We start from the raw sequence: 114523 nt of genomic DNA on the forward strand, positions 1-114523 counted from the left end.
GTCACACTCTCCGTGTACTTCGCGGGCGTCAATTGCCCCGCATCGATACCGTGATACATCATCTGATCGTCCAGACGCCCGAGCCTGCGGTTCAGGCCTTTGCACAGCCCTTCCTCCGACGCCTCGAACCATTCGCCCTCCGAGTTCACCCCATGAACGAAGATCACGATACCGGGCAAGGGCATCTGCTTGAGACAGATGAGCGGCGTGTTCTTCGCAAACATCGTCACGCCTTCGACGCGGCCGACGACGATCGGCGGCGGTGCCGGCCGAGATGCGGGCGCGTCCGGCGCGGCCGCGTGCGAGACGGGTTCGTCATTGCGCGTTTTCGCTTCCGATCGAGGATCGAAAATTGAATCGGTCATCCAGACTCCTCAACATGCGTGATGCGTTCCACCGCCATCGGACCGACACGGAATGAAAAGATAAGTGTCCGAAGCAAGAGGGAAACGTGATCAGGCGGCGAGCATACTGAATCGGCGCGCATGAAAGACGCGGCCGCCCGAAAACTCCGCGCGGAGCCCGTGATAACGGACGCGGATTGTCAGAATGTGTTTCAGGCCCGAATCGGTCGCATGGCTTCGCTGCTGACGTAGAGCGTGGCCTTGCGATTCGCTGTCGTCCGACAGGCGACCATCCGGCGAATCGGCCTCACGACACAGCTGCGCATGACATCGCGTCCGTACCTGGAAGCGCTCGAATCGCTATCGTCCGTATGTACGTGGCGATGCTGGCGAATTTGTATCGCACTGTATCTATCGAGGCTCCGGAAACATCGGATTGCACTGAAGGCGAGTTTTGGAAACATCCCGGATACGTGAGCGGGTTCTACTGTCGACACGCAGAAAACGTTCGGTGCCAAGCGTTCGCACCGGATGCCGAGTGATCGATACCCCACCTTCCTTCCAGGAGAAATCTCATGAAAGCCGCTCGAATCCTCGCAGTTGCCGTACTCGCTTCGATCCCCGCCTTGTCGTTCGCCGATGCCGGCCACGGCCTCACGCGCGCCGATGTGCGCGCCGACCTCGTCCGGCTCGAGCAGGCCGGCTACAACCCGGCCGGCAGCGACGCGCGTTACCCGGACGATATCGCCGCCGCACAGAACGTTATCGCAGCGCAGCAGGTCGCGCGCTCCGACCAGAATGGCCCGTCGAAGTCGCAGGACGACAACGTGGCTGCCGCGTCGGCGCCGGCCTCCCGCTACGCCGCGGCCGACCAGCGCGCCGCACGGAACGCGCGCACGGACGCTGACGATCTGTACGCGCACTCGTGATCCGCGGCCGCGCCCGGGAGACGAGCGGCGCGGCCGCATCGGAAACACTTCAGATGCACAACACGATGAAAAGGAGCATGACGATGGTCGGTTTGACGAAACGGGTTCTGGTGTCCGCGGCGGTGCTCGGCGGGCTGTTCGGTGCGGTCTCGGCGCAGGCGGCACCCAAGGAAGACCTGAAGGGCACGAACGTCGTGCTGGTGCACGGCGCGTTCGCCGACGGGTCGAGCTGGAACCGCGTGATTCCGCTGCTCGAAGCGCGCGGCCTGCATGTCGTATCGGTGCAGAACCCGCTGAGCTCGCTCGCCGCCGACGCCGCCGCGACGAAGCGCGCGATCGATGAGCAGAAGGGGCCCGTCGTGCTGGTCGGCCATTCGTGGGCCGGTGTCGTGATCAGCGATGCGGGCAACGACGACAAGGTGAAGTCGCTCGTCTACGTCGCCGCGTTCGCGCCGGACAACGGCCAGTCGATCGCCGACGTCACGCAGGGGCTGCCGGCACCGTCGTGGGCCGGCGAGTTGCGCAACGATGCGGGCGGTTTCGCGACGCTGTCGGACAAGGCGATCGCACAGGATTTCGCGCCGGACCTGCCGCCCGCGCAGCAGCGCGTCGTCGCGGCGACGCAGGGGCCGTGGTACGGTGGCTGCATTTCGGAGAAGGTCGCGCAGGCCGCGTGGCATGCGAAGCCGTCGTCGTTCGTCGTCGCGACGCAGGACCGGATGATCGATCCGAAGCTGCAGGAGGCGATGGCGAAGCGGATCGGCGCGACGGTCACGCGTGTGAACGGCAGCCACGTCGCGATGCTGAGCCAGCCGAAGGCCGTGGCCGACGCGATCATCGCGGCCGCGGAACGTGCGAAGCAGGATGCGCAGTGAGTGAACCCGGCGATCAACGCGGTGGTCGCGCATCGTCCCGACGACGTGCGCCGGCAGGCCGACGAGGTGGATCGCGCGATTGCCCGCGGCGACGATCCGGGCCGCTGATGTGGTGACGGGCGTGGTGCGTCGGCGATGCACCGCGCCGGCCGCCTGCCGTTCGCCGATTCAATGAAGCGTGCGCCGTTCGACCCGGCGCACGATTCCATTGCGGATTCATCACGACGTGCGGCGCGCGTCGCATGCGGCATCGTTCCCGGCTTCGCCGCCGCCGATCCTTTCAAAAACCTTCTATGCGCGACATCGAACGGCCGTCGCTCCCCGTCCTCCGCACGAATCCGCCCCAATTGCGCGCGTCTGCTATTGCATTTCACGCGCTGCTGATTAGGAAATGAATTTTTATTGGTTCTGCTTCCCCAAGCGCGCTCGCATAGTGGGGCTGACGGCTATAGACAGCACGCAAGCTGCACCGGCCGCATTCCCGGCATGTTTGATCATACGAATCTGCGAGAACAAGGAAGCGTGATGACGTTTGCATTGGAAGAACGAACCGCCGCCCAGCAGGCGCTCGAAGACGCCCGCGCGGCGGCCGCAGCGGCGGGCACGCCGTACGCGGGCGGCGTGGCGCCGGAAGCCGCGTGGGCGCTCTTTTCCGCCGGCGACGCGTTGCTGGTCGACGTGCGCACCGCGGAAGAACGGAAATTCGTCGGCCACGTGCCGGAGTCGCTGCACGTGCCGTGGGCGACCGGCACGAGCCTGACGCGCAACCCGCGCTTCGTGCGCGAACTGGAAGCGAAGACCGGCAAGGACGCGGTCGTGCTGTTGCTCTGCCGCAGCGGCAACCGCTCCGCGCAGGCAGCCGAGGCCGCGGCCAAAGGCGGCTTCACGCAGGTATTCAACGTGCTCGAAGGGTTCGAGGGCGACCTCGATGAACAGCAGCATCGCGGCGGCAGCAACGGCTGGCGCCATCGCGGCCTGCCGTGGGCGCAGGACTGAGTCACGGCCGTTACGGGGAGAAGTCAGCATGGCCGCATTCGATATCGACGACATCGTTCAGTCGCTCCAGACCGTGCGCCGCGCGTGGCGCGAGAAGCAGCGGCGCTCGCTCGAACCGGGCGGGCGCGACCTGCCGGCGCGCGAGGCGCTCGCACAGATCATCGGCGCGCTCAAGGGCGTGCTGTTCCCGATGCGGCTCGGGCCGCCCGACCTGCGGCAGGAGAGCGAGAACTTCTATGTGGCCCACGCGCTCGACGCGGCGCTGAACGCGCTGCTTGCGCAGGTGACGCTCGAGCTGCGCTACGCGGCGCGGCAACGCAACGCCGACGCGCAGATCGACGAAGCGGCCGCCACCGCCGTGCAGGCCTTCGCGGCACGCCTGCCCGACATCCGCCGGCTGCTCGACAGCGACGTGCTGGCCGCGTTCCACGGCGATCCGGCGGCGGGCAGCGTCGACGAAGTGCTGCTGTGCTATCCCGGCATTCTCGCGATGATCCACCACCGGCTCGCGCACGAGCTGTACCGGCTCGGGCTGCCGCTGCTCGCGCGGATCATCGCCGAGCAGGCGCATGCGGAAACCGGCATCGACATTCACCCGGGCGCGCGGATCGGCGGCGGCTTCTTCATCGACCACGGCACGGGTGTCGTGATCGGCGAGACCGCGATCATCGGCGAGCGCGTGCGCGTGTACCAGGCGGTCACGCTCGGCGCGAAGCGCTTCCCGCGCGATGCGGCCGGTCATCTGGAGAAGGGGCTCGCGCGCCACCCGATCGTCGAGGACGACGTGGTGATCTATGCGGGCGCAACGATCCTCGGGCGCGTGACGATCGGCCGCGGCGCGGTGATCGGCGGCAACGTGTGGCTCACGCAGGACGTGCCGGCGGGCGCGAACATCACGCAGGCCGTGCTGCGCAGCGAGGCGAATGCCGCGCCGCGCGCGCGGAGCGAGCCGGCCGAGCCGGTGCCCGACGCACAGGTGACGACATGAGCGACCTGATCCAGCACTTCGGCGCCAACGTGCGCAAGCTGCGCGAGGCGCGCACGTGGTCGCAGGAGCAGCTCGCCGAACACGCGGGGCTGAACCGTTCGTACGTCGGCGAGATCGAGCGCGGCGAGGCGATTGCCTCGATCGTCACCGCCGACAAGATCGCGCGCGCGTTCGACGTGTCGATCTCGACGCTGTTGCCCGGCGTGTCCGTCGCCTGACGCATTCCGCTTCCTTTCCCATTCGGTGGTGCCGCGTGACGGCTATAGCATGTTGAGCCGGCAGGTGCGTGCTTCCGATAATCACGCAGCGTCATAAGCAATCCCGTTTTTCATCTTAAGAACCCGGAGCCACACATGTCGACCGTTGCAAGCGGCACGGCCGCGCTGAGCGATCACGCCGCCCGCCAACTAGCGAACGCTACCAAGACCGTCCCGCAGCTTTCCACGATTACGCCGCGCTGGCTGACCCATCTGCTGCAGTGGGTGCCGGTCGAGGCCGGCATCTACCGCCTGAACCAGGTGAAGAACCCGGAAGCCGTGCGCGCCGCGTGCACGCAGCTCGAGGACGAAAGCGTGCTGCCGCAGACCTTCGTGCCGTACGAGGAACAGCCGCGCGAGTATTTCCTGAACGCGGTGAGCACGGTGCTCGACGTGCATACGCGGATCTCCGATCTCTATAGCAGTCCTCATGACCAGATCAAGGAACAGCTGCGCCTGACGATCGAGACGATCAAGGAACTGCAGGAAAGCCAGCTGATCAACAACCCGGACTACGGGCTGCTCGCGAACGTGACCGACGAACAGCGGATTTTCCCGCTGACGGGCGCGCCGACGCCGGACGACCTCGACGAACTGCTGACCAAGGTATGGAAGGAACCGGCGTTCTTCCTCACGCACCCGCTCGCGATTGCCGCGTTCGGTCGCGAATGCACGCGGCGCGGCGTGCCGCCGCCGACGGTCAGCCTGTTTGGCTCGCAGTTCCTCACGTGGCGCGGCATTCCGCTGATCCCGTCGGACAAGGTGCCGGTCGCGGACGGCAAGACCAAGATCCTGCTGCTGCGCGTCGGCGACAAGCGCCAGGGCGTGGTCGGCCTCTATCAGCCGGGCGTCGCGGGCGAGCAGGGGCCGGGCCTGTCGGTGCGCTTCATGGGGATCAACAACCAGGCGATCGCGTCGTACCTGATCTCGCTGTACTGCTCGCTCGCGGTCCATTCGCCGGATGCGCTGGCTGTCCTCGATGACGTCGAAATCGCCAAGTACCATGACTATCCCGACACCTACCGTTAATCCCGGCTCGGCCGGCAGCGACGCGCTCGCGTTGCCGCACGCGCCGCTGCCGGCCGGCCTGCCCGATCCGGCGGCGCTCGCGCGGCTCGCGTCCGAGTTCTTCGCGACGCCGCCCGGGCAGGCCACCGCGCCCGGGCTGTCGGCGGGCAGCGGGGCGGTCGGCGGCGTGCCGTCGGCGCTGCCGGCTGCCGCGCCGATCCTCGCGTCGGTGAGCAATCCGGCGCCGGGCGGCTCGCCGCTCGCGGGGCCGGGCGGCACGGGCACCGGCGTGCCGGGCCTCGCGCTGCCGCAAGGCAAGGCGCCCGGCACGAACCTCGCGCCGTCCGCGCCGACGCACGTGCTGTCGCTCGGCAATCGCGTGCCCGCGCTCGCGCCGCACGCGGCCGCGCAGAACGGGCTGCCCGACAACGCGGTGTCGATCGCGCCCGCGTTCGAGCCGCGCGTCGGCGGAGCGGCGCTCGGCGTGCCGCAGGCGCAGGCGGCGGTGTCGGAGGGTGCGGTGCAGGCCGCGCCGCCGTTTTACTTCACCGACGGCTCGCGGCAGGGCTGGCAGGCGACGCCGCAGGACATCGTCGTGCCGTCGAACGGCCTCGCGTCGCCGGAAGCGTTCGGGCTGCCGGGGGACGATGCGCTGCGCGAACTGCTCGCCGTGCAGCGCGACGTGCCGGTGTCGCGCGCATCGGGCGGCGAGGTGCCGCGTTACTTCATCGACGATACGCGTGCGGCCGAGCCGCAAGGCCAGTTGTATCGCGGCGCACACCCGCCGTTCGACGTGAACGCGATCCGCCGCGATTTCCCGATCCTGCAGGAGCGCGTGAACGGCAAGCAGCTCGTCTGGTTCGACAACGCGGCGACGACGCACAAGCCGCAGGCCGTGATCGACCGACTCGCGTATTTCTATGCGCACGAGAACTCGAACATTCACCGCGCGGCACATGCATTGGCCGGCCGTGCGACGGATGCGTACGAGCATGCGCGGGAAACGGTGCAGCGCTTCATCGGCGCGTCGTCGCCGGACGAGATCGTGTTCGTGCGCGGCACCACCGAGGCGATCAACCTGATCGCGAAGTCGTGGGGCGTGCAGAACGTCGGCGAAGGCGACGAGATCATCGTGTCGAACCTCGAGCATCACGCGAACATCGTGCCGTGGCAGCAGCTTGCCGCGCTCAAGGGCGCGAAGCTGCGCGTGATTCCGGTCGACGATTCGGGGCAGGTGCTGCTCGACGAATACCGGAAGCTGCTCAACGACCGCACCAGGATCGTGTCCGTCACGCAGGTGTCGAATGCGCTCGGCACGGTCGTGCCGGTGAAGGAGATCGTCGATCTCGCGCATCGCGCGGGCGCGAAGGCGCTGGTCGACGGCGCGCAGTCGATCTCGCACATGCGCGTCGACGTGCAGGCGCTCGATGCGGATTTCTTCGTGTTCTCCGGGCACAAGATCTACGGGCCGACCGGCATCGGCGTCGTGTACGGCAAGCGCGCGATCCTCGACGACATGCCGCCCTGGCAGGGCGGCGGCAACATGATCGCGGACGTGACGTTCGAGCGCACGGTGTTCCAGCCGCCGCCGAACCGCTTCGAGGCCGGCACCGGCAACATCGCGGATGCGGTGGGGCTCGGCGCGGCGCTCGACTACGTGAGCCGCGTCGGCATCGAGAACATCGCGCGTTACGAGCACGACCTGCTCGCGTATGCGACGAGCGTGCTCGCGCCGGTGCCGGGCGTGCGGCTCGTCGGCACCGCGCGCGACAAGGCGAGCGTGCTGTCGTTCGTGCTGAAGGGCTATGAGACCGAGGAAGTCGGGCAGGCGCTGAACGAAGAGGGCATCGCGGTGCGCTCCGGGCATCACTGCGCGCAGCCGATCCTGCGGCGCTTCGGGCTCGAGGCGACGGTGCGGCCGTCGCTGGCGTTCTACAACACGTGCGATGAGGTCGATGCGCTCGTGAGCGTCGTGAGAAGGCTGGCGGCACGGCGCTGAGGCGCGCGGCATGCGGAAAGGCCGCTTGCGGCTCCCGGCAACGGGGCGTCGCAAGCGGCCTTTTTTCGTGGCGATGCCGGAGCGCGACGGTGCTCAGCGCCCGGCCAGCATGCGCCCGCCGAGCCCCATCAGCAGCAGCCCGGCCGTCGTGTCGAGCACGGCCTTGCGCCGGATCAGCAGCCGGCGCACCGACGGATGCGATGCGAGCAGCGCCATCGCGCAGTACCATGCGCCCGAAATCCCGATCGACAGCACGACGACCGTGAGATCGAGCCACACCGGCGTATGCGCCGGCACCATCAACGCGAAGATGCTGCCGTAGAACGCGACGGATTTCGGGTTCGTCATGCTGACCACGTAGCCCTTCTTCACGGCCTGCCAGCCGGAGGACGCGGGCGGCGCGGACACGGCGAGCGGCTTGCGTGCGCTCAGCACCATCTTCAGGCCGAGCCAGATCAGGTACGTGGCGCCTGCCAGTCGCAGCGCGGTGTGCACCCAGTCGACGTGGGTCACGAGCAGGCCGAGGCCGGCAATCGCGATCGCGGCCCAGGTGCCCGATGCGGCGGCGAGGCCGAGCCCGGTCATCACGCCGGCGCGGCGCTGCGCGAGCGCGGTGGACGTGACGATCACGAAGTTCGGGCCGGGGCTGGCCACGCTGAGCAGCAGGACGCCGGCGAGCGGCAGCAGGGTGTTGATGGTGGTCGACATGGCGCGGGCGGCGAAGCGGCGGAAGGAGCGTTCATCTTACCCCGGCGTGCCGTCGATGGCGCCGCGCGGTCGTTTCGGCACCGGCCGGCGGGCGTGCGCCGCACGCCGCCGCCATTGTTGAGCGCGTTGGAAAGGTGCAATCCGGAATCGGCAATAGGTGTCGCGAATATGACCGATTATTCTCCCGAGCGCAGTACCGTCCGCCAGCCGCAAATGCTGTCGGACTGCTTACAAAATCAATCGCTCAGGGAGGCCTTTCATGAACCGCATCGTCGTATCCGGTGGTGTCGGCGCGGTGTTCGCCGTAGCAGCGGCATCACCCGCCTTTGCGCAGAGTTCCGTCACGTTGTATGGCCTCGTCGATACGGCGATCCGCTATCAGACGAACGCCGGCCCCGACGGCCGGGACCTGGTCGGCATGACGGTCGGCCCGGAAACGCACAGCCGCTGGGGCTTGCGCGGCAGCGAGGATCTCGGCGGCGGCCTCGCGGCGATCTTCCGTCTCGAGAACGGCTTCGAGCTCGGCGACGGCAGGCTGCACGTCGCGAACACGCTGTTCAGCCGGCAGGCGTACGTCGGCCTGGCGAGCGACCGGTACGGCTCGCTGACCTTCGGCAACCAGTACGCGCCGCTGTACGACACGATGGGCGACGTGTTCGACCCGATGACCGTCGGCGACTACTGGCAGGACAGCTGGGCGTACAACGGCATCGGCAACTACCTGACGGTGCCGAACTCGGTGAAGTACAAGTTCTCGACCAACGGCTTCAGCGTCGATGCGATCTACGGGTTCGGCAATCATGCCGGTGCAATGGGTCTCGACAGCACGTACGGTGTCGAGCTGACCTACGCGCAAGGGCCCGCGTCGATCAACGCCGGCTTCCAGCAGACCTCGGTGTCGTCCGTGAACGGCAGCGCGGTCAACGGCGCGAAGGTGAACTTCCTGCACGTGAGCGGTGCGTACCAGGTCACGCCGTCCGTGCGCCTGCTGGCCGGCTGGCTGCACGGGCAGGACAAGACGGGCACGACCGACTTCAACATGCAGCAGGCCGGCGCGCCCACGCTCGGTGGCGGCAGCCCGAATCGTATCGACGATACGTTCTACGTCGGCGCGAACTGGCAGGCTACCGCGCCGCTGCTGATCACGGTGGCCGGCTATTACGGCCACGCGCGCAATGCGGAGCGGCTCGACGGCACGCTCGGCTCCGGGATCAACTACTCGGCGACCGTGCTGGCCGAATATGCGCTGTCGAAGCACACCGAGGTATACGGCACGGTCGATTTCGCGCGCGGCAACGGCGCGTTCGCGGCCGACTATCCGGGCGCCACCAACCGGCTCACCGGCAAGGTCGACCAGATCGGCAGGACCAACAACGTCGGGGCCGCGATCGGCCTGCGCCAGATGTTCTGACGACGGCGCGCGCGGCGGTCACGCATGAAAAAACGCGTGGCGACCGGTGCCGCCACGCGTCGTGGATCGAAACGCGGTTGCCCGGTTCGGGCGGCCGCGCACAGCGATGTCAGAAATCGAACCCGGGCCCGCCCGCACCCGGCCCGCCCGGCACCGCGGCCGGCGCCGCATCCTTCGGCGCTTCGAACACGGTCGCGTCGGTCGTCAGCAGCAGCCCCGCGACCGATGCCGCGTTCTGCAGCGCCGTGCGCGTGACCTTGGTCGGATCGAGCACGCCCGACTCGACGAGGTCGCCGTATTCGCCCGTCTGCGCGTTGTAGCCGAAGTTGCCCGTGCCTTCCGCGACCTTCGCGACGACCACGCTCGCTTCCTCGCCCGCGTTCGTGACGATCTGGCGCAGCGGTTCCTCGAGCGCGCGCAGCACGATCTTGACGCCCGCGTCCTGGTCGGCGTTCGCGCCCTTGAGTGCGCGGATCGCCTGCCGCACGCGGATCAGCGCGACGCCGCCGCCCGGCACGATGCCTTCCTCGACGGCCGCGCGCGTCGCGTGCAGCGCGTCGTCGACGCGGTCCTTCTTCTCCTTCACTTCGATCTCGGTCGCGCCGCCGACCTTGATCACCGCGACGCCGCCCGCGAGCTTGGCCACGCGTTCCTGCAGCTTTTCACGATCGTAGTCGGAGGTCGCTTCCTCGATCTGCACGCGGATCTGCTTCACGCGGGCCTCGATGTTCTTCGCGTCGCCCGCGCCGTCGATCACGGTCGTGTTTTCCTTGCCGACCTCGATGCGCTTGGCCTGGCCGAGTTCGGCGAGCGTCGCCTTCTCGAGCGTGAGGCCCGTTTCCTCGGCGACGACCTGGCCGCCGGTCAGGATCGCGATGTCTTCCAGCAGCGCCTTGCGGCGATCGCCGAAGCCCGGCGCCTTGACCGCGACCGTCTTCAGGATGCCGCGGATGTTGTTCACGACGAGCGTCGCGAGTGCTTCGCCTTCGACGTCTTCTGCGATGATCAGCAGCGGCCGGCCCGACTTCGCGACCTGCTCCAGCACCGGCAGCAGGTCGCGGATGTTCGAGATCTTCTTGTCGTGCAGCAGGATGTACGGGTTCTCGATTTCGGCGATCTGCTTGTCGGCGTTGTTGATGAAGTACGGCGACAGGTAGCCGCGGTCGAACTGCAGCCCTTCGACGACGTCGAGCTCGTCGGCGAGCGACTTGCCGTCCTCGACGGTGATCACGCCTTCCTTGCCGACGCGGTCGATCGCCTCGGCGATGCGCTGGCCGATCGATTCCTCGCCGTTCGCGGAGATCGTCGCGACCTGCGCGATTTCCTTGCTGGTGGTGGTCGGCTTGCTGATCTTCTTCAGCTCGTCGACGGCCGCTGCCACCGCCTTGTCGATGCCGCGCTTCAGGTCGAGCGGGTTGAGCCCGGCCGCGACGTATTTCTGGCCTTCACGCACGATCGCCTGCGCGAGCACGGTGGCCGTCGTCGTGCCGTCGCCGGCGGCGTCGCTGGTGCGCGACGCGACTTCCTTCACGAGCTGCGCGCCGATGTTCTGCAGCTTGTCCGCGAGTTCGATTTCCTTCGCGACCGACACGCCATCCTTGGTGACGACGGGCGCGCCGAAGCTGCGTTCGAGCACGACGTTGCGGCCCTTCGGCCCGAGCGTGACCTTCACCGCGTTCGCGAGAATGTTGACGCCTTCGGTCAGCTTCGAACGTGCGACGTCGCTGAAAATGATTTCCTTCGCTGCCATGATTTGTACTCCGTTATTGATTGACGACCGCGACGATGTCTTCCTCGCGCAGCACGAGGAATTCATTGCCGTCCACCTTGACCGCCTGGCCCGCGTACTTGCCGAACAGCACGCGTTCGCCGACCTGCAGGTCGGGCACGATGCGCTGGCCGTCCGCGTCCTTGCGGCCGGGGCCGACGGCAATCACTTCGCCCTGGTCGGGCTTTTCCGCGGCGCTGTCGGGGATCACGATGCCCGAGGCGGTGGTGGTTTCCTGGTCGAGTCGTTTCACGATGACCCGGTCGTGCAAGGGGCGTAGGCTCATCTGTCCGTCCTGTTCTGTTGTGTCGAAATTGGCTGGCACTCTTTAGCAGAGAGTGCTGACGAGTATAAAAACGCGTGGCGGCGCGATCCAATAACGGATTCCGAAATGCATTTGCGTGCAGGCGCTATGGACGCGCCTGCCGCGACGATGCAGCCCATGCGTCGATTCCGGGAAAGCATTCGCGCCGTCATGCAAAGCATGTGCTGCCGGCTATTGAGCGTCGGCCTGCTGCGCGGCCGGCGTGCAAACCGGGCGGATCGTCGCGCCGGCGAGCACGCGCTTCACGAACGGAATCGAGTCGGCAAGCGATGCGTTGACGGTGCCGTTGTGTTCGCGGCCCGCATACAGGTGCGCCTCGACCGTCGTCCCCGCCGCGCACGCATCCTTCGCAAGCGCGAGCTCGAGCGGTGCGAGCCCGTCGTCCGCGCCCGCGCCGATGAAGACGGGCGTGGCGATCTTCAGCGTCGGATATTTCAGGTATTCGTCCCACCACGCCTTCAGACGCGCATCGCCGCCCGGCTTCACGGCGTTCGCGTGGGTGAGGTGCGCGAGCGCCGCATCGTCCTCGAGCGACGCCAGGCAACCGATGCGCGCCTGTTCGAGGATCGGCAGCGCGGTGTCGGTCAGCACTTCGTCCGCGCGCAGCGACGGGTCGATCTGCTGCGCGGACAGCACCGAGTAGAACTGATACGCGAGCGTAGGATCGACGCGCTCGGGATCGCGCCGGTATGCGGTTTCGAACTTCGGGAGCGACGCGAGCGTGGCGCGCGACGCGTTGTAGATCGTCCCGGTCGCGACGGTCGCGCGGATCGCGAGCTCCGGTGCATAGACGGGTGCGTAGCCGGCCGCCGCGAATACGGCCGAGCCGCCCTGCGACTGGCCCACGAGCACGACTTCGTTCGCGAGGCCCGGCACGCCGCCCAGCACCGCACGCACGCTGTCGAGCAGCGTGTAGCTGTTCGAGCGGTTGTTGAGCTGCGGATTTGGGCCCGGTGTGCCGAGCCCCTGATAGTCGGTCGCGACGACCGCGAAGCCTTGTTGAAGCCATGCGTTCAGGTAGCGCACGTCGCGATACGAGCGGCCGAACCACGACGGCGCGCAGATGTCGGCCATCCCGAATGTGCCGTGTGCCCACGCGACGATCGGCCAGCCGCCGGCCGGCGGCGTACCGCGCGGCAGGAACAGCGCGCCCGATACGGCGATCGGCGCGCGGCCGCCGACGCCGTCGGTCGACGCATACAGGATGCGCAGTTGCCGTCCGGCGCTCGCGAGCCCGAGCGTCGCGGGCAGTGCTTCGGTGCGCAGCAGCACGCCGGGCGTCGCCGGAACGTCGAGGTCCCACGTGTAGAACGCGGATACGCGACCGTCGCCCTGCAACGGATCGGGCGCGGGAACGCGGCCGGGCGAAGCCGCATGCGAAACGAGGGACGGCACGGCGAGCGCCGAAACCAGCAGCGTGCGCGCAGCGAAGCCGCGCAGGGGGAGGAGCGTCATGGTCGGATGGAGGTCGGTGAGATCGGATCGGACGCGCCGGGCAGTGCCCGGCGCGGGCCGACCACGACGCAAGTTTTGAACCAGCGCGGGCGCAGCGCGGGCGCAGCGCGAGTGCAGCGCGAGTGCAGCGCGGGCGCGGCACGCGCGGCGTGCGGCACGACGGGGAAACGCCCGCGCGCGGCGTGCGGCGCGCGCAGGCGCCGGCTGCGTCTCGCGCAGCAATCCGGGCTCGCCGGTTGTTGCTCCCGCAACAGATGCCGACACACGTATCGCGCCGCGCGGTTCGTCCACGGCGCGCACATGGCACGCCCGCGCGGTGGCGCACGCATGCGACGCTCGCGTGCCCGGCTGGCACGATTGCTGCTGATCCGGTTGCCGTGCGTCGCGGCGTTGCGACGCGAGCCCATCCGTCCACCCGATCAAGGAAACCGTACTCATGTCCGTCACCCAAGCCATCGACAGCGGCGAACTCGTGGCATTCGTCGAGCGCGCCGCGCGCGAATTCGCGCAGGCCGCGCGCGTGCTGAAGGAAACGCGCACGCTGTCCGCCACCAACACGTTCCAGGCGTTCCAACGCGTGCCGGGCACGGAACTCGTCGTTGCGCTGTCGGCGCCGAGCCCGTGGGCGGCGTCTCAGGAGATCCAGCCGGTCGTCGTGACGCTCGACGGCGACGTGCTGCACGGCGATGCGCGCGCGGGCGCCAACGGGCCGCGTTATGCGGGCGTATTCCGCGAGGTAGCGGAAGTCGACGTCGTGATTCACGTGCACGGCCCGTACCTCGGCGCGTGGGCGAGCGCGCATCGTCCGCTGCCGATCCGCTATGCGCCGGCCGCGCGCTACACGAGGGCCCGCGAGATTCCGGTCTACGTCGATCGCCGTCCCGGCGAACCGCGCTTCATCGTCGACACGATCCGGCGCGACCCCGAAGTCCCGGCGATCATCGAGGCGAACGGCGGCGCGACGTTCTGGGGCAAGTCGATTCTCGACGTGTCGAAGTACATCCTGATCCTCGAGGAAGCCGCGTATTTCCAGGCGCTCGCGGAACCGCTCGGCGGCTCGCTCGAATTCGGCCCGGGTGCGCTCGAGCAGCAATGGAAGATGACCGGTCTCGCGTGACGCCGCGCCGCGGGCGGCGCAATCCGGCCGCCGTCATACCGATAGCTCGATGAATTGGTTCCTGGCCGGCGCGCGCCTTGCTATCGTCGAACCTCTCCCGTTCAACACGCCGGTCGTGCCATGGCCATCTTCAGCTTGCCGGACCCGACTTCGCATGCGATCACGATCCGTGCGAAGGCACTGACGTTCGACGATCCCAAATCGCGGGTGCTGCTCGAACGCATCCAGCTCGTCGCGCCGAGCGATGCGACGGTGCTCGTCACCGGCGAGAGCGGCACCGGCAAGGAGCTGATCGCGCGCCTCGTGCACGCGTTGAGCGAGCGCCGCGACGGCCCGTTCGTCGCGGTCAACTGCGGTGCGTTCTCCGAGACGCTGATCGAAAGCGAGCTGTTCGGCCACGAACGCGGCGCGTTCACCGGCGCGATCAACAGCCAGCCAGGCTGGTTCGAATCCGCGAATCGCGGCACGCTGTTTCTCGATGAAGTGGGCGACCTGCCGCTGTCCGCGCAGGTCAAGCTGCTGCGCGTGCTGCAGGAGCGCGAGGTGACGCCGGTCGGCTCGCGCAAGACCGTGAAGATCGACGTGCGGCTCGTCGCGGCCACCAACGTGAATCTCGAAGCCGCGGTGCGCGCCGGCAATTTCCGCGAGGACCTGTACTACCGGCTCAACGTCGTGAAGCTGAGCCTGCTGCCGCTGCGTGAGCGGCCCGGCGACATCGCGCCGCTGATCGAACATTTCATCGACACCTACGCGAAGCGGCTGCGCGTGAGCGCGCCGACGCTGACCGACGCCGCGCGCGCCCGGCTGCACGCGCACGCGTGGCCCGGCAACATCCGCGAACTGGAGAACGTGATCCACCACGCGGTGCTGATCTGCGCGGGCGGCGCGATCGACGTCGGCGACCTGCAGTTCTCCGCGCTGTCGCTTGCGCCGGATACAGCCGACGCGCACGGCGCAACAGCCGCGCCGCCGCGCCGCGCACGCGATGTGGCGGAAGCGACCGAGGCGCTGCGCCACGCGGTGGTCGAATTGCTGGATCTCGGCACGCCGGCGCTGTGGCAGCACATCGAGGACACCGTCTACCGCAGCGTGTTCGACTACAGCGAGCACAACCAGCTGCGCATGTCGCGCCTGCTCGATCAATCGCGCAACATCGTACGCGCACGGCTCGCGCAGCTCGGCATCCTGAAGCCGCGCGATGCGGGTGGAGCGGGCGACGCGGGCGACGCCGACGCGCGGCTGCGCCGTCAGGCGTGATCGCGCCAGCGCAGCGCGCGCTGTGCGACCCGCTCGCATACCGCGCTCATCCCGACGGCCAGCGCCGTCACGCCCAGCACGCACACCAGTAGCACGTCGGCGCGCGCACCGGCCTGCGCGTTCTGCATCAGGCTGCCGACGCCGGCCCCTGTGTTGAACAGCAGCTCGCTGCTGGTCGCGGTGATCCACGCGAACGGCACGGCCTGCAGCACGCCCGCGAACAGGTCGGGCAATGCGCCCGGAATCAGCACGTCGCGCCACAAGCCGATCCGGCTCAGGCGATACGACCGCGCGAGTTCGACGTAGCGCGGATCGACGCGGCGCAGCCCGTCGAAGCTGGCGGTGGTCATCGGGTAGAACGCGGCGAGCGCGATGATGAACACCTTCGCGAATTCGCCGGTGCCGGCCCACAGGCTCAGCAGCGGAATCAGTCCGAGCAGCGGCACGTAGCGCAGTGCCTGGAAGGCCGGCTCGGCGAGCTTGCGCGCGAGCGGCGAACGCGCCATCGACGCACCGAACACGAGCCCGAACGCGACGCCGACTCCGAGCCCGAGCGTCGTGCGGCGCAGGCTCGCGCCGAGATCGGTCGCGAGTTCACCGCTGCGTGCGAGTTCGAGCAGCGCGGCGCCGACCTGCTGCAACGGCACGAACGCGTATTGATGAGCCGCGTCGCCGGACGACGCGTATTGCCATGCGGCAACCAGCAGGGCCGGCACGACGAAGCCGCGCGCGCGGCGGCGCAGCGGGGCGAACGAGAAAGCGCGGGTAGCGAAGGTCATGCCGAAGCGTATCCAGTCAGGGTCAGCGTGTGGGCGTCTGCCAGCGCAATGCGTAGCGCTGCACGAGCGCGATCGATCGGTCGAGCGCGAAGCCGATCAGCCCGATCGCCGCGACGTCGACGAGCACCACGTCGAGCCGCAGCATCTGCCGGGCAAGTTCCATCATCTGGCCGATCCCGCTGTCGGCGCTGAGCAGTTCGACCGCAACGAGCGCGAGCCACGCGCGCGCCAGCGCGATTCGCACGCCGGTCAGCAGCGGCGGCAGCGCGGCCGGCAGCAGCACGTCGCGCAGCAGCGCGAAGCGGCCGAGCCCGTAGTGGCGCGCCATCTCGACGAGATCGCGCGGCGCGTCGTGCACGCCCGTGTATGCGGCCAGCGCAACCGGGAAGAACACGGCCTTGCCGACCACGACGAGCTTCAGCGGTTCTTCGACGCCGATCAGCAGGATCAGCAGCGGAATCAGCGTGAGCGTCGGCACCTGCCGCAGCAGGTCGAACGTCGGCCGCAGATAGTCGGAGAACAGTCGGCTGCGCGCGAGCAGGATGCCGAACGCGGCGCCGCCCGTCGCGCCGATCGCGAAGCCGAGCGCGAGGCGATGCAGCGTGATCAGCAGATTGTCGCGCAGCTCGCCGGTGTCGAGCAGCGTGCGCAGCGTCGCCGCGAGGCGCTCGGGCGGCACGACGAGCTGCGGCGGAAACCAGCGCTGCGCGCTCGCGAGCCACCACAGCGCGGCGAACGCGACGGGCGTGATCCACCACAGCGCATGTTCGCCGAGCCGCGCGATGCCGGGCAGGCGGATGGCGCGCAAGCCGTTCGGCGCGAGGGCGCGCATCGGCATCAGCGGCTCGCGACGCGCGCGGCGTCGGCGCGCCAGTAGCCGTCGAGGCCGAGCTGCTTGAGCGCGGTCGACACGAAGGTCGGCGCGAGCAGCGCGTTCACGTCGACCGGCACGGAAGTCAGGCCGACCTGGCGGCTGTATGCGATCACGTCGCGATAGTGGCCGGTCAGCGCCGGCGTGAAGAGCGGCGTCCATTGCTCCTTCCACGGCGTCGCTTCGTCCGCGTATTCGCGGCGGACGATGCTTTCCGGCTGGCCGGACGCGCTCAGGATCTTCACGTACGCGTCGCGGTTCTGCGGCTGCGAGATCCAGTGCGCGGCACGGACGTAGGCCGTCGCGACGAGCTGCGTGATGTCGGGGTAGCGCCGCACGAAATCGTCGGACGCCCACAGTTCCGCGCGCATCTTCCAGTCGTCGGGCGCGGTCTTGGTCGACCAGATGATCTTGCCGACCTGCTTGTCGACGAGCGAATACGCGTCGGACAGCGTGAACAAGCCGTCGACGCGGCCGGCCGCGACGGCCGCCGCGCCGGCCTGCGGATCGAGGTTGTAGATCTTGAAGTCGGACAGCTTCAGCCCGTTCTCGGCGAGCAGCTTGCCGAACGTGACTTCCCACGGCCGGCCGCGGTTGAGCGCGATGCGCTTGCCCTTGAGGTCGACGATCGATTTCGCGGTCGAGCCGGCCGGTACGACGAGATACGTGTTGCTGCCGACGCCGCCGGGCACGATCAGGCGCGTGTGCGTGCCCGATGCGTTGACGACGACCGACGGCAAATCGCCGTAGCCGGCGAAATCGATGCTGCCGTTCGTGAATGCCTCGTTGACGAGCGTGCCGACCGCCGCGGTCGACACGGGCACCCATTGCAGCTTCACGTGCCGTGCCGCCAGCGCTTTTTCAAGCGACTTGTCGGCGTCGATCAGTGCGGAGGCGCCCGCGTATTGCGTCTTGCCGCCGCTCGAATACGCGACGACGGCGATGCGCACGACCTTGGGGGCGTCTTCCGCATGCGCGACCGGTGCCGCGAGCGCCGCCGCGGCCAGCGGCAGCGCGGCGAGCAGCGCGCGTAGCGGGCGGCGCAGCGAAGCGAGGGAGAGCGTGTGTTTCATGATGGTCCCGGACAGTGAACGGTAAAGGGGCTCATGCGCGCTTCTGCAGCGACGGCCGCAGCACGTCGGCGAGCGGGCGCGGGTCGATCCAGTCGGCGACATCGAAGTCCGCTTCCAGAAAGCCGTGGGCATGCAGGAACGTCTTGAACTCGTCGAGCGCGGCGATCGATTCGTCGTCGAGATTGACGCCGAGATGGCGGTGCAGCTGGTTGCCGTACGCGGCGCGCACCCAGTCGATCGACGACGCGGTTTCGCCGGCCACGTAGTGCGCGGTTTCGTCGGGATGCGCGCTCGCCCATTCGCCGGCGGCGACCACGAGCTTCAGGAAGCCGGCGACGATGTCCGGATGGTTCGCGAGCACGTCCGCATTGACGGTCAGCGGGCGCGGCGTGCCGTTGTTGTTGCGGATCGAGCGCTCCGGATGGAAGCCGATGTCGATCACGACGTGCGCGCCGATCAGTTGCGCGATCTCGAGGCCCGTCGAGCCTTTCACGTAGATCGCGTCGACTTCGCCGCGCAGCAGCGCGCCGGCTTCGGCCGCATAGAGCGCGCGGCTCGAGAAGCCTTGCGGCGACACGAACAGGTTCGCCGCGCGCGCCGGCCCGACGGCCTGCAGCGTGCGTGCGCGCACGTCGACGAGTTCGACGTCGCGCGTGGTCAATCCGTCGAGGCTCAGCGCATTGACGAAGCCGCGCAGCGCCGACGCGCGAAAGATGTCGATGCGATCGTCGGGGCGGCTCGGAATCGCGATCCGGCGCCCGCGCAACGCCTTCACGGAGCGGATGCCCGACTCGGGGCGCGCGAGGATCAGCTGCGATTCGTCGACCCACGACAACCCGATCACGCGCGTATTCGCGTCGTTCGAGCGCGCCCACATCGCGGGGATGCTGCCGCCCTGGCGAAACGACTGCGCGAGCGTGTGGTCGCTGATCGACGACACGTCGTGCCGCGTGGCGCCGCGCGGCGAGCGGATCGCGACGCCGTCGGCCGACGTCTCGCCGTTGAGCCAGCCGAGATGCACGGCGATGCCGAGCGGCGTCGGTACCGGCGATCGGGCGTACCAGAACGTCTGCTGCTTGTCCGATGACGAATCGGGCCTGTCTGTCATGTGTGAGATTCCCCTGTCTGGGTAAGCGTGGTCGAGGCGCGGTGTCGCACGCGCGGGCCGTTCCACGTTGCAAGTTCCGGGCCAGTGAACGGAAACGGCCGTGCGGCAAGCGCAGCGGGCATCGCGCGCGATGCGTGGCGCGTCGGCCCGCGCATCGCCTGTTGCGTGAGCAACAGTCGCATCGAGCGCTGTTGCGCATGCAGCACCGGTGCGGCCGGTGCAGCAGCACCGCGCCGGCTCGTGTTCGCGATGCCGGCAACCTCGGGCGCGTTCCTGCCGTTTGCCGCCGACGCCCGGCCCGCAAGGCGTCGCGCGCGCTCGTCGGTCGCTTCGCAGGTCGGCGAGCGAGCGCGTTGGCACACCGCGTGCTTAACAGCGCTGCATACGCGCGGCACGTCGGTGCCGCACGCAATCCGAACGGGCCGACAAGGAGAATCCCGATGGCTGTTGAATTTCTGTGGCGCCTGCCGATGCACGGCGACGGCCGGCGCGCACACGACCTGCATACGCGCGGCGAGTGGAACCGCCAGCGCGCAGCGCGCGTTGCGCCCAAAGTCGACGACGACGATTTCGGCTACATCGACTACCTGTCGCAAGTCGCGCGTGCGGCCGATATCGTCGGCTTTCACGGCGCGCTGATTCCGATCTTCCGCTTTACCGAGGAGCCGTGGGTCGTCGCGGCCGCGCTGGCGCGCGAGACGCGCCGGCTGCGACTGCTGATCGCGCTGCAGCCGCATTTCGTGCATCCCGTCTATGCGGCGCAGATGGCCGCGAGCCTGCAGCGGATCAGCCGCGGCCGCGTCGAGTGGAACGTCGTCACGGGCGGCGGCGGTCCCGACCAGCGCGCGTACGGCGACTTCATCGATCACGACAGCCGCTATGCGCGCACCGACGAATTTCTCGACGTCGTGAAGGGCGTCGCGGCCGGCGCGCCGTTCACGTTCGACGGCCGCTTCTATCGCGTCGAAGCCGGCGGGCTGCTGCCGCCGCTGAGCGGCCAGACACCACCGCGGATCTATCTGGCCGGCGCGAGCGATGCCGCGCTCGCGGTCGCCGCGAAGCACGGCGACGTGCACCTGAGCTGGGGCGAGCCGCTCGCGAAGCAGAAGGAGGTGATCGATGCGGCGCGCCGCGCGCTCGACCGCCAGAACGCCGAGCGCGACCTGCGCTTCGGCATGCGCATCGACATCCTGGCGCGCGAGACCGAGGAGCAGGCGTGGGCCGAGCTGCGGCAGATGTTCGCGACCGTGAGTGCGTCGACGCACAACGGCTTCGGCGGGCGCGGCGAGTCGGAATCGGTCGGCGCGAAACGTCAGTTCGCGCTGCACCAGGGCAACACGCAGCACTTCGACGACCTGATCGTCGGCCCGAACCTGTGGGCCGGGATGTCGCAGATCCGCGGCGGCCCCGGTTGCGTGATCGTCGGCAGCCACGAGCAGGTAGCCGAGCGGCTGGCGGAATACGTCGACATCGGCGTCTCGACGTTCATCCTCGCGAGCAACCCGCATCTGGAAGAGGCGTACCGCGTGGGCGAGGAAGTGCTGCCGCTCGTCGACGGCGCGCTGAACGCACGCGGCACGCAGGCGGCGCTGCGCGTGGCCGGCGCCTGAGCGCGGCGGTGGGCCTGCACATTCAAACGACAAGGACACTCACCATGACGACACTCGCTGCGCAGGCCACGGCTTGCGACGCACTCTGGTACACGCGCTGCCCGGTGCCGACCGCGCTCGGCATCGCCGTGCATCGCGGCTGGTTCGACGAGGAGTTCGGGCCGGACGGCATCGCGCTGCACTCGCTGCAGGAGACGGCCGACGCCGACAAGCGCGAATCGCATTTCGATCACAGCCTGCCGCACTCGTTCCGGCAGGGCGGCAACATTCCCGCGCTGTGGGCGCGGGCTCGCGGCGCCGATACGCGCGTGATCGGCCTGTCGTGGACCAACGAATTCCAGGCGATCGTCACGCTGCCCGAGCGCGGCATCCGCACCGCGCGCGATCTGCGCGGCCGGCGGCTCGGGTTGCCGCGCCATCCGATCAGCATCGACTTCTGGCGCGCGGCCGCGTTGAAGGGGTTCCTGAGCGCGCTCGAACTGGAAGGGCTCGGCCACGGCGACGCCGAATGGGTCGACCTGCCCGACACGCACGAGCGCCGCACCGGGCCCGCGTCGTTCACGCGCGGCCCGCACGAGTACGGGCTCGAGATCGCGGCACTCGTGCGCGGCGAGGTCGACGCGGTGTTCGTGAAAGGTGTCGAAGGGCTCGAAACCGTGCACCTGATCGACGCGCAGGTCGTCATCGATCTCGGCGCGCACCCCGATCCGCTGGTGCGGATCGGCAACGGAACGCCGCGTACGCTGACCGTCGATCGCGCATTGATCGATGCGCGCCCCGATCTCGTGAGCCGCTTCCTGTCGGTCGTGGTCGGCGCGGGCGACTGGGCCGCGCGCCATCCGGCGGAGACGGTCGCCTATATCGGCCGCGAAACGCGCGCGTCCGACGAGTGGGTGCGCTACGCGTACGGCGCGGACGTGCACCGGCATCTGGAAACGGGGCTCGCGCCGACGTCGATCGACGGACTGGTCGCCTTCAAGGATTTCCTCGTCGAATGGGGCTTTCTCGAACGCGATTTCGATGCGCGCGCATGGATCGATCCGGCGCCGTTCACGCAGATCGACCGGCATCGCCATGCGTGGGTCGCGTAGTGCGCCGCGGCGCGTCATTGCAAGGAGCCGAATATGACAGGATTGCTGATCGAATACGGCGTGCCGCCGGCGCGCCGGCACGCGGCGCGCACGGCCGCCGCGGTTGCGGTGCCTGCGATACGGCTGCCGCCGGCGGTGCCGCCTGCGCGCAAGGATGTGCGGCCAGCGCAGCCGGGCGGCTGGCGCGGCGCGGGCGCGATTGCGCTCGCCGTCGCGGCGCTGCACGCGGGCATCGCGCTATTGGCGGCGCGTGCGCCCGCCGAGCCGCACGTGCAACCGCCGAGGCCGCTGCCGATGACGGTCGAGTTGACGCGGCCGCCCGAACCGTTGCCGCAGGCCGCACATCCGCCGCCGCCGGTCGTGACGCCGAAGCCGTTGAAGCAGGCGCCGACCCCGCCGAAGCCGCGTGCGGCCGTTGCACATCAGGCGGCCGCTCCGGCTGTCGTGCCCGCGGTGGCGCGCGACGCATCGACTGCTGCACCGGCACAGGTCGCCGCAGCGCCTGCCATCCCGAACCCGGCGCCCGTCTCCGCCGCGCCGGCCGCACCCGTGCGCGAATCCGCGCCGATCGGCGACGCGGCATACCTGCGCAACCCGGCACCCGACTATCCGGCGTTCGCGCAGGACCAGGGCTGGGAAGGGCGCGTCGTGCTGCGCGTGCACGTGCTCGCGAACGGCACGCCAGATTCCGTCGAGGTCCGCACGAGCAGCGGCCGCCGCGTGCTCGACAACGCGGCGGTGGCCGCCGTGAAGCGCTGGACGTTCGTGCCCGCGAAGCGCGGCGACGAAGCGGTCGACGGCTGGGTCAACGTGCCGATCGATTTCAAGCTGGGCTGACCCGCCGGGCGGCTCGCCACATTTTCCAAGGAACTCACATCATGACCGGTATCCCGACCACCTTCATCGTCCAGGGCGCGCTCTGGCTGCTCGTCGTCTTCTCCGTCGTCACGTGGACGCTGATCGTCGTCAAGGCGATCCAGAGCCTGCGGTCGAGCGCGCGCAACCGGCGTTACGTCAGTGCATTCTGGGCGGCGAACAGCTTCCACGACGCGGCCGCGCTCGACGGGGCGAACAGCCCGGTCGGCGAACTCGCCGCGACGGGCTTCGACGCGCTGCGGCGTGCCGACGAGAGCAGCGCGCACGATCTGGAACACAGCTGGAGCCGCCACGACCTGCTCGAACGCCATCTGCGCCAGCAGATCCACAATGCGCGCCGACGCGAGGAAGCGGGGCTCGCGGTGCTCGCGTCGATCGGCAGCACCGCGCCGTTCGTCGGCCTGTTCGGCACCGTGTTCGGCATCATCCATGCGCTGACCGCGATCACGCACAGCGCGTCGGCGAGCATCGACGTCGTTGCCGGGCCGATCGGCGAGGCGCTCGTCGCTACCGGGATCGGCATCGCGGTCGCCGTGCCGGCCGTGCTCGCGTACAACTTCTTCGTGCGTCGCGTGAAGGCCGCGTCGGCCGACCTCGATGCGTTCGCGACCGACTTCGTCACGCTCGCGCAGAAGGCCGGCTTCCGCGTGCCGGCCGCCGCGCCTGCCGCCGCGCCGGCACGCCGTTCCGACGACACCCGCCAGGAGGCGTTCGCATAATGGCCTTCTCGTCCTCTTCCGACAACGACGACGTGCTCAGCGAAATCAACATCACGCCGCTCGTCGACGTGATGCTCGTGCTGCTCGTCGCCTTCATCGTCACCGCGCCGCTGCTCAACAACGCGGTACACGTGAATCTCCCGAATACCGTCGCTACCGCGCCGGCCGACCGCAAGCCGAACGTCACCGTGAGCGTCGACGCCAAGGGCATCGTGTATCTCGACAAGCGCGCGGTCGCGCTCGACACGGTGCCGGCCGAGCTGGCCGCGCTGAAGGCCGGCCGCCCCGACGTCGCGCTCGACCTGCAGGCCGACGAGCACGTGCCGTACGGCACCGTCGCGAAGCTGATGGCCGCGATCGAGCACGTGGGCATCACGCGGCTGTCGGTGCTCACCGCGCCGCGCGGCTGACGCGCCTTTCAAGACTTCCTTTGCGAACGCATCCATGAGCACCACGGCTTCACACAACGTCCAGTCGATCTGGTACACGCGCTGTCCGGTACCGACGCCGCTCGGCATTGCCGCGCATCTCGGCTGGCTCGACAGCGAATTCGCCGGCGACGGCATCACCGTACGCGCATTGCAGGAAAGCCAGCACGCGGCGCTGCATCACGCGCACGTCGATCATTCGCTCGACAACGCGTTCCGGCAGGGCGGCAGCATTCCCGCGCTGTGGGCGCGCGCGTCCGGCGCCGACACACGTGTGGTCGCGCTGACCTGGGTCGACGAGGCCCAGGCGATCGTCGCGCTGCCGGAAGCCGGCCTGACGCGGCCGAAAGACCTGCGCGGGCGCCGCATCGGCCTGCCGCGCCGCGATGGCGAGCGCATCGACATCTTCCGCGCGGCGGCGCTGCGCGGCTTCGTCAGTGCGCTGTCGCTCGACGGGCTCGGCCCCGGCGACGTCGAATGGATCGACGTACCGGCGTCGAACCTGCGCGCGCCGGTGTCGACCCCCGCGACCCGCGACGCGGCATTCAGCCATCCGGCGAGCCTGTCGAGCCGGCGGCTCTATGCAGCCGAAGCGGCCGCGCTGGTGCGCGGCGAGGTCGATGCGATCTACGTGAAAGGCTCGCTCGGGCTCGAAACCGCGCACCTGATCGGCGCGCAGCCGGTCGTCGACATCGGCTTTCATCCCGATCCGCAGATCCGCATCAACAACGGTTCGCCGCGGCCGCTGACCGTCAACGCAGCGACGCTCGAGCGCCATCCCGACATCGTCAGCCGCTTCCTGGCGCGCGTGACGGATGTCGAAGGCTGGGCGCGCGAGCACGAAGAGGAAGTGCTCGGCTATCTCGGCCGCGAGACGGGGTCGGGCCACGACTGGCTGCGGCTTGCGTATGGTACCGACGTCCACCGGCGGCTGCGCACGGATCTCGACGAAGCGTCGATCGCCGCGCTCGACGATTTCAAGCGTTTCCTGGTCGACTGGCGGTTCCTGCCCGCCGACTTCGACGTGCGCGCGTGGATCGACCGGCGTGCGCTCGACGGCATCGCGGCATCGTTTCGCGACCCCGCGCGGTGAGCGTGCCGGCACGCGTCGCCGGCGCATGGCGGCGCGAGCGCTTCACCGGCGGCTTCATGCTGCTCGCGCTCGCGAGCGGCACGACGATCAGCATGGCGCAGCTCGCGACGACGTTGTATGCGCTGGCACTCGGCGTCGACAGCGCGCGGCTCGGCGTCATCGCCGCGATGGAGCCCCTCGGCATTGCACTGATGACCCTGCCTGCCGGGCTGCTCGTCGCGCGCTACGGCGCGCGGCGCGTGTACTTCGCCGCGAGCATGGGGCCGATGCTGCTCAATCTCGTCGTGCCGTTGACCGGCGCGTGGCCGCTGATCGCGCTCACGCAGGGGCTGATCGGGCTGTGCATCCCGTTCCGGATCGTGTCGATCAACGGCGTATTCCTTGCGCGTCTCGCGCAGATCGGCCTCGCGCGCGCGGGCTGGTATCGCGCGGCCATGTCGGTCGGAACCGGCATGGCGGGGCCGTGGCTCGCGAGCTGGCTGATCGGCGCGCACGGCGCGGTCGCGACGTTCTGCGCGGCGTCGGCGAGCTTCGCGGGCATGGCGTTGTTCAGCCGGATGCTGCTTGGCGACGCCGAGCCGCCGCCGCGCCGCGCACGGCATGAAACGGGCACGCTGCGCGCGCTGCTCGCGCTCGCGTGGAGCCACGACGTGCGCGAGCAGCTCGTGCTGGAGGCCGTGAACAGCGCGACACGCTCGCTCGTCGGCACGTATACGGTGGTGCTCGCGATTCAGTCGCTCGGACTGTCGCAGACGCGCGCCATCGCGCTGCTCACCTTGCAGGGTGCCGTTGCGGTGATCGCGTTGTTCGGGCTCGGCAATGTCGCCCAGCGGATGACCGGGCGCCGTTGCCATGCGTTCGGTCTCGCAGGCGGCATCGCCGGGCTGCTCGCGCTCGGCCTCGCGCGCGACGCGTGGATCGTCGGCGCAGGGCTCGCCGCGCTGTGCGCCGGGTCATCGCTGCTGCATCTCGTCAACATGCAGCATCTGGGCCGCCACCCGGCCGACAAGAGCCAGGTGTCGAGCCTGTACAACCTCGCGTCGATGGCCGGCGCGTTCTGCGGCCCGCTGGCCGGCAGTGCGCTCGTGCCGGTCGTCGGGTTGCAGGCCGTGTTTCTGTGCTGGCTGCCGGTGGTCGTGCTGGTGGCGTTCGCGCTGCGGTTCGCCGGGAGCCGTCGCGGTGCGGCGCAGCCGCTGCCTGCAAAGCTGTCCTGACGATCTTCGAGGACGGTGTTGCGAGACCAGCAGTTTGCTTTCTTCCACAGATGCGTATGCAGCAACGCCGGCACCGTGCGCGTGCCGGCAGCCCCGTGTGACGGGCTTCTCGATGCTGGCATCCGAATTGCAATACAGAACCCGTGCGTCGCGCACGCACGTGCGTTCAACCGATCAAACAGGATGACTCATCGATGTTCAGGAAAAAACTAATCGTCACCGCGCTGGGGGGACTGCTGACGGGCGGCACCGTATCGTTGCCCGCATGGGCAGAGGATGGCGCGGCGACCGCGGGGGCGCCGGACGCGAAGCCGGCGCAACAGGCGTCGGACGACGCGACCGCGGCAGCGCCGAAGACCACCGGCGCGAATCGCGGGTCGACCGTACGCGAAGCGAATCTCGGCACGGTGACCGTGACCGCGCGCCGGCGCAAGGAGCGCATTCAGGACGTGCCGGTCGCGGTGAGTGCGCTGAGCGGCGACGCGATCAAGAACAACGAGTTGCGCGTGATCAACGACGTGACGAAGTACGTGCCGAACTTCAACGGACAATCGACCGAGGGCCGCGAGCGGCCGCGCTGGTTCCTGCGCGGCGTCGGCAGCAACGATCCTTCGGACCTGTCGCTGAGCCCGATCGGCGTGTACTTCGACGACGTATACATCAACAGCGTGTTCGGGCAGGGCTTTCCGCTGTTCGACCTCGATCGCATCGAGGTGCTGCGCGGGCCGCAGGGCACGCTGTGGGGCAAGAATACCGTCGGCGGCGCGCTCAGCATCACGTCGCAGAAGCCGACCTTCGACGTGAGCGGCTACGGCAAGCTCGGCCTCGGCCAGTACAACAGCCGGCTCGCGGAAGCCGCGATCGGCGGTCCGATCGGCAAGAACGACGTGCTGGCCGCGCGCGTGTCGGTGTATCACGAGAATGCCGACAGTTTCTACACGAACACCGTGCAGCAAGGGCGCTTCGGCGGCTTCCACGACAACGCCGTGCGCTTCCAGGTGCTGGCCGTGCCGACGTCAGACACCGATTTCCTGTTCAACATCCACGGCCGCAACTACACGGGCGGCGGCGATGCATGGCACGCGGAGGGCGCGGGTCGCGGCGGCGCGAACCAGTTCGGCTTCGTCGGGTCGACCGATCCGTACACGGTGTCGCTCAATGCGCCGTCGAGCGATCACATCTCGACTTGGGGTACGTCGCTCACCGCGCACTGGCGCATCAACCCGGCGGTGTCGCTGACGTCGATCACGGCATTCGAAGGGCTGCACCGCTGGTATCAGGACGACGAGGACTATTCGCCGTTCGATGCGGCACGCTCGCATGACCGCCTGTCGAGCCGCCAGTTCTCGCAGGAGTTCCGGCTCGAATCGCCGCAGAGCGAGCGGCTGAGCTGGCTGGTCGGCACGCACCTGTTTACCGAGCAACTGGCCGAGCAGGGCGCCGGCGGCGGCCTGCCGGGCGCGCCGTCGCCCGCGTTCTACCACCAGACCGACCTCACGCAGCACACGCAGAGCGCGGCGATCTTCGGCAGCGTCAAGTACCGTTTCACCGACCGTTTCAACGTGACGGGCGGGCTGCGTTACACGATCGAGCGCAAGACCATCAATCTGACGGGGCTGCAGGGCACGGGCAGCGTGACGTTCAGCGATCCGAACAGCTGGTGGTCGCCGTCGTCGGTGTCGTCGCCGCTCGCGGTCAGCGCGCAGCAGAACCAGACGAACACGTGGCGTGCGCCGACCTGGGATCTCACGCCGGAATATGCGCTTAGCAACAACGTGCGCGCGTATTTCCGCTATGCACGCGGTTTCCGCTCGGGCGGCTACAACGGCAACGCGTATACGCAGAGCACGGTGTCCACCGTGTCGCCGGAGTACCTGACCGACTACGAGATCGGCATCAAGAGCGAGTGGTTCGACAAGCGGCTGATCGTCAACGCGAGCGTGTTCCACTACGACTATCGCGACATCCAGGTATTCGCGCTCGCGCCGAACCCGTTCGGCGGGCCGCCGGTGTCGACGTTGTCGAATGCGGGGCAGGGGCGCGCGGACGGCTTCGAACTCGAGCTGAAGGCGCAGCCGGTCAACAGCCTGTACCTGTTCGCGAACCTCGGGATGCTGAACACGCGCTTCACGGAGTTCCGCTACGTGCCGACGGCCGTCGGCAACTCGTTCGCGCGTTCACCGCATACGACGCTGAACGCGGGCTTCGACTATCGCGTGCCGGTGTCGTTCGGCACGTTGACGGCCGGGGGCGACGTGAACTACCGCAGCCGCGAATACTTCAGCGCGACGCGGCAGACGATGCCGCAGCTCTGGCAAGGCGGCTATACGGTACTGAACGCGCATGTGTCGTACACGACGCCGAACCAGAAATACATCGTGACGGGCTACGTGACGAACCTGACGAACAAGGTTTACAAGAAGCTCGAGCTGCTGCCGTCGTATGGCGCGTATCCGGTGCTGTACGGCGATCCGCGCACGGTCGGGATCACGCTGACCGCGAAGATCTGACGCGCGGCGCGTGCCGCGTCCGTTCGACGAACGGCGCGACGGTAACGTCGATCAGGTATCGGAACGTCGAAGCGAACGGCAAGGTTCGGTTCATGCCTGCGTCGTTCGTCGGCGCGCGATACGTGTACACGACGGTGCGCTACGACGCGACGACGCGACAACGCGACGACCGGCGTCGCGAAGCCGGCGATCCGGGGGCGTACGGGGATCCGGCACGGGTTCCGGGTGTGCCGGAAAGAAGGCGGCGGCCGCCGCCTTCATCCATCCGTTACGAAGCGACGCGAATCACGACCTTGCCGAAATGCTGGCCCGACTGCAGGTACGCATACGCTTGCGGCGCCTCGTCGAAGCCGAACACGCGATCGACCACCGGCTTGATCCGTTTCGCATCGACGAGCCGCACGACGTCGTCGAGCATCGTGCGGCTGCCGACCATGATCCCGTGCAGTTTCCGAATGCCGCCGATCAGCGACAGCAGCCCGAGTTCGGGGCCGCCGAACCCGCTGACGCCGCCGATCACCGACACGATGCCGCCCAGCCTCGTCGCGGCGACCGAGCGCGGCAGCGTGTCGTGTCCGCCGACTTCCACGACGAGATCCGCGCCCGCACCGCCGGTGAGCCGCAGCACTTCGTGCTGCCACTCGGGCGTCGCGCGATAGTTGATCGTTGCGTCCGCACCGAGTGCGCGGGCGCGTTCGAGTTTCGCGTCGCTCGCCGACGTGACGATCGTGCGCAGGCCCGCCGCGTGCGCGAGCTGCAGTGCGACGATCGAGACGCCGCCCGTGCCGAGCAGCACGACGGTCGAGCCCGGCCCCGCGCCCCCGTCGGCGAACAGCGCGTTCCATGCGGTGATGCCCGCGCACGACAGCGTCGCCGCTTCGTCGTAGTCGAGATGCGAGGGAATCGCGACCAGCGCCGCTTCGTCGGACACGAAGTGCTCGGCGAGCACGCCGTCGAATTGCGCGCCGGGCGAACCCGAGACTTTCTGCGGCGTGGGCGGCCCGTCGATCCAGCGCGGGAAGTACGTGTTGATCACGCGATCGCCCGGCTTGAAGCGCGTGACGTCGCGGCCGGTTTCGACGACTTCGCCTGCGCCGTCGGCGACAGGAATCAGCGCGTCCTTGCCGATGCCGAGATAGTCGCCGCGCGCGAACATCAGGTCGCGGTAGTTCAGGCCTGCCGAGTGGATTTTCACGACGACGTCGGTTGGCCCGACGGGGCGACGCGTCGCGTCGATGCGCCGGAGCGCGGCAATGCCGTCCCCCGGTCTGATTTGCCATGCGTGCATGTCGACTCCTTTTTCGAGATAGACCGGACTATCATAGTGTTGCGCGTCCGGACGCATTGGCGATTATTCGGCCAACGATTGTCGCCGGCACGGATACAAACCTGTCATCCCATCGGAGTGGAACTGCATGGACGAGCGGCTGAGAGGCATCGCCGAATTTGTCGACGTCGTCGAGTCGGGCAGCTTCGCCGCGGCGGCGCTGCGCCTCGGCATGACGCGCTCGGCCGTGGCGAAGATCGTCGCGCGTCTCGAACAACGGCTCGGCGCGCGGCTCTTGCAGCGCACGACGCGCCAGCTCGGCTTGACCGACGAAGGGCTCGTCTATTACGAGCAGTGCCGGCGGTTGCTGGTGGAACTCGGCGAGACGGAGGCCGCGCTCGACTCGGGCCGGCGCGAGCCGGCCGGGCGCGTGCGGATCAGCGTGCCCGTGCTGTTCGGCCGGCAATGTGTGGCGCCCGTCGTACGGCGCATCATCGAGCGCTATCCGCGGCTTGAAATCGACGTGTCGTTCAGCGATCGCCTGGCCGACCTGGTCAACGACGGCTTCGACATCGCGGTGCGCATCGGCGAGCTTGCGGATACGAGCACGCTCGTCGGGCGGCGGCTTGGCGTACAGAGGATGGGCATTTGCGCATCGCCGGCGTATCTCGAACGTCACGGCCGGCCGACTGGATCCGACGAGCTCGCGTCGCACGTCGGCATCGCGTATTCGCGCGGCGGGCAGCCGACGCCGTGGCGGATCATCGGCCCGGACGGCGCGGTGCACGACCATCGCCCGGCCGGCCGCCTGCGGTTCGACGACCTGCTGGCGATCGCGGACGCGGCCGCAGCCGGCGCGGGCCTCGCGTGGCTGCCGTGCTGGCTGATGGCGCCGTACGTGCGCGACGGGCGTCTCGCGCTCGTGATGGACAGCGACAGCGTGTCGGGCGCCGAAGTGTTCGCGGTGCGGCCGGCGTCGCGCAACGTGCCGTCGAAGGTGCGCGTCGTCATCGATGCGTTCGTCGACGAGATTCCGCGCATGCTGGCATCGGACGACGCCGACGGCGAGCGCGTGCCGCGGCGCAGCGTTCACGCTACGTAGCGACGCCGCAGGATCGGGCGATGCGGAAGACGCGGACGACGGCGACCACACGCGTTTTCTGCGCCTGACGGACAATCGGTGCGGGTCGTGCATGCGCCGCGCGCGAGCGCGCTCGTCGGTTGCACGCGCACGTGGGCGCTGGAACTCGCCGGACACGGCGTGACGGTCAACGCGCTCGCGGTGAACGGCGGCGGTACCCTCGGCGGACGCAACTGACGCAACGCGTGCATGACGGCGCGAGTCGTCGATCAACGGGCGGCGTGCATATTCCTGCTTCCCGTTAGCATGTGACGAATCCGACTTTGGGTGCCGCGCGGGCGCCGCTAAGATCGCCGATCCGTAATCGAGCGTTCGACAAAATGAAAAAGTCCGCGTCGCCGTTGCATGCCTTCCGTTTCCGTGTCGTCTGCGCCGCGATTGCCGGCGCGTTGTCGCTCGCATCGTGCGGGGGCGTCGACAGCGATGCGCCGTCGCAGTCCGCCGCGACACCGCCGCAGGCCGCGAAGCGCCCGAACATCCTGTACATCATGGCCGACGATCTCGGCTACTCCGACATCCATGCGTTCGGCGGCGAGATCAACACGCCGAACCTCGACGCGCTCGTCGCGTCGGGCCGCATCCTGTCGAACCACCACACGGGCACCGTCTGCGCGATCACGCGCGCGATGCTGATTTCCGGCACCGATCACCACCTCGTCGGCGAAGGCACGATGGGCGTGCCGACCGACGAGCGGCGCGGGCTGCCCGGCTACGAGGGCTACCTGAACGATCGCGCGCTGTCGTTCGCACAACTACTGAAGGACGCCGGCTATCACACGTACATCGCGGGCAAGTGGCACATCGGCTCGGGGATCGTCGGCAGTGCGACGGGCAGCGGCCAGACGCCCGACCAGTGGGGTTTCGAGCGCAGCTACGTGCTGCTCGGCGGCGCGGCGACGAACCATTTCGCGCACGAGCCGGCCGGCTCGTCGAACTACACGGAAGACGGCAGCTACGTGCAGCCGGGCCAGCCCGGACAGCCGGGCGGCGCGGGCGGCAATCCGGCCGTGTTCTACTCGACGGACTTCTATACGCAGAAGCTGATCTCGTACATCGATGCGAACAGGCAGGACGGCAAGCCGTTCTTCGCGTACGCGGCCTACACGTCGCCGCACTGGCCGCTGCAGGTGCCGGACCCGTGGCTGCACAAGTACGCGGGCGTATACGACGCCGGCTACGATGCGATCCGCAACGCGCGGATCGCGCGGCAGAAGGCGCTCGGCCTGATCCCCGCCGACTTCAAGCCGTTCGACGGCCTGCCCGAGACGACGGCCGCGTCGCCGGCAACGGCGAACAACGGCACCGCGAACGCGAAGTACATCAGCGCCGTGCATTCCGCCGCCGACGGCTACAGCGACTACGGCACCGGCAAGGTCGACAAGCTGTGGGCGAGCCTGAGCCCGGCCGAGCGCCGCGCGCAGGCGCGCTACATGGAGATCTACGCGGGGATGGTCGAGAATCTCGACTACAACATCGGCCTCCTGATCCAGCACCTGAAGGACATCGGCGAATACGACAACACGTTCATCATGTTCCAGTCGGACAACGGCGCGGAAGGCTGGCCGATCGACTCCGGCGCGGACCCGACGGCGACCGACACCGCGAACGGGCAGGAGCCGGTCTATTCGACGCTCGGCACCGACAACGGCAAGCAGAACGCGCAACGGCTGCAGTACGGGCTGCGCTGGGCCGAAGTGAGCGCGACGCCGTTCCGGCTCACGAAGGGTTATTCGGCCGAAGGCGGCGTGTCGACGCCGACGATCGTGCGGCTGCCGGGGCAGACACGCCAGTTGCCGACGCTGCGCGCGTTCACGCACGTGACCGACAACACGGCGACCTTCCTCGCGGTCGCGGGCGTCACGCCGCCGTCGCAACCGGCGCCGCCGCTCGTGAACACGCTGACGGGCGTCGACCAGAACAAGGGCAAGGTCGTCTACAACAACCGCTACGTCTATCCGCCGACGGGCCAGTCGCTGCTGCCGGTGCTCACCGGCTCGGCGACGGGCGAGGTGCATACCACGCCGTTCGGCGACGAAGCGTACGGCCGCGCATACCTGCGCAGCGCCGACGGCCGCTGGAAGGCGTTGTGGACCGAACCGCCGCTCGGGCCGCTCGATGGCCACTGGCAGCTGTACGACCTTGCGGCGGATCGTGGCGAGACGACCGACGTGTCGGCGCAGAACCCGTCGGTGATCAGCACGCTCGTCGACCAGTGGAAGACGTACATGAGCAACGTCGGCGGGGTGGAACCGCTGCGTCCGCGCGGCTACTACTGAGGACGGCACGATGCGGTTCCGCTTCCGGACACTCGGCGCGGCACTCGCGGCCACGCTGTTCGCGGCTGCGTTCGCCGTCGGCTATGCGAGCCCGTCGGCGTCGCCCGCCGGCGCCTTCGACGACGCGAATCGCGGCCGCCCGCTCGTGCCGCTCGGCTCGGAGCGGCAGTGCGAGCGCTACTCGGGCCTGCCCGCGAAGTGGCGCGACGACCCGAAGGCCGGGATGGTGCACCTGAGCGGCGGCGCGTTCGTGTTCGGCAGCACACGCGGCTATGCGGACGAGCGTCCGGCGGGCGACGGCAAGACGCGCGTCGGCGGCTTCTGGATCGACCAGACCGACGTGACGATCGCGCAGTTCGCCGCGTTCGTGCAGGCGACCGGCTACGTGACCGAGGCCGAGCAGCAGGGCGGCGCGGCCGTGTTTCACGTGCCGACGCGCGACGAGCTGAACGCGCGCGACCTCGCATGGTGGACCTGGGTGAAGGGCGCATCGTGGCGGCAGCCGCGCGGCCCCGGCAGCAGCGTCGACGGGCTCGGCAACCTGCCCGTCACGCTCGTCACGCAGCGCGACGCGCTCGCGTATGCGCGCTGGCTCGGCCGCGATCTGCCGACCGAAGCCGAATGGGAATACGCGGGCAAGGCCGGTCGCGACGACGCGTCGCTCGATGCGGCGCCGCGCGACGCGCAGGGCAAGCCGGCCGCGAACTACTGGCAGGGCGCGTTCCCGGTGCTCGATACGGCCGAGGACGGCCACGCGGGCCTCGCACCGGTCGGCTGTTATGCGGCGAACGGTTTCCATCTGTACGACATGATCGGCAACGCGTGGGAATGGACGAAGGACACATACACGGGCCAGCATCAGTCGCACACGAACGGCGACACGGCGGCCGTCGCACCGCCGACGCGCCGGCACGACACGCCGATGGTGATCAAGGGCGGCTCGTTCCTGTGCTCGCGCGATTACTGCGTGCGCTATCGCGCGTCGTCGCGCGAGCAGCAGGAAGCGGATCTCGGTGCATCGCATATCGGGTTTCGCACGATTCTGAGGGATGCGTCATGAAGAGGGTGATTCATTGCGTTGCCGCGTCGCTGATCGTTGCGTGCGGTGTCGCCCATTCGGGCTGGATCGTTGCGGCCGAAACCGTCATGTCGACGATCCGCGTCGGCGTGACGCACGGCGTGCATGCGGACATCCTGGACGAGGTGAAGCGTGTCGCCGCCACGCGCGGGCTGAATGTCGACGTCGTCGAATTCGACGACGCGTCGCGCATCGATACCGCGCTCGCCGACGGCAGGATCGACGCGGCGAGCTTCGAGGACGCGCAGCGCCTTGCCGCGACGCGCACGGCGAAAGGTCATGCACTGAACGCCGTCGCGCCGACCGTCACGCTGCCGATGGCGCTCTATTCGCGCAAGATCAGGAGTCTGAACGAACTGCAGCCCGGCGCGACGGTCGCGATCCCGGCCGATCCGCGCGGGATGGCTCGCGCGCTCGTGCTGCTGCAGAACGACACGCTGGTGACGCTGCGCGACCAGGCCGGCCTGCACGCGACGCTGCGCGACGTGACGGGCAACCGGCTCGCGCTGAAGTTCGTCGCGCTGCGCCGCGACCGGCTGCATGCGGCGCTCGACTCGGCCGCGTTCGTCGCGATCGACTACGAGGACGCCGCGCGCGCGGGGCTGCAACCGGCGCGCGACAGCATCAATCTCGAGGATGCGCGCTCGCCGTATGCGAACGTGCTGACCGTGCGCGACGCCGACCGCATGAAGCCGTGGGTCGCGCAGCTCGTCGCCGCGTATCACTCGCACGACGTCGCGCATTTCATCCTGACACGCTATCAGGACTCGGTGCGGCGGCCGTGGTAGACGACTACCGCCTCGCGTGCAATGCGTGCGGCCGCTGCTGCAACAGCGCGCCGACGCTGTCGTTGCGCGAACTGTTCCGGCATCGGCACCGCTTCGTCGGCGCGCTGACGATCCATCGTGTGCCGAAGCGGCGCATCGGTGAACGAACGCGCGCGGGCGGACGCGAGCATGCGCTCGACGCGGACGACATTGCCGCCTGCGATGCGCTCGCGAACGCGTTGTTCCACCGCGCACGCGGCGCGAACGACGAATGGATTGCGCTGACGCTTCAGGGCTACGACTATCCGTCGCTCGGGCGCTGTCCTGCATTGGCCGACGACGGCCGCTGCAGCGTGCATGCGGACAAGCCTTCGATCTGCGGCGCCGTGCCGCTCGATCCGATGCTGCCGGACCGCCTGCAATCCCGCGTGCTCGCCGGGCGGCGCGACGAGACGGCGTGGCTCGGTGCGAATTGCATCGTCGGCGCGGACGGCGGCTCGGCTTCCCTCGATATGGCGTCGGCGCTGCCGCTCGTGACGGCAGGGCAGCTCGCGGACCGCGCGGCGCTCGACACGTTTCGCGATGCGCTCGCGTTCGAGCGTGCGGTATGGCGCGACGCGGTGTTCGCATCGCTGATCGACGGCGGACCGCAGGTGCGCGCGGCGTTGGCGCGGCTTGCGCCCGGCGGTTACCTGACGATGTCGATCGTGCCGGTGCTGCTGGCGGTCGCATCGGTGTCCGCACATTGCCGCGCGTTGTGCATCGACTTCATCGACGCGCAGCGCGCGTTGATCGACGCACGTATCGAGGCGGCGCTCGCACGCCGTCGTCTCGACGACCGGCCGGCGACGGCCGAATTGCGCGGCTTTGCGCAGGCACTCGAACGTGCGGGGAACGCACTCGCCGCCATGCCGGCCGCCACGGCGGGCACGCGCACCGACGCCCCGCGCATCGACGCGTGGCTCGACGATCGGCGCGCTTCCATCGCGCTCACCGCGTGACACCGGCGGCACGCCGCGCGTGCCTTACACTTGCGCTCTTTCAACCGTCTCCGACGGGGCGCGCATGTACGCATCGACCTTCATTTTCCGCGCAGGGCAATACGACGACGAATTCCACCGCCTCGACCGGCAGATCGCCGACATGGCGCGCGCGACGCCCGGCTACCTCGGCGAGGAGACGTGGGAGAACGCCGAGGCGGGGCTGATCCAGAACGTCTACTACTGGGAATCGGAGGCGGCGCTGCGGCAGTTGATGCAGCATCCCGCGCATCTGGAAGCGAAGGCGAAGCAGGCGCGCTGGCTGGACGGCTATCGCGTGGTGATCTCGCAGGTGCTGCACGAGTACGGCGACGGCAAGCTCGCGCAGCCGCATGCGCGGCAGCCGGCGTAAGCCGATCGCCGAACGGGCGATTCAGGCGCCGTGCGTGATCCGCCCGGCGTCGCCACACGACATCAAAGCGCCTCGACCAGCAGCCGGTTGCTCTTCTCGCAATACTCGTGACACGCGGCGCGTGCCGCGATCGACGCGCCATGCACGAACTTCGGCGCGTCCGCCCGCCGTGACATCGACACGACGATCGACGGCGGCGACGGCTGCAGCGGCAGCTCGACGACCTCGCCGCTCGCGATCAGCGCATCCACGAACAGCACCGGAATCGCGGCGACGCCGAAGCCGTCGCGCACGAGCTGCACGATCACCGAGATCGACGGCGAGCCGGTGATGCGCGTCTCCGACAGCGGCACGCCATGCGCGTGCGCGAGCGTGCGCACGATGTCCTCGAGCGCGCGGTGCGGCGCGGTACCGCGCCCGTAGGTCAGGATCGGCTGGCGCAGCACCAGCCGCGCGAGGCCGGCGCGCGCAGTCGGCAGCAGCCCCGCGCGCGCGATCCAGCGCACCGGATAGTTCGCGAGCGCGTCACAGACGACCGACGCCTCGTCGCTTCCCTCCACGCGAATGATCAGGTCCAGTTCGCCGGCCATCAGCCGGCGCTGCAGCACGACACTGACGTCGACGGTCAGGTCGATCTCCAGTTGCGGATAGTCGGCGGCGAGGCGGCGCAGGTAATGCGGCAGCCAGCTGTGCACGACCGTCTCGATCACGCCGAGCCGCAACTTGCCGCGCAGCGCGCTTTCGCCGGCCGCGGCGGCCTGCAGCTCGTGCGTCGCCTCGACGACGGCCTTCGCATAGCCGAGCAGGTACTCGCCGTTCGGCGTGAGCCGGAATTCGCGGCTGTCGCGATCGACGAGCACGGTCTGCAATTCGTCCTCGAGCGCCTTCAGGCGCTGCGAGATCGCGGCCGGCGTCGCATGCAGCGCGGCGGCCGTCGTGCGGAAGTTGCGCAGCTTCGCGAGCGTGACGAAGGTTTCGAGGAAACGCGTGTTCATGGCGGTCGGCAAGGCGTTGGGCGCGCAGCTTGCCCCGCTGAAAAAATGAACGGGACTGGGGAAAACCCGGCTTCGTGTAAAGAAATTCTATACACGCGACGCAAAAAAACTCGTTGGCGACAAAATTTTTTCTTTTCTATTCTTCGCCGTATCCGCTGACGCAACCGTCATTCCGACGACATATCGATCTGCCCGCGACCATCATGACGCCTACCGAATTCCGCCAGTCCGTGCGCAACGGCACGTTTCGCAGCCCGACGGCCGGCCAGTGCGGCCCGTTCGCGCAAGCCAATCTTGCGATCCTGCCGAACGCGTACGCGCACGATTTCCTGCGCTTCTGCCAGGCGAACCCGAAAGCGTGCCCGCTGCTGGGCGTGGGCGAACCCGGCGCGTTCCGGCTCGACGTGCTCGGCGAGGATCTCGACATCCGCACCGACGTGCCGAGCTACAACGTCTACCGCGACGGGCGCCTGACGGAGCGGGTCGAATCGCTCGAAGCGCTGTGGCGCGACGATTTCGTCGTGTTCGCGATCGGCTGCTCGTTCTCGTTCGAGGACATGCTGGCGCGCGAAGGGATCCGGCTGCGCCACATCGAGGAGGGTCGCAACGTGCCGATGTACCGTACGACGATTCCGAACCGGCGCGCGGGAATCTTCGGCGGCCAGCTGGTCGTGTCGATGCGGCCGCTGCGCGGCGCCGACGCGATCCGCGCGGTGCAGATCACGAGCCGGTTCCCGGGCGTGCATGGCGCGCCGGTCCATATCGGCCATCCGCAGGAACTGGGCATCGTCGATCTCGGCGCGCCCGATTTCGGCGACGCGGTGACGGTGCGCGACGGCGAGCTGCCGGTGTTCTGGGCGTGCGGCGTGACGCCGCAAACCGCGCTGATGGACGCGAAGCTGCCGCTCGCGATCGCGCATACGCCCGGCTACATGCTGATGACCGACATCACGAACGCGTCGCTGGCCGTGTTCTGACCCGACCGACGCCGGCGGCCCGCACGGGCGCCGGTCCGGCCCCGACGCGGCGGCATGCCGCGACCACAGACGATCCGCCCGCCCGGAGGGCGGCGCGCACCCGCGGCCCGACGAGTGCGATGCACGCACGACACGCACCACCCGCACCACACGCACCACACGCACCACACGCACCACACGCACCACACGCAAGGTTTCGACCGCATATTTCGACAGGAGCTTCACCATGGAAAGCAAGACCCTCGCGGCGCCCGCCGCCGACCCCGCGGGCCCCGCACGCAACGGCCTGTTCGGATGGTATGCGGACGCGCAGCCGCGCGAACGCCGCGCGTTCTGGAGCTGCAAGGTCGGCTACATGCTCGACGGGATGGATACGCAGATGCTGTCGTTCGTGATCCCGACGCTCGTCGCGACCTGGGGCATCTCGCTCGCGGACGCCGGCTTCATCGGCACGATGACGCTGCTCGCGTCGGCGCTCGGCGGCTGGATCGCGGGCATCCTGTCCGACCGGATCGGCCGCGTGCGCACGCTGCAGCTGACGGTGCTGTGGTTCGCCGTGTTCACCGCGCTGTGCGGGCTCGCGCAGAACTATCACCAGCTGCTCGCGGCGCGCGCGCTGATGGGCTTCGGCTTCGGCGGCGAATGGACGGCCGGCGCGGTGCTGATCGGCGAAGTGATCCGCGCCCGCGATCGCGGCAAGGCGGTCGGCCTCGTGCAGTCGGGCTGGGCGATCGGCTGGGGGCTGTCGGCGCTGCTGTATGCGCTGCTGTTCTCGGTGCTGCCGGCCGAACAGGCCTGGCGCGCGCTGTTCCTCGTCGGCCTCGCGCCGGCGCTGCTGGTGGTCGTGATCCGCCGCTACGTGAAGGAGCCGGACGTCTACGAGAAGGAGAAGGCCACGCAGGCGAAGGTAGCCGACGCGCCGCGCCTCACCGAAATCTTCGCGCCGAAGCTGCTGTCGACGACGCTGCGCGCGGCGCTGCTGACCACCGGCGCGCAGGGCGGCTACTACGCGATCACGACCTGGCTGCCGACCTTCCTGAAGACCGAGCGGCACCTGACCGTGATGGGCACCGGCGGCTATCTCGCGATGATCATCTTCGGCTCGTGGGTCGGCTACCTGACGAGCGCGTACCTGACCGACCGGCTCGGCCGCAAGCCGAACTTCATCCTGTTCGCGCTCGGCTCGATGGTGATCGCGTTCGCCTACACGTCGCCGGTGCTGCACCTCACGAACGCGTCGATGCTGTGGCTCGGCTTCCCGCTCGGTTTCTTCGCATCGGGCATCTTCTCCGGGATGGGGGCGTTCCTCACCGAGCTGTTCCCGACGCGGGTGCGCGGCTCGGGCCAGGGCTTCTGCTACAACGTGGGCCGCGCGATCGGCGCCCTGTTCCCGTTCCTGATCGGCGCGCTGTCGAAGCACTACGGGCTCGGCGCGAGCATCGGGATCTTCGCGGTCGCCGCCTACGGCGTGTTGATCGTCGCCGCGCTGACGCTGCCCGAGACGCGCGGCCGCGAACTCGACGCCGCATAAGGCTGCATGGGCGGGCGCCCGCCCGCCGCCTTTCTACCGCTCCCTTTTCATCGAAGCCCTCACGCGGCGCGCGACGCGCGCCGTGCGGCGGCGCTCGTCCTTCGTTCAACGACGCATCGAGTTCATCGCCATGACTGACCGACACACTTTCCCCGTTTCCTCCGACGCCGCGCGCTGGCAATTCTGGATCGACCGCGGCGGCACCTTCACCGACATCGTCGCGCGCCGGCCCGACGGCTCGCTCGTCACGCACAAGCTGCTGTCGGAGAATCCCGAGCAGTATCGCGACGCGGCCGTGGCCGGCATCCGCCACCTGCTCGGCCTCGCCGACGGCGAGCCGATCACGCCCGAGCGCGTCGACATGGTGAAGATGGGCACGACGGTCGCGACCAACGCGCTGCTCGAACGCAAGGGCGAACGCACCGCGCTCGCGACGACGCGCGGCTTTCGCGACGTGCTGCGCATCGCGTACCAGAACCGGCCGCGCCTGTTCGATCTCGACATCGTGCTGCCCGATGCGCTGTACGAGACCGTCGTCGAGGTCGACGAGCGGATCGGCGCGCACGGCGACGTCGTCGTGCCGCTCGACGCGCAACGCGCGGAAGCGGCGTTGCGCCGCGTGTTCGAATCGGGCGTGCAGGCGCTGGCCATCGTGCTGATCCACGGCTATCGCTACACCGCGCACGAGCGCGCGCTGGCGGACCTCGCGCGCCGGATCGGCTTCACGCAGGTGTCGGTGTCGCACGAGGTGTCGCCGCTGATGAAGATGGTGTCGCGCGGCGATACGACCGTGGTCGACGCCTACCTGTCGCCGATCCTGCGCCGCTACGTCGAGCATGTCGCGCACGAGATGCCCGGCGTGAACCTGCAGTTCATGCAGAGCAGCGGCGGCCTGACGCGCGCCGACGCGTTCCAGGGCAAGGACGCGATCCTGTCCGGCCCGGCCGGCGGCATCGTCGGGATGGTGCGCGCCGCGCGCGCGGCCGGCTTCGAGCACGTGATCGGCTTCGACATGGGCGGCACGTCGACCGACGTGTCGCACTACAACGGCGAATTCGAGCGCGTGTTCGAGACGCAGGTGGCCGGCGTGCGGATGCGCGCGCCGATGATGAGCATCCACACGGTCGCGGCCGGCGGCGGTTCGGTGCTCGGCTTCGACGGCGCGCGGCTGCGCGTCGGGCCCGAATCGGCCGGCGCGAACCCGGGGCCGGCCGCCTACCGGCGCGGCGGCCCGCTGACGGTGACCGACTGCAACGTGATGCTCGGCAAGATCCAGCCCGATCACTTCCCGCGCGTGTTCGGCCCGCATGCGGACCAGCCGCTCGACCGCGACGGCGTGGCCGCGAAATTCGCGGCGCTCGCCGACGAGATTCACGCGGCGACCGGGCGGCGCGACACGCCCGAGGCGCTGGCCGAAGGGTTCCTGGAAATCGCGATCGGCAGCATGGCGAACGCGATCAAGAAGATCTCGGTGCAGCGCGGCCACGACGTGTCGCGCTACGTGCTGACGACGTTCGGCGGCGCGGGCGGCCAGCACGCCTGCGGCGTGGCCGACGCGCTCGGGATGACGCAGGTGTTCGCGCATCCGCTCGCGGGCGTGCTGTCCGCTTACGGGATGGGGCTCGCCGACCAGACCGCGATGCGCGAGCGCGCGGTGGAAGCCGTGTTGTCCGATGAATCGTTGCCGGCGCTGAACGCGGCGCTCGACCGGCTGGCCGACGACGCGGTCGGCGCGCTGCTCGAACAGGGCGTGGCGCCGGAGCGCATCGCGACCGAGCGGCGCGTGCACCTGCGCTACCAGGGCACCGATTCCGCGCTCGACGTGCCGGCCGGCAGCGTCGCCGCGATGCAGCAGGCGTTCGAGGCCGCGTACCGGCAGCGCTATGCGTTCCTGATGCCCGGCACGCCGCTGGTCGCCGAGCTGGCATCGGTCGAGGCGATCGGCCGCTCGGATGCGCCGGTCGAGATCGCACCGCTCGTGCCGCGCGACACGGGCGCGGCGCCACGCGCGCACAGCGCCGTGCGTTTCCATTCCGGCGGTCAATGGCACGACGCGGCGCTGTACGTGCGCGACGCGCTGCTGGCCGGCGACGCGATCGACGGCCCGGCGATCGTCGCGGAGAAGAACGGCACGACCGTCGTCGAACCCGGCTGGCGCGCGCAGATGACCGCGCAAGGCAACCTCGTGCTGACGCGCACGACGCCGCTGCCGACGCGCCGCTCGCTCGGCACCGATGCCGATCCGGTGCGGCTCGAGATCTTCAACAACCTGTTCATGTCGATCGCCGAGCAGATGGGGCTGCGGCTGCAGAACACCGCGTATTCGGTGAACATCAAGGAGCGGCTCGACTTCTCGTGCGCGATCTTCGATGGCGATGGCAACCTGATCGCGAACGCGCCGCACATGCCGGTGCATCTGGGCTCGATGGGCGAGAGCATCCGCACGGTGATCGAGCGCAACCGCGGCCGCATGCGCGACGGCGACGTGTTCATGCTGAACGACCCGTATCACGGCGGCACGCACCTGCCGGACGTCACCGTCATCACGCCGGTGTTCGCGGACGGCTCGGACACGCCGCTGTTCTACGTCGGCTCGCGCGGCCACCATGCGGACATCGGCGGCACGACGCCGGGCTCGATGCCGCCCGATTCGACGCACATCGACGAAGAAGGCGTGCTGATCGACAACTGGCAGCTCGTGTCGGCGGGCGTGCTGCGCGATGCCGACACGCGCGCGCTGCTCGCGTCGGGCCGCTATCCGGCGCGCAACGTCGAGCAGAACATGGCGGACCTGCGCGCGCAGGTCGCGGCGAACCAGAAGGGCGTCGACGAGCTGCGGCGGATGGTCGGGCAGTTCGGCCGCGACGTCGTGCTCGCGTTCATGGGGCACGTGCAGGACAACGCGGAAGAAGCGGTGCGGCGCGTGATCGGCGCGCTGCAGGACGGCGCGTATCGTTATCCGCTCGACAACGGCGCCGAGATTCGCGTCGCGATCCGCGTGGACCGCGCGGCGCGCCGCGCGGAGATCGACTTCACCGGCACGTCCGCGCAGCTCGACAACAACTTCAACGCGCCGAAGGCCGTCTGCATGGCCGCGGTGCTGTACGTGTTCCGCACGCTGGTCGGCGACGACATCCCGCTGAACGCCGGCTGCCTGAAGCCGCTGACGGTGATCGTGCCGGCGCGCTCGATGCTGAACCCCGAGTATCCGGCGGCCGTGGTATCGGGCAACGTCGAGACGTCGTCGGCGATCACCAACGCGCTGTACGGCGCGCTCGGCTGCGTCGCATCGAGCCAGGGAACGATGAACAACTTCACGTTCGGCAATGATCGCTACCAGTACTACGAGACCATCGCCGGCGGCAGCGGCGCAGGCGACGGCTTCGCGGGCGTCGGCGCGGTGCAGACGCACATGACGAACTCGCGGCTGACCGACCCGGAGGTGCTCGAATGGCGCTATCCGGTGCGGCTCGACTCGCATCGGCTGCGCGCGGGTTCCGGCGGCGCCGGGCGCTGGCGCGGCGGCGACGGCGCGGTGCGGCGGATCCGCTTCCTCGAGCCGATGACCGCGTCGATCCTGTCGAACAACCGGATCCATGCGCCGTTCGGCGCGGCGGGCGGCGAGGCCGGCGCGCTCGGCCGCAACACGATCGAGCGGGCGGACGGCACGGTCGAGACGCTCGAGCATATCGGCCGCGCGCAGATGGCGCCGGGCGACGTGTTCGTCGTCGAAACGCCGGGCGGCGGCGGGTACGGCGCGGCGGGCTGAGCGGCAGGGGGGCGCACGCGGAAAGCGGTGCGGCGGGGCGCCCGCCGCACCGCTTTCGCGCGTTCCGGGCGGCGATCGCACCGGTTCCATTCATTCTGCTGCATCGGCTGCGCGGTCCGGCGATCTATTCGCTCGCACCGATCGACGCGATGTTGCAACGGCGCTGGGAATAAGGGCGCGCATTCACGCACGAACGGGCAACGAGAATCCCGATTCCGCGCGCGGCGCAATGCGATCCGACCCCGCCGCAGCGCCGTGCCGACACGTCGCTGCCGGGATGCCTCGATTTCCTGCAAACCGCCCGTCCGGCGGGCGCTCCGGCGATTCCACCGGCCGGGTTCGACGCGTTCGCGACCGGCTTCGTGCCTCCCGCCGATCACGAAAAATCCGTCATGCCAACCGAGTTCCAATTCCTTGACACCCCGTTCCAAATGTGAGTGCCAATCTTCTTCGTCATTTGATAAGATGGGTTCCATCATTCGTTTGGAAAACCTGCGCGCGAGATGCGCGAACGCCGGTTCGCATTGGTTGGAAACAAGTACGGAACGAGGGCCACTGGCACGGTCATCACGACTGCCCCACCGGGTACGCGCACTGCGCGCCCGGGGATCGGGGGCGGCCGGCTCGCCTCCGTCTACACTGTGCGTTTTTTCTGGATCGGGGCGTGTCCATGGATGACGAAAACGATCGCGCCGTGCTCGAAGCGCATCTCGGTACGCATAGCCCGTGCTGGCGGCTCGGCAGCGACAGCAATGCACTCGAGCTGGCCGCCGTTCGCGGCCTGACCAATGTCGCGGTGGCACTGACCGGCGAGCAGTCCGCGCGGATCCGCGCGCTCACCGGCGTCACGTCGCACCTCGTGCTCGAACTCGCGCTGTTCGGCGATCCGGTCAGCCTCCATCTGGTCGGCAGGAAGGTCGACACCGCCAATTGGGCCGGCACCGCCTCCGCCTATTCCGATACCGCGTCCGTCGCGGGCGACCTCGCGCACGGGCTCGCGTTCGCCGAGCAGGTCGTGTCCGAGGTGAATTCGCTCGTCGTGATCCTCGACCGCAACGGCATGGTGCAGCGCTTCAACCGCCTGTGCGAGGAAGTGACCGGCAAGCGCGAGGTCGACGTGATCGGCCGCAGCGCGTTCGAGCTGTTCATGAGCCCCGACCAGGGTGCGCAGTCGCGCAGCAACATCACCGGCTTTTTCGCGAGCAACCGGGCGTTCGAGGTCGAGCGCTACATCAACACGGTCAACGGCCCGCGCCTGTTCCAGTTCCGCAACAAGTTCGTGCAGAGCGGCAGCGGTGCCGACGAGCAGTTCCTGATCTGCTCGGGCGTCGACGTCACCGAGGAGCGCAACGCGCAGCAGCGGCTCAGCGAACTCGCGAATTCCGACGTGCTGACCGGCTTGCCGAACCGTCATGCAATCAGCGAGCGCATCCGCGTCGCGCTGGCCGCGGACCGCACCGACGTGCGCGGCCAGGTCGGCATCCTGTTCCTCGATCTCGACAACTTCAAGCGCGTCAACGACCACTACGGGCACATCACCGGCGACCGCCTGCTGCAGGACGTGTCCGCGGTCATCGGCGGCTGCCTGCCGTCCGGCGCGACGCTCGCGCGGCTCGGCGGCGACGAATTCCTGGTGCTGTTCGAGCACGGCACGCGGCCGCTGCTCGAGGCGACCGCGCAAATCATCCTCGAGCGGCTGCGTACGCCGATCCACCTCGGGCTGGTGGAGGTCTACACGAGCTGCTCGATCGGCATCGCGATGTATCCGCAGCACGGCGATTCGCTCGAAACGCTGATCCGCAGCGCCGACACCGCGATGTACGTCGCGAAGGAAGAGGGCAAGCATACGTACCGCGTGTTCTCGCTGGAGATGAACCAGAAGGTCGCGAAGTACATGTGGCTCGACACGAACCTGCGCAAGGCGCTCGAGGAAGAGCAGTTCGTGCTGCACTACCAGCCGGTCGTCGACATCGCGACCGGCGACGTGCACGCCGTCGAGGCGCTGATCCGCTGGCAGTCGCCGGATCGCGGGCTCGTCGCGCCGATCGAGTTCATCCGCTTCGCCGAGGAATCGGGGCTGATCGCGCCGCTCGGGCGCTGGGTGATGCGCACCGCGGCCGCGCAGGCCGCCGCGTGGAAGGCGAAGGGGCTCGACGTGCGGATCGCGGTGAACGTGTCCGCGCGGCAGTTGCAGGACATGAACATCGTCGATCAGTTCGCGTCGATCCTCGACAGCGCCGGGTTGAAGCCGAGCCTCGTCGACATCGAGCTCACCGAAAGCAGCTTCATCGAGGACGAAGAAGCGGCGCACGAGCTGATGAAGCAGTTCCGCCAGCTCGGCGCGGAGGTTCACCTCGACGATTTCGGCACCGGCTATTCGTCGCTGTCGCAACTGTCGCGGCTGCCGCTCGATTCGATCAAGCTCGATCGCAGCTTCATCACGGGCATCGACCGCAACCCGCGCTCGCAGGCGCTGGTGCGCTCGGTCGTGTCGCTCGCGCGGGCGCTGAGTTTCTCGGTGGTCGCCGAGGGCGTCGAGACGCACGCGGAAGCCGAATTCCTGAAGCAGATCAGCGTCGACCACGCGCAGGGTTTCTACTTCGCGCGGCCGATGCCGGCCCAGGCCTTCGAGGCCTGGCTCGCGGAAACCAGAAAGCTCAGGCTGATCGCCTGAGCCTCCCCGCATGACGGGCGTCGCCGCTTGCGCGGCGGCGCGCCGCTCACGTCACACCGTGCGCAGCTTCGACACGCGCCGGTTCTGCAGCATCACCAGGCGTTCCATGTACGCGAGATCCTTCGGCTCGATCGTGAACGCCGCGTGCACCCATTCCTCGGTGATGTCCATCAGCTCGGAACGCGTGAGATGGAACACGCGTTCGCGGGCGCGCAGCATCGCGCGCACGCCGTTCAGCTTCGGCTTCATCACGTCGATGAAGGTGCGTGTCGCGAGATATGCGTCGCCCGCGTCGAACGTCTGGTCGATCAGCCCGCGATCCTCGTACCACTCGGCCGCATGCGCCTCGCCGGACGAGATCAGCGCTTCCGCGAGCCCGCGGTCCGCCTTGCGCGCGACCAGCGAATAGCCGCCCATGCCCGGGAACAGGTTGAACGCGATCTCGGGGAAGCCGAGCTTCACGCCCTTCTGCGCGAGCATGTAGTGGTGCGCGAGGGCGGCCTCGAAGCCGCCGCCCAGCGCGCTGCCCTCGACCATCGCGATCGAGATCGCCCCGGTGCCGAAGCCCGTGTAGATCTCGTATACGCCGTCGATGCACGAGCGCGCGTAGGCCATCAGCTGGTCGCGGCGGCCGCTGCGGATCGCGTCGACGAAGAAGCTCAGGTCGCCGCCGACGTTGAACAGCTCGGGGACGAGCGAGCCCGTCACCCAGAAGTCGAACGGCAGGCCCGAGTCGCGTGCGACGCGCGCGAGATGGATGATGTCGGTGACGAGTTGCTGGTTGAAGCACGGCCGCGGCTCCGATCGCAGCATCATCCACATGACGTTGCGGCCTTCTTCGTAGAACGCGGTCAGTTGCGTGAGTTCGCCTGCTTCGTAAAACGGACGGCACGCCGGATGGGATTGGAGTTGCATGGTATGTCCTCGAGAGATGTGGTTTTTCAGAGACCGACGCGGCCGGCGACGTGGAAACCTGCCCCCGCACGGCGCCGGCCGCGAGGCACCGCCATTGTTGCGCGCGCACAAATGTCGAATTGCGGGGAACAACGCATGACGGGGGCGCGGGCGGGTATCGCGTCCGGCGCGAACCGTGCGGGTCATGCGGGTGATGCGAACGATGTGGTCGATGTGATCGCCCGGCGGGAGAACCGTGATGAGAGGTGGGCGGGATCGGGCCGGTGGTCGTCAGGGGCGGTGAAGGCAGCGAAGGCAGCGAAGGCAGCGAAGGCGGTGAGGGCGGTGAGGGCGGTGAGGGCGGCCGCGATGACGATGCCGTGCGCGATCCGCGCGATCCGCGCGATCGGCCGGCGGGCGGCGGGCGGTACGGGCACGCCGCTTCGGCCGACGCGCGGCGTGCCGGCCGCTTACGCGGTGAAAGCGACGCCGTGCCGCCGACCGCGTCTCATGGATTGTGCGGACTGGTGCAGCGGCCGGGCGTCGGCTAGCTTTAGAAGATGACGCCGCCGCGCCCGGCGTCCCGGGAGGGGACCGTGACCGCATTCCAGAAGATGTGGCAGCTGCTCGTCGGGAAGCCGCTGGACCCGCTCGATCCGCGCACGCGCCATGCGATCGCGGTGACGCCGTTGCTGGCCTGGGTCGGACTCGGCGCGGACGGCCTGTCGTCGTCGTGCTACGGCCCGGAGGAAGCGTTCCTCGCGCTCGCGCACCACACGCCGCTTGCGCTGTTCCTCGCATGCGCCACCGCGGCGACCGTGTTCATCATCGCGCTCGGCTACAACCAGGTGATCGAGCTGTTCCCGACCGGCGGCGGCGGCTATCGCGTCGCGACCTCGCTGCTCGGGTCGAAGCCGGGGCTCGTGTCGGGCGCGGCGCTGCTGGTCGACTACGTGCTGACCGTCGCGACGTCGCTCGCGAGCGGTGTCGACGCGTTCTTCAGCCTGCTGCCGGTCAGTGCGCAGGCGTTCAAGCTCACGACCGAGATCGTGCTGATCCTGCTGATGACGGGGCTCAACTTCCGCGGGATGCGCGAATCGATCATGGTGCTGCTGCCGATCTTCATCGGCTTCGTCGTGCTGCATTTCGGGCTGATCGTGTACGGCGTCGCGGTGCACGGCAGCGCGCTGGCGACGATCGTGCCCGACGCGGTGCACGAGGCGCACGGGATGTCGCAATCGCTCGGCGTGTTCGTGATGCTCGCATTGCTGATGCGCGCGTTCTCGCTCGGCGGCGGCACCTATACGGGCCTCGAGGCCGTGTCGAACAACGTGAACATGCTCGCGGATCCGCGCGTGCCGAACGGCAAGGCGACGATGTGGTACATGTCGACGTCGCTCGCGTTCACGGCCGGCGGCATCATCCTGCTGTACATGCTGTGGCACGCACGGCCCGTCGAAGGCGAGACGCTCAACGCGGTCGTGTTCGGCAGCGTGATCGATCATCTCGGGCTCGGCTCCGCGGTCGCGCGCCACGCGCTGCTCGCGGCGGTGCTCGCGTTCGAGGCAGGGCTGCTGCCGGTCGGCGCGCAGACGGGTTTTCTCGACGGGCCGGCGGTGCTGTCGAACATGGCGTCGGACTCGTGGGTGCCGCGCCATTTCCGCGACCTGTCGACGCGCCTCGTGCGGCAGAACGGCATCATCGTCGTCGGCCTGTCGGGCCTGCTGATCCTGCTGTGGACGCACGGCAGCGTCGACGTGCTCGTCGTGCTGTACAGCATCAACGTGTTCCTCACGTTCAGCATGTCGCTGCTGGGGCTGTGCACGTACTGGTGGCGCCATCGCAGCGAGCGCGGCTGGTTCAAGCACTTCTTCCTGTCGGCGCTCGGGTTCAGCGTGACGTCGACGGTGCTCGTCATCACGCTGATCGAGAAGTTCACGGCCGGCGGCTGGCTCACGGTGCTCGTGACGAGCGCGGTGATCGCGCTGTGCGTCATGATCAACCGCCACTACGCGTACACGCGCGCGCAGCTCGCGAAGGAAGACGCGCTGTTCTCGGGGCCGCCGCCTGCAGTCGACGAGGCGATGGCGCCGGGCAAGCCCGACCCGTCGCAGCCGACCGCGGTGCTGCTGGTCGGCAAGCATCGCGGCGCGAGCATGCACGCGCTGCTGTGGGTGAACCGGCTGTTTCCCGGGCACTTTCGCAACGTGATCTTTCTCGCGGTGGGCGAGGTCGATGCGAAGGCGTACGACGGGCACGAGCATCTCGAGCGGCTGCGTCACACGATCACCGAAGCGCTCGACTATTACGTCGCGCACTGCCGCCGCAACGGCATCGCGGCCGACTACCGGATCGCGTTCGGCACGAACCCGGTCGTCGAATTCATGAACCTCGCGTCGTCGACGCTCGATGCCTATCCGAACGCGGTGTGCTTCGCGAGCAAGCTGATCTTCAGGCGCGTGAATTTCCTGACCGCGTGGCTGCACAACCAGACGCCCGTCGAGCTGCAGGCGCGGCTGCACGTCGAGGGGCGGCAGATGGTGTTGTTGCCGATGAACGTCGGGTAGCGATGCACGCGGGAGACGCCCGCGCACGCCTGGAAACGATTCAACATGACGTGGCGCGTCAGAACGTTCAGTATCCGAAAGCTATTGCCCGTTTTCCCGGAAAGATTTGATAAGATGCGCGCGCTTCGACGCCATCAACAGAACGACAAATCCTTTCCGAGGGGCTCAATGAAGAACGCAGCATCGTCCGTATTCCATGTCGCGCGCCGTGGCCGCAACGCACTGTTCGCCGCCGCGCTGCTGTCACTTTCGTCGCTGGCGAGCGCTGGCGGCGACAAGCCGGGTGCGAAAGATCATCCGTTGCTCACGCGTTTCGCCGGCGCGACCATCACCGCATATTCGCAGACGCCGTTCGACGAGGCGTTCCTGCCGAACCAGCCGATCGACGACGAGAGGACCGCCAAGGGCCTGAATCTCGAAGGCAAGATCACGCGGATCTCGTACGCGATCGACGGCGGCCGGTCGACGCTGGAAGTCGAGCGCAACTATCTCGACGCGCTGCAGAAGGGCGGCTTCCAGATTCTGTTCCGCTGCACGGCGGAGCAGTGCGGAAAGAGCGGCGGCAACGACTTCCAGAGCGTCGTGATCAATTCCGGCCGGCTGCGGCAGGCGGGCGGCGGCGACGCGAACTTCGGCGACAAGCACCGCACGATCCTCGCGAAGCTGCCGCGAGCGTCCGGCGATGCGTATGTGTTCCTGCACATCATGGACAATTCGGCATCGAACAAGCGCACGCTCGTCTACGAGGAAGTCGTCGAAGTGAAGCCGATGCAGACCGGGCAAGTCAAGGTGCTCGATTCCGGTGCGCTGCAGAAGGGCCTCGCCGCGACGGGCAAGATCGCGCTGTACGGCATCTACTTCGACACCGACAAGGCGCAGGTGAAGCCCGAGTCGAAGCCGCAGCTCGACGAGATGGCGAAGCTGCTGACGGCGAATCAGGCGCTGAAGGTGTACATCGTCGGCCATACCGACAATCAAGGGCAGTTCGCGCACAACGCCGACCTGTCGCAAAAGCGTGCGGAGGCCGTCGCGCAGGCACTGGCGACGACCTACAAGATCGCGCCGGCGCGGCTCGTCGCGAAGGGTGTCGGGTCGCTGTCGCCGGTTGCGTCCAACGGCGACGACGCCGGCCGCGCGCAGAACCGCCGCGTCGAACTCGTGCAGCAATAACGCACGCCGGACCGGGCGCACGCGCTGCGCGAACGAACAGGGCCGCGGCAACGCGACCGTGACGGGCGATGTGACGCCGACGCGCTACGACCTCAAGGGGCAATTGCACGGGCAGCATGCACAGGCCGGCGCATACACGCTCGCGTGGACGTGGCGCGGCAAGCGCGTCGGCGATTGCCATTGAACGCAACGACGCTCGACGCGCAAGCAGCCGGACCACGAGCGCCCTTCTGCGCCCGTTGATGTCCTCGAGAAACATGTGCCGCCATTCCGGGGCTGTACGCTTGAAGGGGCTCGACGTGCGCGGCGCGCTTTCCGCTTACGAATGGTGATGCGTATGCGAGCGTGCCGAGCGCTGCGACGAGCGGTGCAGCAGCCGGTCGCGCGTGCGGTCGCGGCTGCGCCGTTCCGCGAAGAACAGCACCGCGAACACGAGGACCGCGAGCATCAGGATGATCGCGACGATAGCGTTTTCCATGTCGCCTCCGGCAGGTAGGGGCCGGTGCCGCTCGTTCCGACCCCGGGCCGCGAACGCGCACACGGCGCAGCGGAAACGGGGGGCAAGAACGAGGGCCAGGCCGCGTTCGCGTCAGCATCGGCATCGCTTCGATCAGCGCGATTCCGAGCCGCGCGCCGATCGCGGCGCCGACACGTTCAGGATGCCACCGTTCGAGATGCAGCGCACCGATCGGGATCACGCCCGGCAGCGCGAACGCGATCACGAGATAACGGATTTCGAATTCGTGTCGATCGGCACGATGTCTCCATCCCCATGTCGGCGTGTCGAATTCACCCGATCGTCATGCGTTTCGGCGACCTCGCACGCGCGCGTTACGCGCCCAAATAATATGTCGCGACATGACATAAATGGCGATCGCGCAGCCAGCAGGGCGCGAAAGTTCGACAGTCATGCCTGCATGACGCATGCGCGCTTCCTCGTGCGCCCGGTGCATGGCGGCGCGGGCCGCCGCCCCGTGGCTTGACGCTCGCGGGCACGTCACCCACACTGGGTCGAACGACGGGGCGCGGCGCGCGCCAATGCGTGCCCGTTGCGTCCCGACCTGAACACGAACGCGCGGAGAGCTTCGACGTGGTGCGTTTTCCGTTCCGATCGACCGGCAGGCTGCCGGGTCGCGCCGCAACGCTCGCGGTTGCCGTGACCGCGATCGCGCTGGCGTTCGTGCGTCCCGCGTTCGCCGACGCGGGCGACGCCGCGCCCGTCACGCTCGTCAGCGACGTCCATGTATTCGTGATCCAGCACGACGGCTCGCTCGACGAGGACGACGATTCGACACTGCGCGCGAACGATGCGAACGGGATCGATGCGATCGCGCAGCGTTACGTGTGGTTCGACAAGAACCTCGAGAAGGTCGACCTGGTCGCGGCCGAGACGATCGATCGCGACGGCGTCGCGCATCCGGTCGGTCCGGAAGGTATCCGCGACGTGCAGGAGCCGCGCTCGGCCGGCGCACCGACGTTCCAGGACGGGCTGCTGCGCACCGTCGTGTTTCCCGGCGTCGAAGCCGGATCGAGCACGCGCATCGCGTTCCGCAAGTCGCGCACGAAGCCGGTCAACGCAGGTTACTTCGGCTACTACGTCGAACCGTCGCGCGAGCCGGTGGAGAACCAGCGGCTGATCTTCGACGTGCCGGCCGACATGCCGCTGCATGCGGACGCACGCGGTTACGTCGCGCTGCCGCCGGTGACCGCGAACGGCCGCACGCGCTACGCATTCGAATACCGGCACGGCACGTACGACCGGATCGAGAACGGCTCGGTCGGCTATCCGACCTACGGCGACCGGCTCGTGGTGTCCACGCTGCCCGACTACGCGGCGTTCGCCGCGCGCTACCGCAACGCGGCCGTCGACCCGGGCGCGAACGATCCGGCCGTCGTGCAACTGGCGCGCGCGCTCACCGCCGGCACCGCCGATCCGCGCGATCGCGCGCGCGTCCTGTACGACTGGGTGCAGGCGAACGTGCGTTACGTCGCGCTTTTTCTCGGCGAGACGGCCGCCGCGCCGCACCGCGTGACCGACATCCTGCGCAACCGCTACGGCGACTGCAAGGACCACGTCGCGTTGTTCGGCGCGTTGCTCGCGGCGGCCGGCATCCGCAGCGAACCGGTGCTGATCAATCTCGGCTCCGTGTACACGCTGCCGTCGGTGCCCGGTTACGGCGGCGGCGCGATCAATCACGCGGTCACGTGGCTGCCCGATCTCGGCGTCTACGCGGACACCACGACGGCTGGCATCGCGTTCGGCTACCTGCCGCCGATCGTGATGGACCGGCCGGCGCTGCTCGTCGACACCGGCGTGCTGTCGCGCACGCCGGCCACGCAGCCGAAGCACCGCGCCGCGCGCGTGGAGATCGATGCCGCGCAACCGGGCGCCGCGCGGTTTCATGCGCGCGTCGAGGACGACGGCTGGACCGCGGAACTCGAACGCACGCTGTTTCGCCGGGCGGCGCCCGACCGCATCCGGCAGCTCGCGAACGAACGCCTGCGGCAAAGCGGGCTGCGCGGCCGCGCGCAGATCGCGACGAGCGATCGCCGTGCGACGGACGGGCCGTTCGACGTCACGTATGCCGGCACGCTCGATCACTTCGTGTGGCCGGACGGCACGACCGCCGTGCCCGCGCTGTCGAGTCTCACGGGCGGCATCGCGACGCAGGTCGAGGGCTGGCTGGCCGAGCCCGTGCGCACGCAGCCGTGGGCATGCATCGGCGGCACGTTCGACGAGACCGGCCAGGTCGCGCTGCCGGCCGACGTCGCGGTGACCGACCTGCCGGCCGATACGGCCGTGCACGACCGTTTCGTCGAGTTCACGTCGCATTACGTATTCGATGCGGCCGCGCACGTCGTGCAGGTCACGCGGAGGATGAAGGCCGAATTCGGCCGCCAGGTCTGCACGCCCGACGAGTTCACCGCGCTGCGCGCGTCGCTCGAACGCATCGAACGCGACACGCAGGCGCAGATCGTCGTGCGGGCCAGGCAACGTTGAAGGTCGGGCGCGGCGCACGCGGCGCCCGGTGCAATCGCGCGTGCGGCCGAAGCCGGCCGGCGCGCAGGAGAGAAACATGACGGAACGGGAACACGAGATCGCCGACCTGTCGAAGGAATTGCTGGGCCGGATCGTGCAGGGTGCGGTGACGAACGGCGCGCCGGTGGATGCGCAACAGTGCGCGGCGCTGGCCGTGAAGTGCGCGACGGCGCTGATCGACGAGCTCGACGCGCGCAGCGGCTGAACGGAATCGTCACGCCCGGCGACCGATCGTGCGATGCCGGGGCGACCCGGCAGGCGTTCGCTGCGCCGTGCGTTGCGCGTGACGCGTTACACGTCACGCATCGGCGTGCGTGTCGCCTTCGGCACGCACCGCGCCCGGCGGCCTGCCGACCACGCGCTTGAACGCGCGGCTGAACGCGGCGAGCGACCCGTAGCCGAGCCGGTACGCCACCGCTTCGATCGTCTCGCCCTCGCGGGCGATCCACTGCGCGGCGAGCCGCATCCGCAACTCGGTCAGGTAACGCACCGGCGTCATCCCGGTGGCCGCGAGAAAGCGCTCGGCGAATACCGAGCGCGACACGCCCGCTTCGGCGGCCAGTTCCGCGACGCTCCAGTTGCGCCCCGGATCGCGATGCAGCGCGACGATCGCGCGGCCGAGCTTCGGCTCGCGCAACGCCTGCACCCAGCCCGTCGCGTCGCCGCATCCGCACTCGACCCAGCCGCGCACGATGAACGCGGCGACCACGTCCGCGAGCCGCGCGAGGATGCCCGCGAAGCCCGCGCGCGCGGCGCACGATTCGCGTTCCATCGCGTCGAGCATCGGGCGGATTTCCGGGTAGCGCGCGAGCAGCGTGCCGACGTGCATGAATGCCGGCATCGTCCCGACGAGCGGCTGCATGCCGCCGAGATCGAGCTCCATGCACGCGCTGAAGATCAGCGCATCGCCGGCGGCCGGCTCCGTCGCGGCGCACGTCGTCGCGCCCACCGACGCGACCGTGTCGCAGATCTTCGCGGCCGCGAAGCCGCCGATCTCGCGGCACGGCGCGTCCGGATCGGACACCAGCGCATGCGTGCGGCCGTGCGGCAGCAGGATCGCGTCGCCGGCCTCGAGCCGCACCGTCGTGCCGTCCGCGTCGCGCAGCAGCACGGGCCCGCGCCCGACGAAATGGAACTGCGCGCGGCCCGGCGCATGGCCGAAGCTCAGCCCGAACGGCCGCGGCACCTGGATCCGGCGGTACTGCACGCCGCTCAGGCGCATTCCCAGCAACAACTCGCTGACGAGGTCGTGCGTGTCGGGAATCGGGGGCAGAAGCGGCTCGGACATAGCGAGATTCGGACGATCGATCAACAAGAACGGATTGTATGTCATAGACCGTCCTGCCGCTGTTCCTTACGATACGCCCTCATCAGTACTTTCCCTAACCGACACGGAACCCCGCATGAATCCCGGAATCTCCTCGGCCGCTTCGACGGCGGCCCCCCGTGAACCGGCCTGGGGCGCGGTATTCGCGATGACGCTCGGCGTGTTCGGCCTCGTCACCGCCGAATTCCTGCCCGCGAGCCTGCTCACGCCGATGGCCGACAGCCTCGGCGTGACCGAAGGCGTGGCCGGCCAGGCCGTCACGGCCACCGCGACGGTCGCGCTCGTCACGAGCCTGCTGATCTCGGCGCTGACGCGCACGATCGACCGCCGGCGCGTGCTGCTCGCGTTCTCGGTGCTGCTCGTCGTGTCGAATCTCGCGGTCGCGTTCGCGCCCGACCTGATGACGCTGCTGATCGGCCGCGTCGTGCTCGGCGTCGCGCTCGGCGGCTTCTGGACGATGGCGACGGCCACCGCGATGCGGCTCGTGCCGACCGCGATGGTGCCGCGTGCGCTGTCGATCATCTTCAGCGGCGTGGCGGTCGCGACGATCGCGTCCGCGCCGATGGGCAGTTATTTCGGGCACCTGATCGGCTGGCGCAACGTGTTCCTGATCGCGGCCGGGCTCGGCGCGCTCGCGTTCGTGTCGCAGGTCATGACGCTGCCGTCGATGCCGCCGAGCGGCACCACGCGGCTGCGCACGCTCGTCGACGTGCTGCGCCGGCCGACCGTCGGCCTCGGGATGGTCGCGACGATCCTCGTGTTCACCGGGCATTTCGCGTTCTTCACGTACCTGCGGCCGTTCCTCGAACAGGTCGCGGGCGTCGGCGTGAACGGGCTGTCGGCGATCCTGCTCGGCTACGGGATCGCGAACTTCGTCGGCACGTCGCTCGCCGGGCGCGTGCTCGAGCACCGGCTGCGGCCGATGCTGATCGGGATGCCCGCGCTGATGGTCGTGCTCGGCGTCGCGCTCGTCGCGCTCGGCCGCGCGCCGATGATCGACGCGGTGCTCGTCGCGTTGTGGGGGATGGCGTTCGGCGGCGTGCCGGTCGCCTGGTCGACGTGGGTCACGCGCACCGTGCCCGACGAAGCCGAGAGCGCGGGCGGGCTGATCGTCGCGGCGATCCAGCTCGCGATCGCGACGGGCGCGGCGGCCGGCGGCGTCGTGTTCGACGCGAACGGCGCGGGCGGCGTGTTCCTGGGCGCGGCCGCGGTGCTGGCCGTCGCGGTCGCGACGATCGTGACCGGCGTGCCGAAGCGGGTTGGCGTGGCGCCGGCGCTGGCCGACTGACGGATTGCGGCACGCCGATGCGCGCGATCGCGCATCGGCTAGTGGCGCGGCGAGGTCGCGCACTAGCCGGCCCGAGTTATGCGGCGTGGCGTTGCCGAGTCGGTCGCGTCCGGCGGATATCGGGACAGGACGCCTCTGGGCGATGTGCGCCGCCGGCATGGCGGCGCGACGCCCGAAGCGTGCTTTCGGCATCTGCTCGCTGTCGATGAAACCGCCGGAAACCTACGCGCTGCGGCTCGCGACCGTCATCGACGGCGCGCTCGGCAGCGGGCAGGCACTGCGTGCGCACGGGCCCGTGCGCTTCCTGCAGGAATGCGCGCAACTGCTGATGCCGAAGAAGGGCCGGAAGTGAATGACGTGACGCGCCGCTTCAGCCGCGCGTAGCCGGATCCTCCGACAGCGCGCGCAACTGGCCGCGCAACACATCGACTGCTTCCGGCGCGAACGGCCGTTCGATCTCGGTATGGGTCTGCTGCCAGAGCGGGAACGCTTCGGCCAGCAACTGATGACCGGCCGGCGTGAGTTCGAGCAGGCGGCTGCGCTTGTCGTCCGGATCCGTCGTGATCGTGAGCAGCCCGCGCCGCTCGAGCGGCTTGAGCGCGGCGGTCAGCGTGGTGCGATCCATCGCGAGCAATGACGCGACCGATTTCATCGCGGCCGGCTGCGGCCGGTTCAGCGACATCAGCAGCGAGAACTGGCCGTTGGTGAGATCCAGCGGACGCAGCACATCGTCGAAGATGCGCGCGAGATTGCGCGCCGCGCGCTGCATGTGCAGGCACAGGCAGCAATCGCGCACCATCAGCGTCGTTTCGAAAGGGAGCTTTTCTTTGCGTGCCATGTTGCAATTGTGTTGATATCAACCTATCGTGTCAAGGACGAGGTGCGGCAGCCCGCCGTGCCCGCCATCGGACGGAGGAAGCATGAGTGCTCAACAGCAGTTGTATCTCGCGGTATTCCTCGGCAGCAAGGATAGCCCGGGCATGAAGGCGTGGATGGCGTTGCCGGAGGACGAGCGGCGCACGCGGGAGCGCGAAGGGATCGCCGCATGGCATGCGTGGGTCGAGCGGCATCGCGACGCGATCGTCGAGCCCGGCGGGCCGCTCGGCAAGACCAAGACGATCGGCAAGGGCGGCGTGACGGACACCGCCAATGCGATGAGCGGCTTCACCGTCGTGCGTGCCGCATCGCACGACGCGGCCGCCGCGCTGTTCGAGGGCCATCCGCATTTCACGCTGTTCCCGGGCGATGCGATCGACGTGATGCCGGTGCTCCCGGTACCCGGCATGTGAGCGGCGACAGGCGCTGCATGCGTGGGCAAAGCGGCCGAAGTGATCGAAGCATTCACATCATTCGAAGCACTCGAAGCACTCGAAGCACTCGAGCACTCGAAGCACTCGAAGCACTCGAAGCATTCGAAGCGGCCGATTGGCCGTCGCCTGCGCGCGGCGATTTTTCCCGACATTATCGATGGAGACATTGCGATGAAGCTTTACGGATTCGCCGGCACGCGCACGCAACGCGCGCTCTGGGGGCTCAAGGAACTGGACGCGGATTTCGAGTTCGTGTCGGTCAACCTGCTAAAAGGCGAGCACAAGCGGCCCGAATTCCTGCGCCTCAATCCGGCCGGCAAGGTGCCCGTGCTGGTGGACGGCGACCTCGTGATTCCGGAGTCGGCCGCGATCGTGCTGTATCTCGCGGACAAGTATCCGGAGAAGGCGCTGCTGCCCGTCGATCTCGCTTTGCGCGCGCAGGCCTATCGATGGGTCATGTTCGCGGTGACGGAGCTTGAACAGCCGCTGTGGCGGATTACTCGCCATTCGTTCCTCTATCCGCCGGAAAAGCGCTCGCCGGCCGATATCGAGCTGGCACGCGAGGATTTCGCGACGATGGCCGCGATCCTCGACAGGCATCTCGAAGGGCGCGAATTCATCGTCGGCGACACGCTGACGGTGGCCGATTGCGTGACGGTCTACCTGATCGACTGGGCGAGCGAATGCCACCTGATCGAACCGTTCCCGCAATTGCGTGCGTACCTCGAGCGGCTTTATGCGCGGCCGAAGGCGCCGCAACGGATCGCGGACGCACGCAAGGCGGCGTGAAGCGGCGGTCGGTCATGTCGACGGGCGTGATCGACCGCGGCCGCGCGTTCTTGCGGGCTTGCGGTTACGACACCGCGTCAGGCGCACCCAGCGCGCGACACAGCACTGACAAGTCGCGAACGGTCAGATGCGGCGACGGGGCACGATGCGCAGCATGCTCCGCTTGCGCCCCTGCGTGACGCACGACCCACGCTGCCTGAAGCCCCGCATTCAACGCACCGACGATATCGAGGTGAAAGTCGTCGCCGACGTGCAGCAGCTCCGCCGCCGGCACGCCGAGCGTCGCGGCGGCCGCATGGAAGATTTCCGGCTCGGGCTTCGCGAACCCGAACGCACGCGCGCTGAGCGTTTCACGGAAGAACTCGCCGCCGCCGGTCAGTTGAAGGTCCGCATTGCCGTTCGTCACCGCGATCAGCGGAAACCGCGCGCTCAACCACGCGAGCGCCGGCAATGCATCGTCGAAGAACTCGACCTGGTTTCGCGCCGAATAGAACACGTCGTAGGCGCGGTCGGTCAGTGAGACGTCTTCGTTTGCGCGCTGCAACGCCAGCCGGATCGATCCGATGCGCAACGCGCGATAGTCGCCGACGAGATCCGGCCGGGAGCGTTCGTATTCATCGCGCAGTTGGGCCAGCGTCTGCGACGTCGGCAGCACGCTCGCGGTATCGGGTGCGTGCGCGATCAGCCACGCATGCAGCGACGCCTCGGCCCGTGCGACGGAAGGGCCGAACGGCCATAGCGTGTCGTCGAGATCGAACGAGATGGCGGAAACTTTGGATAGACGCATGGCGATGGAAGATATCACGCCGTTGCCGTTCACCACGGCCACGGGATCGAGCGTCCCGTGCCGCGCTCGACGGCCTGCCGATACAGGAAGCGCGCCACGGTCAGGTCCTGCAGCGCGAGCCCCGTCATGTCGAATACGGTGATCTCGCCCGGCGAGCGATCGACCGACACGGTCCCGGCGAGCACGTCGCCGATTTCGGTGCGCGGCAGATCGGGCGCCCATTGGCACTCGCCGATGCCGCGCGCCTGCTCGTGATCGTCCACGAAAATGCGCGCGCGCTGCAGCACGCCTTCGGGAAGCTCGCGCTTGCCCGCGGTGTCCGCGCCGACGCAGGTCAGGTGGGTGCCGGGCTGAACCGCGTCCGCATCGAACAGCGGGCCGCCGCCCGGCGTGGCCGTGATGACCACGTCGCTGTCGGCCACCGCACCGTTTCGGTCGCGTGCGACGCGGATGTCGCAGCGTTCGCGGAATGCCGATTCGAACACCGCGTCCGCTTCGCCGCGCGCGTTCACGTACTGCACCGCGCACCGTTGCGGGAGCAGCCTGAGCGCACGGTCGAGCTGGACGCGCGCCTGCACGCCGGTGCCGAACACGCAGATGCGCGTACTGTCGCGGCGGGCCAGCGCCTGCAGGCCGAGGCCGCCGGCCGCGCCGGTCCGGGCGGTGGTGATCGCGTTGCCGTCCATGATGCAGAGCGGGCGGCCGGTGGCCGGATCGAACAGCGCGATCGTCGCCTGGTGCGGCTCGCCGCCCAGGCTGCGATTGCCGGGCCAGAATCCGGCCGCCTTGAAGCCGAGCAGATCCTGGCTCGCGACGTCGCCCGACTTGATGCCGAACACGCCGCCGGTATGCAGCTTCTCGCGCACGACCGGGAACACGCGCCCCGCGCGTTGGCTGTGCAGCACGAAGGCTTCGCGGACCGCCGCCATCACGTGTTCGGCTTGAAGGGCCGGTTCGACGACATCCCGGTCGAGAAGAAGGAGGTGGGCGTCTGTCGGCATGGTGGGGGAGCCTGTCGGATGAAATGTGAATCGCGGTTTTATAGTTTGTATAGAATTGGACAAATAGTCAATGTTGGGAGGGCGGTCAGTCGGTCGCGCGCGGCGGCCGGTTGCGTCGCCGGACGTCGGCGTATCAGTTCGCCGCACCGGCGAACGCCACCGCGCCGCCTCTGCTTACCACCCATAGAAGCGCGGCCAGCTCTGCACGATGCCGTCGTCGCCCAGCGCGTGGTATTCCGGATGTTGCGCGCCGGTCGCGCACGCGTGGTTCGGCAGAATCCGCAAACGGGTCCCGATCGGAAACCGCTTCGCGATATCCGTGTCCGGCGTCCCGATGCGGGACACGATGCCGTGCTCCTGATTGGCCGCGCTCATCACGTACTCGCCGAGCACGTCACCGTCTTCGCTACACACCTGCCCGTAGCCGAAATCCCGCGCCTGCCGCTGCGTGCCGCGATCGCGGCTCATCGCCATCCAGCCCGCGTCGACGATGGCCCAGCCTTTTTCTTCCTGGTGCCCGATGACGGTGGTCAGCACCGACAGCGCGATGTCGGACAGCGCGCACACGCCGACGTTGTGCATCACGAGGTCGAACAGCACGTACACGCCCGCGCGGACTTCGGTCACCCCGTCGAGGCGCTCCGCGGACAGCGCGGTCGGCGTCGAACCGATGCTGACGACCGGGCAGGGCAGCCCGGCGGCCCTGAGGCGCTCCGCGGCGTGCACGGTCCGGCTGCGCTCCTGTTCGGCGATCGCGACCAGCGCGTCGCGGGTGTCGTATTCGTAGCTGGAGCCGGCGTGCGCGAGCACGCCGCCGAGCGTCATGCCGCCGTCGACCAGCGCGCGGCCGACGTCGATCAGCAGGTCGTCGTCGGGGGCGATCCCCGAGCGATGGCCGTCGACATCGACCTCGATCCAGACTTCGAAGCGCTCGCCGTGCTCGCGCCCGAACGCTGCGATCGCATTCGCGGCCTGCAGGCTGTCGGCGACGATCTTCAGGTCGCAGCCCTGCCGGCGCAACGCGAGCGCCTGGCCGAGCTTCGCGGGAATCATGCCGACCGCGTAGACGATGTCGCGCACGCCGCCCGCGAAGAACTGCTCGGCTTCCTTCAGCGTCGATACCGTGATGCCTTGCGCGCCGGCCGCAACCTGCGCGTCGACGACGTGCTGGCACTTGGTCGTCTTCACGTGCGGCCGGAACCTGACGCCGAGCGCGTCCAGACGCGCCTGCATGCGCGCGATGTTGTCACGCATGCGGCCGACGTCGATCAATGCGGCGGGGGTGTTGAGAAGGAGGGGAATGCCCATGATGCGTTGCCTCGGTGGATTGCCGACAGCGAACACAGTAGGGCGTTTGGCGCGCAGCGTGTTTAACGCATGCCAAATCGAGCATTAAGCAGCATTTAATCCCGGGACCGCGCTCATGCCTTGCCGCGCCACGGCGGCGGAGCGAGGAATTGCGTCGCGGCTTCGAGGAAAACCCGCTGCCGCGCGGAGCGGCCCGTGCGTGACGGCAGCAGCGCGGTCACGGGCGCGGGCGGCAAATGCCAGTCGGGCAGCAGCCTGACCAGCTTGCCGTTCGCCAGCAGCGGCGCGACGTCCCACTCGGAGCGCTCGACGATGCCGAGTCCGGCAAGCGCCCAGTCGGTGATGACGGTGCCGTCGTTCGACGACAGCGCGCCCGTGACGCGAATCACCGCCGATCGTCTGGATTCGCCCTTGCCGTCGCCGGCTTGCGAGAAGCGCCAGCGCGGCACGTCCTCGTCGTTCTCGCGCAGGCACAGGCAGTCGTAGTGCGCGAGGTCGGACGGATGGTCCAGTTGCTTGATGCGCCGCGCGTAACCGGGGCTCGCGCACAGGAAGCGCTCGTTGGGCGCGAGCGGATAGCCGATCCACGACGACGACTTCAGGCTGCCGACATGGATGACCACGTCGGCCCCCGACGCGCTGGTCAGCGGACTCTCCGACAGGTGCAGCGAGATTTCGAGCTTCGGATGCGCGCGTTGCACGTCGCGCACGATCCGCGCGACGTACTTGCGTCCGAAGCCGAACGGCGCGACGACGCGCAGCGTGCCCTGCACGTCGCCGTGATCGCCCGCGATGTTGCCCGGCAGCGCGTCCACGCGCTCGAGAATCTCCACGGCTTCCCGATAAAGCCGCTGACCTTCGTCGGTCAACTCGATCCCTTTCGGCTGCCGCACGGCGAGCCGGACGTCCAGCCGCGCCTCCATCCGCTGCAGGCGGATCGTGACCGCGGGCGGGGTGAGGTCGAGCAGGCGCGCGGCGGATGCCAATGAACGCGACGCGCCGATCGCGCGCACGAGGCGAAGGTCGTCGAGGTCGAGCATTGCGTGTCCTTTAATGCTGGCGTTGCCGGGCATTAAACATCACATTGCATGAAGCATGTAGCGCTACGCCGCCGCGGTCCCCATGCGGGGGCATGCGTTTCACGTCGCGCGCCCGAATTCGCGCGATTTTGGGGTGAAGGCGGTACGCCGCCGCAAGCCGCGCTGACGCGCCGCAACATCGCGGCCGACACCCGGCCGACCCCCGATAGCCGGCAGTCCGATGCAATCCGGCGCCGCCCAAAACCCGCGCGCCGTTGTGTTCTGTCCCCCAACTTCTGCCCGGTTCGCCCGCCACAGGGCAAAATACGGGTTTTCCGCACCCGCGAGGGCGCGTCCGAATCACGCGCCGGGCGGCGGCAGTGCGCATTCGCACGCCGCCGCCGGGCGCCCAGGCAAGCTGCTCGCCGTGTCGCGAGCCCACAGGAGTCCAGACCCCATGCCCGAATCCAACCTGTCCTTCTTCGGCCGGCTATCGCTGGCCGTCGGCACGTTCTTCTCCGTGATCGGCAACCGCGAGTTCGCGGCCGGCGTGCTGCGCGTGCGCGACGGCGCCCCGGCACCGGTCGCGCCGGCGCCGGTTGCGCCGGCCCCCGCGGCGGCCCCGGCACCCGCGCCCGTGAAGGCGCCGGCCCCCGAGCTGCGCGAAGCGAGCCCGCAAGCCGCGCTGCAACTGCTCGGCCTGCTGCAGCGCGATGCGCGCTTCATCGACTTCGTCGAGGAAGACATCGCGGGCTACGCGGACGCCGACATCGGCGCCGCCGCACGCCTCGTGCACGACGGCTGCCGCGCCGCGCTGCGCGAACATTTCACGATCGTGCCGGTGCGCGACGAAGCCGAAGGCAGCCGCGTGACGCTGCCGGCCGGCTTCGACGCGACGGCCGTGCGCGTGACGGGCAACGTGGTCGGCGCCGCGCCGTTCACGGGCACGGTCAGCCACCGCGGCTGGCGCGTGGCCGACGTGCGCCTGCCGAAGCTGACCGGCAGCCACGACGCCTCGGTGGTCGCACCGGCGGAGGTGGAACTGTGAACGATCCGCGCTATTCGATCGGTATCGACCTCGGTACGACCCACTGCGCGCTGTCGTACGTCGACAGCGCCGCGAGCGACGGCGAAACGATCACGCAGCAGGTGCTGCCGATCGCGCAGCTGACCGCGCCCGGCGCGCTGGAGTCGCGCGACCTGCTGCCGTCGTTCCTCTATCTTCCGCATGAAAGCGAGCTGACGCAGGGCGACCTGACGCTGCCGTGGACGGCCTCGCGCGCGTTCGCGGTCGGCGAGATGGCGCGCACGCGTGGCGCTGGCACGCCGATTCGCCTCGTGTCGAGCGCGAAGAGCTGGCTGTGCCACCCGGGCGTCGATCGCCGCGCGGCGATCCTGCCGAGCGATGCGCCGCCGGAAGTGGCGCGCGTGTCGCCGCTGGAAAGCTCGATCCGCTACCTGACGCACCTGCGCGAAGCGTGGGACCACGCGCATCCCGACGCGCCGTTCGCCGACCAGGACGTGACGGTCACGATCCCCGCGTCGTTCGACCCGGCCGCGCGCGAGCTGACGGCGGAAGCCGCGCGTGCCGCCGGCTATTCGCGCATGACGCTGCTGGAAGAGCCGCAGGCGGCGCTCTACAGCTGGATCCAGAAGAGCGAAGGCGGCTGGCGCAAGCAGGTGCAGGTCGGCGACCTGATCCTGTGCGTGGACGTCGGCGGCGGCACCACCGACCTGTCGCTGATCGCGGTGGTCGAGCGCGACGGCAATCTCGAACTGCATCGCGTGGCGGTCGGCGAGCACATCCTCCTCGGCGGCGACAACATGGACCTCGCGCTCGCGCACGTGGTCGCGCGCAAGCTCGCGCAGCAGGGCACGCAGGCCGATCCGTGGCAATTGCGCGCGCTGACCTACGCGTGCCGCTCGGCGAAGGAAACGCTGCTGTCCGACCCGACGACCGACGCGGTGCCGCTCGTCGTGCCGAGCCGCGGCTCGAAGCTGATCGGCGGCTCGATCCGCACGGAACTGACGCGCGCGGAACTCACGCAGACGATTCTCGAAGGTTTCTTCCCGCAAGTCGACGCGGCCGCGCGCCCGGTGAGCCGCGCGCGCGTCGGCCTGACGCAGCTCGGCCTGCCGTATGCGCAGGACGCGGGCATCACGCGCCACCTCGCGGCGTTCCTCGGCCGCCAGGTCGCGGCGCTCGACGCGCTCGAAGGCGTGCAGCGCACGCTGCCGCAAGGTGCGACGTTCCTGCATCCGACCGCGGTGCTGTTCAACGGCGGCGTGTTCAAGTCGCCGCTGCTCACGCAGCGCGTGCTCGATACGCTCAATAGCTGGCTCGTGGCCGAAGGCGCGCCGGCCGCGCGCCTGCTCGAAGGCGCGGACCTCGATCTGGCGGTCGCGCGCGGCGCGGCTTATTACGGCTACGTGAAGCGCGGCCGCGGCGTGCGCATTCGCGGCGGCACGGCGCGTGCGTACTACGTCGCGATCGAGTCGGCGATGCCCGCGGTGCCGGGGCTGGAGCCGCCGGTGCAGGCGCTCTGCGTCGCGCCGTTCGGGATGGAGGAAGGCTCGGATGCGGCGTTGCCGCCGCAGGAGTTCGGCCTCGTCGTCGGCGAGCCGGTGCAGTTCCGCTTCTTCGGGTCGTCGGTGCGTCGCCAGGACCAGGTCGGCACGCTGCTCGACTACTGGTCGCCTGAAGAGCTGCAGGAACTCGAGGAAATCCAGGCCACGCTGCCCGCCGAAGGGCGCACGGTCGGCGAGGTCGTGCCGGTGAAGCTGCATGCGCGCGTGACCGAAGCCGGCACGCTCGAACTCGAGGCGATCCCGAGCGGCACGAACGAGCGCTGGAAGGTCGAGTTCGACGTGCGCGGCGCCGCCTGAGCGCGATGAAGCGCTATACGGTCGGCATCGACCTCGGCACGAGCAACACGGTCGTCGCATACGTCGAGGCCGGCTCCGACGCGATCCGCGTGTTCGACGTCGAGCAGCTGTTCGGCCCCGGCGCGGTGGCGGCGCAGCCGCTGCTGCCGTCGGTGCGTTATCACCCGGCGGCGGGTGAGCTGCCGCCGGACGCGCTGCGCCTGCCGTGGGCGGCCGATTCGAAGGCGGGTGCGAAGGCTGATCCGAAGGCCAACGCGAATGCGGCCGGTGCACCGCCGGCCGTGATCGGCCGCTATGCGCGCACGCTCGGCGCGCAGGTGCCGGGGCGGCTCGTCACCAGCGCGAAGAGCTGGCTGTCGCACGCATCGGTCGACCGGCTCGCGGCGATCCTGCCGTGGGGCGCGGCCGACGGCGTCGACAAGGTGTCGCCGGTCGACGCGAGCGCGAGCTATCTCGCGCACGTGCGGGCCGCGTGGGATGCGCGTTTTCCCGATGCGCCGCTCGCGAAGCAGGACGTCATTCTGACGGTGCCGGCGTCGTTCGACGACGGCGCCCGCGCGTTGACGGTCGAGGCGGCCAAACGCGCGAAACTGCCGGCGCTGCGCTTGCTGGAAGAACCGCAGGCCGCGTTCTACGACTGGCTGTACGGCCAGCGCGCGACGTTGCGCGACACCTTCGCCGCACCGCGCCGCGTGCTGATCTGCGATGTCGGCGGCGGCACGACCGACCTCACGCTGGTCGACGTCGCGCCGGGAGACGATGGCGAACCGGCCTTCACGCGCGTCGGCGTCGGCAATCACCTGATGCTCGGCGGCGACAACATGGACCTCGCGCTCGCGCGCCTGGTCGAGACGCGGCTGACCGAGCCCGGCACGCGGCTGTCGGCCGCGAGCCTGTCGCAGCTCGTCGAGCGCTGCCGCGCGGCGAAGGAGCGGCTGCTCGGCGACGACGCGCCGGCCTCCGTCACCGTGACGCTGCTCGGCGCGGGCAGCAAGCTCGTCGGCGGCGCACGCTCGGCCGAGCTGACGCGTCAGGAAGTCGAGCAGATCGTCGTCGACGGCTTCTTTCCGCAGGTCGAGGCCGGCGAGCTGCCGCGCCGCGCGCGGGCCGCGATCGTCGAATTCGGCTTGCCGTATGCGAGCGACCCGGCCGTCACGCGCCACGTCGCCGCGTTCCTGAATCGTCATGCGGAAGGCCCGCTGCCCGACACGCTGCTGCTCAACGGCGGCGTGTTCCGCGCGGGTGCGCTGGCCGGCCGTCTCGCGCAGACGCTCGGCGCGTGGCGCGGCGCGCCGCTCGACGTGCTGCACAACGCGCATCCGGACGTGGCGGTCGCGCGCGGCGCGGTGGCTTATGGCCTGGCGCGGGCGGGGCATGCGCCGCGCATCGGCGGCGGTTCCGCGCGCAGTTATTTCCTCGTGCTCGACGATGGCGAGGGCGCCACGGCGGCGCGCGGTGTCTGCCTGCTGCCGCGCGGTGCCGAGGAGGGCCGCGAGATCCGGCTCGAGGAACGCACGTTCGCGCTGCAGCTCGGGCAGCCGGTGCGTTTCCACCTCGTGTCGACGGTCGCCGACACCGCGTACCAGCCGGGCGATCTGGTCGAGCTGGACGGCGGCGACTTCGTGCGGCTGCCGCCGATCGCGACGGTCGTCGACGCGAAGGCCGGTAGCGATGTGCGCGAAACGCCGGTGAAACTGACCGCGTCGCTGACCGAGGTCGGCACGCTCGAAATGCACTGCATCGCGACCGACGATGCAGCGCGCCGCTGGCGGCTCGAATTCCAGTTGCGCGGCGATGCGCCCGCGCAAGGCGACGATGCCGCGTTCGCGCGCCATCCGCGCGTCGATCACGCGATCGAGCTGATCGACCGCTCGTTCGGCAGCAAGGCCGCGGACGTCACGCCGAAGGACACGCGACGGTTGCGCGCGCAACTTGAACAGGTGCTCGGCCCGCGCGACGAGTGGGACGTCGCGCTCGCGCGCGAGCTGTTCGACGCGTTGCTTGCGCGCGCGCGTCGCCGGCGGCGCTCGGCCGATCACGAACGCGCGTGGCTGAACCTCGCCGGCTATTGCCTGCGCCCGGGCTTCGGCCATCCGCTCGATGCGTGGCGCATCGAGCAGCTGTGGCCGCTGTTCGACGACGGGATCCAGTACGTGAACGACGCGCAGGTGTGGTCCGAGTGGTGGACGTTGTGGCGGCGCGTGTCCGGCGGCCTCGACGACGACGCGCAGACGCAGGTGCGCGATGCGATCGCGTTCCTCGAACCGTCCGACGACAAGCGCCGCAAGCTGCCGTTCGACCCGGCCAAGGTCGGCCCGGCCGACATGACGCGCCTGTCCGCGTCGCTCGAACGACTGCCGGTCGAGCGCAAGGTGGAACTGGCCGAGCGGTTGATCGTGCAATTGCAGAAGCCGGCCGAGCGCACGCTGTGCGCGTGGGCGCTCGGGCGGATCGGTGCGCGCCGGCCGTTCTACGGCAGCGCGCACAGCGTGGTGCCGGCCGACGTCGCGAACCGCTGGCTCGATGCGCTGTTCGCGCTGGACTGGAAGCAGGTCGAACCCGCGGCGTTCGCGGTCGCGCAAATCGCGCGGATGACAGGTGACCGCGAACGCGATTTGCCGGATGAAACGCGTGAGGCGGTGATCAAGCGCCTGTCTTCCGCGAATGTGTCGGCCGCGTGGATCGACATGGTGCGCGAGGCGATTGCGTTCGATGAAGCCGACACCGCACGTGTGTTCGGCGAAACGTTGCCGGCCGGGTTGAAGCTGCTGGCGGGGTGATGAACGGGCGGGACGATGCTTCGATCTGATTCGCAGATCGAAGCATCGTCCGGCGACGCATCGGGCTATTCGCGCAGGATGTCCACTCAGGTCGAAGCATCGTCCGGCGGCGCCATCGGGCTATTCGCGCAGGATGTCCGCTCAGGCCGAAGCATCGTCCGGCGGCGCTTTCGGGCTATCCGCCGCAGGATGTCCGCTCAGGCGTGCGGCACCGGTTCGCGTTACCGCGCCGCCGATTCCATTTCCTTCACGTCATGTGCTGCGGCCCGCCGCGCGAGATGAATGCCCGCGAGCATGCAGCGCACCGAGCCGCCTGCCAGTTCGATCGTCGGCACGTCGAGCGGCAGCAGCCGCGCGGAGCGTTCGATCGTCGCGCGCTGGCCGCCGGTGAGGCAGTCGAACGCGCGCCGCGACAGCGCGAGCACGCGCCCGTCCTTGCCCGACAACTCAAGCGTATTGCCCGCGAAATTCGCGATCTGCGCATGATCGAGCGCGATCACGGTGCGGCCCGTTTCGGTCAGGCGTTGCGCGATTTCGTCGCGGCGCCGGCGATCGGCGATCAGGTCAAGGCCGATCATCGCGAACTCGGTGGCGACGCTCATCATCACGTTCGTGTGATAGATCGGGTTGCCGTTCGCATCGGCCGTATCGAAGCAGATCGGCTCGAAGTTGAAGTGCGTGCAGAAGCGTTCAAGCGCGACCGGATCGGCGCGGCGCGAACGCGCGGTGTACGCGATGCGTGCGACGTGGTCGAGCACCATCGCGCCGGTGCCTTCCAGGAACACGTCGTCGTATTCGAGCCCCGAGTAGTCGATCACGTCCTGCACGCGGTATTCCGCTTTCAGCATCTCGACGATGTCCACGCGCCGCTCGCGGCGGCGGTTCGGGCTATGCATCGGAAACAGCGCGATATGCCCGCCCGAATGGGTCGAGAACCAGTTGTTCGGGAACACGGAGTCGGGCGTGTCGCGCTCGCCGTGATCGTCGAACACGTGCACGCGCACGCCTGCATCGGCGAGTGTGCGCGCGGCGGCCGTGACTTCGTCGCGCGCGGCGGCCGACACCGACAGCGTGTCGTGCGCGCCGCCGACGGCCGTGCGCTGGAACGCGTTGTCGGCCGCGGTCTGCGGATTCGGCAGGAAGCGGTGCGGCCGGATCATCACGACGGCGGCCGGCGCCTGGATCGATACGAGATTCATGAACGTTTGAAGAGACAGGCGGAGAATCGGGCGGCGCGCCGGCCGCCCGGGATGACGATCAGCGTGCGAACGCGGCGACGGCTTCGGTCACGAACGCCGCATGACCCTGCGCGATCGCGGCCGGATCGTCGATCAGCGCGAACAGGTTTTTCGGATCGACGGCCGGCGGAATCAGCGCGATCTCGACGCCCGCGTTGTGCTGCTGCGCGAGCGCATACAGGTAGCGTAGCGCCGAGTAGTCCTCGAGCGCGAAGCCGACCGAGTCGAACACCGTGACTTCATCTGCGCGCTCGCGGCCGGTCGTCTCGCCCTGCAGCACGCGCCACAGTTCCGTCACCGGGAAGTCGGCCGGCATCTGCTGGATCTCGCCCTCGATGCGCGACTGCGGCTCGAATTCGACGAACACGCGGCCCGCCTGCAGCACGCCCGCGTCGAGCTCGGTCTTGCCCGGGCAATCGCCGCCGACCGCGTTCAGGTGCATGCCGGGCTCGATCATGTCGGCCGTGACGATGGTCGCATACGCCTTGTCGGCGGTGACGGTCGTCACGATGTCGGCGCCACGCACGGCGTCGGCGGTCGACGCGGCGCGCACGACGCGCAATTCAGGGTAAGCGGCGAGGTTCTTCACGAGCTTGTCGGTCGCGAGCGGATCGACGTCGAACACGCGGATCTCGTCGATGCCGAGCAGCGTATGGAATGCGATCGCCTGGAATTCGCTCTGCGCGCCGTTGCCGATCAGCGCCATCGTGCGCGCGTCGGGGCGCGCGAGCGCTTGCGCGGCCAGCACCGACGTCGCGGCGGTGCGCAACGCGGTGGTCAGCGTGAGTTCGGCGAGCAGCAGCGGGTAGCCGGTGTCGACTTCGGCGAGCGCGCCGAACGCCATCACGGTGTGCATCCCGCGCGCGGCGTTGACGGGGTGGCCGTTCACGTACTTGAACGCGAACAGCGACGCGTTCGCGACGGGCATCAGCTCGATCACGCCGTCGCGCGAGTGGCAGGCGACGCGCGGCGACTTGTCGAAGTCGGCCCAGTGCAGGTAATCGGCGCGCAGCGTGTCGACGAGCGCGCGCAGGAACGGCGTGACGCCGGTCTGGGCGATCAGTCGGGCGGTGGCGGGTACGTCGAGGAAGCGGGTCATCGGTCTGTCTCCATTTTGCTGCCCGGACGCGTGTCCAGGCGTTCTGGTCGACCGGGGCGGGCGTGTCGGCCCGGGCCCCGGCTCCGTCAAAAGCGGCGTCGCGGCCCATGCGGCCGGTCGTTGGAGTCATTATTTCCGTGAGTCGAGCCAACAAAAAGACGGCAAAAATGGCAGATTTCTCGATAGACTTGGCAGATTGCTGGCCGGATATGGCAGTTTGTTCAAATCATGCTGGTCGAAATGCGTGCCGTCCGGCACGCTGGCGGCCGTGTCACGTTCAACAGGAAGGTCCGTTCATGATTACGCTCGACGACGTCGACCGGCAACTCATCGCGCTGCTGCGCGACAACGCGCGGATGCCCGTCGTCGCCCTTGCGAAGGCGTTGCGCGTCGCGCGCGCGACCGTGCAGAACCGGCTGACGCGGCTGGAGAAGAACGGCGTGATCGTCGGCTATACGGTGCGGCTCAAGCCGGCCGCCGAGCGGCACCGGATCCGCGCGCTGATGTCGATCGCGGTGCAGGGCAATCGCGGCGCGGAAGTGGTGAAGGTGCTGCGCGGGCATCCGAACGTCGCGTCGATCCACAGTACCAACGGGCGCTGGGATCTGGTCGCCGAGCTGCACGCCGATTCGCTCGAGCATTTCGATCGCGTGCTCGGCGCGATCCGGTTGATCGACGGGATCGCGAATACGGAGACGAGCATTCTGTTGTCGACGCACAAGGCGTGACGCGCGGCGGCGCGCGTCGGCCGGCGTGCTCGCCTGCGCCGGCGCGGCGGCGTGTCAGTCGCCCGCTGCCAATTCGGGAAACACCGGTTCGCCCAGCGTCAGCATCAGCCGGTTCGCCCACGCGAAGATCGCGACGGCGTGCGACAGGTCGAGAATTTCTTCGTGGGTGAGCCCTTCGGCTTCGAGCGCGGCGATGTCGCGTTCGTCCACCGTGTCGGGCCGTTCGGTCAGCGCGACCGCATAGCGGATGATCGCGCGTTCGCGCGCGGTCGTGCCGGCTGTCGACGGATCGTCGAACACCTGGTCGATCGCATCGGTGCGTTTCGCGAGCTGCGCGAAGCGTTGTGCGTGCACCGATGCGCAATACACGCAGCCGTTCACGCGCGACACGGCCGTGCTTGCCAGCTCGCGTTCCGCGCGCGACAGTCCGCCCGGACCATACATGATCGCGTTGAACACGCCGGAACGCTGCCGCAGGATGTCGGGCAGGTGGACGAGCAGCAGGTAGTAGTCAGACGTTTTCGCTTGCGGATGGCTCGCTTCGAGCACCGCGAGCTGGTCGGCCGTGGCGCGCTCGAGCGGCACCGTGTCGAGCCATGCACGCCAGCCGAGCGTGGCGGACGTGAAACCGTGCGTGGCCATCGTCATGCGGCCTCCCGGGCGGCACGCGCCTGCAACGCTTGCGCCGCTGCCGCGACACGCAGCTGATACGAGACGAAGGCGACGAGCTGCGACAGCGCGACGATCGCGGGTGTCGTGAACCCGGCCGACTTCAGTGCGTCGAGATCGGACGGGCGTGCGTCGGCGGGCGAGCGCGTCAGGCGCCGCGCATGCACGAGGAGCGCGCCGAGGCGTCGAGGCAGCGCGTCGAATGCATCGGCATCCGCGCGGGCGATGTCGTCGGGCGTGCCGCCTGCGTCGATCAGCCGTGCGCGATAGGTTGCGGCCAGTGCGTGCGCATTCGAGCGCTGCGCGACGTACCGCGCCGCATGCAATCGTTCGATCAACGAAAGATCGGGCAGAGCGGTGTCGAACAGCGCGGCTTCGCTGAGCCGCGTATGGAGCAGCACCTTGTCGCGTGCGCGACGCAGCGTGGCCACGGCATCGCCTTCGCGCAGGCCGGCGACGGCGTCGATCGTATCCGGCGCGGCGGCCGGCGGGATGGGTTCGGTCATCGTGATGGATTTCAGTCGTCGTGAGTAGCGTGGATCGCGGCGGCGCTCATGCGTCGGCGTCGCGCCATTCGTCGCCCTGCAGCTCCGCGGTCGCGAACGCGACGAGCGCGTCGTAGTGGCGGTCGCGATCGGCGTCGAACAGCCGGCTCGCGATGCCGCGTGCGAGCCGCCCGGCGCCCGCGCTGATCGCGGGGATGTCGCCCGACAGCTTGCCGTGGCTCAGGCTCGCCGCATGGTTGAAGCAATGGATGCGCGTGACGGCCGGGCAGGCGCCGCGCTCGCGTTCCTGGAACGCGAACGCGGGGCCGAGGTCGGGCGACTCGGCGAGCTCGTCGAGCCATGTGTCCGGTTCCGGTTGATAGCGATCCTTCCAGCGCCGCACATGCGGCCCGAACGACGCGAATTCCGCGCGTGTCGTCCAGTCGGAATGAAAGCCCGTCGCGAAGATCAGGAAGTCGACCGTGTAGCGGCCGCGCGGCGTGACGACGTCGAGGCCGTCCGCGTGTTCGACCAGCGTTTCGATCGGGCTGGCTGCATGGAAGTGTGCGTGAGCATGCCGCGACACGCGCAGCACGCTGTCGCGCGGCGGCGGTGTCTGCGACGTCAGCGCGTAGTGCATGAAGCGCCACTTCGTCGCATCGTCGAGATCGGCATAACCGTGCACGAGGCCCGGGCTGCCGATGCCCGTCAGCTTGTTGATGCGCGGAATGTCCGCGCGACGGAAGAACAGGTCGACGCGCGCGGCGCCCGCTTCGAGCGCGGTGCCCGCATTGTCGAACGCGGACGCACCCGCGCCGACCACGCCGACGCGCTTGCCGGCGAGCGAAGCGAAATCGATCGGCTCGGACGAATGGGCCCAACGCGAGCGCGGCGCGCGTTGCGCGACGGGCGGCACGTACGGGCCGCCGAGCCCGTCGCGGCCGGTCGCCAGCACGACGTGTCGCGCGAGCACGGTCTGCGCCTGGCCGTTCGCGCGCAGGTCGAGCGCGAGCAGGCCGTCGTCGCGCGGACGCAGTGCCACGAGCGCGGTGTCGTTGCGCACCGGCAGGTCGAGCACGCGGCGATACCAGCGCAGGTATTCCATCCATTGCGTGCGCGGAATCTTGTAGAGCGCATCCCACGCGTCGCGGCCGTATCGTGCTTCGAACCACGCGCGGAACGTCAGCGCGGGCAGGCCGAGCGCGGGGCCGGTGAGCTGCTTCGGCGAGCGCAGCGTCTCCATCCGCGCGAACGTGATCCACGGGCCTTCGTAGCCGGCCGGTGCGCGGTCGATCACGCACTGGTTGTCGATGCCGAGCAGGCGCAGTTCGGCGGAGGCCGCGAGCCCCGCCATTCCGCCGCCGACGATCGCGACGTCGAGCACGCGCGTGCCGTCGACGTCGCGCGGCGGCACCCACGACGGCGCGGGCAGGTCGAGCCAGCGCAGGTCCTGGGCGAGGCGGGCTTCGAGTGCGTCGAGCGTGTCGGGTGCGTCGGGTGTGTCGGGCGTCGCCGTCATGCGGCCTCCGGGCGGGTACCGCGTGTGCGTGTGGTTCGTGTGGCGCGTGTCACGCGAGGCGGGCGATCGATGCGCAACCGGTCGCCTCGCAGCAGCGCGTCGTGCACGGATGCATCGTGAAAGGTCACGTCGTCGAGCAGCGCGCGCGTCGTGTTCTGCAGCGCGTCGAGCAGCGCCTCGACGGCGGCCGTGCGCGTCTTGCCGGCGGGCGTCGCGACACCGAACGCGAACGGGATGTCGACATCGAGCGGTCGTGCGACGACGCCGTCCACCGGCAGTGCCACGCCGGTCGCCGGGTCGACGATGCCGATCCCGACGCCCGCGCGCGCGGCCATCACCGCGTTCAGCGATGCATTGGTTTCGACGAACACGTGCGCGTCGACGCCTGCGGCCGCGAATGCCGCATCGATCCGCTGGCGCAGCCGGTGCCGGTTCGCGACCGTCACGATGCGGCGGCCCGCGAGATCGCGCAGCGCGATGCGCGGCTTGCCCGCGAGCGGATCGTCGGCCGGCAGCACGGCGACGCAGGGCGTTTGCGCGATCCAGTGCACGTCGAGCCCCGCATGCGCCATCGGCAGCGTGACGACGCCGATATCGGCCGTGCCGGTGAGCACTTCGTGCACGACGTGTTCGGCCGACTCGCTGCGCAACTGGTAGTGCGGCGCGTGCGCGCCGTCGGGCAGTGCGGCGAGCGCGGCCGGCACGAGCGTGGCCGCGAGTGAAGGCGTGGCCGCGATGCGCACGGGTTCGGCGGTTTCTTCGCCGAGTGCGCGCGCCCGCGCTTCGATCGCGCGCAGGCCGACGAGCGAGCGTTCGACTTCCTCGTAGAGCAGGAATGCACGGCGCGTCGGCGTGACGCGCGGGCCGTGCCGGTCGAACAGCGCATAGCCGAGATCGGCTTCGAGCTCCTGGATCTGCCGCGTGACGGCCGGCTGCGAGCGGCCGAGCAGTTCGCCCGCGCCGGTCACGCTGCCGGCCGACATGACCGCGGAAAAGGCTTCGAGTTGATGCAACTCCATGACGCGTTCCGATGATGCGATTTGCGCATTGTAGGAGTGCGAGCATGCACGATTCATATAATGATTTTTGCTATCGACAGTGCCAAACATGCGAAGGGCACGCGCGCCGGGACGACGAGCCGTGCATGCACGCGCGTCGGCCGGCAGCGCTGCACGACGGCAAACGTCAATCGAATCAATGCGCTGCAGCGCATGCCGATGCGTCGCGCGGGACGCGCCGTGCAGGAGACCGTGGCAGTGATGTTGCGCTTCGCGCCGCGTACGATATCGATATGCGCAAAACTTCGTTGGAACGCCCTGAACTGGATGGTTACATGCCCTCACTCTTTTCGACTGACTGAAGCTGGGGGGACGCATGAACGTTTCGGGGAACGACGCACGCGGCGCATGGCGGCGCGTGCTGGGCACGGTGGCGGCACTGGCTGCCGCATGGGGCTTGTCGACGGGCGGCGCGCTCGCGGCGGGCGTGTCCGGCGAGCCGGTGGTGATCGGCGTGAGCGGGCCGCTCACCGGGCAGGACGCGCAATACGGCGAACAATGGAAGCGCGGCTTCGATCTCGCGCTCGACGAGATCAACGGCAGCGGCGGCATCCACGGCCGGCCGCTCGCGGTCGACTTCCAGGACAGCCGCAGCGATCCGCGCCAGGCGGTGGCGATCGCGCAGAAATTCGTCGCGGACCCGCGCATCGTGATCGAGCTCGGCGACTTTTCCAGCGCGACGTCGATGGCCGCGTCGCCGATCTACCAGCGCGGGCAGCTGATCCAGTTCGGCTTCACGAACTCCCATCCGGATTTCACGAAGGGCGGCGACTACCTGTGGAGCACCGCGCTGAGCCAGGCCGAGGAGCAGCCGCTGCTCGCGCGCTACGCGGTGAAGGAGCTCGGCTTCAAGCGGATCGCGGTGCTGTACCTGAACACCGACTGGGGCCGCACCAGCAAGGACATCTTCGCGAAGGCGGTGACGGGGCTCGGCGCGCAGGTCGTCGCGGCCGAAGGCTACCAGCCGGCGGAGAAGGATTTCCGCTCGACGCTCGTGCGGATCGGTGCGTCGAAGCCCGATTCCATCGTGCTGATTTCCTACTACGCGGACGGCGCGCAGATCGTGCGGCAGGCGCGCACGTCGGGGCTCACGCTGCCGATCGCGGCAGTCGGCTCCGTGTATTCGCCGAAGTTCCTCGAACTCGGCGGCACGGCCGTCGAAGGCGTCTATACGGAATCGAACTTCTTCCCGGCCGAACCGCGACCGGAGGTGCAGGCGTTCGTGCAGCGCTATCGCGCGAAATTCCATGCCGATCCCGATTCGTTCGTCGCGCGTGCATACGATGCGCTGATCCTGTCGGCCGAAGTGCTGCGCCGCTACGGCGTGACGCGCCAGGCCGCGCACGACGGCTTCGAGAAAGTGAGCGACGTGCCGAGCGTGATCTTCGGCAAGGTGCGTTTCGATCCGCAGACGCGCCGCGTCGCGGGCGCACGCACCGTGTATCTCGTCGTGAAGCAGGGGCAGTGGGCGCTGTGGGACGGCGCGAAGCCGCAGCTCGCGGCGCGCTGACCCCGACCCGGAACCGCATGCAAATGACGGACGCATCGTGATGGCTTCCTGGCTCGACTACACGCTCAACGGCCTCATCGTCGGCAACATCTACGCGCTGCTCGCGGTGGGGCTCGCGCTGATCTTCGGCGTGTCGCACCTGATCAACTTCGCGCACGGCTCGGTCTACATGGTCGGCGCCTTCATCGGCTGGCTGTGCCTGACGCGCTTCGGCTTGCCGCTGCCGGCCGCGCTCGCGGCGGTCGTCGTCGGCTGCGGCGCGCTCGGCATCGCGATCGAGCGGGTCGGGCTGCGGCCGTTGCGCCACGCCGCGCGCATCGCGCCGCTGCTCGCGACGATCGGCATCAGCTTCATCCTCGACCAGCTCGCGCAACTCGCGTTCGGCGCGGACCCGCGTGCGGTGCCGACGCCACTGCCCGACTGGCACCTGCGCATCGCCGGCGCGACGCTCGGTGCGCTCGACCTGCTGATCGCCGGCATCGGCCTCGCGGCGGCCGCGCTGCTGTACGGCTTCCTGCGCTTCACGCGGCTCGGCTGGGCCGTGCGCGCGACCGCGCAGGATCGCGACGCGGCGCTGCAGATGGGCGTCGACGTCGATCGCGTGAACCAGACGGTGTTCGCGATCGCGTGCGCGCTCGGCGGTGTCAGCGGGCTGCTGGTCGGCATGTACTACAACAGCATCGATCCGGCGATGGGCTTCCAGGCGACGCTGAAGGGCGTGGTCGCGCTGCTGATCGGCGGGCTCGGCAACGTGCCCGGCGCGATCGCCGGCAGCCTGCTGCTCGGCCTCGTCGAAAGCTACGGCGTCGCGCTGTTCGGCACCAGCTATCGCGACCTGTTCGCGTTCGGGCTGCTGATCGTGTTCCTCGTGTGGCGGCCGAACGGCCTGTTCAGCGGGAAGCGCGCGCTGCCGCCGGAGCCGATGACGGGCACCTTCCTCGCGGCCGCGAAAGCCGTGCGCGTGCCGCGCCAGGTGCTCGTGGTGCTGATCGTGGCGGCGGCCGTGCTGCCGTGGCTCGGCGCATCGCCTTATGTGTTGCAGACGCTGACCAACGCGTGGCTGTACGGGCTGCTCGCGCTGAGCCTCACGCTCGTCGCGGGCACGGTCGGGCAGATCTCGCTCGGCCACGCCGCGCTGCTCGTGATCGGTGCGTATGCGTCGGCGCTGCTGTCGTCGGATCTCGGCTGGTCGCCGGCCGTGACGATTCCGTGCGCGGGCGCGATCACCGCCGTGCTCGGCACGCTGCTCGTCTATCCGGCGTTCCGGCTGCGCGGGCACTACGTATCGATCGCGACTCTCGGGATCGGCGAAGTGGTGAGCCTCGTGATCCTGAACTGGGACGGTCTCACGCGCGGCCCGCTCGGCATCACCGGCATCGCGCCGCTGCCGTGGGCGACGACCGCGCGCGCCGCGTACTGGTTCACGCTCGCGGTGCTCGTCGCGTTCGCGCTCGTGCAGGTGCGGCTGCTGCGCTCGCATCTCGGCCGCACGCTGCGCGCGGTGCGCGAGGACGACGTCGCCGCGCGCGCGCACGGCATCGCGCCGAACCGCTACAAGGCGATCGCGTTCGCGGTCGGCGGCGTCGCGGCCGGCGTGAGCGGCGGCATCGCCGCGCACCTGTACAGCTACATCAATCACCAGACCTTCGATTCGCAGGTGTCGATCCTCGCGCTGACGATGGTGATCCTCGGCGGGCTCGGCAACGTGCTCGGCGGCGTCGTCGGCGCGATCGCGCTGATCGGGCTGCCCGAGCTGTTCCGCTGGGCGGCCGACTACCGGATGCTGATCTACGGCCTCGTGCTGCTGCTGCTCGTCCGGTTCCGGCCGCAGGGCCTGCTCGGCACGGTGTGAGGAGGAATGCGATGACCACCACTCGACCCTTGCTCGACGTACGGGGTTTGACGCGCCGCTTCGACGGCGTGACCGCGCTCGACGCGGCAAGCCTGACGCTCGCCGACGGCGAGCTGCTGAGCGTGATCGGCCCGAACGGCGCGGGCAAGTCGACGCTGTTCAACCTGATCGCGGGCGCGGACCGCCCCGATGCCGGCCGCGTGACGTTCGACGGCCGCGACATCACCGGCACGCCGCCGGAACGGCTCGCGGCGCTCGGCATCGCGCGCACGTTCCAGCACGGCCGCGTGTTCGGCAACCTGAGCGTGCTCGACAACGTGCTGATCGGCGCGCACGCGCGGTTGCGCGCGGCGCGGCCGGGCTGGCCGGCGCTCGGCGCGGCGGCCGAGGTGTGGCGCGCGCTCGTGCGGCCCGCGTCGGTGCGGCGCGAGGAAGCGGCGCTGCGCGACGAGGCGCGCGACATCATCGCCGGGTTCGGCGAGCGGCTCACGCCGCGCATCGATCATCCGGCGCACAGCCTGTCGTATGCGAACCGGCGGCGCGTGGAGATCGGCCGCGCGCTCGCGCTGCATCCGCGCCTGCTGCTGCTCGACGAGCCGACCGCCGGGATGAACGAGACCGAGACCGCCGAGATGCTGCAACTGATCCAGTCGCTGAAGACGCGCGGCCTGACGATCCTGCTGATCGAGCACAAGCTCGAACTCGTGATGCGCGTGTCCGACCGCGTGATGGTGCTCGACAACGGCGTGAAGATCGCCGAAGGCGCGCCACGCGACGTGCGGCACGATCCGCGCGTGATCGAGGCTTATCTCGGTCGCCGCCATGCAGGCGGCACGGCGGCCGAGCGCACCGTGCAGGCGGCCGCATGAGCGCACCTTCTTCCGGACCCGACACGACCATGACCGACGCACTGCTGAAACTCGAACACCTCGACACGTTCTACGGCCCGGTGCAGGTGCATTTCGACGTGAACGTCGAAGTCGGCCGCGGGCAGATCGTCAGCCTGCTCGGCGGCAACGCGAGCGGCAAGTCCACGACGATGAAGCTGATTCTCGGGCTGATGCGGCCGCGTCGCGGCGTCGTGCGTTTCGACGGCGACGACGTGACCGCGCTCGCGACGCCGCAGCGCGTGCGGCGCGGGATCGCGGCCGTGCCCGAGGCGCGTCGGCTGTTCGGCGACATGAGCGTGCGCGAGAACCTGCTGATGGGCGCCTATACGCGCGGCGATCGTACGGCGGTGGCCGACGACTACGCGCGCGTGCTCGAACTGTTTCCGCGCGTGCGCGAGCGGCTCGCGCAGCGCGCGGGCACGCTGTCGGGCGGCGAGCAGCAGATGCTCGCGATGGCGCGCGCGCTGATGGCGCGGCCGAAGCTGATCTGCATGGACGAGCCGACGATGGGGTTGTCGCCGCTCTACGTCGACAAGGTGCTGGAACTGATCGACACGATCAACCGGCAGGGCGTGACGGTGTTCATGGTCGAGCAGAACGCGAGCCTCGCGCTGGAGATCGCGCATTACGGATACGTGCTGCAGACGGGGCGCGTCGTGCTCGAAGGGCCCGCGAAAACGCTGCTCGACGACGAACGCGTGCGCGATGCGTATCTCGGCGGGGAGGCGGTGGCGGCGTAGTCGACGGAAGGGGCGCCGCGTTCCGCCGATTCATGCGTGACCGGCGTGCGCCGTCGCCGGCCGCGGAAACGTCAGCACCACCGCGAACCCGCCCGCATCGGGAAACGCGAACCCGACGCGCCCGCCGTGCGCCTTCATCACTTCCTGCACGATCGCGAGCCCGAGCCCCGACCCGGTGCGGCGTTCGCTGCCGTCGGGCGCGATCCGCACGAACGGCTGCAATGCCGCGTCCCAATGCTCGCGCGGAATGCCGCGCCCGTTGTCGGTGACGGTCAGCGTCACCGACCGATCCGCGTTGCCCGCGGTGGCGACCGACACGACGATATCGTCCGCATGCCCGTGCAGCAGCGCGTTGTGCAGCACGTTCGACAATGCCTCCTGCAGACTGATTGCATCGCCGTCGATCCACGCATGCGGCGCGTCGCTCGCGAACGCGACGGCCACGTCGCGCGCGTCCGCGAGCGGAATCGTGCGGCCGAGCACGTCCTTCGCGAGCGCGACGAGATCGACGGGCTGCAGCGGCACCACCTCGGTGCGATGAATCACCATCGCATGATTGAGCAACTGCCCGGTGAGCCGCCCGACATCCGAGCAGGTCGCGCGCAACGCATCGAGCCGCGCCGCATGACGCGCGGGATCGGCTTCGCCGTCGAGCAGTTCGATCTGCGCGTCGAGCCGCGCGAGCGGCGTGCGCATCTGGTGCGCGGCGTCGGCGATGAAGCGCTGCATCGCGTTGATCCGCTCGGCGAGCCGCCGCATCAGCCCGTTGATCGACCCGATGATCGCGTCGATCTCGCTCGGCGTGTCGACGGCCACCGGCCGCAGGTCGGCCGGGTCGCGCGCGGCGATGATCGCGCCGATCTGCGCGAGCGGGCGCAGCCCGCGCCGGATCGCGAGGCCGCTCGCGCCGATCGCGAGCACGCTCATCAGCAGGATCAGCGTCCACACCTTGATGCTCATGTCGTTCGTCAGCTGTTGCCGCGCATTGGTTGTCTGCGCAACCGTCACGAGCGCCCAGCCCGGCGTGCTTTCCTCCGGCATGTAGCGCGCGATGGTCGCGGTGCGGATCCGGTGACCCTGGTAGACGGCGTTCGCGAATGAGGGGCCCTGTTTCGCGGCCGCGAGCGTCGCGGGGCTCGCGAGATCGTTGTAGCCGGCCACGACGACGCCGCGCGAATCGACCACCTTGTAGTAGACGAGGTCGTAGCGCGACAGCGTCGACAGCGCGGCGACGGGCGGGTTCAGCGCGAGCACGCCGCCTTGCACGTACAGGTTCTCCGCGACCTGGATCGACGCGCCGGCGAGCAGCTGGTCGTACGCGCGCTCGGCCGCGACGCCCGCGTAGTAGCGCGCGATCGCGGCCAGCGCGAGCGCACCGGTCGCGACGACGAGCGCGATGAACAGCAGCGTGCGCCCGAACAGCGTCTTCGGGAACCAGTCAGTGCGCGGCAATCTGATACCCCATCCCGCGCGCGGTGCGGATCTCGACCGAGCTGCCCTGCAGCTTCCTGCGCACGCGCGTCACGTATTGCTCGACTGCGTTCGCGGTCGGCTCGTTGCCGAAGCTGAACAGCTGGTTCAGCAGTTCGTCCTTCGAGAAGATCCGCTGCGGACGGCTCGCGAGGATCTCCAGCAGCGCGAATTCCTGGCGCGACAGCGACAGCGGCTGGCCGTCGAGTTCGGCAAGCCGGCTGCTGCGGTCGATCACGAGGCCGCCGAGCGTCAGCACGTCGTTCGCATGGCCGCTGTTGCGGCGCAGCAGCGCCTGCACGCGCGCATCGAGCTCGCGGTAGTCGAACGGCTTCACGAGATAGTCGTCGGCGCCGAGGCCGAGGCCGCTCACGCGGTCGTCGATCGCCGAGCGCGCGGTGACGAGCAGCACCGGCGTCGTGCTGCCTGACGCGCGCAGGTTGCGCAGCACCGCGAAGCCGTCGAGGCCGGGCAGGTTCGCATCGAGCACGACGAGGTCGAAGCGCTCGACGCGCAGCAGGCCGTTCGCGGTCGAGCCGTCGGTTTCGAGATCGACGGCATGGCCGAGCCGCGCGAGGCGGCTGCGGATCGCCGCGCCGATTTCGGCATCGTCCTCCACGACGAGAATGCGCATGGTGCCGTTTGCAGGGTGAGGGGTTAGGGGTTTTCCCGGGGGCGGGATGTCAGTATTTTCTCAGACTCGCTCGATAACCTGTGTTCAGCCGGAGCAAGCGACGACGGCATTAATACCAGAGGAGACGGCAACATGCAGCATGTCACGGGCACGACGAAGGCGCGGCCGGATGCACGGCGTAGCCTGACGCCGGCTGCCGCGTTGCCGCTGGTCGCGCGCCGCATGGAGGCATGCGCATGAAGACGTCGCCGCGCCGCCGCGCGTTGCTCGCCGCAGGCCTCGGCATGCTGGGCGCGCTCGGGGCGCCGTCGCCGGTGCGCGCGAAGCCGCGCACGGTGCGGATCTCGAAAGGCTATGGCGTGTTGTACCTGCCGCTGCTCGTGATGGAGAAGCAGCGCCTGTTTGAGCGGCATGCGGCGCGGCACGGCCTGCGCGACATCGCGGTCGACTGGGTGCTGCTCGATGGCGGCAATTCCGTCAACGACGCGATGATGGCCGGCACGCTCGATTTCGCGGGTGCCGGCGCGCCGGGCTTCATCGAGCTGTGGGCGCGGGCGCGCGGGATTCCGAACGTCGAGGTGATCGGCATCAGCGGATTGTCCACGACCTCGCTGTCGCTCAATGCAAATCGTCCGGGCCTGACGTCGCTGCGCGACTTCACGCCGTCCGACCGGATCGCGGTGCCGGGCATCCGCACGTCGCTGTCGGCGGTCGTGCTGCAGATGGTCGCGAGCCGGCAGCTCGGCGCGCGGCATTTCGCGCAGCTCGACTCGATCACCGTGAACCTGCCGCATCCGCAGGCGATGCAGGCGCTGATCCGCCGCGAGAACGGCGTCACCGCGCACTTCACGTCGCCGCCGTTCTCGACCCTCGAATTGCGGCAGCCGGGCATTCATCGTGTCGTGAATTCGGTCGACGTGCTCGGCCCGCTGACGCTCGACGTCGTGTTCGCGCCGAAGCGGCTCGTCGATACGGAGCCCGCGCTGGCCGCGGCGTTTCTCGGCGCGCTCGACGAAGCGAACCGCCTGATCGCGCAGGACCCGCGCGCGGCGGCCGCGCTGTATGCGGCCTCGTCGGGCGTCGCCGTGTCGCACGACGATGTGATGCAGATGCTCGCCGCGCCTGAAACGCGTTTCTCGGTGCGGCCGAACCAGCTGATGGACTACGTCGAATTCCTGTATCTCGCCGGCACGATCAAGGCGAAGCCGCGCGCGTGGCACGAGATGTTCGCGCCGATGCTCGACGACTACCGGACCGGCTGACGACGGCGGCCATCCGTTTCCGGATCCCGATTTCATCGAACCCAACCGCGCCCGCGCATGCATCGCGCGCGGCGCCGATTCAACCGACAAGCAACCGCTTCACGGAGGAGCCCGCAGTGAATGCCACCGAAACCCTGGACCCCGCGTCCGCCGAAGAGCAGCGCATCATGTCGAAGATGGCGCGGCGCCTGATGCCCATCCTCGTCGTGATGTTCCTGATCGCGTTCATCGACCGGCAGAACGTCGGCTTCGCGAAACTGCAGATGGTGCACAGCCTCGGGATGACCGAGGCCGCGTTCGGTCTCGCGTCGTCGCTGTTCTTCATCGGCTACCTGCTGTTCGAGGTGCCGAGCACGCTCGCACTGCATCGCTACGGCGCACGCGTGTGGCTCGCGCGGATCATGCTGACGTGGGGCCTCATCACCGTGCTGATGGGCTTCACGACGTCGATGCCCGCGTTCTGTTCGCTGCGCTTCCTGCTCGGGATCGCCGAGGCCGGCTTCTATCCGGGCGTGATCTATTACCTGACGCTGTGGTTCCCGCAGAGCTATCGCGCGAAGGTGCTCGGCATCTTCACGCTCGGCAGCGCGCTCGCGAACATGCTCGGCTCGCTGGTCGGCGGCGTGCTGCTGAGCCTGAACGGCGTGTGGGGGCTCGCGGGCTGGCAGTGGGTGTTCGTGGCGACGGGTATCCCGGCGGTGATCGTCGCGATCGTCGTGTTCCGCGTGCTGCCGGCGTCGTTCCGCGAGGCGCCGTTCCTCGACGAACGCGAGAAGCAGATCGTCGCGGCCGCGCTGGAGCGCGAGAAGCCGGCGCAGGCCGAGCATGCGCAGCCGTGGAAGGCGCTGCTCGATCCGCGCGTGATGCTGTTCGCGGCGACCTACATGCTGATGTCGACGTCGCTGTACGGCGTTACGTACTGGCTGCCGACGCTCGTGAAATCGTTCGGTGTGTCGAGCAGTACGAACGGTTTGCTGAGCATGCTGCCGTGGGCGCTCGCGGTGGTGCTGCTGGTGTGGCTGCCGTCGAAGCTGCGCCGCGCGAAGAGCATCCTGCGCACGATCGCGATCGTCGCGGCGCTCGGCGCGCTCGGCTTCCTGCTGAGCCTCGTGCTGCCGTCGACGCCGCTGCGCTTCGTCGCGCTCGTGCTGGGCGGGGCGTGCATCCCGCTGCTGTATCCGTGCTTCTGGTCGATGCCGCCGCGTTACTTCACCGGCGCGCGTGCGGCGGCGAGCGTCGCGGCGATCAACTCGATCGGCAACCTCGGCGGCTTCTTCAGCCAGAACCTGATGCCGTTCGCGGGCAAGGTGACGGGCACGGCGTTCGGGCCGATGATCGTGCCGATCGTGTGCCTCGCGCTGCTCGGGATCGGCGCGCTCGTCGCGTGGACGCGCTCGGAGCGGGGGATGGTGGCGGCGCGGGTGTGATGGGCGGCGGCGGCCGGGGGCTGCGGTATCGCGCAGTCCCTGCTGCCGATCGGGCCGATGTGCTACCGTGCATGCGTTCCGCATGCATGGAGAGCGAAATGAAAACGACGGCGATGTCCGTGCTTCGAGTCGATCGCAAGTTGCTCGAGGCAGCGGAAAGCGTGTTGGAGGAAAACGAGACGCTGTCCGCGTTCGTCGAATCGACGCTGCGCGCTGCCGTCGCACGCCGACGAACGCAGCGCGAGTTTGTCGCGCGCGGCCTGGCGTCGGCCGATGAGGCGCGGCGTACCGGTGAATACGTCGATGCCGCAGAAGTCCAGGCCAGCCTTGGGACGATGCTGAATGCCGCGCGTGCAGCGACGACAACCGGTTAGACGAGCGGTGTGAGTGACGGGCATGGTCGAACAAGTCACGATCCTCACCGTTCGGCATCAGCGGGAAGAGGACTACCACTGACCCCCCATGGCAGCACACCGCCGCTACTGCTTCGCCCTTACCTCTTCCGTCCGTGACGTCCCCCGTCCGTCATGCGCAATCGCCACATGCGCCGACGCCACCGGAATATCCACCTCCACCGTCGTCCCTTCGCCGAGCGTCGTATCGATCCGCAGCGTGCCGCCGACGAGATACGCGCGCTCGCGCAGGCCGACCAGCCCGAACGATCCCGACTTGCGCGGCGCACCGGGATCGAAGCCCGCACCGTCGTCGCGAATCGTCAGCGCGATCATCTCGTCACGGTAGACGAGCGCCACGGTCGCGCTCGACGCGGCCGCGTGCCGCGCGACGTTCGCGAGCGCTTCCTGCGCGATACGGAACACGGCCGTCGCATACGGTTCGTCGAGCAGCAATTCGCCCGGCTCGACGTGCAGCGCGCACGCGATGCCGTGACGGCGCTGGAAATCCTCCACGAGCCATTGCATCGCGGCCGCGAACCCGAGGTCGTCGAGCATCAGCGGACGCAGGTCGGACGCGATGCGCCGCGTGGCCGTCACCGCGCCGCGCGCGAGCGCATGCATCGCCGCGATCTTGCGCGCCAGCGGCGCGTCGTCCTGCGGCACGCGGTCGAGCAGCCATTCGAGATCGTTCTTCAGCGCCGCGAGCGTCTGCGCGAGTTCGTCGTGCAGTTCGCGCGCGATGCGGCGCTGTTCGGCCTCGCGTGCGCTCGCGCTGATCGCCGCGATCTCGCGCAACTCCTCGCGCGACGCCTGCAGCGCCCGCTCCGCGCGCACGCGCTCCTCGACTTCGCGCCGCAGGTCGCGGTTCGACGCGCTCAACTGCGCGGTGCGCGCCGCGACGCGCTGCTCGAGCCGTTCGTTCGCCTCGTTGAGCTGCGCGCTCTTCTGCACGACGAGCAGGTGCTGATAGCGCGCGCCGGCCAGCGCGCGCACCGTCTGCGCATGCAGCCGGCCGTTCTCGAACAGCAGCGCGAACAGCACGACGCACGATGCGACGAGGCCGTAGGTCCGCCCGGCGTAGAAGCCCAGGTCGAAGCGACCGTGGTTCAGCATCGCCGACAGCGCGATGTCGAACAGCCAGGCGACGAGCACGATCATCACCCACAGATCGAGCACCGAATGACGACGCCGCAGCCGCCACATCAACACGAGCGCGGCGAGGTTCAGTGCCCAGACGATCGTGATCGCGTGCGTCATCGTCGACGCCATCCGGTTGCCCTGCATGATGCGCGGCAGCAGGTCGTGGCCGGCGGTCGCGAGCAGCGCGAGCGCGACGGTCGCGCCCGCGGCCGACGCGATGCAAAGCAGGATCGGAATCGCCGCGCGACGCTGCTCGAGCGACGGCGGTCGCGCGCGCGCCGCCGCGCGCAGCAGCACGTACGCGGCGACCGTCAGCGGAAAGCCGCCGTGCCAGAACAGATAGAGCCACGCGGTGGTCTGTTCGCCCGCGCCGAGCAGGCCCGTCGGCGAGAACAGCCCAGGAAAGGTCAGCATGTGCGTGCCGGCCATGAAGCCCGTGAACAGGTAGCCGCCCGCGAGCGCGAGCAACGATTTCTCGCGCAGGATCGCGTACTGGCCGAGCAGCAGGCCGGCCGTCACCATGTCGTTGATCACGATCGCCGACTGGTACACGGGAATGAAGCCCAACACGCGCGCGAGCGGCACGCCCGCGAACGGCGCGAGGGCGGCGAAGATCACGGCCGACACGATCACCGTCGCGATCGCGAGCCGCCGCTCGCGCCGGTCGGGCGGCAGCGACGACATGAACAGGCGCGACGGATCCGACGCGTCGTCGTCGTCGGGGGCGGCGGAGCGGACGCGGAACGCGGGCATCATGCGTCGTCGACGCCGAGGTCGAGATCGTGGCGCATCGCGTAGCGCACCAGCGCGGCTTCGTGCGGCAGTTCCATCTTCTCGAGGATGCGGGTCTTGTAGGTGCTGACCGTCTTCGCGCTCAGCGTGAGTTCCGCCGCGATCCGCGTGACCGTCTGGCCCGCGACGATGCGGCGCATCACGTCGAGTTCGCGCGCGGACAGCCGCTCGTGCGGCAGCATGTCGGCCGGCGTGCGCAGCGTGCGCGCGAGGCTCTCGGCCGCCGACCGGCTCACGTACACGCCGCCCGCCGCGACCTTGGTGACGGCCTCGACGAGTTCGGCGGTCGCGCTGTCCTTCGTCAGGTAGCCGGTTGCGCCGGCCTTGAACGTGCGCGCCGCGTACTGCGCCTCCGCATGCATCGTCAGCACCAGCATGCGCAGCGACGGCGCATGCGTCCTGACCAGCCGGATCAGCTCGATACCGGTCGGCGCGGGCATCGACAGGTCGAGCAGCAGCACGTCGGCGGCGCGACGCTCGGCCAGCGCGAGCGTGGCCGCGCCGTCGCTCGCCTCGCCGACGATTTCGAAACCGCCGGCCGTTTCCAGGATGTGACGCAGTCCGTCCCGCATGACTGCGTGATCGTCAGCCAGCATTACCCTGATCATCTAGCGGTCCTCTTCGGGATGATGCCGCGGGCTGCTCCGCCGGTAGCCGCCGCGGCCGTTCTTCTGACCAATATATTCCGCCGAAACCAAAAATGGTGCACCTGCGGGAAATTTTTGAGATACGAGAGTGTCGAATCTGTCTTGAAGAGAAATAATCGGCGTGAAATGGCACAGGCGATAGGGCCAGATGGGGCGGGTATTCCCGAGGAATGGTCGCCGTCGGGCGGGCGGCATGCGTCGCGGACCGCCCTGATTCAGAGATAAACTGGTGCCTGATTGCACCGTCCCGACCCGAGGAGCCGCCACGATGATCGATCTCGCCGACATCCTGCCGTCCGCGTTGCCCGACGCCGTCGCGTGGGCTGACGCGCAGGCGGCCCACGGGCTCGCGCAGGGCGTGCCGCTGACGCCCGCGCAGGCCGACGACGCGCGCACCGTGGGCGTCGCCCGGCCGGAGCGGATCCGCGTCGTGGTCGCCGACCGGCTGCCGTTCCCGGACACGCCGGCGCTGGGCGCGATCGCGCGCGACACCGGCCTGTTGTCACCGGGGACGATCGGCCTCACGCTCGGCCATGCGGTGTTCGTGCTGCGCGGCCACGACACGCGACGCCTGCTCACGCACGAATTCCGCCATGTGCATCAGTACGAGGAAGCCGGGTCGATCGGCGCGTTTCTCGCGCGCTATCTGCACGAGATCGCGACCGTCGGCTACCACGACGCGCCGCTCGAGGCCGACGCGCGCCAGTACGAGTTCGACTGACACCGCCCGCCGGCGCGACCGCGCACACACGCCGATGAACCTTCACCACGCCACCGCCGGCCCGGTGCAGGCACGCCGCGCCGCCACGCCGCGCGGCCTGCGATGAGCGACACCATCCACGCATGGCTCGGTGCGATCGGCGCGCATCCGGCGCTCGTGCTGGCGATCGTGTTCGCCGCCGCCTGTGCCGAGGCGATCGCGCTGATCGGCACGGTCGTGCCGGCCGGTGCCGTGCTGTTCGCGGCCGGCACGCTGATCGGCGCGGGCGCGCTCGACGGCTGGACGGCGATCGGCGTCGCGGCCGCCGGCGCGATCCTCGGCGACGGGATCAGCTACGAGCTCGGACGCCGCTACCGCGGCGCGATTCGAAACGGGTGGGTCCGGCTGGGCTACGCGGATGCCTATGCGCGCGGCGAGCAGTTCGTGCTGCGCCACGGGACGAAGAGCATCGTGCTCGCGCGTTTCCTGGCGCCGGTGCGCGCGGTCGTGCCGGTCGTGGTCGGCTGCGCGACGCTGCCGCGCCGGTCGTTCTACCCGGTCAATGTCGTGTCGGCGCTGATCTGGGCGCCCGTGCACATCGTGCCGGGCATCCTGTTCGGCGCGTCGGCGGTGCTGGCCGCCGCGATCAGCGTGCGGGTCGCCGCGATCCTGCTGGTGATCGCCGCGCTGGTCGCGCTCGTGTGGATCGGCGTGCGCGTCGCGCTGCGGCGCGGCTGGCCGTTGCTGCGCCGCGCGGCCGGCGCGGCCGTGCATGCATGCGCGCGCCGCTGGCCGCGCGTCGGCGGCTGGCTGCACGACGCGATCGAGAAGGGGCGCCGCCTGCCGGGCGTGGTGCCCGTGTTCGCGCTGCTGTTCGTCGGCTGCGTGTGGCTGTTTGCCGGCATCGTGCAGGACGTCGTCGCGAACGATCCGCTGATGCACGCCGACATCACGGTGTATGCGTTCCTGCAGGACCTGCGCACGCCGCCGGTGGATGCCGCAATGCGCGCGCTCGCGGTGCTGCACGGACACGATACGGGGCTGATCGTCGCGGCCGCGTTCCTGGTCTGGCTGATGATCCATCGCTGCTGGGTGACGTCCGCGTGGTGGCTTGCGACGGTCGGCATCGCGGTCGTGCTCGTGCCGGCGTTCGGCACCGGCGTGCCCGGCATGACGCCCGCGAGCCTGCCGCCCGGCGCGCCGCACGTGCCGCTGCCCGACGCCGACGCGGCGTTCGCGATGCTCGCGAGCAGCGGCATCGGCTGGGTGATCACACGCGACCGGCCGGCGCTGTGGCGCATTCCGGTCGTGACGGCGGTCGTGTTGTGGATCGTGCTGGGCGGCTTTGCGCGGCTGTACGTCGGCGATACGTGGCTGTCGGGTCTGCTCGGCGGCTGGAGCCTCGGGCTCGCGTGGTTCGCGGTGCTGGCGGGCGCCTATGCGTACTGGCAGGTGCGCGAGCATGTGCAGCCGCGGGGCGCGCTCGTCGCGGTGCTCGTCGTGCTCGCGACGGCCGGCGTCTGGACCGTGCCCGCGCAATGGCAGCTCGATCGCGCGGCGCGTCCGCACGTGGGCGACGTCGTCGCGATGACCGTCGATCAATGGATGCGCGGCGGGTGGCCGCGCGTGCCGACGCGGCGCACCGAGATCGGCGGCGATCGCGAGGAATATCTGCCGTTGCAATGGTGCGCGACGTCGGACACGCTCGATCGCCATCTTTCGCTGGCCGGCTGGCAGCGCGCGACGCCGTGGTCGGCCGCCGCCGCGCTGCGTTGGCTGCTGCCGCAGGGGCCGGCCGATGCGCTGCCCGTGCTGCCGCGCTATACGCACGGCGAGAGTACGCGCCGCGTGTTCGTGCGTGTCGATCCGGCCCGTCCGGACAGCCGCCTCGTGCTGCGGCTGTGGCGTTATCCGTACGCGCTGCAGGATGCGCTCGGCACGCGGCCGCTGTGGTACGGCGCGCTGTATCGCGAGACGCTGCATCGGCCCGCGGGGCTGATGACGGTCGTGCGCACGACGACGATCGACGATGCGGCGACGATCGCGCAGGCGCTGCAGGTCGAGCCGACGCTTGCGCGGCCGCCGGCGGGGACGAGTGGGGCGCCGGCCGCGGTGCTGCTCGTGTGGATGGTGCAGCCTTGAAGCGTGTGCGCCGCGTTATGCGTGCGACGGTTGCGCGGGGACGACGGACAGGCGCAGGCCGACCGTCTTGAGCACCGCGAGCAGGGTTTTCAGCGTCGGGTTGCCGTTGGGCGACAGCGTGCGATACAGCGATTCGCGGCTGATGCCGGCGTCGGCCGCGACCGCGCCGAGCCCGCCATACGCTTCCGCGACCGTGCGCAGCGCGAGCAGCGCGGCCGCGCGGTTGTCGGGGTCGTCGAGCGATTCCATCGCGACGCGCAAATAGGCCACCGCGAGCTCGCGGTCCGCGCCGAGTTCGGCGACTTCCGCGTCGTGGTGCGATACCGCGCCTTTGAGCTTGTTCATGCTTGCCTCCGTTTCCAGTCCAGCCAGTGTTCCTTCGCATGCCTGATATCGTCGGACTGGCTGTGCTTGTCGCCGCCGTACAACAGCAGCACCAGCGCACTGCCGTACCGGCCGAAGTACACGCGATAGCCGGCACCGACGTGGATGCGCAGTTCGATCACACCTTCACCGACGGGCTCGCAATCGCCGAAATTTCCGGTCTGCACGCGACGCAGCCGCTCGCGAATCCGCGCCTGGGCGACCTTGTCGCGCACGGCGTTCAACCATTCGGTGAAAGGCTCGCGACCGTCGGCGCGCTGATAGCGAAGCAGTTCGAACTTGGAGAGCATTGTAGCTTATAAGTTACATGAAGGGCATGGATATCGGCGTGATTGCGTTGTTGGCCTGATGAGGCGGATGACGTGAAACGCACGCGGGCCGACTGCCGAATCGAGACGAAGCACGACGCGAAGACGCTGCGCGGGAATGCCTGCAGTGCCTTCGTGGCTCGGGGTGTCGGGCGGCGAGACCGGTTGCCCGAATGAAAATCATTCTTTGATTCGGGGCGTCGGATGACGATTCGGCCGAACGGCTGATCTCGTCGGCGCGTACGGGAAACGCGCCGTGCGGGGGAGGGACTGCTCAAACGATCGGACCGCCGGTGCCGCCGCGTGACGCGACGGTCGACCCGGCGAGTCCGGCCTGCGTTACTGCTTCGCCGGCGCGGCCGTCGCGACCTTGTCGAGCGCGGCCGGGATGAACGTGTCGAGCTGCGCGGTCACCGAGTCGTAGAAGTCGATCGGCTTGCCCCACGCGTCGGGTACGTCCTTGTGCACGCCGGTCGCGTATTCGGCAAGCGTGAAGACCTTGCCGGCGGCAGACGGATAGAGCGTGAGCACCTTCTCCTTGTGCTTGTCGGTCATCGTCAGGATCACGTCGGAGTGCTTGACGTCGTTCGCATTCAGTTGCACCGAACGATGCGCGGACGTGTCGATTCCGCGCCGCTTCATCAGGATCACACCGTTTTCCTCGGGCTTTTCGTCATACGGATCCTCGTCGACCGCGCGCGAGATCACGGCGATATGCGCGTGCCGTTGCGCGATCAGTTGTCCGGCGATCGCTTCGGCCATCACGCTGCGTCCGGTATTGCCCGTATCGACGAACGCGACCTTCTTCGGTTCCTCCGCGAATGCCGACGTCGCGCACTGGACGCCCAGGCAACAGAGCAGCGCAAGCGTCTTGAGGATGGGGCCTTTTTTCATTGGTGTCTCCGCCAGGGTGGGGTGGTCGTCGCCGCGGCACGACGCCGAGGCTGGCGGAGATCATGCCGGCCGCGCATGCCGGAAAAAAATAAACGGCCGGTTTTGGCAAGAGGGTGTCGCATTGTTGCAAGCGGGTCGATCGAGGCAGTCGCGCTCCGCAGCCTCGATCGCCGGCATCACCGGATCGTCACGTCGCGACCGCCGTCGCCGCCACCCGCCGCGCGGCAAATCCCGCCAGCGTCCGCAACGCGTCCCGCCCCGAGCGCAGATAGAACGCCTGCAGATGAAACACATGCCAGCGCGCGGCATGAATCTCCAGCCGGCACGGCACGCCGCAGGCGAGCGCATGCGACGCGAGTCGCTGCGCGTCCGACAGCAGCACTTCCTGGTCGCCAGCCTGCACCAGCATCGGCGGCAGTCCACGCAGGTCGGTGTCGAGCGGGCCGGGCGCTGCAGCCGAGCCCGCGCCGTGATACCAGCGCAGCCCTTGTTCGAGCCAGCCGCGACGGATCATCGGATCGTCGTGGCGGCGCGATGCGAGCGTGTCGCCGCCGAGCGTCGGGTCGGTCACGGGCGAGATCAGCAGCAGCGCGGCCGCGGCGGGTTCGCCGCGCTCGCGCAGCGCGATGGCGAGCGCCAGCGCGAGCGCGCCGCCGGCCGAATCGCCGGCAATCACGATCCGGTGCGGCGCGTAGCCTTGCGTGCGCAGTGCATCGTATGCGGCCAGCGCGTCGTCGAGCGCCGCCGGGCTCGGGTGCTCGGGCGCGAGCCGGTAGTCGGGCACCCACACCGGCAGGCCGGCTTCGGTCGCGAGCCGCGTCGTCACGCCGCGATGCGTATGCGGGCCGCCGAGACAGAACGCGCCGCCGTGCAGATAGAGGATCGCGCCGCCCGCCTCGCCGCGCTTCGGCGCGATCACTTCGACCGGCACGCCGGCGGCGGACGTCCGGTAGCGCAGCGTGTCGCCTGCGCCCGGCATCAGCGGCGACAGCAGCGCGACGACGCGGCGCTGCATGCGCGCGCCGAACGGCGGCCCGATCAGCGGCCGGAACGCGACGCGCAGAAAGCCGCGCAGCGACGCCGCGGCGAGTGCTTCCACGCGGCCGGCGGGCGGCGCGACGACGGCACCGTGCGTCGTCGTCGGGGTTGATGTGGGTGTCGCCGTGCCGGGCAACGGCTGCGTGAAGCGATACGCGGACAGCCCCGTGAAGCGCGTGATCCATCGATAGGTCAGCGTGAAGCCGGGCCAGTTCGTACTGTTGTGGCCCGACGCGTCGACGTACCAGCTCTTGCAGCCGCTCCACACTGAGCCTTCGAGCCGCTGCTGCACATGCGTGTTGTAGCGCCGGTAGCGGCGCGGATCGACGTCGATCGCGCACGCGCCGTCGCGCCGCATCGCGCGCACGCAGCGCATCACGTGCGCGATCTGGCTTTCGAGCATGTAGACGATCGAGTTGTGGCCGAGGTTGGTGTTCGGGCCATACAGCATGAAGAAGTTGGGGAAGCCCGGCACGGTGAGCCCGAGATACGCTTGCGCGCCGCGCCGCCAGGCGTCGTTCAGGTCGAGCCCGTCGCGGCCGGTGATGCGCATCGGCGACAGGAACGCGGTCGCCGCGAAACCGGTGCCGTAGACGATCGCGTCGACCGGATGGTGCACGCCGTCGTCGGTCTCGATGCCGGTCTCGGTCACGCGCCGGATGCGCTGCGTGACGAGCGCGACGTTGTCGCGGCCGATCGCGGCGAGGTAGTCGCTCGACAGCAGGATCCGCTTGCAGCCGATCGGATAGTCGGGCGTGAGCCGTTCGCGCAACGCCGGGTCGCGCACGTCGCGCGCGAGCAGCTTGCGGAACGGCCGGCCGACCGCGATGTCCATCAGCCCGTGCAGCCGCGTGAACGCAATCGCACGCGACTCGTAGCGCACGTAGATCGACGCGCGATGCAGCTTCATCGCCCACGGCAGCCGGCGGAACAGCGCCCGCTCCCACGGACGATAGGCGCGGTCGGGACGCGGCATCACGTAGGCCGGCGAGCGCTGGAACACGACGAGGCGCTCGACGTCGCCGGCGATCGCGGGCACGAACTGGATCGCCGACGCGCCGGTGCCGACCACCGCCACGCGCTTGCCCGCGAGCGGATAGTCGTGATCCCAGTGCGCGGAGTGGAAGGCGCGGCCGCGAAACGTGTCGATGCCGGGCAGGTCCGGCATCGCGGGGCGGCTCAACTGGCCGGTGCCGCTGACGAGCACGGCAGCGCTGAGCGTCGTGCCGTCGGCGAGCGTGACGTGCCACAGCGCACGGGCCTCGTCATACTGCGCGCGTTCGACGTTCGCGCCGAAGCGCAGGTAGCGTGCGAGGCCGTACTTGCGCGCGCAATGCTGCAGGTACGCATGGATTTCAGGCTGCGGCGCGAACACGCGCGACCAGTCCGGGTTGGGCTCGAACGAGAACGAGTACAGATGCGACGGCACGTCGCACGCGGCGCCCGGGTAGCGGTTGTCGCGCCACACGCCGCCGACGTCGTGCGAGCGCTCGACGATCACGAAGTCGTGAATGCCGGCGCGCTGCAGCGCGACGGCCATGCCGATGCCGGCGAAGCCGGCGCCGATGATGATCGCCGACAGCGGCGCGGCCGGTGCGGCGGGACGGGATGCTTCAGGCGACGACATGGCGGTTTTCCTCGGGCAGGATCGCATCGTGCGGCGCGCACGACGCGGGAACAGTGTCACGATGTGCCGGCACGGCGGCCGGTTCGCGTTCGGTGTCGGCCGCGGCGTGTAGCGGCACACGCCGCACGCCGCGGATCAGGTCGATGGCCTTCTCGGCGATCATGATCGTCGGCGCGTTGGTATTGCCGCCGATCAGCGTCGGCATGATCGACGCATCGACGATGCGCAGCCCCGCTACGCCATGCACGCGCAATTGCGGATCGACGACCGCGAACGCGTCGCGCCCCATCCGGCACGTGCCGACCGGGTGATACACGGTGTCGGTGCGCCGGCGCAGCACGTCGCGGATCTCGTCGTCGGTCGTCACGTTCGCGGTGAACAGGTCGCGCGTGATCCATTCGGCGAGTGCCGGCGCCTCCATCAGCCGGCGCGTGATGCGGAAGCCGGCGACCATGTCGTCGAGATCGCGCGGATCGTCGAAGAACGCGGGGTCGATGCGCGGCGCGGCGAGCGGATCGGCGCTGTGCAGCGTGACCGAGCCGCGGCTGCGCGGCCGCAGCAGGCACACGTGGCACGACAGTCCGTGGCCGGCGTGCAGCCGGCGCGCATGATCGTCGACGAGCGCGACGACGAAGTGCAGCTGGATGTCGGGTGCATCGAGGTCGGCTCGCGTCTTGAGGAAGCCGCCGCCTTCCGCGAAATTCGACGTCAGCATCCCGCGCCGCTCGCGGCGAAAGTGCGCGAACTCGCGCAGCATGCGCAGCCCGCCGCGCGCGGACACGCCCATCGTGTCGACGCTGCGCGCGCGGTAGCCGAGGATGAAGTCCGGATGATCCTGCAGGTTGCGGCCGACGCCGGGCAGGTCGGCCCGCACCGGGATGCCGAGCCCCTGCAGTTCGCGGGCCGGACCGACGCCCGACAGCATCAGCAACTGCGGCGTCTGCAACGCGCCGGCCGCGAGTACGACTTCGCGCCGTGCGCGCAGCGTGCGAACCTCGCCGCGCTGCCGTACCTCGACCCCCGTCGCGCGCGTGCCGTCGAACAGGATGCGCAGCACCTGCGCGTGTGTCTCGACCGTCAGGTTGTCGCGGCGGCCGACGTGCGGCAGCAGGTACGCGCGCGCCGCGCTCCACCGCTCGCCGTGCTTCTGCGTGACCTGATAGAGGCCGACGCCTTCCTGCCGCGCGCCGTTGAAGTCGTCGGTGAGCGGCAGGCCGGCCTGTCGCGCCGCTTCCAGGTAGCGCGCATGGAACGGGTTGCCGGTGCGCAGGTCGCTGACCCACAGCGGGCCGTCGCGGCCGTGAAAGGCGTCGTCGAAGCGCTCGTTGTGCTCGCTCAGGCGGAAGTAAGGCAGCACGTCGTCGTAGGACCAGCCTTCGTTGCCGAGCGCGGCCCAGCCGTCGTAATCGACGCGATGGCCGCGAACGTAGACCATCGCGTTGATCGCGGACGAGCCACCGAGCGCCTTGCCGCGCGGCTGATAGCCGATGCGCCCGCCGAGCCCCGGCTGCGGCACCGTGTCGAATGCCCAGTTGTTCATGCGGGTCGGCAGCATCGCGACCGCGCCGGTCGGCACGTTGACGAGCGCGTTGTCGCCGCGGCCACCGGCCTCGAGCACGCAGACGGTGACGGCCGGGTCCTCGGTGAGGCGCCCCGCGACGACGCAGCCGCCCGATCCGCCGCCGACGACGATGTAGTCGAAAGTCTTGCTCATGAAATCGTCTCCCGATGGTCGATGGGTCAAGCGATGCGCGTGAGCACGCGCAGCAGCAGGTCGAAGGTTTTGCCGTACGGCGGGTGGAACAGCGCGGTGCCGCTGCGACGCGCCTGGTGGAACACGGGCTTGTGATGGCTGAACGTGTCGAAGCCCCATTTGCCGTGATACGCACCGATGCCGCTCGGGCCGACGCCGCCGAACGGCTGGTGTTCCTGTGCGAGATGCCACAGGCAGTCGTTTACCGTGACGCCACCCGACACCGTTTCGCGCAGCACGCGATCGCGGCGCGCGGCGTCGCGGCCGAACCAGTACAGCGCGAGCGGGCGCGGCCCGCGGTTCACGCGCTCGATCGCTTCGTCGAGATCCGCGTATTCGACGATCGGCAGCACGGGGCCAAAGATCTCCTCGCGCATTACGCGCATCGTGTCGCGCGCGCCGAGCACGAGCGTCGGCGCGAACTTGCGCGAGCCGGCGGGGAAGCGTTCGCCGGCCGGATTGACTTCGAGCACGCGTGCGTCGCCTGCGCGCGCATCGTCGACCAGGGCCGCCAGACGGTCGCGGTGGCGCGCGCCGATGATCGCCGTGTAGTCGGGGTTGGCGAGGAGGGTCGGGTAGCGGCGCGCGATCGCGTCCGACAGGCGCGCGGCAACGATCGGTGCGGTGCCCGCCGGCACCAGCAGATAGTCGGGCGCGATGCAGGTCTGGCCGGCATTGAGCAGCTTGCCGAACGCGATGCGCCCGGCCGCGTGTGCGACGTCGCACGACGGATCGAGGATCGCCGGCGACTTGCCGCCGAGCTCGAGCGTGACGGGCGTGAGGTTCGCGGCCGCAGCTTGCGCGACGTCGCGGCCGACCGCGGTCGAGCCGGTGAAGAACAGATGATCGAACGGCAAGCGCGCGAACGCCTTCGCCGTGTCGACGTCGCCGGTGACGACCCGCAGCTCGTCGGCATCGAACGCGTCGGCGACGAGCGTCTCGAGCAGCGCCGACAGCTGCGGTGTCAGTTCCGACGGCTTGACCAGCACGCGGTTGCCGGCAGCGAGCGCCGCAACCGCGGGCCCGATCGCGAGTTGCAGCGGATAGTTCCACGGGGCCATCACGCCGACGACGCCGCGCGGTTGCGGCGCGATCCGGTTGTAGCCGGGCCGGAAGTGCGCGGCGGTCGGCACGCGGCGTTCGCGCATCCAGTGCCGCAGATGCGCGCGTGCATGGCGCAGGCCGCTTCGAACCACGAATAGTTCGGCGAGCCGCGTTTCGTGCGCGGAGCGTCCGCCGAAATCGGCGTCGATCGCACGCACGAGCGCGGCTTCGTGCGTATCGAGCAGCGCGCACAGGCGATCGAGCCGCGACAGGCGGATCGCGAGCGGCGGGGCGGGATCGCGGGCACATGCCTCGCGCTGGTGTTCGAAGCGGGCGGCGAGGTCGGGTGGGCGACTCGGTCGCATGGTGTCTCCTCCGGGGGCGTTGACGTCGTTCGGGCGACGACTGATGACGCCGATGGTGCGGGCCGCATGGGAAAACACCAATGCTGCTTCGGGACAATTGTTTTAGTATTTGGGCCAAATCGGCGCTTCGAGGGTTTCTCCGCATGAGCTTCTGGGACTTCACCCGGAGTCCGGCCAGCGCGCGGCTGCTGGTCGATTTCGGCGACGAACGCGGCGTGCCGCGCGCGAAGTTGCTGGCCGGTACAGGGCTCGCGGACGCGCAGCTCGACGATCCGAACGTCGAGGTGACGGCCGCGCAGGAACTGCGGCTGACCGGCAACCTGCTGCGCGCGCTCGGGCGCGCGCCGGGCCTCGGGTTCGAAGTCGGGCAGCGCTATCACTTCTCCGCGTACGGCGTGTGGGGCTACGGGCTGATCGCGAGCGCGACCGCGCGCGACGCGCTGGCGCTCGCGATGCGCTTCCTGCCGCTCACGTATGCGTTCACGGTGATCACGTACCGCGAGGAACTGCAGACGGGCGTGCTCAATTTCGGCGCGCCGGAGCTTGATGCCGACCTGAGCCGGTTCCTCGTCGAACGCGACATGGCGGCTGCGGCCGTGCTGCTGCAGGAAATCGGCGGCGGCGATTTCGCGTTGTCGCGCTTCACGATGCAGGCCGCGAGCGCGGCGAGCGCAGCCGCGTTCGCACCCGCAGCGCGCATCGCGGGCGTCGAACCTGCGTTCGGCGCCCGCGCGAACAGCCTCGCATTCGACCGTGCGTTTCTCGACCGGCCGCTGCCGCATGCGAACCCGCTGACGGTCTCGATGTGCGAGCAGATGTGCAGCCAGCTGGTCGAAACGCGGCGCGCGCGGCTCGGCACGTCGGAGATGGTGCGGCAATATCTGACGGCGACGCCCGGCAACGTGCCGTTCTCGCTCGAGGACATGGCGCGGCTGATGAACACGAGCCCGCGCACGCTGAAGCGCCGGCTGCAGGAAGAAGGCACGACGTTCAGGGTGTTGCTCGCGCAGGCGCGCGGCGCGATGGCCGAGACGCTGCTCGGCGATGCGCACCTGTCGCTAACCGAAGTGGCCGAGCGGCTCGGCTTCAGCGACCTGTCGAGTTTCTCGCAGGCGTTCAAGCGCTGGTATGGTGTGCCGCCCGGCACGTATCGCAGCGGCCTGCTGCGCGACGGCGGCTCGCCCTGACGCAGTGTCGCGCCACGCGCGCATTCCCCAACCCCTTCACGAGAGGACCCGCATGATCACGCTTCGCCCGATGACCGAAGACGACTTCCCCCGCTTCTGGCCCACGTACCACGCGATCGTCGCCGCGCAGGAGACCTACGCATTCGATCCGGCGCCCACGCGTGAAGCCGCCCGCGCGCTGTGGCTCGATGCGCCGCTTTGCACGTGGGTTGCCGAAGAGGATGGCGTGCTGCTCGGCTCGTACTTCCTAAAGGCGAACGCGGCCGGCCCCGGCAATCACGTGTGCAACTGCGGGTACATGGTCAGTGAGGCCGCGCGCGGCAAGGGCGTCGCGCGCCTGATGTGCGAGCACTCGCAGCAGGTGGCGCGCGAACGCGGCTTCCTCGCGATGCAGTTCAATTCGGTGGTCGCGACGAACGAGGTGGCGGTCGCGCTGTGGCAGAAGCTCGGCTTCGAGATCGTCGGCCGCCTGCCGCGCGCGTATCGTCACGCGCGGCTCGGCTTCGTCGACTGCTTCGTGATGTTCAAGTGGCTCGGCGACGCGGCGGCCGCCGACGCCTGATGCCAAGGTCAGACGGCGAACGCGCCGTCGAACACGATCCGCTCGTCGAACGCGAGCGTGCCGCGCGCGAAGATCAGGTCGAGGTGGTGGCTGCCGTTCGCGCCGCCGCCGAGGCCGAGATGCAGGCCCGGATGGCGTTCCTCGAAGCCGGCGTTGCGGCCGTATAGCCCGCGGATGCCCAGGTTCGTGCCGATGCCGAATTCCTCGATGCGCCGGTGATTGTCGTGCCGGTCGAGGTACGACGCGAAGTCGCGCCGGAAGCCCGCGTCGTCGCTGTCGAAATCGACGATCAGGCTGTCTTCGACATGCAGCGTCGCGAGCCGCTCCGTCACGCGGTACTTGATAGCGAACGGCACGGTGCCGAGGAACGTGCCGCTGAACACGATCGAGCCGTGCAGGTCGGTGACGTGCGTCGCGATCTCGCCGGGCACGACGTCGAGATTGCCCATCCCGTCCACGCTCGTCCATTTCTGGTCCGGCGCAAGCGAGCCGGTCAGCGTGTTGCCGGCTTCGTCGATGAAATGGATCTGCGATGCGCGCGCGGCCGCTTCGATCAGCCGGCCGTTGCGCGCGGCGATGTCGTCGAGCGATTCGGCGAACGCCTCGTCGAGATGCGGGCCGTAATCCTTGAAGAGCACCGACTTGCTCCAGTGCCTGACGATCGCGGGACGGATCGCGGCCAGGAACGGCGGGCCGCTCGGCGACGGCGTCGGCAGGCACGACGAGTCGTACAGCAGCACGAACAGGTCCGCATGCGTGAGCGCGGCGGCGATGTCGGCGGGCGGGGTGGTGTCGAGGCAGAGGATCGTCGCGTCGAGCGAGTCGGGCAGGGCGGAAAACGCACGCAACGCGGTGTCGCGGTTGCGGCTGTCGTAGCCGACCAGCAGTTTGCCCGTCTCGCCGCGTGCGAGCTTGTCGCGCAGCGCCGGGTGATACCCCAGCGCACGGTGCAGGTTCAGCATGCGTGTCTCCGGAGGCGGCGGAAGGGCCGCGGCCCTTCCGCGGGAACGGGCTGGCCGCTCAGACCGGCCAGAGCGCGGTGCCGAACGGCACCACGGCATCCTCGACCATCATGTCGACGGCCTCGGGGTGCGTGTCTTCCTGCATCCAGTCAAGCAATTCGATCTGCCGGGTTTCCTGCATGTCAATTCTCCTGTGGTGAACATGAGCGATTCAACATGAAAGCGCGGTAACGGGATTACCGCGGCTCATCCGATGTTTTTTGAATACCGGACGAGTGGCGTCGATATTAGTCTGATGATTTGGTGAATGCAATGCGTGGCGAGGTTTTTAGCCGCGGCGTGCTAAACATGCGGGTTCGCTGCATTTCGCGCGGTGAAGGCGTATGAATCCAATCGCAAAACCCGAGGATTTTTTTCGAATATCGGGGCCGCAATCGATTGATTGATTCATTCAAGCGATTTTTTGAATCGCGGGTTCAATCGCGTCGATCGTTTCGATTTCCGCCATTCACGAACAATGCGCGCGGTTATCGTGGACGCGAACCGGCTTCAGCGGTTTTCTGGCACCATCTGACGACCTCGCGCGCGGGCCGCAGCCGCGCGCCTGCCGCCGTCCCGGCGGCACGATGCGAACCACGATGGAGACACCGCGATGCGCGCAGCGCCGCAACCGGAGCACGCCGGGCCAGCACGACAGGACGCCGGCGCCACCGAACCCGACCGCATGACCGCGTGGCGGCTCGCGATCTGCCTGTCGCTCGGCAGCGCGATCGCGCTCGGTCTCGCGCGCTTCTCGTACGCACTGCTGCTGCCGCCGATGAAGGCCGATCTCGGCTGGACCTTCGCGCAGGCAGGCGCCTTGAACACGGCCAACGCGGCCGGCTACCTGATCGGTGCGCTCGTCTTTCCGTTGCTGTCCCGCCGCTGGCGCACCGGCACGCTGCTGGCGGCCGGCTGCGCGCTGACCGCGGTGCTGATGGCCGCATGCGGGCTCACGTCCGGCATGAACGCGCTGCTCGTCGAGCGGCTCGCGACCGGCGTCGGCAGCGCGCTGATCTTCATCAGCGGCGGCGTGCTGGCCGCGCGGCTCGCGTCCGCCGCGCCGCGCGACGCGGGGCTGCTGCTCGGGCTCTATTACGGCGGCACGGGGTGGGGCATCGTCGCGTCGTCGCTGCTCGTGCCCGCCACGCTCGTGCAGCGCGCGCACGGCTGGCAACCGGCATGGTTCGCGCTCGCGTTCGCATGCGTGCTGTGCTCGGCGATCGCCGTGTCGGCGGCGCGTCGCATCGAGCATGCGCACGCGGCACCGGCCGCGCGGCGTGACGGTGCCGTGCCGGCGGCGACCGCGAGCCCTGCGCGCTTCGCACTCGCGCTCGCCGGCTACGGCCTGTTCGGCGTCGGCTACATCGGCTACATGACGTTCATCGTCGCGCTGCTGCGCGGTGCGGGAATGAGCGGGACGGTCGTGTCCGCGTTCTACGTGATGCTCGGCGTCGCGACCGTCGTGTCGGCGCGGCTGTGGTCGGGGCTGCTCGACCGGATGCGTGGCGGCCAGGCGCTGGCCGTGCTCAACGCATTGCTCGGCGTGGCGACGCTGATGCCGGCGCTGTTCGTGCATCCGGCGGCCGCGTTCGCGTCGGGCGTGCTGTTCGGCGCGACGTTCCTGTCGGCGGTCGCGTCGACGACCGCGTTCGTGCGCCACAACCTGCCGCCGGAAGGCTGGGCGAAGGGCATCAGCGCGTTCACGACGATCTTCGCGTTCGGGCAGATCGCCGGGCCGGTCGCGATCGGCTGGGTGTCCGACAGCGCGGGGCTTGCGCGCGGGCTCGTCTATTCGGCGCTGACGCTGTTCGCGGGCGCGGCCCTCGCGGCCGGACAGCGTGCATTAAGGGCGTCGGCGTAGCCGATCGGGCCTGCAACGACCGGCGAGCGCGACAACGTGAGCGCGACCGTTACCGTTCCCGTTACCGCACGCAGGCCGTGCGCGACACGCGATGAAACGCGCGGCTGAAGTAGATGAGGCTGTCGCCGTCGTTGCGCACGCGAATCGACGTCGCCTCGATGAACATCACCGAATGCGAGCCGACTTCCTTCATCTCGGCGATCCTGCCCTGCAGGCTCGCGAGCGCATCGCGCAGCACGGGGACATCCTGCTCGCCGCGATCCCACACCGGCAATTCGAAGCGGCGTTCCATCGGCAGCTCGGTCATTCCCGCGAAATGGCGCGCGAGCAGTTCGTGCTCGGCCGGCAGCACGTTGATGCAGACCTGACGATTGCGCTCGAAGATCGCATGCATCGCGCTCGACCGGTTCAGGCACACGAGCAGCGTCGGCGGCGCGTCGGTGACGGAGCAGACGGCGCTCGCGGTGATGCCGCAGCGGCCGTGCGGCCCCGCGGTGGTGATCACGTTGACGGCCGCGCCGAGGTGGGCCATTGCCTGCCGGAAGGCCTGTTGCGCGTCGGTGGGGGCGGCGCGTGCCGGTTGCGGGGTATCGGTCGTTGCGGACATGGGTGCTCCTGGGTGAATGAGGGCGGCGATCGTGCGCGTTGTCGATGCGGCAGCGGATCGTCGACGATGAACCAAGCGTACGTCGCGAAAAAGCCGGCGAACATTCGCACGATTGACGATGAAGATGGCGTTCCCGCCAGCGCATCTAAAGGTTCTACCTAGATGCGCGGCACGACGTGCGAAAAAAGTGCGATCGGGCGTTCGAGCGGTACGTAAAGGGGTATTCAGCGCATTTCCGGCTCGTTATGATGTGCCGCACACCCCCGACGAACGACGCTTGCCTCACCCGCGGCGCGTGCGATACCGATACCGATATCTTGCGAGACAACCCGATGACGTCACCCGCTCCGATCGTATACATCGTCGACGACGACAGCGGCATGCGGACCTCGCTCGCGTGGTTGCTCGAATCGGTCGGCATCGCGTCCGAGGGATTCGCGAATGCCGCCGATTTTCTCGCGCGCTTCGACGTGAACCTGCCCGCGTGCCTGGTGCTCGACGTGCGAATGCCGGAGAAAAGCGGATTCGACGTGCAGGCGGAACTGAACGCGCGCGGCGCGACGCTGCCGGTGATCTTCGTCAGCGGACACGGCGACATTCCGATGTCGGTGCGCGCGCTGCAGAACGGCGCGATCGACTTCGTCGAGAAGCCGTACAACTCGCAGCAGATGCTCGAGCGCGTGCAACGCGCGCTGCGGCTCGCGCAGCAGCGGCACGCGGTCGGCCAGCGTCACCGCGAGCTGCGCCAGCGGCTCGATGCGCTGACCGCGCGCGAGAAGGAGGTGCTGCGCGGTGTCGTCGACGGCAAGGGCAGCAAGCAGATCGCGTCGGACCTGTCGATCAGCGTGAAGACCGTCGACGTACATCGCGCGAGCATCAAGGAGAAGCTCGGCGCGACGTCGATCGCCGCGCTGGTGCGCGACGTGATGGTCGTGTGGGGCGACGACGGGGAGTCGTCGCGCTAGCAGATTGCACCGCACGCTCGACGCATGCCGCCGCTCAACGCATGTACAACCCGCCGTTGATGTCCCAGCACGCGCCGTTCGCGAAATGCGCGTCGCCCGACGCGAGCAGCATGGCCGCATCGGCGACGAAGCCGGCCGACCCGAGCTTGCCGCCCGGCAGGCTCGCGAGCACCTGCCGCAGCTTGTCCGGCGCGACGCTCTCGTACACGATCGGCAGGTCGAGCGGCCCCGGCGAGATCGCGTTGACGGTCACGCCCTGCGCGGCAAGGTCGCGCGCGAACACCTTGGTCAGCGTCAGCGTGCCGCCTTTCGCGGCCGCGTAGTGCGCGCCCGTCGCCGAGCCGCCGTTCTGCCCGGCGAGCGACGCGATGTTGACGATGCGGCCCGCGCCGCGCGTCGCGAAGTACTGGCCGAACACCTGGCAGCCGAACAGCACGCTGCGCAGGTTCACGTCGATCACCTGGTCGAACTGCTCGGCCGTGATCTCCATCGCGGGCACGACCTTCGATGCGCCGGCATTGTTGACGAGCACGTCGATCGCGCCCCAGCGCGCGACGAGCGCATCGCGCGCGGCTTCGAAATCGCGTTTCGACGTGACGTCGAGCGGCAGCGCGACTGCGCGTGCGCCGCTCGCGTCGAGGTCGCGCGCATGCGCGTGAATGGCGTCGACGGCGATGTCGGCCAGCGCGACGCGATAGCCGGCCGCATGAAAGCGTTCGGCGATGACGGTGCCAAGCCCGCGCGCGGCGCCGGTGACGAGGACGACTCGGTCTGACATGGTGCGTGATTCCGTTGGTTCGCGGATCGTGGCCACAGCCGCGCCCGCATCGTGGTTCATGCGGCGAGCGCCGCTTCGAAGTGCGCGGCGACCGCGCACACGTGTTCGTCCGCGCCCTTGCGTCCGACGATCTGCAGCCCGGCCTTCAGCGGCGTTCCCGCGAGCGGCAGCGGCAGGCTGAGCGCCGGATGGCCGCTCAGGTTGAACGGCCGGATCAGCGACGACATCGCAATGACCGATACGCCGTCGCGTGCCTGCCGAAGCGTGATCGGCAGCGCGGGCAAGGTCGGCAGCACCAGCACCTCCGCGCGCTCGAGCGCGGCATCGACCTGCGCCGTGAAGCGTGCGCGCACGGCTTCGGCTTGCGCGAGCGCGGCCGGTGTCGTCGTCGCGGCCGAGCGCAGCCGCGCATCGAGATCCGCGCCGAGCTTGCCGGTTTCGACGAGATGACCGAATGCACGCGACGTTTCCGCGTTGATGACGGCAAGCCCCGCGGCGAACGCATCCTGCATCGCATCGAGCACGACGTCGTGCGTACGCAGGCCCGACGCGCCAATCGCCGCGTCGAGCGCGGCCGCGATGGCCGGCTCGGCTTCGACGATCACGCGTGCGATCGTGCAGCCGGCAACGGGTGCTGCCGCGAGCGCCCGGTCGAAGTCCGGCGCGATGGCGGCCATCACGGCCGCGAGCGTGCGGATGTCGCGCGCGAACGGCCCGACACAGTCGAGCGTGGTGACGTCCGGCGCGACGCCGCGTCGCGACACGCGGCCGAACGTCGGCTTGAGCCCGGCCACGCCGCAGCAGGCGGCCGGCCCGCGGATCGAGCCGCCGGTGTCGGTGCCGAGCGCGGCGTCGACGGCGCCGAGCCCGACGAGCGATGCCGACCCGCTCGACGAGCCGCCCGGGATGCGCCTCGGATCCTGCGGATTGACCGGCGTGCCCGTGTAGTCGTTGATGCCGGTCATGCCGAACGCGAGCTCGTGCATGTTCGCCTTGCCGGCGATCTGCCAGCCGGCGTCGAGCAGCAGGCGGACCACGTCCGCGTGCTGCGCGGCGGGCGCTGCGTCGGCAAGCGCGCGGCTGCCCGCGCGGGTCGGATGGCCGGCGATGTCGATCGTGTCCTTGATTGCGATCGTCGGGCCCGGGCCGCCCAGCGTGAAGGTGTCGATGAAGCCTGTCATGGTCGATGGCGTGCGAGTTGCGGTGAAGGGGGTCAGGCGAGCGGCGCGGCGGCGAGCGGCCACGGGCCGTCGAGCACGCGCTCGGTGCGGAAATGGCGGATCAGCCAGGTCGCGCCGTCGGCGGCCGGCGCGAAATCGATGGTCAGCCGCGCGGCGATCAGCTCGGCCGTGCCGTCGGCGTAGCGCGACGCCTGCAGCATGATCCAGCGGCCGCGCGCGCTTGCATGATCGGCGCCGACGTCGATCGACTCCGACGTCAGGAAGTGCAGGTTCGCCGAGAAATGTGGTTCGGGCGGCAGGTAGCGGCGCAGCATCGCGACGATCGCGTCCGTGCCTTCGAGGCGGCCGAACTTGCGCGCGTACTGCGGGCCGATGCCTTCCCACACCGCGTCGGCCGTGAATAGCGCGGCGAGCGCCGGCCCGTCGCCGGCATCCTCCGGCACGTCGCACAGCGCCATGTAGCGCGTGATCGTCGCGCGCACCGCGCGTTCGGCGTCGAGCATCGCCACGCGCCGCGCGAGCGCGTCGAGCGCTTTGACGGCTTCGCGTGCGTCGGGCGCTTCGCTTGCGTCGGGCGCTTCGAGCGCGCGCGTCGAATCGGGTCCGGTCATCGCGCGCCTCACGCCGCGGGCTTCGCGGCCGGCGGCACGGTCAGCGCACGGCCGACCCGCGCCTCGATCTTGCCGTAGCGCCACAGGTTGTATTCGCCGACGGGCGTCGTGCGATACAGGTTGCATACCGCGACCGTCGTGTCGAAGTCGGCGACGTCGGCCATGATGTAGAACGTCCACGGCGCGCCGTCGGCCTGGCCGACGACGAGGCGATCGTCATCCATCACGCCGAGCACGCGCACGCCGGGCATCGCCTCGACGGCGGCGAGCATCGCGCCGTACGCTTGCCACACTTCGCCGATCTTCTCGCGCGGCAGGTCGAAGAAGTTTTGCGACACGCCGCAGCAGAACAGCACGCGCAGCGGCAGCGGATTCGAATCGGACATGAAAGGTTCTCCTGAACAATGCGTTGTGCGGCGTCGAAGCGAATCGACGCGGATTACAGATAGCCGGGAAACGGCGTGACGCCGGTGAACACCGCACCCGCGCCGTCGAAGTTGCCTTCGCCGAGAAACGCGTGCTGCGTGACGACCATCGCGTCGCGCAGCAGGCGCTGCAGCGGATGCGTGCGATAGATCGCGGCCGTGCCGCCGAGGCGGTACGCGCGCTCGACGACGCTCGCGCCTTCGCGGGCGATATGCGTGGCCGCGAGCCGCAGCAGGCTGACCTGCTCGGGCGTGACCGGGTTGCCGGCCAGGATCGACTGCCAGACCGAGTCGGTCGCGTCGTAGAAGAACGCGCGCGCCGAGCGCAGCTGCGCTTCTGCCTTCGCGAGCTCGATGCGGAAATACGCGCGATCGGCGAGGCGCGGGGCGCCGGTGGTCGTCTGGCGGCCGCCCGACATCCGGTTCGCGACGTCGAGCGCCGCGCGGGCCAGCCCGAGGTTGACCACGGCGAGCACCTGCGCCGCATACGCGACGGTCGGATAGCGGTACAGCGGCTCGTCGACGGTCGGCTCGCCGCCGCGCACGAAGGTCCACGCCTCGGGCACGAAGCGGTCGTCCACGCGCAGGTCGTGGCTGCCGGTGCCCTGCATGCCGACCACGCTCCAGTTCTCGACGATCTCGACGTCGGCGGCACGGAACACGGCCGTGCGCGGCTTGTTCGGCGCGGCGTCCTGCGCGCCGGGCACCGCGATGCCGACGCCGAGCCAGTCGGCGCCCTTGCAGCCGCTCGCGAATTTCCACGTGCCGTTCACGCGCCAGCCGCCGGGTGCCGCCTGCGCCGGCTGGACCGGGAACAGCCCGCCCGCGAATACCTGGTCGGGGCCGCCCGCGTACAGCTCGGCCTGCGTGGCGAGCGGCAGCGCGGCGAGATAGACGTTGGCCGAGCCGAAGCTCGCGACCCACGCGGCCGACCCGTCGGCGGTCGCGATCCGCTCGATCATGTCGAGGAACGCGGTGGGCGCGAGCGCATCGCCGCCGAAGCGGCGCGGCGTGCCCGCGCGATAGATGCCGGCCTCCTTGAACAGCGCGATCACGTCGCGCGGCACGTGTGACAGGCGGTCGAATTCGTCGCGGCGCGCGGCGACGGTCTCGATCACCGCGTCGAGCGGCGACACCCGCGCGGCCGCTTCGCGGACCGCATGCGGCGAGGGGGACGCGGCGTCGATGGCGAGGGCGGCGTTGGGCATGAGTGGCTCCTGGGAATGGGGTTCGAAAGACGATGCAATCAGTCTAGAAACGCCGAAAACACGCAGCAATTGGTGCGTAAGGCCGCGCGACTGGTGTGGCTCCGTGCCGGACTAAAGAAATCTTCAGATGCGGGCCGTGCACGCCGGTGCTATGTTGGACATCCGGCCGCGCGACGCCGCGCGCCTTCAACCGAATCCGCTCATGAGCTTCCCCGACGAAGACGATTTCCACCGGCTGCTCGACGCATTGACGACCTGCGTGCTGCTGCACGACGCGCAGACCAAGGCGATCGTGTGGGCGAACCGCGCCGCGTGCATCGCGCTCGGCTTTTCCGTCGAGGAGCTGCTGCCGCTGAAGGCGCCTGACATGACGCGTCCCGAACCGAAATACCGGCGCGAGATCGGCGTGGGCGCGATGGATCGCGCGATTGCCGAAGGGCGGCCGCAGGTGTACGAGTGGTGCTATCGGTCGCGCACCGGCGTCGACATGCTGTCGGAGGCGATCGCGACGCACGTGCCGCTGCGCGGGCGCGACGTCGTGATGGTGCAGTTCCGCGACATCAGCGCGGAGGAGGCGATCCGTCAGCAGCTGCGCCGCTACGAGGCGCGGCTGCGCGAATTCATGCAGGACCTCGACGAAGGCATCGCGGTCGTGACGCCGAACGGCGGCGCGCAGTTCATCAGCGAGTCGGGGCGCCGCGTGCTCGGGCTCGCGCCCGACGAAGCGCTCGGCGGCGTGCTCGACTACTGCACCGCGGCCGATCGCGACCGGCTCGTCGCGCAGCTGCGCGATGCGCCGTCGACGTGCCCGTCCGAGCCGCAGCGCTACCGCTTCGTGCGGCGCGACGGCTCGGCGTGCTGGCTGCGCATCACGTGCCGGCAAGTCGAGATCGAAGGCGACCTCGACGGTTTGCTCGTGCATTTCCGCGACGTCAGCGACGAGGTCGCGATCGAGGAGGCGCGCCGCGCCGAAGCGCGCATGCTCGAATACGCGGGCCGCTACAACGCGATGGGCGAGATGGCGACGGTGATCGCGCACGAGCTGAGCCAGCCGCTCGCGGCCGTGCGCAACTTCATCGAGGGTGCGGTGCAGCGGCTGAACACGCGCGGCGCCGTCGACGATGCGATCTGGGGGCTGCGCAGCGCGGACCGGCAGGCCGAGCATGCGGCGCTGATCATCAAGAGCGTGCGCGAGTTCATCGTGAAGCGCGAGCCGGTCGTCGCGCTCGCCGACCTGCGCGAGATCCTCGCCGACGTCGCGTATTTCATCGAGCTGCGTGCGAAGGAAGCGGGCGTGACGGTCGCGATCGTGCAGGCCGACAAGCCGCTGCCGATTCGCTGCGAGCGTGTGCTGATCGGGCAGGTGATCCTGAATCTGGCCTTCAACGCGATCGAGGCGTTCGCCGGCTGCGCGCGCGCGCCGTGCACGCTGACGCTCGGCACCGCCATCGTCGGCGGCCACGCGGAGCTGCGGGCGATCGACAACGGGCCCGGTATCGCCGAAGGGGCGCACGACCGGCTGTTCGACGGTTTCTCGTCGTCGAAGGCCGGCGGCAACGGGATCGGGCTGTCGCTGTGCAAGAGCATCGTCACGCGTCATGGCGGGCGCATCGGCGCGAGCCCGGCCGAAGGCGGCGGGCTCGACTGTCGCGTGACGCTGCCGCTTGTCGGTACGCAGGCGTAAGCGGTGCGTCGCGGCGCAAGCGTAACGGGCGCCATGCACGTCGCGCGCATCACTCGTATCACGCACATCGCGCACATCGCGCACATCGCGACCGGCCAGCGACGCGCGGCACACGATCAGCGCCCCAGCGCCCGCGCGGTTTGACCACCGATCCCGAAGTCGGTGTTCGGGATGTCCTTGATGATCACGCGCGTCGCCTGCAACGGCGCATCGAGCACGTTCGCGCCGGCGTCCGACAGCGCCGCGATCAACGCGCGTTTCTGCTCGTCGGTGCGGCCGGCGATCAGGATCGCGACGATCACCGGCAGCGACGGCGGTGCGCCATCGGCGGCCGTGCGGCCGCCAAGGCCGATGTGCGTGGCGGGCAATTCGGTGAGCAGGACGCGCACCGATTCGAGCGGTGCGCCGATCGCGTCGACGGTCGCGCCGCTGAGCCGCGCGATCAGCTCGGCCTTGCGCGCGTCGTCGTGGCCGGCCGGCAGGAAAACTTCGAGTGTGGGCATGGTCGTCCGGAAAGGTGAAGGTGGCCGGCTCACCGTTGCGCTGGCGACGGCGAACCGGTGGCCGCTTGCAGCAGGAAGCCGATCTCGCTGCGCGCATCGGTCGAGCCGATCAGGTGGACGACCGTTTCCGCATTCGAGTGTGGGCTGGGTCGTCCGGAAAGGTGAAGGTGGCCGCCTCACCGTTCCGATCGCGCCGAGTGATTCGGCCGAACCGATCGGACGGACGACCGTTTCCGCATTAGAGTGTGAGCATGAGCGTCCCGAAAGGTGAAGGTGGCCGGTTCACCGTTGCGCTGGCGACAGCGAACCGGCGGCCGCTTACAGAAGGAAGCCGATCGCGCTGAGTGCCTCGGTCGAGTCGATCAGGCGCACGACCTTCTCCGCTATCCGCATTTCGCCGTCCGGGTCGATGTGCAGCTTGTGCGTGACGTCGGCCGCGAACAGCGTCGCGACGCCGCGCTTGTACGCGACGACGACCTGCGCGGATTTCAGCTCGACCATGCCGGCGCTGCTGCTCTCCAGCGTGAAGCGCGACACGGTGCGCACCGTGCGCGCCGCGTCGGTCGCCGACGCCGAGTAACCGGACAGCATCCGCTGCACGCGCTTCTCGCGCATGTCCTGGTCGTCGAACACGTAGTTGAGCGTCGCCGCGAAGTCGGTGGTGTCGGGATCGATCGGCACCACGTAGTGACCGGCCGGATCCCACAGGTCGAGCCATGCGCGATAGTCTCGGCGGTCGAGCAACTCGGCTTCGCGCCACACGAATTCGACCGCGCGGGCGAAGGTCTGCTCGGAAAAGAGGGCGTTGCGGTCGTCCATTACTGTTGCTCCATCATCTTGCGCCATTGCTGGTAGGCCTCGCGCATGCCCGTCTCGTCGGTCGCATGCGCGGTCTTTTCGCCGTTCGCGGCGGTCGTCTCGCGGTTCAGCCCGCGGTTCACGAGGATCGGCACGTCCGGCCCCGCATGCGCGCCGCGCTGCACGCGCTCCCATGCTTCCGCGTCGTCGGGGCTGCCGAAGCCGAACGGTCCCTGGAAATGCTCGTGAATCCGCAGCCGCTCGCGATTCGCTTCGTCCGGGCCGCCATCCATCGCGAGCGCGACGTGACGGATCTCGGTTTCGTTCGCGGAGATCGGCCGCAGCACGCGGAAGAACGCCATCGACAGCGCAAGGTTCGGGAACAGGTTCAGGTTGAAGCCGACCCCCATCAGCGAGCGCACGATGCGGCGCACTTCGTCCGGCGTGTGGCGCTCGGCGAGCTTCGCCGCGAGCGGCGCGAAGCGTTCGGGCAGCGGCGCGCCGTCGTCCTGGTCGAGATCGATCAGCTCGGGCATCAGCACCGCGAGGCTGTGACCGTTGCCGAGCCCGCGGCAGAAGGCGTCCTCGCTCGTCATGAAGCTCGTGATCGCGGCCGCCGTTTCGTCGTCGATCGACTTCATCCACGACTTGTGCACGACGGGGAAGTGATAGAGGTCGGTCGTGTTCTCGAGCTGGATCTTCCAGTTGCCCTTGAACTTGAACTTGTGCTCGCCGTTCGCCTTGATCGGGTAGCCGGCACCCTGCTTCATGAACAGGTCGATCCACGGCTTCGCGCCGCCGAGGAAATCCTCGAGCGGTTCGATGGCGTCGTTGAAGCTCGCGAAGATCAGCCCCTGGTACACGCCCACGCGCAGCTTCACGAGCGGCAGGTCGCCTTTCTCGCACACGCCTTCGTAGCCGTCGCCGTACGGCAGCGCGCGCAGCGTGCCGTCGAGCGCGTACGACCAGCTGTGATACGGGCACGTGAAGCCCTTCGCGTTGCCCTTGTGCGATTCGCACACGGTCGCGCCGCGGTGGCGGCAGCGGTTCTGCAGCACGTTGATCTCGCCGGTCCTGTCGCGCACGACGATCACCGGCTGGCGGCCGATCGTCGTCGTGACGAAGTCGCCCGGGTTCGGCAGCTCGCTCTCGTGCGCGACCCAGATCCAGGTGCGGTAGAAGATGCGGTCGAGCTCGGCCTCGAACAGCGCGGGGTCGTGATACATCGCGGGCGCGATGCGGTCGGGCTGCGCGAAGCCGTGCAACGCGCGGGTGTCGATCGTCTGGGTGGGAATGTCGCTCATCGTCGTCGTGGGGAAAGAGTCGCGAAATCGGGCCGCGTCACGCGCGGCATCGGGTACCCAGTCTCGTCTTCCTCTACATATCCGTCAAATTGATCTAAAATTGCCGATCAAATAAATGCGGCAAATGATGGAGGTCACGATGACATCGGTCGATCATCTCGATCTGAACCTGTTGCGGGTGTTCCAGGCGATCGTCGAGGAGCGCAGCCTGACCAAGGCCGGCGAGCGGCTCGCGCTGTCGCAGCCGGCCGTCAGCTATTCGCTCGGGCGGCTGCGCACGCTGTTCGACGATCCGCTGTTCGTGCGCACGCGCGCGGGGATGCAGCCGACGCCGGTCGCGCTCGAACTCGCGGGGATCGTCGGCAAGGCGCTCGACATGGTGCGCGTCGCGCTGCGCTATGCGGAGCGTTTCGATCCGGCGTCGAGCACGCGCACGTTCCGGCTGTCGCTGTCGGATGCGGGCGAGATGGCGTACTTGCCGGCGATCTGCCAGGCGCTGCGCGAGCGCGCGCCGCGCGTGACGCTCAGCGTGCAGCCGCTGCCGGTGGAGGAGATCGAGGAGGCGCTGCGCGCGAGCCGGCTGGACTTCGCGATCGGCAACCTGCCGGAGCTGATGCCGCGCACGCGCCACCAGCTGCTGTTCGAGGAAACCTACGTGTGCATGACGGGGCGCCGGCGCGGGTTGCCGGCCGGTGCGGCGCTGAGCCTCGAGCAGTTCGTGCGCGCCGCGCACGTCAACGTGAAATCGGTCGAGCACAGTCACCACGCGCTCGACGACGCGTTGCGCGCGCAGGGCGTGGGCCGCAACATCGCGCTCGAAGTGCCGCACTTCGTCGCGCTGCCGAGCGTGCTGTCGGTCACCGATCTCTATGCGACGCTGCCGAAGCGGCTCGCGCGGATCCTGAACCGCGACAACGCGTTCCGGCTCTACGAGCTGCCGGTCACGCTGCCGCCCGCGCCGGTCACGATGCACTGGCACGAGCATTTTCACGAGGACGAGGGGATCGCGTGGATGCGCGCGCTGCTCGCCGAGATCGTCGAGCGGTTCGACGACGCGTGACGGTCGGGCTGCGTGAGCGCGTCAGAGATCGAGGAGGACTGCTAAAGTATGGGCTTCGAAGTGCTAGGCCTGACGTTGAGAGAGCAACGTTATGTTCTGCAAAGCCGATACGGAGAACAGGATTCATGGCTTC

103 protein-coding genes and 2 pseudogenes (1 of these 105 cut by a window edge) are annotated in these 114523 nt (G+C 69.2%); 58 read left to right on the plus strand and 47 right to left on the minus strand.

Annotated elements, in window-relative coordinates:
- Positions 1–365: pseudogene (locus DID98_RS35855) on the minus strand (hypothetical protein); the annotation flags it as partial.
- Between the two features lie 554 nt (positions 366–919).
- Here DID98_RS35855 and DID98_RS17625 point away from each other — a divergent pair.
- From DID98_RS17625 to DID98_RS17655, 7 genes are all read left to right on the plus strand, one after another.
- Positions 920–1273, plus strand: a complete 354-nt coding sequence (locus DID98_RS17625) for a DUF4148 domain-containing protein (protein ID WP_124571099.1) — start codon at positions 920–922, stop codon at positions 1271–1273.
- Positions 1274–1356: 83 nt separating this feature from the next.
- Positions 1357–2148, plus strand: coding sequence for an alpha/beta fold hydrolase (locus tag DID98_RS17630; RefSeq protein WP_044849026.1), 792 nt, complete (start codon positions 1357–1359; stop codon positions 2146–2148).
- A 525-nt stretch (positions 2149–2673) separates the two neighbouring features.
- Positions 2674–3144 (plus strand): rhodanese-like domain-containing protein, encoded by a 471-nt coding sequence (locus DID98_RS17635; protein ID WP_044849009.1) that lies wholly within the window; start codon positions 2674–2676, stop codon positions 3142–3144.
- 28 nt (positions 3145–3172) lie between these two features.
- Positions 3173–4132, plus strand: a complete 960-nt coding sequence (gene epsC / locus DID98_RS17640; RefSeq protein ID WP_044849008.1) for a serine O-acetyltransferase EpsC — start codon at positions 3173–3175, stop codon at positions 4130–4132.
- On the plus strand, positions 4129–4350 hold the full coding sequence (locus tag DID98_RS17645; protein ID WP_044849007.1) for a helix-turn-helix domain-containing protein: 222 nt from the start codon (positions 4129–4131) through the stop codon (positions 4348–4350). The genes epsC and DID98_RS17645 overlap by 4 nt, the downstream gene beginning before the upstream one ends.
- Before the next feature lie 135 nt (positions 4351–4485).
- Positions 4486–5418, plus strand: a complete 933-nt coding sequence (locus DID98_RS17650) for a family 2A encapsulin nanocompartment shell protein (RefSeq protein WP_034205507.1) — start codon at positions 4486–4488, stop codon at positions 5416–5418.
- A complete protein-coding gene (locus tag DID98_RS17655) occupies positions 5393–7396 on the plus strand; it encodes a family 2A encapsulin nanocompartment cargo protein cysteine desulfurase (RefSeq protein WP_124571100.1) in 2004 nt (667 codons plus the stop codon). Before DID98_RS17650 ends, DID98_RS17655 begins: the two co-directional genes overlap by 26 nt.
- Before the next feature lie 93 nt (positions 7397–7489).
- Here DID98_RS17655 and DID98_RS17660 read toward each other — a convergent pair whose 3' ends face one another.
- Positions 7490–8104, minus strand: a complete 615-nt coding sequence (locus tag DID98_RS17660; protein ID WP_124571101.1) for a LysE family translocator — start codon at positions 8102–8104, stop codon at positions 7490–7492.
- A 259-nt stretch (positions 8105–8363) separates the two neighbouring features.
- Between DID98_RS17660 and DID98_RS17665 the strand changes: the two genes are divergently transcribed.
- On the plus strand, positions 8364–9515 hold the full coding sequence (locus tag DID98_RS17665) for a porin (protein ID WP_124571102.1): 1152 nt from the start codon (positions 8364–8366) through the stop codon (positions 9513–9515).
- 109 nt (positions 9516–9624) lie between these two features.
- On the opposite strand, the gene groL is transcribed toward DID98_RS17665, so the two are convergent.
- The 3 genes from groL to DID98_RS17680 all read right to left on the minus strand — a co-directional run bounded on the left by groL (position 9625) and on the right by DID98_RS17680 (position 13063).
- Complete coding sequence (gene groL, locus DID98_RS17670) at positions 9625–11265, minus strand: chaperonin GroEL (protein ID WP_124571103.1); 1641 nt, start codon at positions 11263–11265, stop codon at positions 9625–9627.
- 13 nt (positions 11266–11278) lie between these two features.
- Entirely contained in the window at positions 11279–11569 is a 291-nt protein-coding gene (locus DID98_RS17675) for a co-chaperone GroES (RefSeq protein ID WP_011356207.1), read from the minus strand.
- Between the two features lie 210 nt (positions 11570–11779).
- Positions 11780–13063 (minus strand): alpha/beta fold hydrolase, encoded by a 1284-nt coding sequence (locus DID98_RS17680; protein WP_124571104.1) that lies wholly within the window; start codon positions 13061–13063, stop codon positions 11780–11782.
- 436 nt (positions 13064–13499) lie between these two features.
- Between DID98_RS17680 and DID98_RS17685 the strand changes: the two genes are divergently transcribed.
- Together DID98_RS17685 and DID98_RS17690 are read left to right on the plus strand one after the other, a co-directional pair.
- Positions 13500–14180: a class II aldolase/adducin family protein gene (locus DID98_RS17685; protein ID WP_124521943.1), complete on the plus strand. Its 681-nt coding sequence runs from the start codon at positions 13500–13502 to the stop codon at positions 14178–14180.
- Positions 14181–14300: 120 nt separating this feature from the next.
- Complete coding sequence (locus tag DID98_RS17690) at positions 14301–15437, plus strand: sigma-54-dependent Fis family transcriptional regulator (protein ID WP_124571105.1); 1137 nt, start codon at positions 14301–14303, stop codon at positions 15435–15437.
- On the opposite strand, the gene DID98_RS17695 is transcribed toward DID98_RS17690, so the two are convergent.
- Genes DID98_RS17695 through DID98_RS17710 form a run of 4 tightly spaced genes read right to left on the minus strand, consistent with a single transcriptional unit; the run spans position 15428 to position 19268 of the window.
- A complete protein-coding gene (locus DID98_RS17695) occupies positions 15428–16216 on the minus strand; it encodes an ABC transporter permease (RefSeq protein WP_124520405.1) in 789 nt (262 codons plus the stop codon). The two genes, DID98_RS17690 and DID98_RS17695, sit on opposite strands and share 10 nt — an antisense overlap.
- 22 nt (positions 16217–16238) lie before the next feature.
- Positions 16239–17054: an ABC transporter permease gene (locus DID98_RS17700; RefSeq protein ID WP_124571106.1), complete on the minus strand. Its 816-nt coding sequence runs from the start codon at positions 17052–17054 to the stop codon at positions 16239–16241.
- A complete protein-coding gene (locus tag DID98_RS17705) occupies positions 17054–18160 on the minus strand; it encodes a PhnD/SsuA/transferrin family substrate-binding protein (RefSeq protein WP_124571107.1) in 1107 nt (368 codons plus the stop codon). Before DID98_RS17705 ends, DID98_RS17700 begins: the two co-directional genes overlap by 1 nt.
- Positions 18161–18191: 31 nt before the next feature.
- Positions 18192–19268, minus strand: a complete 1077-nt coding sequence (locus DID98_RS17710; protein ID WP_124487730.1) for an ABC transporter substrate-binding protein — start codon at positions 19266–19268, stop codon at positions 18192–18194.
- A 440-nt stretch (positions 19269–19708) separates the two neighbouring features.
- On the opposite strand from DID98_RS17710, the gene DID98_RS17715 reads away from it, so the two are divergent.
- The 8 genes from DID98_RS17715 (at position 19709) to DID98_RS17755 (ending at position 28809) form a co-directional block, all read left to right on the plus strand.
- Entirely contained in the window at positions 19709–20878 is a 1170-nt protein-coding gene (locus tag DID98_RS17715) for an LLM class flavin-dependent oxidoreductase (RefSeq protein WP_124487729.1), read from the plus strand.
- Between the two features lie 44 nt (positions 20879–20922).
- Positions 20923–21969, plus strand: a complete 1047-nt coding sequence (locus DID98_RS17720) for an ABC transporter substrate-binding protein (RefSeq protein ID WP_044847304.1) — start codon at positions 20923–20925, stop codon at positions 21967–21969.
- Between the two features lie 33 nt (positions 21970–22002).
- Positions 22003–22806: an energy transducer TonB gene (locus tag DID98_RS17725; RefSeq protein ID WP_124571108.1), complete on the plus strand. Its 804-nt coding sequence runs from the start codon at positions 22003–22005 to the stop codon at positions 22804–22806.
- 41 nt (positions 22807–22847) lie between these two features.
- Positions 22848–23564, plus strand: coding sequence for a MotA/TolQ/ExbB proton channel family protein (locus DID98_RS17730; protein WP_044847302.1), 717 nt, complete (start codon positions 22848–22850; stop codon positions 23562–23564).
- Positions 23564–23974, plus strand: coding sequence for a biopolymer transporter ExbD (locus DID98_RS17735; protein ID WP_124487726.1), 411 nt, complete (start codon positions 23564–23566; stop codon positions 23972–23974). The genes DID98_RS17730 and DID98_RS17735 overlap by 1 nt, the downstream gene beginning before the upstream one ends.
- Before the next feature lie 34 nt (positions 23975–24008).
- The gene (locus tag DID98_RS17740; RefSeq protein ID WP_124571109.1) at positions 24009–25085 is read left to right on the plus strand and encodes an ABC transporter substrate-binding protein; all 1077 of its coding nucleotides are present in this window, start codon (positions 24009–24011) and stop codon (positions 25083–25085) included.
- A complete protein-coding gene (locus DID98_RS17745; protein WP_124571110.1) occupies positions 25082–26299 on the plus strand; it encodes an MFS transporter in 1218 nt (405 codons plus the stop codon). The genes DID98_RS17740 and DID98_RS17745 overlap by 4 nt, the downstream gene beginning before the upstream one ends.
- 194 nt (positions 26300–26493) lie before the next feature.
- Entirely contained in the window at positions 26494–28809 is a 2316-nt protein-coding gene (locus DID98_RS17755; RefSeq protein ID WP_124487722.1) for a TonB-dependent receptor, read from the plus strand.
- A gap of 268 nt (positions 28810–29077) precedes the next feature.
- On the opposite strand, the gene DID98_RS17765 is transcribed toward DID98_RS17755, so the two are convergent.
- Entirely contained in the window at positions 29078–30097 is a 1020-nt protein-coding gene (locus DID98_RS17765; RefSeq protein ID WP_124571112.1) for an NAD(P)-dependent alcohol dehydrogenase, read from the minus strand.
- Positions 30098–30224: 127 nt separating this feature from the next.
- Between DID98_RS17765 and DID98_RS17770 the strand changes: the two genes are divergently transcribed.
- The 7 genes and pseudogenes from DID98_RS17770 (at position 30225) to DID98_RS17800 (ending at position 36730) form a co-directional block, all read left to right on the plus strand.
- Complete coding sequence (locus DID98_RS17770) at positions 30225–31178, plus strand: LysR family transcriptional regulator (protein ID WP_124487720.1); 954 nt, start codon at positions 30225–30227, stop codon at positions 31176–31178.
- Between the two features lie 102 nt (positions 31179–31280).
- A pseudogene (locus DID98_RS17775) lies at positions 31281–31358 on the plus strand (short-chain dehydrogenase); the annotation flags it as partial.
- A 179-nt stretch (positions 31359–31537) separates the two neighbouring features.
- Positions 31538–33493 (plus strand): arylsulfatase, encoded by a 1956-nt coding sequence (locus DID98_RS17780; protein WP_124571113.1) that lies wholly within the window; start codon positions 31538–31540, stop codon positions 33491–33493.
- A gap of 10 nt (positions 33494–33503) precedes the next feature.
- On the plus strand, positions 33504–34553 hold the full coding sequence (locus tag DID98_RS17785; protein ID WP_124571114.1) for a formylglycine-generating enzyme family protein: 1050 nt from the start codon (positions 33504–33506) through the stop codon (positions 34551–34553).
- Complete coding sequence (locus tag DID98_RS17790; protein WP_124571115.1) at positions 34550–35359, plus strand: MetQ/NlpA family lipoprotein; 810 nt, start codon at positions 34550–34552, stop codon at positions 35357–35359. The genes DID98_RS17785 and DID98_RS17790 overlap by 4 nt, the downstream gene beginning before the upstream one ends.
- Positions 35353–36339, plus strand: coding sequence for a YkgJ family cysteine cluster protein (locus DID98_RS17795; RefSeq protein WP_124571116.1), 987 nt, complete (start codon positions 35353–35355; stop codon positions 36337–36339). The genes DID98_RS17790 and DID98_RS17795 overlap by 7 nt, the downstream gene beginning before the upstream one ends.
- Positions 36340–36403: 64 nt before the next feature.
- Complete coding sequence (locus tag DID98_RS17800) at positions 36404–36730, plus strand: antibiotic biosynthesis monooxygenase (protein WP_124520399.1); 327 nt, start codon at positions 36404–36406, stop codon at positions 36728–36730.
- Between the two features lie 62 nt (positions 36731–36792).
- Here the strand turns inward: DID98_RS17800 and DID98_RS17805 are convergent, their stop codons facing one another.
- Complete coding sequence (locus DID98_RS17805) at positions 36793–37725, minus strand: LysR family transcriptional regulator (RefSeq protein WP_124571117.1); 933 nt, start codon at positions 37723–37725, stop codon at positions 36793–36795.
- 203 nt (positions 37726–37928) lie between these two features.
- On the opposite strand from DID98_RS17805, the gene DID98_RS17810 reads away from it, so the two are divergent.
- From DID98_RS17810 to pdeR, 4 genes are all read left to right on the plus strand, one after another.
- Positions 37929–38702, plus strand: a complete 774-nt coding sequence (locus DID98_RS17810; protein WP_124571118.1) for a putative hydro-lyase — start codon at positions 37929–37931, stop codon at positions 38700–38702.
- Positions 38703–38928: 226 nt separating this feature from the next.
- Positions 38929–40233, plus strand: coding sequence for an MFS transporter (locus tag DID98_RS17815; RefSeq protein ID WP_044847288.1), 1305 nt, complete (start codon positions 38929–38931; stop codon positions 40231–40233).
- A 130-nt stretch (positions 40234–40363) separates the two neighbouring features.
- Positions 40364–44002, plus strand: a complete 3639-nt coding sequence (locus DID98_RS17820; protein ID WP_124571119.1) for a hydantoinase B/oxoprolinase family protein — start codon at positions 40364–40366, stop codon at positions 44000–44002.
- A 670-nt stretch (positions 44003–44672) separates the two neighbouring features.
- Entirely contained in the window at positions 44673–46676 is a 2004-nt protein-coding gene (gene pdeR, locus DID98_RS17825) for a cyclic di-GMP phosphodiesterase (protein ID WP_124571120.1), read from the plus strand.
- 51 nt (positions 46677–46727) lie between these two features.
- Here pdeR and DID98_RS17830 read toward each other — a convergent pair whose 3' ends face one another.
- Positions 46728–47591: a crotonase/enoyl-CoA hydratase family protein gene (locus DID98_RS17830; RefSeq protein ID WP_124571121.1), complete on the minus strand. Its 864-nt coding sequence runs from the start codon at positions 47589–47591 to the stop codon at positions 46728–46730.
- 182 nt (positions 47592–47773) lie between these two features.
- A complete protein-coding gene (locus DID98_RS35860) occupies positions 47774–48007 on the minus strand; it encodes a hypothetical protein (RefSeq protein ID WP_185640864.1) in 234 nt (77 codons plus the stop codon).
- Between the two features lie 159 nt (positions 48008–48166).
- Between DID98_RS35860 and DID98_RS17840 the strand changes: the two genes are divergently transcribed.
- The 3 genes from DID98_RS17840 to DID98_RS36540 all read left to right on the plus strand — a co-directional run bounded on the left by DID98_RS17840 (position 48167) and on the right by DID98_RS36540 (position 51491).
- Positions 48167–50137, plus strand: a complete 1971-nt coding sequence (locus DID98_RS17840; RefSeq protein ID WP_124571123.1) for an APC family permease — start codon at positions 48167–48169, stop codon at positions 50135–50137.
- A gap of 168 nt (positions 50138–50305) precedes the next feature.
- Entirely contained in the window at positions 50306–51307 is a 1002-nt protein-coding gene (locus tag DID98_RS17845; protein WP_124571124.1) for an OmpA family protein, read from the plus strand.
- A 58-nt stretch (positions 51308–51365) separates the two neighbouring features.
- Positions 51366–51491 carry a hypothetical protein gene (locus tag DID98_RS36540; RefSeq protein WP_260439219.1) on the plus strand — a complete coding sequence of 42 codons (126 nt, stop codon included), beginning with the start codon at positions 51366–51368 and terminating at the stop codon, positions 51489–51491.
- A gap of 135 nt (positions 51492–51626) precedes the next feature.
- Here the strand turns inward: DID98_RS36540 and DID98_RS35865 are convergent, their stop codons facing one another.
- Positions 51627–51785, minus strand: coding sequence for a hypothetical protein (locus DID98_RS35865; RefSeq protein ID WP_185500344.1), 159 nt, complete (start codon positions 51783–51785; stop codon positions 51627–51629).
- A 612-nt stretch (positions 51786–52397) separates the two neighbouring features.
- Here DID98_RS35865 and DID98_RS17855 point away from each other — a divergent pair.
- Together DID98_RS17855 and DID98_RS35870 are read left to right on the plus strand one after the other, a co-directional pair.
- On the plus strand, positions 52398–54308 hold the full coding sequence (locus tag DID98_RS17855) for a DUF3857 and transglutaminase domain-containing protein (RefSeq protein ID WP_124571125.1): 1911 nt from the start codon (positions 52398–52400) through the stop codon (positions 54306–54308).
- Positions 54309–54384: 76 nt separating this feature from the next.
- A complete protein-coding gene (locus tag DID98_RS35870) occupies positions 54385–54552 on the plus strand; it encodes a hypothetical protein (RefSeq protein WP_185500345.1) in 168 nt (55 codons plus the stop codon).
- Between the two features lie 93 nt (positions 54553–54645).
- Here the strand turns inward: DID98_RS35870 and DID98_RS17860 are convergent, their stop codons facing one another.
- A complete protein-coding gene (locus tag DID98_RS17860) occupies positions 54646–55680 on the minus strand; it encodes an AraC family transcriptional regulator (protein ID WP_124571126.1) in 1035 nt (344 codons plus the stop codon).
- A gap of 70 nt (positions 55681–55750) precedes the next feature.
- Between DID98_RS17860 and DID98_RS17865 the strand changes: the two genes are divergently transcribed.
- Positions 55751–56962 (plus strand): MFS transporter, encoded by a 1212-nt coding sequence (locus DID98_RS17865; protein ID WP_124571127.1) that lies wholly within the window; start codon positions 55751–55753, stop codon positions 56960–56962.
- A 205-nt stretch (positions 56963–57167) separates the two neighbouring features.
- A complete protein-coding gene (locus DID98_RS17870; protein WP_260428086.1) occupies positions 57168–57314 on the plus strand; it encodes a hypothetical protein in 147 nt (48 codons plus the stop codon).
- Between the two features lie 18 nt (positions 57315–57332).
- Here DID98_RS17870 and DID98_RS17875 read toward each other — a convergent pair whose 3' ends face one another.
- A complete protein-coding gene (locus tag DID98_RS17875; protein ID WP_044847277.1) occupies positions 57333–57800 on the minus strand; it encodes a MarR family winged helix-turn-helix transcriptional regulator in 468 nt (155 codons plus the stop codon).
- A gap of 82 nt (positions 57801–57882) precedes the next feature.
- On the opposite strand from DID98_RS17875, the gene DID98_RS17880 reads away from it, so the two are divergent.
- Entirely contained in the window at positions 57883–58251 is a 369-nt protein-coding gene (locus tag DID98_RS17880) for a hypothetical protein (RefSeq protein ID WP_124487701.1), read from the plus strand.
- Between the two features lie 192 nt (positions 58252–58443).
- Complete coding sequence (locus tag DID98_RS17885) at positions 58444–59061, plus strand: glutathione S-transferase family protein (protein WP_124487700.1); 618 nt, start codon at positions 58444–58446, stop codon at positions 59059–59061.
- Between the two features lie 64 nt (positions 59062–59125).
- Here the strand turns inward: DID98_RS17885 and DID98_RS17890 are convergent, their stop codons facing one another.
- The 4 genes from DID98_RS17890 to DID98_RS17905 all read right to left on the minus strand — a co-directional run bounded on the left by DID98_RS17890 (position 59126) and on the right by DID98_RS17905 (position 63197).
- Positions 59126–59848 (minus strand): HAD family hydrolase, encoded by a 723-nt coding sequence (locus DID98_RS17890; protein WP_124487699.1) that lies wholly within the window; start codon positions 59846–59848, stop codon positions 59126–59128.
- A 29-nt stretch (positions 59849–59877) separates the two neighbouring features.
- Positions 59878–60849, minus strand: coding sequence for an ornithine cyclodeaminase family protein (locus tag DID98_RS17895; protein ID WP_124571160.1), 972 nt, complete (start codon positions 60847–60849; stop codon positions 59878–59880).
- A 174-nt stretch (positions 60850–61023) separates the two neighbouring features.
- The gene (locus DID98_RS17900; RefSeq protein WP_124571128.1) at positions 61024–62157 is read right to left on the minus strand and encodes a DSD1 family PLP-dependent enzyme; all 1134 of its coding nucleotides are present in this window, start codon (positions 62155–62157) and stop codon (positions 61024–61026) included.
- Positions 62158–62270: 113 nt separating this feature from the next.
- On the minus strand, positions 62271–63197 hold the full coding sequence (locus tag DID98_RS17905) for a LysR family transcriptional regulator (protein ID WP_124521973.1): 927 nt from the start codon (positions 63195–63197) through the stop codon (positions 62271–62273).
- 436 nt (positions 63198–63633) lie between these two features.
- Here DID98_RS17905 and DID98_RS17910 point away from each other — a divergent pair, with 436 nt between their 5' ends.
- Genes DID98_RS17910 through DID98_RS17920 form a run of 3 tightly spaced genes read left to right on the plus strand, consistent with a single transcriptional unit; the run spans position 63634 to position 68842 of the window.
- Positions 63634–64224, plus strand: coding sequence for a DUF2760 domain-containing protein (locus DID98_RS17910; protein WP_124521975.1), 591 nt, complete (start codon positions 63634–63636; stop codon positions 64222–64224).
- Positions 64221–66062, plus strand: a complete 1842-nt coding sequence (locus DID98_RS17915) for an Hsp70 family protein (protein WP_124571129.1) — start codon at positions 64221–64223, stop codon at positions 66060–66062. Before DID98_RS17910 ends, DID98_RS17915 begins: the two co-directional genes overlap by 4 nt.
- Positions 66063–66067: 5 nt before the next feature.
- Positions 66068–68842, plus strand: a complete 2775-nt coding sequence (locus DID98_RS17920) for an Hsp70 family protein (RefSeq protein ID WP_124571130.1) — start codon at positions 66068–66070, stop codon at positions 68840–68842.
- Positions 68843–69063: 221 nt separating this feature from the next.
- On the opposite strand, the gene ctlX is transcribed toward DID98_RS17920, so the two are convergent.
- A complete protein-coding gene (gene ctlX, locus DID98_RS17925; protein ID WP_124571131.1) occupies positions 69064–70041 on the minus strand; it encodes a citrulline utilization hydrolase CtlX in 978 nt (325 codons plus the stop codon).
- Positions 70042–70099: 58 nt separating this feature from the next.
- Positions 70100–71179 carry an ornithine cyclodeaminase gene (locus DID98_RS17930; RefSeq protein WP_044845387.1) on the minus strand — a complete coding sequence of 360 codons (1080 nt, stop codon included), beginning with the start codon at positions 71177–71179 and terminating at the stop codon, positions 70100–70102.
- A 296-nt stretch (positions 71180–71475) separates the two neighbouring features.
- Between DID98_RS17930 and DID98_RS17935 the strand changes: the two genes are divergently transcribed.
- Positions 71476–71907 (plus strand): Lrp/AsnC family transcriptional regulator, encoded by a 432-nt coding sequence (locus DID98_RS17935; protein WP_044845386.1) that lies wholly within the window; start codon positions 71476–71478, stop codon positions 71905–71907.
- A gap of 54 nt (positions 71908–71961) precedes the next feature.
- Here DID98_RS17935 and DID98_RS17940 read toward each other — a convergent pair whose 3' ends face one another.
- The 4 genes from DID98_RS17940 to DID98_RS17955 are packed head-to-tail and all read right to left on the minus strand — an operon-like array spanning position 71962 to position 75599.
- Positions 71962–72555 carry a peroxidase-related enzyme gene (locus DID98_RS17940; RefSeq protein WP_124571132.1) on the minus strand — a complete coding sequence of 198 codons (594 nt, stop codon included), beginning with the start codon at positions 72553–72555 and terminating at the stop codon, positions 71962–71964.
- Positions 72552–73082, minus strand: a complete 531-nt coding sequence (locus DID98_RS17945) for a CMD domain-containing protein (protein ID WP_124487690.1) — start codon at positions 73080–73082, stop codon at positions 72552–72554. The genes DID98_RS17940 and DID98_RS17945 overlap by 4 nt, the downstream gene beginning before the upstream one ends.
- A 46-nt stretch (positions 73083–73128) precedes the next feature.
- A complete protein-coding gene (locus DID98_RS17950) occupies positions 73129–74580 on the minus strand; it encodes an NAD(P)-binding domain-containing protein (protein ID WP_124571133.1) in 1452 nt (483 codons plus the stop codon).
- The gene (locus tag DID98_RS17955; RefSeq protein ID WP_124571134.1) at positions 74577–75599 is read right to left on the minus strand and encodes a LysR family transcriptional regulator; all 1023 of its coding nucleotides are present in this window, start codon (positions 75597–75599) and stop codon (positions 74577–74579) included. Before DID98_RS17955 ends, DID98_RS17950 begins: the two co-directional genes overlap by 4 nt.
- A 355-nt stretch (positions 75600–75954) precedes the next feature.
- On the opposite strand from DID98_RS17955, the gene DID98_RS17965 reads away from it, so the two are divergent.
- Genes DID98_RS17965 through DID98_RS17980 form a run of 4 tightly spaced genes read left to right on the plus strand, consistent with a single transcriptional unit; the run spans position 75955 to position 80630 of the window.
- A complete protein-coding gene (locus DID98_RS17965; RefSeq protein ID WP_124521991.1) occupies positions 75955–77148 on the plus strand; it encodes an ABC transporter substrate-binding protein in 1194 nt (397 codons plus the stop codon).
- A gap of 40 nt (positions 77149–77188) precedes the next feature.
- Positions 77189–79000 carry an ABC transporter permease gene (locus tag DID98_RS17970; protein ID WP_124571135.1) on the plus strand — a complete coding sequence of 604 codons (1812 nt, stop codon included), beginning with the start codon at positions 77189–77191 and terminating at the stop codon, positions 78998–79000.
- Positions 79001–79011: 11 nt separating this feature from the next.
- On the plus strand, positions 79012–79869 hold the full coding sequence (locus tag DID98_RS17975; protein WP_124571136.1) for an ABC transporter ATP-binding protein: 858 nt from the start codon (positions 79012–79014) through the stop codon (positions 79867–79869).
- A complete protein-coding gene (locus DID98_RS17980) occupies positions 79866–80630 on the plus strand; it encodes an ABC transporter ATP-binding protein (protein ID WP_044845379.1) in 765 nt (254 codons plus the stop codon). Before DID98_RS17975 ends, DID98_RS17980 begins: the two co-directional genes overlap by 4 nt.
- A gap of 30 nt (positions 80631–80660) precedes the next feature.
- On the opposite strand, the gene DID98_RS17985 is transcribed toward DID98_RS17980, so the two are convergent.
- Both DID98_RS17985 and DID98_RS17990 read right to left on the minus strand, forming a co-directional pair.
- Positions 80661–82082: a sensor histidine kinase gene (locus DID98_RS17985; protein WP_124487686.1), complete on the minus strand. Its 1422-nt coding sequence runs from the start codon at positions 82080–82082 to the stop codon at positions 80661–80663.
- A complete protein-coding gene (locus tag DID98_RS17990) occupies positions 82069–82734 on the minus strand; it encodes a response regulator transcription factor (RefSeq protein WP_124521995.1) in 666 nt (221 codons plus the stop codon). The genes DID98_RS17985 and DID98_RS17990 overlap by 14 nt, the downstream gene beginning before the upstream one ends.
- 236 nt (positions 82735–82970) lie before the next feature.
- On the opposite strand from DID98_RS17990, the gene DID98_RS17995 reads away from it, so the two are divergent.
- The 3 genes from DID98_RS17995 to DID98_RS18005 all read left to right on the plus strand — a co-directional run bounded on the left by DID98_RS17995 (position 82971) and on the right by DID98_RS18005 (position 85797).
- On the plus strand, positions 82971–83996 hold the full coding sequence (locus DID98_RS17995; protein WP_124571137.1) for an ABC transporter substrate-binding protein: 1026 nt from the start codon (positions 82971–82973) through the stop codon (positions 83994–83996).
- A 116-nt stretch (positions 83997–84112) separates the two neighbouring features.
- Entirely contained in the window at positions 84113–85423 is a 1311-nt protein-coding gene (locus tag DID98_RS18000; protein WP_044845376.1) for an MFS transporter, read from the plus strand.
- A gap of 98 nt (positions 85424–85521) precedes the next feature.
- Positions 85522–85797 (plus strand): YlcI/YnfO family protein, encoded by a 276-nt coding sequence (locus tag DID98_RS18005; RefSeq protein ID WP_124487682.1) that lies wholly within the window; start codon positions 85522–85524, stop codon positions 85795–85797.
- A gap of 105 nt (positions 85798–85902) precedes the next feature.
- Here DID98_RS18005 and DID98_RS18010 read toward each other — a convergent pair whose 3' ends face one another.
- Entirely contained in the window at positions 85903–87714 is a 1812-nt protein-coding gene (locus DID98_RS18010) for a sensor histidine kinase (protein ID WP_185640865.1), read from the minus strand.
- Entirely contained in the window at positions 87711–88358 is a 648-nt protein-coding gene (locus DID98_RS18015) for a response regulator transcription factor (RefSeq protein ID WP_044845374.1), read from the minus strand. Before DID98_RS18015 ends, DID98_RS18010 begins: the two co-directional genes overlap by 4 nt.
- A gap of 307 nt (positions 88359–88665) precedes the next feature.
- Here DID98_RS18015 and DID98_RS18020 point away from each other — a divergent pair, with 307 nt between their 5' ends.
- Positions 88666–89118, plus strand: a complete 453-nt coding sequence (locus tag DID98_RS18020) for a hypothetical protein (RefSeq protein ID WP_124520380.1) — start codon at positions 88666–88668, stop codon at positions 89116–89118.
- Between the two features lie 102 nt (positions 89119–89220).
- Positions 89221–91239, plus strand: a complete 2019-nt coding sequence (locus DID98_RS18025) for a VTT domain-containing protein (RefSeq protein WP_124571138.1) — start codon at positions 89221–89223, stop codon at positions 91237–91239.
- A gap of 15 nt (positions 91240–91254) precedes the next feature.
- Here the strand turns inward: DID98_RS18025 and DID98_RS18030 are convergent, their stop codons facing one another.
- From DID98_RS18030 to DID98_RS18055, 6 genes are all read right to left on the minus strand, one after another.
- Complete coding sequence (locus tag DID98_RS18030) at positions 91255–91584, minus strand: addiction module antidote protein (protein ID WP_044845371.1); 330 nt, start codon at positions 91582–91584, stop codon at positions 91255–91257.
- On the minus strand, positions 91581–91913 hold the full coding sequence (locus DID98_RS18035; RefSeq protein ID WP_044845370.1) for a type II toxin-antitoxin system RelE/ParE family toxin: 333 nt from the start codon (positions 91911–91913) through the stop codon (positions 91581–91583). The genes DID98_RS18030 and DID98_RS18035 overlap by 4 nt, the downstream gene beginning before the upstream one ends.
- 357 nt (positions 91914–92270) lie before the next feature.
- Entirely contained in the window at positions 92271–92825 is a 555-nt protein-coding gene (locus DID98_RS18040; RefSeq protein WP_124571139.1) for a protein tyrosine phosphatase, read from the minus strand.
- A 187-nt stretch (positions 92826–93012) separates the two neighbouring features.
- Positions 93013–95490: an alpha/beta hydrolase fold domain-containing protein gene (locus DID98_RS18045; RefSeq protein ID WP_124487678.1), complete on the minus strand. Its 2478-nt coding sequence runs from the start codon at positions 95488–95490 to the stop codon at positions 93013–93015.
- Positions 95477–97204, minus strand: coding sequence for a GMC family oxidoreductase (locus DID98_RS18050; protein ID WP_124520377.1), 1728 nt, complete (start codon positions 97202–97204; stop codon positions 95477–95479). Before DID98_RS18050 ends, DID98_RS18045 begins: the two co-directional genes overlap by 14 nt.
- 26 nt (positions 97205–97230) lie before the next feature.
- Positions 97231–98652, minus strand: coding sequence for a coniferyl aldehyde dehydrogenase (locus tag DID98_RS18055; RefSeq protein ID WP_124487676.1), 1422 nt, complete (start codon positions 98650–98652; stop codon positions 97231–97233).
- 143 nt (positions 98653–98795) lie between these two features.
- On the opposite strand from DID98_RS18055, the gene DID98_RS18060 reads away from it, so the two are divergent.
- Together DID98_RS18060 and DID98_RS18065 are read left to right on the plus strand one after the other, a co-directional pair.
- Positions 98796–99839, plus strand: coding sequence for an AraC family transcriptional regulator (locus DID98_RS18060; RefSeq protein WP_124520376.1), 1044 nt, complete (start codon positions 98796–98798; stop codon positions 99837–99839).
- 52 nt (positions 99840–99891) lie between these two features.
- Entirely contained in the window at positions 99892–100401 is a 510-nt protein-coding gene (locus DID98_RS18065) for a GNAT family N-acetyltransferase (protein WP_044845369.1), read from the plus strand.
- Between the two features lie 8 nt (positions 100402–100409).
- Here the strand turns inward: DID98_RS18065 and DID98_RS18070 are convergent, their stop codons facing one another.
- Both DID98_RS18070 and DID98_RS36310 read right to left on the minus strand, forming a co-directional pair.
- Entirely contained in the window at positions 100410–101363 is a 954-nt protein-coding gene (locus tag DID98_RS18070) for a leucyl aminopeptidase (protein WP_124487674.1), read from the minus strand.
- Positions 101364–101421: 58 nt separating this feature from the next.
- Complete coding sequence (locus tag DID98_RS36310) at positions 101422–101544, minus strand: hypothetical protein (protein ID WP_006752127.1); 123 nt, start codon at positions 101542–101544, stop codon at positions 101422–101424.
- 471 nt (positions 101545–102015) lie between these two features.
- Here DID98_RS36310 and DID98_RS18075 point away from each other — a divergent pair, with 471 nt between their 5' ends.
- The gene (locus DID98_RS18075; RefSeq protein ID WP_124571140.1) at positions 102016–103266 is read left to right on the plus strand and encodes a YbfB/YjiJ family MFS transporter; all 1251 of its coding nucleotides are present in this window, start codon (positions 102016–102018) and stop codon (positions 103264–103266) included.
- A gap of 61 nt (positions 103267–103327) precedes the next feature.
- Here the strand turns inward: DID98_RS18075 and hpaC are convergent, their stop codons facing one another.
- The gene (gene hpaC / locus DID98_RS18080) at positions 103328–103873 is read right to left on the minus strand and encodes a 4-hydroxyphenylacetate 3-monooxygenase, reductase component (protein WP_124520373.1); all 546 of its coding nucleotides are present in this window, start codon (positions 103871–103873) and stop codon (positions 103328–103330) included.
- A gap of 332 nt (positions 103874–104205) precedes the next feature.
- On the opposite strand from hpaC, the gene DID98_RS18085 reads away from it, so the two are divergent.
- Entirely contained in the window at positions 104206–104838 is a 633-nt protein-coding gene (locus DID98_RS18085; protein ID WP_044845365.1) for a response regulator transcription factor, read from the plus strand.
- Between the two features lie 34 nt (positions 104839–104872).
- Here DID98_RS18085 and DID98_RS18090 read toward each other — a convergent pair whose 3' ends face one another.
- From DID98_RS18090 to DID98_RS18110, 5 genes are all read right to left on the minus strand, one after another.
- Positions 104873–105616, minus strand: a complete 744-nt coding sequence (locus DID98_RS18090) for an SDR family NAD(P)-dependent oxidoreductase (protein ID WP_124522008.1) — start codon at positions 105614–105616, stop codon at positions 104873–104875.
- A 56-nt stretch (positions 105617–105672) separates the two neighbouring features.
- The gene (locus DID98_RS18095; protein ID WP_124571141.1) at positions 105673–106797 is read right to left on the minus strand and encodes an amidase; all 1125 of its coding nucleotides are present in this window, start codon (positions 106795–106797) and stop codon (positions 105673–105675) included.
- Between the two features lie 32 nt (positions 106798–106829).
- Positions 106830–107300: a nuclear transport factor 2 family protein gene (locus tag DID98_RS18100; protein ID WP_124571162.1), complete on the minus strand. Its 471-nt coding sequence runs from the start codon at positions 107298–107300 to the stop codon at positions 106830–106832.
- A 116-nt stretch (positions 107301–107416) separates the two neighbouring features.
- A complete protein-coding gene (locus DID98_RS18105; RefSeq protein ID WP_011356094.1) occupies positions 107417–107794 on the minus strand; it encodes a hypothetical protein in 378 nt (125 codons plus the stop codon).
- Positions 107795–107847: 53 nt separating this feature from the next.
- Complete coding sequence (locus tag DID98_RS18110; RefSeq protein WP_124571142.1) at positions 107848–109041, minus strand: acyl-CoA dehydrogenase family protein; 1194 nt, start codon at positions 109039–109041, stop codon at positions 107848–107850.
- Positions 109042–109168: 127 nt separating this feature from the next.
- Between DID98_RS18110 and DID98_RS18115 the strand changes: the two genes are divergently transcribed.
- Positions 109169–110725, plus strand: coding sequence for an ATP-binding protein (locus DID98_RS18115; RefSeq protein WP_124571143.1), 1557 nt, complete (start codon positions 109169–109171; stop codon positions 110723–110725).
- Between the two features lie 116 nt (positions 110726–110841).
- On the opposite strand, the gene DID98_RS18120 is transcribed toward DID98_RS18115, so the two are convergent.
- The 3 genes from DID98_RS18120 to DID98_RS18135 form a co-directional block, all read right to left on the minus strand.
- The gene (locus DID98_RS18120) at positions 110842–111228 is read right to left on the minus strand and encodes a 2-hydroxymuconate tautomerase family protein (RefSeq protein ID WP_044845361.1); all 387 of its coding nucleotides are present in this window, start codon (positions 111226–111228) and stop codon (positions 110842–110844) included.
- Between the two features lie 318 nt (positions 111229–111546).
- On the minus strand, positions 111547–112047 hold the full coding sequence (locus DID98_RS18130) for an aromatic-ring-hydroxylating dioxygenase subunit beta (RefSeq protein ID WP_124520368.1): 501 nt from the start codon (positions 112045–112047) through the stop codon (positions 111547–111549).
- Positions 112047–113330 carry a Rieske 2Fe-2S domain-containing protein gene (locus tag DID98_RS18135; RefSeq protein ID WP_044845359.1) on the minus strand — a complete coding sequence of 428 codons (1284 nt, stop codon included), beginning with the start codon at positions 113328–113330 and terminating at the stop codon, positions 112047–112049. The genes DID98_RS18130 and DID98_RS18135 overlap by 1 nt, the downstream gene beginning before the upstream one ends.
- Positions 113331–113469: 139 nt before the next feature.
- On the opposite strand from DID98_RS18135, the gene DID98_RS18140 reads away from it, so the two are divergent.
- Complete coding sequence (locus tag DID98_RS18140) at positions 113470–114390, plus strand: LysR family transcriptional regulator (RefSeq protein ID WP_124487664.1); 921 nt, start codon at positions 113470–113472, stop codon at positions 114388–114390.
- A 125-nt stretch (positions 114391–114515) separates the two neighbouring features.
- Positions 114516–114523 carry the 5' end (the start) of a hypothetical protein gene (locus DID98_RS18145; RefSeq protein WP_185640867.1) on the plus strand. Its footprint extends 751 nt past the window's final position, so 8 of the gene's 759 nt are visible here — the first part of the coding sequence; the start codon lies at positions 114516–114518; its stop codon lies beyond the right edge, outside the window.

Origin of the sequence: Burkholderia sp. Bp8984 (assembly GCF_003853755.1) — a bacterium.
Lineage (GTDB): Bacteria > Pseudomonadota > Gammaproteobacteria > Burkholderiales > Burkholderiaceae > Burkholderia.

Bases quoted from the DNA above. Each gene is read 5' to 3' on its own strand.
- DID98_RS36310 (WP_006752127.1), bottom strand. From the start codon at position 101,544: ATGCAGGAAACCCGGCAGATCGAATTGCTTGACTGGATGCAGGAAGAC.
- DID98_RS17805 (WP_124571117.1), bottom strand. From the start codon at position 37,725: ATGAACACGCGTTTCCTCGAAACCTTCGTCACGCTCGCGAAGCTGCGC.
- DID98_RS18105 (WP_011356094.1), bottom strand. From the start codon at position 107,794: ATGTCCGATTCGAATCCGCTGCCGCTGCGCGTGCTGTTCTGCTGCGGC.
- DID98_RS18140 (WP_124487664.1), top strand. From the start codon at position 113,470: ATGACATCGGTCGATCATCTCGATCTGAACCTGTTGCGGGTGTTCCAG.
- DID98_RS17720 (WP_044847304.1), top strand. From the start codon at position 20,923: ATGACGACACTCGCTGCGCAGGCCACGGCTTGCGACGCACTCTGGTAC.
- DID98_RS17860 (WP_124571126.1), bottom strand. From the start codon at position 55,680: ATGACATACAATCCGTTCTTGTTGATCGATCGTCCGAATCTCGCTATG.
- DID98_RS18130 (WP_124520368.1), bottom strand. From the start codon at position 112,047: ATGGACGACCGCAACGCCCTCTTTTCCGAGCAGACCTTCGCCCGCGCG.
- DID98_RS18030 (WP_044845371.1), bottom strand. From the start codon at position 91,584: ATGAACAAGCTCAAAGGCGCGGTATCGCACCACGACGCGGAAGTCGCC.
- DID98_RS17700 (WP_124571106.1), bottom strand. From the start codon at position 17,054: ATGCCGATGCGCGCCCTCGCGCCGAACGGCTTGCGCGCCATCCGCCTG.
- DID98_RS17740 (WP_124571109.1), top strand. From the start codon at position 24,009: ATGAGCACCACGGCTTCACACAACGTCCAGTCGATCTGGTACACGCGC.
- DID98_RS17680 (WP_124571104.1), bottom strand. From the start codon at position 13,063: ATGACGCTCCTCCCCCTGCGCGGCTTCGCTGCGCGCACGCTGCTGGTT.
- DID98_RS17830 (WP_124571121.1), bottom strand. From the start codon at position 47,591: ATGCAACTCCAATCCCATCCGGCGTGCCGTCCGTTTTACGAAGCAGGC.
- DID98_RS17650 (WP_034205507.1), top strand. From the start codon at position 4,486: ATGTCGACCGTTGCAAGCGGCACGGCCGCGCTGAGCGATCACGCCGCC.
- DID98_RS18095 (WP_124571141.1), bottom strand. From the start codon at position 106,797: ATGACAGGCTTCATCGACACCTTCACGCTGGGCGGCCCGGGCCCGACG.
- DID98_RS17885 (WP_124487700.1), top strand. From the start codon at position 58,444: ATGAAGCTTTACGGATTCGCCGGCACGCGCACGCAACGCGCGCTCTGG.
- DID98_RS18010 (WP_185640865.1), bottom strand. From the start codon at position 87,714: ATGATGCCCGCGTTCCGCGTCCGCTCCGCCGCCCCCGACGACGACGAC.
- DID98_RS17950 (WP_124571133.1), bottom strand. From the start codon at position 74,580: ATGACGGCGACGCCCGACACACCCGACGCACCCGACACGCTCGACGCA.
- DID98_RS17880 (WP_124487701.1), top strand. From the start codon at position 57,883: ATGAGTGCTCAACAGCAGTTGTATCTCGCGGTATTCCTCGGCAGCAAG.
- DID98_RS17975 (WP_124571136.1), top strand. From the start codon at position 79,012: ATGACCACCACTCGACCCTTGCTCGACGTACGGGGTTTGACGCGCCGC.
- DID98_RS18100 (WP_124571162.1), bottom strand. From the start codon at position 107,300: ATGCTCGACGCCGAACGCGCGGTGCGCGCGACGATCACGCGCTACATG.
- groL (WP_124571103.1), bottom strand. From the start codon at position 11,265: ATGGCAGCGAAGGAAATCATTTTCAGCGACGTCGCACGTTCGAAGCTG.
- DID98_RS17765 (WP_124571112.1), bottom strand. From the start codon at position 30,097: ATGCACGCATGGCAAATCAGACCGGGGGACGGCATTGCCGCGCTCCGG.
- DID98_RS17820 (WP_124571119.1), top strand. From the start codon at position 40,364: ATGACTGACCGACACACTTTCCCCGTTTCCTCCGACGCCGCGCGCTGG.
- DID98_RS35870 (WP_185500345.1), top strand. From the start codon at position 54,385: ATGACGGAACGGGAACACGAGATCGCCGACCTGTCGAAGGAATTGCTG.
- DID98_RS17625 (WP_124571099.1), top strand. From the start codon at position 920: ATGAAAGCCGCTCGAATCCTCGCAGTTGCCGTACTCGCTTCGATCCCC.
- DID98_RS18015 (WP_044845374.1), bottom strand. From the start codon at position 88,358: ATGATCAGGGTAATGCTGGCTGACGATCACGCAGTCATGCGGGACGGA.
- DID98_RS17705 (WP_124571107.1), bottom strand. From the start codon at position 18,160: ATGAAACACACGCTCTCCCTCGCTTCGCTGCGCCGCCCGCTACGCGCG.
- DID98_RS17675 (WP_011356207.1), bottom strand. From the start codon at position 11,569: ATGAGCCTACGCCCCTTGCACGACCGGGTCATCGTGAAACGACTCGAC.
- DID98_RS17790 (WP_124571115.1), top strand. From the start codon at position 34,550: ATGAAGAGGGTGATTCATTGCGTTGCCGCGTCGCTGATCGTTGCGTGC.
- DID98_RS18060 (WP_124520376.1), top strand. From the start codon at position 98,796: ATGAGCTTCTGGGACTTCACCCGGAGTCCGGCCAGCGCGCGGCTGCTG.
- DID98_RS17935 (WP_044845386.1), top strand. From the start codon at position 71,476: ATGATTACGCTCGACGACGTCGACCGGCAACTCATCGCGCTGCTGCGC.
- DID98_RS18090 (WP_124522008.1), bottom strand. From the start codon at position 105,616: ATGTCAGACCGAGTCGTCCTCGTCACCGGCGCCGCGCGCGGGCTTGGC.
- DID98_RS17710 (WP_124487730.1), bottom strand. From the start codon at position 19,268: ATGACAGACAGGCCCGATTCGTCATCGGACAAGCAGCAGACGTTCTGG.
- DID98_RS17665 (WP_124571102.1), top strand. From the start codon at position 8,364: ATGAACCGCATCGTCGTATCCGGTGGTGTCGGCGCGGTGTTCGCCGTA.
- DID98_RS18115 (WP_124571143.1), top strand. From the start codon at position 109,169: ATGCGGGCCGTGCACGCCGGTGCTATGTTGGACATCCGGCCGCGCGAC.
- DID98_RS17725 (WP_124571108.1), top strand. From the start codon at position 22,003: ATGACAGGATTGCTGATCGAATACGGCGTGCCGCCGGCGCGCCGGCAC.
- DID98_RS18065 (WP_044845369.1), top strand. From the start codon at position 99,892: ATGATCACGCTTCGCCCGATGACCGAAGACGACTTCCCCCGCTTCTGG.
- DID98_RS18110 (WP_124571142.1), bottom strand. From the start codon at position 109,041: ATGCCCAACGCCGCCCTCGCCATCGACGCCGCGTCCCCCTCGCCGCAT.
- DID98_RS18050 (WP_124520377.1), bottom strand. From the start codon at position 97,204: ATGAGCAAGACTTTCGACTACATCGTCGTCGGCGGCGGATCGGGCGGC.
- DID98_RS17780 (WP_124571113.1), top strand. From the start codon at position 31,538: ATGAAAAAGTCCGCGTCGCCGTTGCATGCCTTCCGTTTCCGTGTCGTC.
- DID98_RS17715 (WP_124487729.1), top strand. From the start codon at position 19,709: ATGGCTGTTGAATTTCTGTGGCGCCTGCCGATGCACGGCGACGGCCGG.
- DID98_RS17635 (WP_044849009.1), top strand. From the start codon at position 2,674: ATGACGTTTGCATTGGAAGAACGAACCGCCGCCCAGCAGGCGCTCGAA.
- DID98_RS17695 (WP_124520405.1), bottom strand. From the start codon at position 16,216: ATGACCTTCGCTACCCGCGCTTTCTCGTTCGCCCCGCTGCGCCGCCGC.
- DID98_RS17690 (WP_124571105.1), top strand. From the start codon at position 14,301: ATGGCCATCTTCAGCTTGCCGGACCCGACTTCGCATGCGATCACGATC.
- DID98_RS18005 (WP_124487682.1), top strand. From the start codon at position 85,522: ATGAAAACGACGGCGATGTCCGTGCTTCGAGTCGATCGCAAGTTGCTC.
- DID98_RS17815 (WP_044847288.1), top strand. From the start codon at position 38,929: ATGGAAAGCAAGACCCTCGCGGCGCCCGCCGCCGACCCCGCGGGCCCC.
- DID98_RS18035 (WP_044845370.1), bottom strand. From the start codon at position 91,913: ATGCTCTCCAAGTTCGAACTGCTTCGCTATCAGCGCGCCGACGGTCGC.
- DID98_RS18025 (WP_124571138.1), top strand. From the start codon at position 89,221: ATGAGCGACACCATCCACGCATGGCTCGGTGCGATCGGCGCGCATCCG.
- DID98_RS17810 (WP_124571118.1), top strand. From the start codon at position 37,929: ATGACGCCTACCGAATTCCGCCAGTCCGTGCGCAACGGCACGTTTCGC.
- DID98_RS17930 (WP_044845387.1), bottom strand. From the start codon at position 71,179: ATGACCCGCTTCCTCGACGTACCCGCCACCGCCCGACTGATCGCCCAG.
- DID98_RS17905 (WP_124521973.1), bottom strand. From the start codon at position 63,197: ATGCTCGACCTCGACGACCTTCGCCTCGTGCGCGCGATCGGCGCGTCG.
- DID98_RS18085 (WP_044845365.1), top strand. From the start codon at position 104,206: ATGACGTCACCCGCTCCGATCGTATACATCGTCGACGACGACAGCGGC.
- DID98_RS17970 (WP_124571135.1), top strand. From the start codon at position 77,189: ATGGCTTCCTGGCTCGACTACACGCTCAACGGCCTCATCGTCGGCAAC.
- epsC (WP_044849008.1), top strand. From the start codon at position 3,173: ATGGCCGCATTCGATATCGACGACATCGTTCAGTCGCTCCAGACCGTG.
- DID98_RS17875 (WP_044847277.1), bottom strand. From the start codon at position 57,800: ATGGCACGCAAAGAAAAGCTCCCTTTCGAAACGACGCTGATGGTGCGC.
- DID98_RS17910 (WP_124521975.1), top strand. From the start codon at position 63,634: ATGCCCGAATCCAACCTGTCCTTCTTCGGCCGGCTATCGCTGGCCGTC.
- DID98_RS17800 (WP_124520399.1), top strand. From the start codon at position 36,404: ATGTACGCATCGACCTTCATTTTCCGCGCAGGGCAATACGACGACGAA.
- DID98_RS18020 (WP_124520380.1), top strand. From the start codon at position 88,666: ATGATCGATCTCGCCGACATCCTGCCGTCCGCGTTGCCCGACGCCGTC.
- DID98_RS17660 (WP_124571101.1), bottom strand. From the start codon at position 8,104: ATGTCGACCACCATCAACACCCTGCTGCCGCTCGCCGGCGTCCTGCTG.
- DID98_RS17870 (WP_260428086.1), top strand. From the start codon at position 57,168: ATGAAACCGCCGGAAACCTACGCGCTGCGGCTCGCGACCGTCATCGAC.
- DID98_RS17735 (WP_124487726.1), top strand. From the start codon at position 23,564: ATGGCCTTCTCGTCCTCTTCCGACAACGACGACGTGCTCAGCGAAATC.
- DID98_RS17995 (WP_124571137.1), top strand. From the start codon at position 82,971: ATGAAGACGTCGCCGCGCCGCCGCGCGTTGCTCGCCGCAGGCCTCGGC.
- hpaC (WP_124520373.1), bottom strand. From the start codon at position 103,873: ATGTCCGCAACGACCGATACCCCGCAACCGGCACGCGCCGCCCCCACC.
- DID98_RS17630 (WP_044849026.1), top strand. From the start codon at position 1,357: ATGGTCGGTTTGACGAAACGGGTTCTGGTGTCCGCGGCGGTGCTCGGC.
- DID98_RS17920 (WP_124571130.1), top strand. From the start codon at position 66,068: ATGAAGCGCTATACGGTCGGCATCGACCTCGGCACGAGCAACACGGTC.
- DID98_RS17730 (WP_044847302.1), top strand. From the start codon at position 22,848: ATGACCGGTATCCCGACCACCTTCATCGTCCAGGGCGCGCTCTGGCTG.
- DID98_RS17645 (WP_044849007.1), top strand. From the start codon at position 4,129: ATGAGCGACCTGATCCAGCACTTCGGCGCCAACGTGCGCAAGCTGCGC.
- DID98_RS17770 (WP_124487720.1), top strand. From the start codon at position 30,225: ATGGACGAGCGGCTGAGAGGCATCGCCGAATTTGTCGACGTCGTCGAG.
- DID98_RS18075 (WP_124571140.1), top strand. From the start codon at position 102,016: ATGCGCGCAGCGCCGCAACCGGAGCACGCCGGGCCAGCACGACAGGAC.
- DID98_RS17845 (WP_124571124.1), top strand. From the start codon at position 50,306: ATGAAGAACGCAGCATCGTCCGTATTCCATGTCGCGCGCCGTGGCCGC.
- DID98_RS18055 (WP_124487676.1), bottom strand. From the start codon at position 98,652: ATGCGACCGAGTCGCCCACCCGACCTCGCCGCCCGCTTCGAACACCAG.
- DID98_RS17890 (WP_124487699.1), bottom strand. From the start codon at position 59,848: ATGCGTCTATCCAAAGTTTCCGCCATCTCGTTCGATCTCGACGACACG.
- DID98_RS18135 (WP_044845359.1), bottom strand. From the start codon at position 113,330: ATGAGCGACATTCCCACCCAGACGATCGACACCCGCGCGTTGCACGGC.
- ctlX (WP_124571131.1), bottom strand. From the start codon at position 70,041: ATGAATCTCGTATCGATCCAGGCGCCGGCCGCCGTCGTGATGATCCGG.
- DID98_RS17990 (WP_124521995.1), bottom strand. From the start codon at position 82,734: ATGCGCATTCTCGTCGTGGAGGACGATGCCGAAATCGGCGCGGCGATC.
- DID98_RS18045 (WP_124487678.1), bottom strand. From the start codon at position 95,490: ATGTCGTCGCCTGAAGCATCCCGTCCCGCCGCACCGGCCGCGCCGCTG.
- DID98_RS17895 (WP_124571160.1), bottom strand. From the start codon at position 60,849: ATGCCGACAGACGCCCACCTCCTTCTTCTCGACCGGGATGTCGTCGAA.
- DID98_RS18120 (WP_044845361.1), bottom strand. From the start codon at position 111,228: ATGCCCACACTCGAAGTTTTCCTGCCGGCCGGCCACGACGACGCGCGC.
- pdeR (WP_124571120.1), top strand. From the start codon at position 44,673: ATGGATGACGAAAACGATCGCGCCGTGCTCGAAGCGCATCTCGGTACG.
- DID98_RS17900 (WP_124571128.1), bottom strand. From the start codon at position 62,157: ATGGGCATTCCCCTCCTTCTCAACACCCCCGCCGCATTGATCGACGTC.
- DID98_RS17945 (WP_124487690.1), bottom strand. From the start codon at position 73,082: ATGACCGAACCCATCCCGCCGGCCGCCGCGCCGGATACGATCGACGCC.
- DID98_RS17655 (WP_124571100.1), top strand. From the start codon at position 5,393: ATGACTATCCCGACACCTACCGTTAATCCCGGCTCGGCCGGCAGCGAC.
- DID98_RS17685 (WP_124521943.1), top strand. From the start codon at position 13,500: ATGTCCGTCACCCAAGCCATCGACAGCGGCGAACTCGTGGCATTCGTC.
- DID98_RS17980 (WP_044845379.1), top strand. From the start codon at position 79,866: ATGAGCGCACCTTCTTCCGGACCCGACACGACCATGACCGACGCACTG.
- DID98_RS17955 (WP_124571134.1), bottom strand. From the start codon at position 75,599: ATGGAGTTGCATCAACTCGAAGCCTTTTCCGCGGTCATGTCGGCCGGC.
- DID98_RS17940 (WP_124571132.1), bottom strand. From the start codon at position 72,555: ATGACGATGGCCACGCACGGTTTCACGTCCGCCACGCTCGGCTGGCGT.
- DID98_RS17965 (WP_124521991.1), top strand. From the start codon at position 75,955: ATGAACGTTTCGGGGAACGACGCACGCGGCGCATGGCGGCGCGTGCTG.
- DID98_RS17785 (WP_124571114.1), top strand. From the start codon at position 33,504: ATGCGGTTCCGCTTCCGGACACTCGGCGCGGCACTCGCGGCCACGCTG.
- DID98_RS17865 (WP_124571127.1), top strand. From the start codon at position 55,751: ATGAATCCCGGAATCTCCTCGGCCGCTTCGACGGCGGCCCCCCGTGAA.
- DID98_RS35865 (WP_185500344.1), bottom strand. From the start codon at position 51,785: ATGGAAAACGCTATCGTCGCGATCATCCTGATGCTCGCGGTCCTCGTG.
- DID98_RS18040 (WP_124571139.1), bottom strand. From the start codon at position 92,825: ATGAAAAAAGGCCCCATCCTCAAGACGCTTGCGCTGCTCTGTTGCCTG.
- DID98_RS17755 (WP_124487722.1), top strand. From the start codon at position 26,494: ATGTTCAGGAAAAAACTAATCGTCACCGCGCTGGGGGGACTGCTGACG.
- DID98_RS18070 (WP_124487674.1), bottom strand. From the start codon at position 101,363: ATGCTGAACCTGCACCGTGCGCTGGGGTATCACCCGGCGCTGCGCGAC.